At 60.6% G+C, this 111631-nt stretch carries 107 protein-coding genes, 1 other RNA gene and 1 pseudogene (1 of these 109 cut by a window edge); 45 read left to right on the top strand and 64 right to left on the bottom strand.

Annotation, left to right across the window (positions count from 1 at the left end):
* Positions 1–629, bottom strand: the 5' portion of a protein-coding gene (ilvA, locus tag BLV67_RS17585) for a threonine ammonia-lyase, biosynthetic (RefSeq protein WP_065912273.1). 886 nt of this gene lie to the left of the window's left edge; the window shows 629 of its 1515 coding nt (coding positions 1–629); its start codon is at positions 627–629; the stop codon falls past the left edge of the window.
* A 137-nt stretch (positions 630–766) separates the two neighbouring features.
* Between ilvA and rpiA the strand changes: the two genes are divergently transcribed.
* Both rpiA and BLV67_RS17575 read left to right on the top strand, forming a co-directional pair.
* A complete protein-coding gene (gene rpiA, locus BLV67_RS17580; RefSeq protein WP_005792336.1) occupies positions 767–1438 on the top strand; it encodes a ribose-5-phosphate isomerase RpiA in 672 nt (223 codons plus the stop codon).
* Positions 1439–1805: 367 nt separating this feature from the next.
* Positions 1806–3752, top strand: a complete 1947-nt coding sequence (locus BLV67_RS17575; RefSeq protein ID WP_069787149.1) for an autotransporter domain-containing protein — start codon at positions 1806–1808, stop codon at positions 3750–3752.
* Here the strand turns inward: BLV67_RS17575 and BLV67_RS17570 are convergent, their stop codons facing one another.
* The 4 genes from BLV67_RS17570 to BLV67_RS17555 all read right to left on the bottom strand — a co-directional run bounded on the left by BLV67_RS17570 (position 3753) and on the right by BLV67_RS17555 (position 8022).
* On the bottom strand, positions 3753–4661 hold the full coding sequence (locus BLV67_RS17570; RefSeq protein WP_065912277.1) for an SdiA-regulated domain-containing protein: 909 nt from the start codon (positions 4659–4661) through the stop codon (positions 3753–3755).
* Positions 4662–4781: 120 nt separating this feature from the next.
* Positions 4782–5705 carry an SdiA-regulated domain-containing protein gene (locus BLV67_RS17565; RefSeq protein ID WP_069787086.1) on the bottom strand — a complete coding sequence of 308 codons (924 nt, stop codon included), beginning with the start codon at positions 5703–5705 and terminating at the stop codon, positions 4782–4784.
* Positions 5706–5940: 235 nt separating this feature from the next.
* Complete coding sequence (locus BLV67_RS17560) at positions 5941–6606, bottom strand: fumarylacetoacetate hydrolase family protein (RefSeq protein ID WP_017139509.1); 666 nt, start codon at positions 6604–6606, stop codon at positions 5941–5943.
* Between the two features lie 21 nt (positions 6607–6627).
* On the bottom strand, positions 6628–8022 hold the full coding sequence (locus tag BLV67_RS17555) for an FAD-binding oxidoreductase (protein ID WP_065912281.1): 1395 nt from the start codon (positions 8020–8022) through the stop codon (positions 6628–6630).
* Positions 8023–8248: 226 nt separating this feature from the next.
* Between BLV67_RS17555 and serA the strand changes: the two genes are divergently transcribed.
* A complete protein-coding gene (gene serA, locus BLV67_RS17545; protein WP_065902258.1) occupies positions 8249–9478 on the top strand; it encodes a phosphoglycerate dehydrogenase in 1230 nt (409 codons plus the stop codon).
* 63 nt (positions 9479–9541) lie between these two features.
* Here serA and BLV67_RS17540 read toward each other — a convergent pair whose 3' ends face one another.
* Entirely contained in the window at positions 9542–9982 is a 441-nt protein-coding gene (locus BLV67_RS17540) for a DUF4399 domain-containing protein (RefSeq protein ID WP_069787087.1), read from the bottom strand.
* Positions 9983–10115: 133 nt separating this feature from the next.
* Between BLV67_RS17540 and BLV67_RS17535 the strand changes: the two genes are divergently transcribed.
* A complete protein-coding gene (locus BLV67_RS17535) occupies positions 10116–10610 on the top strand; it encodes a transporter substrate-binding domain-containing protein (RefSeq protein ID WP_065931807.1) in 495 nt (164 codons plus the stop codon).
* Positions 10611–10713: 103 nt separating this feature from the next.
* On the opposite strand, the gene BLV67_RS17530 is transcribed toward BLV67_RS17535, so the two are convergent.
* Complete coding sequence (locus tag BLV67_RS17530; protein ID WP_068931556.1) at positions 10714–11199, bottom strand: 2-thiouracil desulfurase family protein; 486 nt, start codon at positions 11197–11199, stop codon at positions 10714–10716.
* Positions 11200–11201: 2 nt separating this feature from the next.
* Positions 11202–11834: a 2OG-Fe(II) oxygenase gene (locus BLV67_RS17525; RefSeq protein ID WP_026013871.1), complete on the bottom strand. Its 633-nt coding sequence runs from the start codon at positions 11832–11834 to the stop codon at positions 11202–11204.
* Positions 11835–11965: 131 nt separating this feature from the next.
* Between BLV67_RS17525 and BLV67_RS17520 the strand changes: the two genes are divergently transcribed.
* Positions 11966–12718: a DUF2059 domain-containing protein gene (locus tag BLV67_RS17520; protein ID WP_065931809.1), complete on the top strand. Its 753-nt coding sequence runs from the start codon at positions 11966–11968 to the stop codon at positions 12716–12718.
* A 104-nt stretch (positions 12719–12822) separates the two neighbouring features.
* Here the strand turns inward: BLV67_RS17520 and bipL are convergent, their stop codons facing one another.
* The gene (bipL, locus tag BLV67_RS17515; protein WP_069787150.1) at positions 12823–13764 is read right to left on the bottom strand and encodes a phospholipase BipL; all 942 of its coding nucleotides are present in this window, start codon (positions 13762–13764) and stop codon (positions 12823–12825) included.
* Positions 13765–13863: 99 nt separating this feature from the next.
* On the opposite strand from bipL, the gene BLV67_RS17510 reads away from it, so the two are divergent.
* From BLV67_RS17510 to BLV67_RS17495, 4 genes are all read left to right on the top strand, one after another.
* Complete coding sequence (locus BLV67_RS17510; RefSeq protein WP_069787088.1) at positions 13864–14442, top strand: DUF6436 domain-containing protein; 579 nt, start codon at positions 13864–13866, stop codon at positions 14440–14442.
* Positions 14443–14536: 94 nt separating this feature from the next.
* The gene (locus BLV67_RS17505; protein WP_026013873.1) at positions 14537–14893 is read left to right on the top strand and encodes an EamA family transporter; all 357 of its coding nucleotides are present in this window, start codon (positions 14537–14539) and stop codon (positions 14891–14893) included.
* Complete coding sequence (locus tag BLV67_RS17500) at positions 14893–15306, top strand: DMT family transporter (RefSeq protein ID WP_065931811.1); 414 nt, start codon at positions 14893–14895, stop codon at positions 15304–15306. The genes BLV67_RS17505 and BLV67_RS17500 overlap by 1 nt, the downstream gene beginning before the upstream one ends.
* Positions 15303–16520: a DegT/DnrJ/EryC1/StrS family aminotransferase gene (locus BLV67_RS17495; protein WP_069787089.1), complete on the top strand. Its 1218-nt coding sequence runs from the start codon at positions 15303–15305 to the stop codon at positions 16518–16520. The genes BLV67_RS17500 and BLV67_RS17495 overlap by 4 nt, the downstream gene beginning before the upstream one ends.
* On the opposite strand, the gene BLV67_RS17490 is transcribed toward BLV67_RS17495, so the two are convergent.
* Both BLV67_RS17490 and BLV67_RS17485 read right to left on the bottom strand, forming a co-directional pair.
* Entirely contained in the window at positions 16498–17376 is an 879-nt protein-coding gene (locus BLV67_RS17490; RefSeq protein WP_065931813.1) for an arginase family protein, read from the bottom strand. The genes BLV67_RS17495 and BLV67_RS17490 overlap by 23 nt on opposite strands.
* On the bottom strand, positions 17373–18479 hold the full coding sequence (locus BLV67_RS17485) for a GNAT family N-acetyltransferase (protein ID WP_069787090.1): 1107 nt from the start codon (positions 18477–18479) through the stop codon (positions 17373–17375). Before BLV67_RS17485 ends, BLV67_RS17490 begins: the two co-directional genes overlap by 4 nt.
* A gap of 157 nt (positions 18480–18636) precedes the next feature.
* On the opposite strand from BLV67_RS17485, the gene BLV67_RS17480 reads away from it, so the two are divergent.
* Complete coding sequence (locus tag BLV67_RS17480) at positions 18637–20991, top strand: penicillin acylase family protein (RefSeq protein WP_069787091.1); 2355 nt, start codon at positions 18637–18639, stop codon at positions 20989–20991.
* A 32-nt stretch (positions 20992–21023) separates the two neighbouring features.
* On the opposite strand, the gene BLV67_RS17475 is transcribed toward BLV67_RS17480, so the two are convergent.
* Positions 21024–21926, bottom strand: coding sequence for an AraC family transcriptional regulator (locus tag BLV67_RS17475; RefSeq protein WP_069787092.1), 903 nt, complete (start codon positions 21924–21926; stop codon positions 21024–21026).
* Between the two features lie 99 nt (positions 21927–22025).
* Between BLV67_RS17475 and BLV67_RS17470 the strand changes: the two genes are divergently transcribed.
* On the top strand, positions 22026–22379 hold the full coding sequence (locus BLV67_RS17470; RefSeq protein ID WP_069787093.1) for a carboxymuconolactone decarboxylase family protein: 354 nt from the start codon (positions 22026–22028) through the stop codon (positions 22377–22379).
* Here BLV67_RS17470 and BLV67_RS17465 read toward each other — a convergent pair.
* The gene (locus BLV67_RS17465) at positions 22357–23322 is read right to left on the bottom strand and encodes a GlxA family transcriptional regulator (protein WP_069787094.1); all 966 of its coding nucleotides are present in this window, start codon (positions 23320–23322) and stop codon (positions 22357–22359) included. The two genes, BLV67_RS17470 and BLV67_RS17465, sit on opposite strands and share 23 nt — an antisense overlap.
* 288 nt (positions 23323–23610) lie before the next feature.
* Here BLV67_RS17465 and BLV67_RS17460 point away from each other — a divergent pair, with 288 nt between their 5' ends.
* Entirely contained in the window at positions 23611–24252 is a 642-nt protein-coding gene (locus BLV67_RS17460) for an HD domain-containing protein (protein ID WP_056860727.1), read from the top strand.
* 125 nt (positions 24253–24377) lie between these two features.
* On the opposite strand, the gene BLV67_RS17455 is transcribed toward BLV67_RS17460, so the two are convergent.
* The 8 genes from BLV67_RS17455 to BLV67_RS17420 form a co-directional block, all read right to left on the bottom strand.
* Positions 24378–25262: an ABC transporter permease subunit gene (locus tag BLV67_RS17455; protein WP_065931819.1), complete on the bottom strand. Its 885-nt coding sequence runs from the start codon at positions 25260–25262 to the stop codon at positions 24378–24380.
* Positions 25259–26179 (bottom strand): ABC transporter permease subunit, encoded by a 921-nt coding sequence (locus BLV67_RS17450; protein WP_065931820.1) that lies wholly within the window; start codon positions 26177–26179, stop codon positions 25259–25261. Before BLV67_RS17450 ends, BLV67_RS17455 begins: the two co-directional genes overlap by 4 nt.
* Positions 26176–27318 (bottom strand): ABC transporter ATP-binding protein, encoded by a 1143-nt coding sequence (locus BLV67_RS17445; RefSeq protein WP_003195240.1) that lies wholly within the window; start codon positions 27316–27318, stop codon positions 26176–26178. The genes BLV67_RS17450 and BLV67_RS17445 overlap by 4 nt, the downstream gene beginning before the upstream one ends.
* Positions 27319–27383: 65 nt before the next feature.
* A complete protein-coding gene (locus BLV67_RS17440) occupies positions 27384–28478 on the bottom strand; it encodes a polyamine ABC transporter substrate-binding protein (RefSeq protein ID WP_065931821.1) in 1095 nt (364 codons plus the stop codon).
* 240 nt (positions 28479–28718) lie between these two features.
* Positions 28719–29813, bottom strand: a complete 1095-nt coding sequence (locus BLV67_RS17435; protein ID WP_058421218.1) for a polyamine ABC transporter substrate-binding protein — start codon at positions 29811–29813, stop codon at positions 28719–28721.
* A gap of 194 nt (positions 29814–30007) precedes the next feature.
* The gene (locus BLV67_RS17430) at positions 30008–31372 is read right to left on the bottom strand and encodes an aspartate aminotransferase family protein (RefSeq protein WP_069787095.1); all 1365 of its coding nucleotides are present in this window, start codon (positions 31370–31372) and stop codon (positions 30008–30010) included.
* A 59-nt stretch (positions 31373–31431) separates the two neighbouring features.
* The gene (locus tag BLV67_RS17425) at positions 31432–32790 is read right to left on the bottom strand and encodes a glutamine synthetase family protein (RefSeq protein ID WP_017139534.1); all 1359 of its coding nucleotides are present in this window, start codon (positions 32788–32790) and stop codon (positions 31432–31434) included.
* Between the two features lie 79 nt (positions 32791–32869).
* A complete protein-coding gene (locus BLV67_RS17420; protein ID WP_074854488.1) occupies positions 32870–33109 on the bottom strand; it encodes a hypothetical protein in 240 nt (79 codons plus the stop codon).
* 278 nt (positions 33110–33387) lie between these two features.
* Between BLV67_RS17420 and BLV67_RS17415 the strand changes: the two genes are divergently transcribed.
* A complete protein-coding gene (locus tag BLV67_RS17415; RefSeq protein WP_003213894.1) occupies positions 33388–34764 on the top strand; it encodes a glutamine synthetase family protein in 1377 nt (458 codons plus the stop codon).
* 212 nt (positions 34765–34976) lie between these two features.
* Entirely contained in the window at positions 34977–35606 is a 630-nt protein-coding gene (locus BLV67_RS17405) for a TetR/AcrR family transcriptional regulator (protein ID WP_069787096.1), read from the top strand.
* 122 nt (positions 35607–35728) lie between these two features.
* Here BLV67_RS17405 and BLV67_RS17400 read toward each other — a convergent pair whose 3' ends face one another.
* The 8 genes from BLV67_RS17400 to BLV67_RS17365 form a co-directional block, all read right to left on the bottom strand.
* Entirely contained in the window at positions 35729–35944 is a 216-nt protein-coding gene (locus BLV67_RS17400; protein ID WP_003213899.1) for a TOBE domain-containing protein, read from the bottom strand.
* A 19-nt stretch (positions 35945–35963) separates the two neighbouring features.
* Positions 35964–36770, bottom strand: coding sequence for an aliphatic sulfonates ABC transporter ATP-binding protein (gene ssuB / locus BLV67_RS17395; RefSeq protein ID WP_056860734.1), 807 nt, complete (start codon positions 36768–36770; stop codon positions 35964–35966).
* Positions 36767–37555, bottom strand: a complete 789-nt coding sequence (ssuC, locus tag BLV67_RS17390; protein ID WP_017139538.1) for an aliphatic sulfonate ABC transporter permease SsuC — start codon at positions 37553–37555, stop codon at positions 36767–36769. The genes ssuB and ssuC overlap by 4 nt, the downstream gene beginning before the upstream one ends.
* Before the next feature lie 9 nt (positions 37556–37564).
* Positions 37565–38713 (bottom strand): FMNH2-dependent alkanesulfonate monooxygenase, encoded by a 1149-nt coding sequence (gene ssuD / locus BLV67_RS17385; RefSeq protein ID WP_017139539.1) that lies wholly within the window; start codon positions 38711–38713, stop codon positions 37565–37567.
* Between the two features lie 25 nt (positions 38714–38738).
* The gene (locus BLV67_RS17380) at positions 38739–39707 is read right to left on the bottom strand and encodes a sulfonate ABC transporter substrate-binding protein (protein WP_065931826.1); all 969 of its coding nucleotides are present in this window, start codon (positions 39705–39707) and stop codon (positions 38739–38741) included.
* A 94-nt stretch (positions 39708–39801) separates the two neighbouring features.
* The gene (gene ssuE / locus BLV67_RS17375; protein WP_056860738.1) at positions 39802–40395 is read right to left on the bottom strand and encodes an NADPH-dependent FMN reductase; all 594 of its coding nucleotides are present in this window, start codon (positions 40393–40395) and stop codon (positions 39802–39804) included.
* 316 nt (positions 40396–40711) lie between these two features.
* Positions 40712–41350, bottom strand: a complete 639-nt coding sequence (locus tag BLV67_RS17370; protein WP_015886425.1) for a peroxiredoxin — start codon at positions 41348–41350, stop codon at positions 40712–40714.
* 292 nt (positions 41351–41642) lie between these two features.
* Entirely contained in the window at positions 41643–42998 is a 1356-nt protein-coding gene (locus BLV67_RS17365) for an OprD family porin (RefSeq protein ID WP_056860739.1), read from the bottom strand.
* 370 nt (positions 42999–43368) lie between these two features.
* Between BLV67_RS17365 and tauA the strand changes: the two genes are divergently transcribed.
* Positions 43369–44355: a taurine ABC transporter substrate-binding protein gene (gene tauA, locus BLV67_RS17360; RefSeq protein WP_069787097.1), complete on the top strand. Its 987-nt coding sequence runs from the start codon at positions 43369–43371 to the stop codon at positions 44353–44355.
* A 130-nt stretch (positions 44356–44485) separates the two neighbouring features.
* Here the strand turns inward: tauA and argA are convergent, their stop codons facing one another.
* Complete coding sequence (gene argA / locus BLV67_RS17355; RefSeq protein WP_069787098.1) at positions 44486–45784, bottom strand: amino-acid N-acetyltransferase; 1299 nt, start codon at positions 45782–45784, stop codon at positions 44486–44488.
* A 135-nt stretch (positions 45785–45919) separates the two neighbouring features.
* On the bottom strand, positions 45920–47068 hold the full coding sequence (gene argE / locus BLV67_RS17350) for an acetylornithine deacetylase (RefSeq protein WP_065931829.1): 1149 nt from the start codon (positions 47066–47068) through the stop codon (positions 45920–45922).
* Positions 47069–47226: 158 nt separating this feature from the next.
* On the opposite strand from argE, the gene BLV67_RS17345 reads away from it, so the two are divergent.
* On the top strand, positions 47227–48594 hold the full coding sequence (locus BLV67_RS17345; RefSeq protein WP_065931830.1) for a CYTH domain-containing protein: 1368 nt from the start codon (positions 47227–47229) through the stop codon (positions 48592–48594).
* Between the two features lie 78 nt (positions 48595–48672).
* Here the strand turns inward: BLV67_RS17345 and BLV67_RS17340 are convergent, their stop codons facing one another.
* Positions 48673–49143, bottom strand: a complete 471-nt coding sequence (locus BLV67_RS17340) for an Lrp/AsnC family transcriptional regulator (RefSeq protein WP_065931831.1) — start codon at positions 49141–49143, stop codon at positions 48673–48675.
* A 127-nt stretch (positions 49144–49270) separates the two neighbouring features.
* Here BLV67_RS17340 and BLV67_RS17335 point away from each other — a divergent pair, with 127 nt between their 5' ends.
* The 6 genes and pseudogenes from BLV67_RS17335 (at position 49271) to BLV67_RS17310 (ending at position 54538) form a co-directional block, all read left to right on the top strand.
* Positions 49271–49609 (top strand): hypothetical protein, encoded by a 339-nt coding sequence (locus tag BLV67_RS17335; RefSeq protein ID WP_065931832.1) that lies wholly within the window; start codon positions 49271–49273, stop codon positions 49607–49609.
* Between the two features lie 82 nt (positions 49610–49691).
* A pseudogene (locus BLV67_RS17330) lies at positions 49692–51395 on the top strand (GspE/PulE family protein).
* A gap of 77 nt (positions 51396–51472) precedes the next feature.
* Complete coding sequence (locus BLV67_RS17325) at positions 51473–52393, top strand: SPFH domain-containing protein (RefSeq protein WP_065931834.1); 921 nt, start codon at positions 51473–51475, stop codon at positions 52391–52393.
* A gap of 10 nt (positions 52394–52403) precedes the next feature.
* Entirely contained in the window at positions 52404–52850 is a 447-nt protein-coding gene (locus BLV67_RS17320) for an NfeD family protein (RefSeq protein WP_065931835.1), read from the top strand.
* Positions 52851–52919: 69 nt separating this feature from the next.
* On the top strand, positions 52920–53234 hold the full coding sequence (locus BLV67_RS17315) for a DUF2388 domain-containing protein (RefSeq protein ID WP_043046966.1): 315 nt from the start codon (positions 52920–52922) through the stop codon (positions 53232–53234).
* A gap of 161 nt (positions 53235–53395) precedes the next feature.
* Positions 53396–54538, top strand: coding sequence for a DegT/DnrJ/EryC1/StrS family aminotransferase (locus BLV67_RS17310; RefSeq protein WP_069787099.1), 1143 nt, complete (start codon positions 53396–53398; stop codon positions 54536–54538).
* Between the two features lie 86 nt (positions 54539–54624).
* Here BLV67_RS17310 and gcvH read toward each other — a convergent pair whose 3' ends face one another.
* The 9 genes from gcvH to BLV67_RS17265 form a co-directional block, all read right to left on the bottom strand.
* Positions 54625–55008: a glycine cleavage system protein GcvH gene (gene gcvH, locus BLV67_RS17305; RefSeq protein ID WP_065931836.1), complete on the bottom strand. Its 384-nt coding sequence runs from the start codon at positions 55006–55008 to the stop codon at positions 54625–54627.
* A 51-nt stretch (positions 55009–55059) separates the two neighbouring features.
* Positions 55060–56142, bottom strand: coding sequence for a glycine cleavage system aminomethyltransferase GcvT (gcvT, locus tag BLV67_RS17300; protein WP_069787100.1), 1083 nt, complete (start codon positions 56140–56142; stop codon positions 55060–55062).
* A 156-nt stretch (positions 56143–56298) separates the two neighbouring features.
* Positions 56299–57915, bottom strand: coding sequence for an ABC transporter permease (locus BLV67_RS17295; RefSeq protein WP_065931838.1), 1617 nt, complete (start codon positions 57913–57915; stop codon positions 56299–56301).
* A 167-nt stretch (positions 57916–58082) separates the two neighbouring features.
* Positions 58083–59087: an extracellular solute-binding protein gene (locus BLV67_RS17290; RefSeq protein ID WP_065931839.1), complete on the bottom strand. Its 1005-nt coding sequence runs from the start codon at positions 59085–59087 to the stop codon at positions 58083–58085.
* Between the two features lie 206 nt (positions 59088–59293).
* Positions 59294–60511 (bottom strand): 2-octaprenyl-3-methyl-6-methoxy-1,4-benzoquinol hydroxylase, encoded by a 1218-nt coding sequence (locus BLV67_RS17285; protein ID WP_167365883.1) that lies wholly within the window; start codon positions 60509–60511, stop codon positions 59294–59296.
* 9 nt (positions 60512–60520) lie between these two features.
* On the bottom strand, positions 60521–61006 hold the full coding sequence (locus tag BLV67_RS17280; protein WP_058421186.1) for a DUF4442 domain-containing protein: 486 nt from the start codon (positions 61004–61006) through the stop codon (positions 60521–60523).
* Complete coding sequence (gene ubiH / locus BLV67_RS17275; protein WP_069787102.1) at positions 60999–62186, bottom strand: 2-octaprenyl-6-methoxyphenyl hydroxylase; 1188 nt, start codon at positions 62184–62186, stop codon at positions 60999–61001. The genes BLV67_RS17280 and ubiH overlap by 8 nt, the downstream gene beginning before the upstream one ends.
* Positions 62183–63505 (bottom strand): Xaa-Pro aminopeptidase, encoded by a 1323-nt coding sequence (pepP, locus tag BLV67_RS17270; RefSeq protein WP_069787103.1) that lies wholly within the window; start codon positions 63503–63505, stop codon positions 62183–62185. Before pepP ends, ubiH begins: the two co-directional genes overlap by 4 nt.
* A 20-nt stretch (positions 63506–63525) precedes the next feature.
* Positions 63526–64083, bottom strand: a complete 558-nt coding sequence (locus BLV67_RS17265; protein ID WP_017135268.1) for a YecA/YgfB family protein — start codon at positions 64081–64083, stop codon at positions 63526–63528.
* A 138-nt stretch (positions 64084–64221) separates the two neighbouring features.
* Here BLV67_RS17265 and BLV67_RS17260 point away from each other — a divergent pair, with 138 nt between their 5' ends.
* From BLV67_RS17260 to BLV67_RS17245, 4 genes are all read left to right on the top strand, one after another.
* Complete coding sequence (locus BLV67_RS17260; protein ID WP_003177365.1) at positions 64222–64431, top strand: TIGR02449 family protein; 210 nt, start codon at positions 64222–64224, stop codon at positions 64429–64431.
* Positions 64428–64745 carry a cell division protein ZapA gene (locus tag BLV67_RS17255; protein WP_065931843.1) on the top strand — a complete coding sequence of 106 codons (318 nt, stop codon included), beginning with the start codon at positions 64428–64430 and terminating at the stop codon, positions 64743–64745. The genes BLV67_RS17260 and BLV67_RS17255 overlap by 4 nt, the downstream gene beginning before the upstream one ends.
* A 30-nt stretch (positions 64746–64775) precedes the next feature.
* A non-coding RNA gene (gene ssrS / locus BLV67_RS17250) (6S RNA) lies at positions 64776–64954 on the top strand.
* 58 nt (positions 64955–65012) lie between these two features.
* Entirely contained in the window at positions 65013–65642 is a 630-nt protein-coding gene (locus tag BLV67_RS17245) for a 5-formyltetrahydrofolate cyclo-ligase (protein ID WP_065931844.1), read from the top strand.
* Between the two features lie 9 nt (positions 65643–65651).
* Here the strand turns inward: BLV67_RS17245 and BLV67_RS32970 are convergent, their stop codons facing one another.
* Positions 65652–65801, bottom strand: coding sequence for a hypothetical protein (locus BLV67_RS32970; protein ID WP_010207387.1), 150 nt, complete (start codon positions 65799–65801; stop codon positions 65652–65654).
* Between the two features lie 194 nt (positions 65802–65995).
* Between BLV67_RS32970 and BLV67_RS17240 the strand changes: the two genes are divergently transcribed.
* From BLV67_RS17240 to BLV67_RS17225, 4 genes are all read left to right on the top strand, one after another.
* Positions 65996–66445 (top strand): EVE domain-containing protein, encoded by a 450-nt coding sequence (locus BLV67_RS17240; RefSeq protein ID WP_069787104.1) that lies wholly within the window; start codon positions 65996–65998, stop codon positions 66443–66445.
* Positions 66446–66585: 140 nt separating this feature from the next.
* Positions 66586–67551, top strand: coding sequence for an HlyD family secretion protein (locus BLV67_RS17235; protein WP_069787151.1), 966 nt, complete (start codon positions 66586–66588; stop codon positions 67549–67551).
* Positions 67548–70265: a ribosome-associated ATPase/putative transporter RbbA gene (gene rbbA, locus BLV67_RS17230; RefSeq protein ID WP_069787105.1), complete on the top strand. Its 2718-nt coding sequence runs from the start codon at positions 67548–67550 to the stop codon at positions 70263–70265. Before BLV67_RS17235 ends, rbbA begins: the two co-directional genes overlap by 4 nt.
* Positions 70265–71383, top strand: a complete 1119-nt coding sequence (locus tag BLV67_RS17225; protein WP_069787106.1) for an ABC transporter permease — start codon at positions 70265–70267, stop codon at positions 71381–71383. The genes rbbA and BLV67_RS17225 overlap by 1 nt, the downstream gene beginning before the upstream one ends.
* 119 nt (positions 71384–71502) lie before the next feature.
* Here the strand turns inward: BLV67_RS17225 and BLV67_RS17220 are convergent, their stop codons facing one another.
* Positions 71503–71910: a flagellar basal body-associated protein FliL gene (locus tag BLV67_RS17220; RefSeq protein ID WP_056860760.1), complete on the bottom strand. Its 408-nt coding sequence runs from the start codon at positions 71908–71910 to the stop codon at positions 71503–71505.
* A 150-nt stretch (positions 71911–72060) separates the two neighbouring features.
* On the opposite strand from BLV67_RS17220, the gene BLV67_RS17215 reads away from it, so the two are divergent.
* Positions 72061–73038, top strand: a complete 978-nt coding sequence (locus BLV67_RS17215) for an NADPH:quinone oxidoreductase family protein (RefSeq protein ID WP_065931846.1) — start codon at positions 72061–72063, stop codon at positions 73036–73038.
* 236 nt (positions 73039–73274) lie between these two features.
* Complete coding sequence (gene glpT, locus BLV67_RS17210; protein WP_053258586.1) at positions 73275–74612, top strand: glycerol-3-phosphate transporter; 1338 nt, start codon at positions 73275–73277, stop codon at positions 74610–74612.
* On the opposite strand, the gene BLV67_RS17205 is transcribed toward glpT, so the two are convergent.
* Together BLV67_RS17205 and BLV67_RS17200 are read right to left on the bottom strand one after the other, a co-directional pair.
* The gene (locus BLV67_RS17205) at positions 74609–75262 is read right to left on the bottom strand and encodes a gamma-glutamylcyclotransferase (RefSeq protein ID WP_065931847.1); all 654 of its coding nucleotides are present in this window, start codon (positions 75260–75262) and stop codon (positions 74609–74611) included. The two genes, glpT and BLV67_RS17205, sit on opposite strands and share 4 nt — an antisense overlap.
* 26 nt (positions 75263–75288) lie before the next feature.
* Positions 75289–77670, bottom strand: a complete 2382-nt coding sequence (locus tag BLV67_RS17200; RefSeq protein WP_069787107.1) for a TonB-dependent receptor plug domain-containing protein — start codon at positions 77668–77670, stop codon at positions 75289–75291.
* Positions 77671–77971: 301 nt separating this feature from the next.
* Between BLV67_RS17200 and BLV67_RS17195 the strand changes: the two genes are divergently transcribed.
* Complete coding sequence (locus BLV67_RS17195) at positions 77972–78448, top strand: sn-glycerol-3-phosphate transporter (protein WP_065931849.1); 477 nt, start codon at positions 77972–77974, stop codon at positions 78446–78448.
* 123 nt (positions 78449–78571) lie between these two features.
* On the opposite strand, the gene BLV67_RS17190 is transcribed toward BLV67_RS17195, so the two are convergent.
* The 6 genes from BLV67_RS17190 to BLV67_RS17160 all read right to left on the bottom strand — a co-directional run bounded on the left by BLV67_RS17190 (position 78572) and on the right by BLV67_RS17160 (position 85866).
* Positions 78572–79540 carry a CDP-6-deoxy-delta-3,4-glucoseen reductase gene (locus tag BLV67_RS17190; protein ID WP_065931850.1) on the bottom strand — a complete coding sequence of 323 codons (969 nt, stop codon included), beginning with the start codon at positions 79538–79540 and terminating at the stop codon, positions 78572–78574.
* The gene (gene ubiD / locus BLV67_RS17185) at positions 79540–81006 is read right to left on the bottom strand and encodes a 4-hydroxy-3-polyprenylbenzoate decarboxylase (protein ID WP_069787108.1); all 1467 of its coding nucleotides are present in this window, start codon (positions 81004–81006) and stop codon (positions 79540–79542) included. Before ubiD ends, BLV67_RS17190 begins: the two co-directional genes overlap by 1 nt.
* A gap of 59 nt (positions 81007–81065) precedes the next feature.
* Entirely contained in the window at positions 81066–83069 is a 2004-nt protein-coding gene (locus BLV67_RS17180; RefSeq protein WP_065931852.1) for an acyltransferase family protein, read from the bottom strand.
* A 155-nt stretch (positions 83070–83224) separates the two neighbouring features.
* The gene (gene rho / locus BLV67_RS17175; RefSeq protein WP_003176825.1) at positions 83225–84484 is read right to left on the bottom strand and encodes a transcription termination factor Rho; all 1260 of its coding nucleotides are present in this window, start codon (positions 84482–84484) and stop codon (positions 83225–83227) included.
* Positions 84485–84720: 236 nt separating this feature from the next.
* Positions 84721–85050 (bottom strand): thioredoxin TrxA, encoded by a 330-nt coding sequence (gene trxA, locus BLV67_RS17165; protein ID WP_003213989.1) that lies wholly within the window; start codon positions 85048–85050, stop codon positions 84721–84723.
* Between the two features lie 120 nt (positions 85051–85170).
* Positions 85171–85866, bottom strand: a complete 696-nt coding sequence (locus BLV67_RS17160; RefSeq protein WP_065931853.1) for a FadR/GntR family transcriptional regulator — start codon at positions 85864–85866, stop codon at positions 85171–85173.
* Between the two features lie 256 nt (positions 85867–86122).
* Here BLV67_RS17160 and BLV67_RS17155 point away from each other — a divergent pair, with 256 nt between their 5' ends.
* From BLV67_RS17155 to BLV67_RS17140, 4 genes are read left to right on the top strand one after another with little or no spacing between them, the layout of a single operon-like run.
* Entirely contained in the window at positions 86123–86908 is a 786-nt protein-coding gene (locus BLV67_RS17155) for a transporter substrate-binding domain-containing protein (protein WP_056860769.1), read from the top strand.
* A gap of 14 nt (positions 86909–86922) precedes the next feature.
* Positions 86923–87591: an amino acid ABC transporter permease gene (locus BLV67_RS17150; RefSeq protein WP_056860770.1), complete on the top strand. Its 669-nt coding sequence runs from the start codon at positions 86923–86925 to the stop codon at positions 87589–87591.
* On the top strand, positions 87588–88238 hold the full coding sequence (locus BLV67_RS17145; RefSeq protein ID WP_065931855.1) for an amino acid ABC transporter permease: 651 nt from the start codon (positions 87588–87590) through the stop codon (positions 88236–88238). The genes BLV67_RS17150 and BLV67_RS17145 overlap by 4 nt, the downstream gene beginning before the upstream one ends.
* Positions 88225–88962: an amino acid ABC transporter ATP-binding protein gene (locus BLV67_RS17140; protein ID WP_017135248.1), complete on the top strand. Its 738-nt coding sequence runs from the start codon at positions 88225–88227 to the stop codon at positions 88960–88962. Before BLV67_RS17145 ends, BLV67_RS17140 begins: the two co-directional genes overlap by 14 nt.
* Before the next feature lie 4 nt (positions 88963–88966).
* Here the strand turns inward: BLV67_RS17140 and BLV67_RS17135 are convergent, their stop codons facing one another.
* The 4 genes from BLV67_RS17135 to BLV67_RS17120 all read right to left on the bottom strand — a co-directional run bounded on the left by BLV67_RS17135 (position 88967) and on the right by BLV67_RS17120 (position 93505).
* Positions 88967–89476, bottom strand: coding sequence for a DUF1120 domain-containing protein (locus tag BLV67_RS17135; protein ID WP_341865591.1), 510 nt, complete (start codon positions 89474–89476; stop codon positions 88967–88969).
* Between the two features lie 52 nt (positions 89477–89528).
* On the bottom strand, positions 89529–92021 hold the full coding sequence (locus tag BLV67_RS17130) for a fimbria/pilus outer membrane usher protein (RefSeq protein ID WP_069787152.1): 2493 nt from the start codon (positions 92019–92021) through the stop codon (positions 89529–89531).
* A complete protein-coding gene (locus BLV67_RS17125; RefSeq protein ID WP_256122264.1) occupies positions 92011–92721 on the bottom strand; it encodes a fimbria/pilus chaperone family protein in 711 nt (236 codons plus the stop codon). The genes BLV67_RS17130 and BLV67_RS17125 overlap by 11 nt, the downstream gene beginning before the upstream one ends.
* Before the next feature lie 127 nt (positions 92722–92848).
* Positions 92849–93505 carry a DUF1120 domain-containing protein gene (locus BLV67_RS17120; protein ID WP_065931857.1) on the bottom strand — a complete coding sequence of 219 codons (657 nt, stop codon included), beginning with the start codon at positions 93503–93505 and terminating at the stop codon, positions 92849–92851.
* 478 nt (positions 93506–93983) lie between these two features.
* Between BLV67_RS17120 and ppx the strand changes: the two genes are divergently transcribed.
* The gene (gene ppx, locus BLV67_RS17115; protein ID WP_065931858.1) at positions 93984–95486 is read left to right on the top strand and encodes an exopolyphosphatase; all 1503 of its coding nucleotides are present in this window, start codon (positions 93984–93986) and stop codon (positions 95484–95486) included.
* 202 nt (positions 95487–95688) lie between these two features.
* On the opposite strand, the gene ppk1 is transcribed toward ppx, so the two are convergent.
* Positions 95689–97911: a polyphosphate kinase 1 gene (gene ppk1, locus BLV67_RS17110; protein ID WP_017135242.1), complete on the bottom strand. Its 2223-nt coding sequence runs from the start codon at positions 97909–97911 to the stop codon at positions 95689–95691.
* An 18-nt stretch (positions 97912–97929) separates the two neighbouring features.
* Positions 97930–98943: a porphobilinogen synthase gene (gene hemB / locus BLV67_RS17105; protein ID WP_065931859.1), complete on the bottom strand. Its 1014-nt coding sequence runs from the start codon at positions 98941–98943 to the stop codon at positions 97930–97932.
* A gap of 208 nt (positions 98944–99151) precedes the next feature.
* On the opposite strand from hemB, the gene BLV67_RS17100 reads away from it, so the two are divergent.
* Positions 99152–99787 carry a DedA family protein gene (locus tag BLV67_RS17100; protein ID WP_065931934.1) on the top strand — a complete coding sequence of 212 codons (636 nt, stop codon included), beginning with the start codon at positions 99152–99154 and terminating at the stop codon, positions 99785–99787.
* On the opposite strand, the gene BLV67_RS17095 is transcribed toward BLV67_RS17100, so the two are convergent.
* Positions 99768–101003, bottom strand: coding sequence for a sterol desaturase family protein (locus BLV67_RS17095; RefSeq protein ID WP_069787111.1), 1236 nt, complete (start codon positions 101001–101003; stop codon positions 99768–99770). The genes BLV67_RS17100 and BLV67_RS17095 overlap by 20 nt on opposite strands.
* Before the next feature lie 115 nt (positions 101004–101118).
* On the opposite strand from BLV67_RS17095, the gene elbB reads away from it, so the two are divergent.
* Positions 101119–101784 carry an isoprenoid biosynthesis glyoxalase ElbB gene (gene elbB / locus BLV67_RS17090; protein WP_065931861.1) on the top strand — a complete coding sequence of 222 codons (666 nt, stop codon included), beginning with the start codon at positions 101119–101121 and terminating at the stop codon, positions 101782–101784.
* Here the strand turns inward: elbB and BLV67_RS17085 are convergent.
* Both BLV67_RS17085 and BLV67_RS17080 read right to left on the bottom strand, forming a co-directional pair.
* Positions 101781–102236, bottom strand: coding sequence for a YaiI/YqxD family protein (locus tag BLV67_RS17085; RefSeq protein WP_065931862.1), 456 nt, complete (start codon positions 102234–102236; stop codon positions 101781–101783). The genes elbB and BLV67_RS17085 overlap by 4 nt on opposite strands.
* A gap of 2 nt (positions 102237–102238) precedes the next feature.
* Positions 102239–104134, bottom strand: a complete 1896-nt coding sequence (locus BLV67_RS17080) for an FTR1 family protein (RefSeq protein WP_069787112.1) — start codon at positions 104132–104134, stop codon at positions 102239–102241.
* Positions 104135–104402: 268 nt separating this feature from the next.
* Here BLV67_RS17080 and BLV67_RS17075 point away from each other — a divergent pair, with 268 nt between their 5' ends.
* From BLV67_RS17075 to BLV67_RS17060, 4 genes are read left to right on the top strand one after another with little or no spacing between them, the layout of a single operon-like run.
* Positions 104403–105797 carry a COG3014 family protein gene (locus BLV67_RS17075; RefSeq protein WP_069787113.1) on the top strand — a complete coding sequence of 465 codons (1395 nt, stop codon included), beginning with the start codon at positions 104403–104405 and terminating at the stop codon, positions 105795–105797.
* Positions 105798–105807: 10 nt separating this feature from the next.
* Complete coding sequence (locus BLV67_RS17070) at positions 105808–106179, top strand: YcfL family putative periplasmic lipoprotein (protein ID WP_008439304.1); 372 nt, start codon at positions 105808–105810, stop codon at positions 106177–106179.
* A 35-nt stretch (positions 106180–106214) separates the two neighbouring features.
* A complete protein-coding gene (gene lpoB, locus BLV67_RS17065) occupies positions 106215–106802 on the top strand; it encodes a penicillin-binding protein activator LpoB (RefSeq protein ID WP_017135234.1) in 588 nt (195 codons plus the stop codon).
* A gap of 3 nt (positions 106803–106805) precedes the next feature.
* The gene (locus tag BLV67_RS17060) at positions 106806–107546 is read left to right on the top strand and encodes a penicillin-binding protein activator LpoB (protein WP_068931393.1); all 741 of its coding nucleotides are present in this window, start codon (positions 106806–106808) and stop codon (positions 107544–107546) included.
* 51 nt (positions 107547–107597) lie between these two features.
* On the opposite strand, the gene BLV67_RS17055 is transcribed toward BLV67_RS17060, so the two are convergent.
* From BLV67_RS17055 to BLV67_RS17045, 3 genes are all read right to left on the bottom strand, one after another.
* The gene (locus tag BLV67_RS17055) at positions 107598–108230 is read right to left on the bottom strand and encodes a LysE family transporter (RefSeq protein WP_065931866.1); all 633 of its coding nucleotides are present in this window, start codon (positions 108228–108230) and stop codon (positions 107598–107600) included.
* 88 nt (positions 108231–108318) lie between these two features.
* Entirely contained in the window at positions 108319–108891 is a 573-nt protein-coding gene (locus tag BLV67_RS17050; protein ID WP_065931867.1) for a mechanosensitive ion channel family protein, read from the bottom strand.
* Entirely contained in the window at positions 108891–110801 is a 1911-nt protein-coding gene (locus tag BLV67_RS17045) for an ATP-binding cassette domain-containing protein (RefSeq protein ID WP_069787114.1), read from the bottom strand. The genes BLV67_RS17050 and BLV67_RS17045 overlap by 1 nt, the downstream gene beginning before the upstream one ends.
* 50 nt (positions 110802–110851) lie before the next feature.
* Between BLV67_RS17045 and BLV67_RS17040 the strand changes: the two genes are divergently transcribed.
* Positions 110852–111313 (top strand): TIGR02444 family protein, encoded by a 462-nt coding sequence (locus tag BLV67_RS17040; protein ID WP_065931869.1) that lies wholly within the window; start codon positions 110852–110854, stop codon positions 111311–111313.
* Here the strand turns inward: BLV67_RS17040 and BLV67_RS17035 are convergent.
* A partial coding sequence (locus tag BLV67_RS17035; RefSeq protein WP_208604492.1) for a hypothetical protein occupies positions 111310–111631 on the bottom strand: 322 nt, incomplete at its 5' end. The two genes, BLV67_RS17040 and BLV67_RS17035, sit on opposite strands and share 4 nt — an antisense overlap.

The raw sequence follows: 111631 nt of genomic DNA, 5'->3' as shown, positions 1-111631 counted from the left end.
AGGCAGTTGGAGTCGTCCGGCTCGACGCCGATGATCTTGATCTCCGGGCGCAGGTATTTCACGTACGCCGCAATCCCGGCGATCAGGCCGCCGCCGCCCACGGGTACGAAAATCGCGTCCAAAGGCCCAGGGTGCTGGCGCAGAATCTCCATCGCCACGGTGCCCTGCCCGGCAATGGTGTGTGGATCATCGTAAGGGTGAATGTAAACGTAGCCTTTTTCGTCGACCAGTTTGAGCGAGTAGGCCAGGGCTTCCGGGAAGGAATCACCGTGCAGCACCACTTTGCCGCCCCTGGAGCGCACGCCTTCAACCTTGATCTCCGGGGTGGTCTTGGGCATCACGATGGTGGCCTTGACCCCCAGCACCTTGGCCGCCAGGGCCAGGCCCTGGGCGTGGTTGCCCGCAGAAGCCGTGACCACACCGCGCGCGCGTTCTTCGGCGCTCAGTTGGGTCAGCTTGTTGTAGGCGCCGCGAATCTTGAACGAGAACACCGGCTGCAAGTCTTCACGCTTGAGCCAGACCTTGTTGCCCAGCCGCTCGGAGAGCTGGCGAGCGGTCTGCAAGGGGGTTTCTACGGCAACGTCGTAAACGCGCGAGGTAAGGATCTTTTTGACGTACTGTTCAAGCATCGGCGGGAATCACTGGGCGAGTTGGGCAGGGCCAAGGAGTCTAACCCGGCTTTTGGCCGGGCGACCACACGAATCCCGAGGTTTTGTTGGGTTATACTCGCCGCCCTCGATAACTCCCCGCCCGTTCCGGAGCCCGCATGACCCAGGATCAACTCAAACAGGCAGTGGCCCAAGCCGCCGTCGATTTAATCCTTCCTAAACTCGACGATAAAAGCATCGTCGGTGTCGGCACCGGCTCCACCGCCAACTGCTTTATCGACGCGCTGGCCCAGCACAAGGGTGCATTCGATGGCGCCGTGGCCAGCTCCGAAGCCACCGCCGCGCGCCTCAAAGGCCATGGCATTCCAGTGTACGAGCTCAATACCGTGAGCGACCTGGAGTTCTACGTCGACGGCGCCGATGAAAGCGATGAGCACCTGAACCTGATCAAAGGCGGCGGCGCAGCCCTGACCCGCGAGAAAATCGTCGCGGCCGTGGCCAAGACCTTTATCTGCATCGCCGACGCCAGCAAGCTGGTGCCGGTACTCGGCGCCTTCCCGCTGCCGGTGGAAGTGATCCCGATGGCCCGCAGCCACGTGGCCCGCGAGCTGGTGAAACTGGGCGGCGACCCGGTGTACCGCGAAGGCGTGTTGACCGACAACGGCAATATCATCATTGATGTGTTCAACATGCAGATCACCAACCCGGTGGAGCTGGAGACGCAGATCAATGCGATCGTTGGCGTGGTGACCAATGGCCTGTTCGCGGCGCGTCCGGCGGATGTGTTGCTGTTGGGTACTTCTGAAGGCGTCAAAACCCTCAAGGCCTAAAACTCAGCGCTAATTTCCTGTGAAGACAGGGCTTGTGTGGGAGCGGGCTTGCTCGCGAATGCGGTGTATCAGTGCCAGATCAGTTGGCTGACACAACGCATTCGCGAGCAAGCCCGCTCCCACATTTTGATTTGTGCTCGACTCGGTCTCCATGTAACAAAACCGCTACTTTTCGCAGCACCCCTCGCCAAAACCGTGCGCCACGTCACGGCATCCCACGCCTTTATTGGTATCAAATCCGTTACAAATTACAGCCAGGCGACCCACGCGTTTAACAATGCGCCACTTCGCGCTCGCCCAGGGAATGAGGCGCGCATTGTGCAAAGGGTCTGGGCTGGAAAACCTCAATCACCTCAAGGAAGACCTTGTGATAAAGCCCCTAGTCCTCGCGATCAGCGTGGTCGGCAGCCTGCTGTCGGCGCAAACCCAGGCCTATGATTACGGCCAGCACGCCAATACCACCCTGGAAAAGCTGATCAACGATTACCCCGGCCGGTATCGCGGCACGGCCAATTTCGCCGGCGCGGCGGATTGGATGCAAAGCCAGATGGGGTCGGCCTACAGCCTCAATCGCCAGAACTTCACCTGGAACAACGGCACCCGCGCCTCGCAAAACGTGGTGGCCTATGCTGCCGGCACTAAAGCGCAATACGTGGTGATTGGCGCGCACTTCGACACCTACTTTGGCCGCCCGACCTTGCAAGGCCTGGACGACAACGGCTCCGGCGCCAGCGTGCTGACCGAAGTGGCGAAGAACCTTGGCGGTTTGCAGCTGGAAAACGGCCTGCAAGTGGTCGCCTTCGGCGCCGAAGAAGAAGGCCTGCGCGGCTCCAAGGCCTTTGTCGACTCACTCAGTGCCAGCCAACGCGCGAACATGCTGGCGATGATCAACCTCGACAGCCTGATCACCGGCGACATGATGTACGCCCACGCCGGCCAGAACAGCACCGCCAACCCCGCGCTGACATCGCTGCGCGAACACACCTTCCAGATCGCCAGGGAATTGAACATCCCGTTGTTCACCAACCCCGGCCTGGACCCGCAATACCCCAAAGGCACCGGCTGCTGCAGTGATGGCGAGCCGTTCGAACCGCTGAAGATCCCGATTTTGTATGTCGAAGCCACCAACTGGGAGCTGGGCGATCTGGACGGCTACACCCAGACCAACAACCCGAAAATCCCCGGTGGCTCCACCTGGCACGACCCGGCAGAAGACAACAAAACCGTGCTCACCAACGCTTTCGGCCAGGCACGCATCGACCAGCGCCTGCGCGACTACTCGCGCCTGCTCAGCCGCCTGGTGCTGGAGCTGACCAACGCCGACCTGCTGGCCTCGACCGCCTCGGGCGGCGCCGTTGCGCGCAATATGCAGGACAACCTGCAACGCCAGCATCAGGCCATGGTGCGCCTGCATGATCGCCGTTGGTTGACCTTGCAAGCGGCCAGCCGTGAGGTCGGAAGCTTCGACGGCGAAATCGGCATGGACGGCGAATACACCCCGGACAGCGGCTTCGACAGCTCGCTCAACCGTGACGCCCGACGCCTGGGCGTGCACGCCTTGGGTGACTATCAGCTCACCTCCAGCCTGAACATCGGCGCCAGCCTCAGCTACCTCAATGGTCGTGACAAGCTGGAGCAACGCGGCAAACTCGACAGCGACACCTGGCAGGCCGCGGTCTATGCCTTGCTCAACGATGGCGGGCCAAGCTGGCTGGCGGGTGACCTGAGCGTCGGCCATACGCGTTTCGAGGCCAAGCGCAACCTGCTGATCCAGGCCAACGGCGGGCCGGTGCTGCTCAATCAGCAACTGAGCGGCAACACCGACGCGCTGTCCTTGGGCGCGCGCGTACTCGGCGGTTATGACTTCGACTTCGGCGCGATCAAGAGCGGGCCGTTTGCCGGAGTGGATTACAGCCACTCGCGCATCGACAAGTTCCACGAGAAACAGAACCTGCGCACGGCGCTGGAGTACGAAGAACAGTCTTTCGACTCTCTGGAAGCCAGCCTCGGCTGGCGCGTGCGCGGCGCCGTCGCCCTGCCCTATGGCTTGAGCCTGCTGCCTTACGGCGACATCGCCTGGGTCAAGGAACTGGCTGACGGGCGCCTCGATGACCTGCAATTGACCGCCCGCGCCGATGGCCAGGCGCGCACCGCCAAGCTGGGTTCCGTGGACAAAAGCTTTGGCCGCGCACAAATCGGCAGCCAGTTGGCGATCACCCCGCAGTTGGGTGTGTACGCCGAGGTCAACAGCCGCCTTGGGCATGCCGAGGGCAGCCAGACCGGCTACTCCCTGGGCGTGCAATGGATGTTTTGATCAGGGCTTTTTGAACACGTAAAACAGGTTCGGCTCGCTGACCAGGTACAGCGAGCCCTCGTCATCCATGGCGATCCCTTCGGCCTGAGGCACGCGTTTTTTCAGGCCATGGCGCCCATTAAGCAGGGAAAGACTGCTTAACGGGCGACCGTCGATGTCCAGCTCCAACACCAGAAACGACTCATCCGACAGCGCCAGCAAATGCCCGCTGCGCTCGTCGTATTGCAGGCTCGACAGGTCGCGCACAAACAGCCCGGCATCGCGCTTGGGGTTGTTGATCACATGCACCGAGTAGGTTTTTTCCGGTTTGAAATGGGGAAACCCGTGCACCTCGTAAATCAGCATCGGGTCGCGCTCCTTGGCCACGAACAGGCGCTTGCCCACCGAATCGTATGCCAGCCCCTCGAAACCTTTGTTGCCCCCGATATGCACGCCCAAGGTCATTTGCTCCGCATCGGCAGCATCGAGAAATTGGGTGTCGTCATTCACGTGTACCTTGATCAGCCGCTGCTGGGCTTCATCGCTGATCACATAAATGTTGTCACTGATGAACTCCACCGCCTCGGCATCGCCAAAGCCCACCAACGGGATACGCCGCAGAATCCTGCCGTCCAGCGACAGCTCGATCAGCTCGGCGTTTTTGTTGGTCACCGTAAACAGGCTTTTGCGTATCGGGTCGTACGTGAGGGCCGAGACATCATCGTCGAGCCCTTCGATGACCTTGGCTTCCAGGCTGACCCGGTAATCATTCAGGCCAATGGAGCGTTCATCGGCAGGATGGCGCCAGTTTTGAAGGTTGAACCAGGCCCGCTCGAACAAGCGAAAGTTCTGCGCGACCGCCCCGGCAATCACCAGGGCGAGCAGCAACAGGATAAAAAACGCGGGTTTGGGGCGGGCGAGTCGACGCATCAGGCAAGCTCAAAGTCAAAAAGTGGCGAATAAGTATCACGCCCGTCTGAATTTAAACTTAAACGCAGTCGACTGTCTGGCGAATGCCGCTGATAGCGAAGTATCCGACGTAATCGTCGGCTATTTCTGCTTCTCGAAACGATAGAACAGGTTCGGCTCACTGACCATGTACAAGGTGCCGGCTTCGTCCATGGTCACGCCTTCCGCACGCGGGATGGTGTTTTTCAGGCCATTGAAGCCGCCGAGCAGGGTCATGAAGCTGACTTGCTCGCCGTGCTCGTCCAGCTCCAGCAGCAGGTGGGAATCGGCCGACAACACCAGCAAATGCCCGGTGCGCGGGTCGACGGCCAGGGCCGAGAGGTTGCGCATGTCCAGCTCGGTGCTGGCGATCTTCTGCTTATCGCCGTTCAGCGTGGCGCCATCGCTTTTCCAGGTGAACAACGCCGGTGGGCGCTCTTCGCCAAGCACGATCTGCTGGTTGCGCTTGTCCCAGGTCACACCTTCAAACGCCTTGTTCTGGTCCTTGGAGGGGCCCAGGTCATAGTGCTTGACGTCGGCATAGTTCAGTTGCTGAGTGCTGGCGTCGACGTTCACCACACTCAGGGTGTGCATGCGCTCGTCGACAATGGCCATCAGGCCGTTTTCCATCACGGTGACGCCTTCCGGGTTGCTCCAGCCGTTGAGCGGCATCTTGCGCAGCACATCGCCTTGCAGGTTCAGCTCAACCAGGAAGGGGTTTTTGCCCATCACGGAAAACAGGGTTTTGGTCTGCGGGTTGTAGGACAGGTCCGAAGCCTCATCCTTTTCCATGCCCGGAAGCAATTTGCCATCGATCACCGCCTGGTAATCCGGCAGCCAGACGCTGGCCTGGCGTTCGGCCGGGGTTTCGAAGCGCTCAGCGATCCACAGCACCCCACGGTCGTCCCAGTGCATCGCCCAGGCAATGCCGTAAACAATGGCCCCGACCAGAAACAGCCAGGAATACCAACGCAGGGCAAAACGCGAACGGGGCTTGGAAGTCAGGGTAGGCAGGGACACGGCCATTGAGCGCTTTTCCGCAGAGTCAGCTTTAGGTGATAGCACAGGATCAACAAGCCCGCGCGCAGGAGGCTGATGATTATCCGGATGGCGTGTGAAAAAAATGCAAAACCACAGCTGTCAAATGATCGTTCCCACGCTCCGCGTGGGAATGCCTCTTGTGACGCTCCGCGTCACGACCTCAAGAGCAGACGCAGAGCGTCCAGGGCTGCATTCCCACGCAGAGCGTGGGAACGATCTGTTAGCGAACGACGCTTTCGAAGCGGCTACCGCCACCCAATTCCAGCACCAGCTCATCGCCCACATTCAACGGACCTACACCCGCCGGGGTGCCGGTGAGGATCACATCACCCGCCTGCAGCGAAAAGCAGCCGGCCATGTGCTGGATCATCGGGACGATCGGGTTGAGCATCTGCGAGCTGTTGCCGTCCTGACGCACTTCGCCGTTGATGGTCAGGCGAATGCCGATATCGGTCACGTCGGCAAAGGTGCTGCTGACCACAAAGGGGGCAATCACGGCGGCGCCATCGAAGGACTTGGCGATTTCCCACGGCAGGCCCTTGGCCTTCAGCTCGGCCTGCTTGTCGCGCAGGGTCAAATCCAGCGCCGGAGCGAAACCGGAAATGGCATCCAGCACTTCTTCACGGCTGGGTTTGGTCGACAAGGGTTTGCCGATCAGCACCGCGATTTCCGCTTCGTAGTGCACCGATCCGCGTTCGGTTGGAATGGCGAAACCGCCTTCCAGCGCAACCACGCAACTGCCCGGCTTGATGAACAGCAACGGTTCGGTCGGCACCGGGTTGTCCAGTTCCTTGGCGTGTTCGGCGTAGTTACGCCCGATGCACACCACTTTGCCCAGGGGAAAGTGGATGTTGGTGCCGTCGACATACTTGTGCTGGTAGCTCATGAAACGACTCCTTCAGGGCGGTTAAACAGCGAAGATCTTGCCAGGGTTCATGATCCCGTTCGGGTCGAACACCGCTTTCACTGCTTTCATGTATTCGATTTCAACCGGGGAACGGCTGTAAGTCAGGTAATCGCGCTTGGTCATGCCCACGCCGTGTTCAGCGGAGATCGAGCCGTTGTACTTCTGGACGGTCTCGAACACCCACTTGTTGACGGTAGCGCACTTGGCGAAGAACTCGTCCTTGCTCAGGTTTTCCGGCTTGAGGATGTTCAGGTGCAGGTTGCCGTCGCCGATGTGGCCGAACCAGACGATTTCGAAGTCTGGGTAGTGTTCGCCGACGATCGCATCAATTTCCTTCAAGAACGCCGGCACTTTGGAGACAGTGACCGAAATGTCGTTCTTGTACGGCGTCCAGTGGGAAATGGTCTCGGAGATGTACTCGCGCAGTTTCCACAGGTTGTGCAGTTGGGTTTCGCTCTGGCTCATCACGCCGTCCAGCACCCAGCCCTGCTCCACGCAGTGCTCGAAGGTTTCCAGGGCGTGGTTGGCAACTTCTTCGGTGGTGGCTTCGAACTCCAGCAGCGCGTAGAACGGGCAGTCGGTTTCAAACGGCGCCGGCACGTCGCCACGGCCCATGACCTTGGCCAGGGCTTTGTCGGAGAAGAATTCGAAGGCGGTCAGGTCCAGTTTGCTCTGGAACGCGTGCAATACCGGCATGATCGAGTCGAAATCGGTGGTACCGAGCACCATCGCAGTGAGGTTTTTCGGCGCACGGTCCAGGCGCATGGTGGCTTCGACCACAAAGCCCAAGGTGCCTTCGGCGCCTATAAACAGCTGGCGCATGTCGTAGCCGGTGGCGTTCTTGATCAGGTCGCGGTTCAGTTCCAGCACGTCACCCTTGCCGGTGACCACTTTCATGCCGGCCACCCAGTTGCGGGTCATGCCGTAGCGAATCACCTTGATCCCGCCGGCATTGGTGCCGATGTTGCCGCCAATCTGGCTCGAACCCGAGGAAGCGAAGTCCACCGGGTAGTACAGGCCTTTTTCTTCGGCGACGTTCTGCAGTTGCTTGGTGACCACGCCCGGCTGGCACACGGCGGTGCGGTCGGTGAGGTTCACGTCGAGGATCTGGTTCATGTAGTCGAACGAGACGACCACTTCGCCATTGGCCGCCACCGCAGCAGCCGACAGGCCGGTACGCCCGCCCGATGGCACCAGCGCCACCTTGTGTTCATTGGCCCAACGGACGATGGCCTGCACCTGCTCGATGGTCTTGGGGAACACGATAGCGGTCGGCGCGGGGGCGAAGTGCTTGGTCCAATCCTTGCCGTAAGCCTCCAGGGAGTCTGCATCGGTCAGCACTTTGCCGGGCTCAACCAGGGTCTTCAGCTCATCAATCAGGGCAGGATGGGTCATCGACGGAACTCTCGAACAATTCATGGTCATCCTGAGAACGCTTCACGTCGCAGGAATGGGTGTTTAGCGGGGCACGTATGCTAGCATACCGCCCCCGCAGGACAGAGCCCAAGGGCGTTTCTGCGGTGACGGCTTTCCTGCCGTCCGGGTCAGCTCTTGTGCACTGATTCAAGGCACTAACTGCTCGATTCCCTGCCATTTTTCTCCGGGATACAGGTTTACGCAGATGAGCAAGACTTCTCTCGATAAGAGCAAGATCAAGTTCCTTCTTCTGGAAGGCGTCCACCCATCGGCTGTCGACGTACTGAAAGCCGCTGGGTACTCCAGCATTGAGTACATCACCAGTTCTCTGCCGGAAGCCCAGTTAAAGGAAAAGATCGCCGACGCGCACTTTATCGGCATTCGCTCCCGCACTCAGCTGACCGAAGAGATCTTCGACCACGCCAAGAAACTCGTGGCCGTCGGCTGTTTCTGCATCGGCACCAACCAGGTCGACCTTAACGCTGCGCGCGAGCGCGGCATCGCGGTGTTCAACGCACCGTACTCCAACACCCGTTCCGTTGCGGAACTGGTGCTGGCCGAGGCGATCCTGCTGCTGCGCGGCATTCCTGAGAAAAACGCTTCCTGCCACCGTGGCGGCTGGATCAAAAGTGCGGCCAACTCCTTCGAAATCCGTGGCAAGAAGCTGGGTATCGTCGGTTACGGCTCGATCGGCACGCAGCTGTCGGTATTGGCCGAAGGCTTAGGCATGCAGGTGTTCTTCTACGACACCTTGACCAAGCTGCCATTGGGCAACGCCACCCAGGTGGCGAGCCTGACCGAGCTGCTGGGCATGTCCGACATCGTCACTCTGCACGTACCGGAAACCGCTGAGACCCAGTGGATGATCGGCGAGAAGGAAATCCGCGCCATCAAGAAAGGCGGCATCCTGATCAACGCGGCACGCGGCACTGTGGTTGAGCTGGACGCCCTGGCTGACGCGATCAAGGACAAGCACCTGATCGGCGCCGCTATCGACGTGTTCCCGGTAGAGCCTCGCTCTAACGACGACATCTTCGAAAGCCCGCTGCGTGGCCTGGACAACGTGATCCTGACCCCGCACATCGGCGGCTCCACCGCTGAAGCCCAAGCCAACATCGGCCTGGAAGTGTCGGAAAAGCTGGTCAAGTACAGCGACAACGGTACCTCGGTGTCTTCGGTCAACTTCCCCGAAGTGGCGCTGCCGGCCCACCCTGGCAAGCACCGTCTGCTGCACATCCACCAGAACATTCCTGGCGTGATGATGGAGATCAACAAGGTCTTCGCGGAAAACGGCATCAACATCTCCGGTCAGTTCCTGCAGACCAACGAGAAGGTCGGCTACGTGGTGATCGACGTCGACGCCGAGTACTCGGACCTGGCGCAAGAGAAGCTGCAGCACATCAACGGCACCATTCGTAGCCGCGTGTTGTTCTAACGCTTTGAACGCTGCACAAAAAAGGGAGCCTTTCGGGGCTCCCTTTTTTTGTCTGAACAAATCTTACTTGACGTTAACCGTGATGACTTTGGAGGCTACAGTCGGGTTGAACTGCATGTGCAGTTTGTCGCCGGCTACCAGTTGCAAGGTGTGTTTGCCTGGGGTGAGGGTCAGCTCGGTATCGGTCTGGGCCTTGCCGTAGTGGATCACGGTGTCGGTGGCCGGGATCGGCACGCTGGCGTCCGGCAGTTCTTTCTGGTCGATCAGCAGGTGGTGATGGCCGGTACCTGGGTCCTGGCTGGTCGCTGGCGCCAGTTTCAGGCCTTCCATGCCGAACTTCACAGTGAAGGTTTTATCGACGGTGGCGCCGTCTTTGGGCGACACGATAAAGACTTTGGCGCCTTCCGGTGGCGCACTGCGCGGAATACCGTCAGCGGCTGTGGCCAACATCGAAGCACCCAGCAAGAGGCTGGCCAGGGTTGCACGGGACAAAAGGGTTTTCATTCGCTTCTCCAGTTTTACGGTGAAATCTGTAGGGTTATGACAACTTCGCGGCAAATTGCTGTCCAAGGCACTCAACACCCTAGCAAGCGATGCTCAACGGCGCCTCGCACGCACAAATTCTTTAGGAGCGACCATGCGCTTTGTGCCTGGCCTTGTACTGTTACTGCCCCTGTTGAGCCCACTGGCTCACGCCGAACTGATCGATGACGTGTTTGATCGCGGCGAACTGCGCATCGCCCTGGAGGCCAACACCCCGCCTTACAACTTCAAGGACGGTGACAAGCTAACCGGTTTTGAAGTGGAGTTGGGTGAACAGTTAGCCAAGGAAATGGAGGTTCGCCCCTCGTTCATTACCGTCGATGACGCCGACCTGTTGCCAGGTGTGGAAAGCGGTAAGTTCGACGTGGCCATCAACCATATCGCTATGACTGCCACGCTGCAGGATCGGTTCGATTTCAGTGAGGCCTATAAGCAAACACCTGAGCTGGCCATTCCATTCCAAAAGGGCAACCCGGCATTCAAAAGCAGCCTGGACAATGCATTGCAGCGGGTGAAGGCCGATGGCCGCTTGAAGGCGCTGACGCAGAAGTGGTTTGAGGGCGACACGCCGGGCGTGAAGGCACCCTAGATCAACTGTGGGAGCGGGCTTGCTCGCGAAGACGGAGTGTCAGTCAACTAATTTGCTAGCTGACACACCGCTTTCGCGAGCAAGCCCGCTCCCACATTTTGATCTAGGCAAGGCTTGAAAGATGCAGTGCCGCCTCAGGCAACTCCAGCTCACTGAACACCCGCACGCCATGGCGCTTGAGCAGCGCCGCGGTCACGCCTTCGCCGCTGACCTTTACGCCGCTGAAGGTGCCGTCATAGGTCAGCAGGTTGCCGCAGGACGGGCTATTGGCCTTGAGAATCGCGATGCGGATGTTATGCCGCTGCGCCAACGCAAGAGCCTGGCGGGCGCCGTCGAGGAAGGCGGCGCTGAAGTCTTCGCCCTCGGCCGTCAGCACTTGCGCCCGCCCTTCCCACACAGCTATACCCTGCCCGCCGGCGATCTCAGCGGGAGGCCGCGGTGTCGGCAAACCGCCTGACACTTCCGGGCAGATCGCAACCACCCGGCCTTCGGCCTGCCAGGCCGCCAATTGATCGAAGGGGCCGCTGGCGCCACCGTCATAGCGCACCTTGTGCCCGAGCAGGCAGCGACTGATCAGAATCTTTTCCATGGTTAAAACGGCTCGTTACCACGTCGGCGAAACCAGCCGGTCAGGGACAGGCGTTCACGCGTGGCGGGCAGGACTTCGTGGGGCACCTCCCCCGACAGGAACACCACCAGGCTACCGCCGGTGGGCACCACATCGTATTCCACGCCGCCCTTGAGGTACATGCGCAACTGGCCGCCATGCTCAGGCAACCAGGCGTCATTCAAATAGACCACCGCCGAGACCATGCGCCGGTCATCGTCACGAAAACGGTCCAGATGCTTGAGGTAAAACGCCCCTGGCGGGTACATCGCGAAGTGGCTTTCGAAATCTTCCAGGCCCAGGAACAGGCTGCGGTTCATGGCCAGGCGCAGGCTGTCCATCACGCTCATGTAGGTCTCGCAGACAGCGGCGTCGCCCTCCTCCAGCCACTGGATATGGTCACCGCGAATGCCCTCGCGTATCTCCTGCGCGGGTCCCCGTCCTACAGCCGCCGGAGCCAATTCACCCTCAGCCGCACGTTTACGGCACTCAGCCGCCAACTCCAGGGTCAGAGCCTGGGGCAGGAAGCCGTTCTGCTGCGACCAACCTTTTTCGGCCAGGTCGTCGACGATGCGTTGCAGCAGCGGGTGTTCGAGGGATATTTGCATGGCGCGCATAGTATCCATACGCCTATGAATCCGACAGAGCCGCCGAGCGTCTGAACACACTTTAGTCAGGTGACTGATAGGATTTCTCGACAAATCCTACGCCCGACACGGACAATAGTGGCCGACTGACAGGAGTCCCTATGCGTCGTTTGTTTTTTTCCTTGCTGATGTTCTGCGTTTTGCCCGCCTGGGCAGACGGCCATGACCAGTTGTACAAGGTCGCCGGCTGGGCCGAACAACGTGCGCATTTCAATGACGCCCTCAGTGCCGCCCAGCAACGCTACCGCAATAGCCTGCCGCCGGCGGTGTACCAGGCGCTGGTGGACAACAGCAATAAACGCTTTGCCGCCCAGGCCGTCGACCAGCGGGCCGAGGCACAATTGCGCAAAAACCTGACGGACCCGAAACCGGCCCTGGCGTTTTTCCAGTCGCCATTGGGCCGCAAAATCGTCGCCGCCGAACTGCTGGCCACGCGCCGCGACCAACTGGCGAAAAATGCCAAGGGCCTGCCGCACATTGAAGCCGACGCCACCCGCAGCCTGATCATCGGCCACCTGGCCCAGGCGCTGCCGGCCCGCGAAGCCGGTGCGGAAGTCAGCCTGGCGATTGCCGGCGTGGCGGCCGACAGCTTGAGCCAAATGATCCCCGGCCTGTTGGGCGGCGGTCAGGCGCAAGGCATGTTGAACGGCCAACGTGAGCGGCTGATGCAGCAGATCGGCAATGACCTGAACAACACGCTCCTTTACGTCTACCGAGATTTGTCCGACCCGGAGCTGGAAGAATTCGCTACGTTTGCGGAGTCGCCTGAAGGCCGGGCGTATTACAAGGCGGCGCTGGCCGCGATTCGCGCCGGACTTGCAGTAGGCCAAAGCACCTCCAGCCTGACGCAGTAATTAATGTGGGAGCGGGCTTGCTCGCGAAAGCGGTGGGTCAGTTAACAAATCAGTGACTGACACTCCGCTTTCGCGAGCAAGCCCGCTCCCACAATTAGATTGCGTTACTTCAGTTGATCGGTGAGGAATTTGAAATACTCTTCGCGAATCTCCGGAATCTCATTGGCCAAATGATGCCTTCCACGCGGCAGCATCAACACCTGCGGCTGGTCGAACTTGCTCCGCAGCACCTGCAAGTTGTGCTGCCAGTCCACCGTCATGTCTTCCTCACCCTGCACGATCACCGGCCGCCGAGTGCTGCGCGGTGCAGCCTCAATGCGCTTGATCCAGCGCGCCAGCGCGCCCACCCAGGCGGTGGGCAGTTGGCGCGGCTGTAACGGGTCAGCTTCCAGAAAGGGTTTGAATTTGGGATCGTGGGTGTTCTCGCTGAACCGCCGCGCAATGCCTTTGACGAACGGGCGCAGCAGGTAATAGCTGACCTGCGACCAACCCCACGCACGCGGCCGTACCAGGGGCGAGAGCAGAAAGGTCTTGCCTTGGGCCGGGCTGTCGGCGCCGTGGTTGAGCAGATGGTCCACCACCACCGCGCCGCCGGTGCTTTGCCCGAACAGGTGCCACGGTTGCGGCAGTTGCAGGGCTTTGGCCTGGGCGAACAACCCCTGCACCACGTTCTGATACACCGCAAAATCGTCGATGCTGGCGCGCGCGCCACTGGAAAGCCCGTGGCCCGGCAAGTCGCAGGCGATCACCACAAAACCTTGATCCAGCGCCCAGTCCACCACATGCCGATACAGGCCCATATGGTCGTAGAAACCGTGGTACATGAACATCGTCGCCACCGGCGCCGCCGGCCACCACACCTGCGCCACCACCTGGAAGCCATCTACCTCAAAGCGCCCCAAACGGCTCACCGCAGGCACTTTGCGCGCCGCCAGGTCCAGCCCATAGAAACGCTGGTAGACCCGCGCCTCGACGCTGAGCGGCTGCGCATCCACCAGTGGCCGCAAGCTCTCGCGCAGATGATCGGGGTCAAAACTCACAGGCATAAAGGCTTCCAGACTGACGGTGAAGATGAATATCGAGCTGCGATATTCATCTGTCAGGGCAAGCATGGCAAGCTACGCGACCTTCGAGGATAGTTCCGAATGCGACAACCCTACCGCTCTGCCTTGTTTGCCGGCCTGCTGTTGGTCATCTGCGCCGGCGTGCTGTGGGCGGCTTATGACTGGTTTCAGGGCCGCTATTTACGCGCATTCAGCGAACACACGGCGGTGTTTTCCGGTGATGCCCTGCGCCTGCCCGCCGAACTGGCAGGCCCCGGCCCGATTCGCCTGGTGCACTTCTGGGACCCGGCCTGCCCCTGCAACGTCGGCAACCAGCAGCACCTGGGTGAACTGATCGAGCAATACGCGCCCCAGGGCGTTGAGTTCTACGCCCTGCAAAAGGCCGGCAGCCACGGCCAACTGCCCGACAATTTGCGCAAAATGAAACCGCTCGATGCCCTGCTCGGCGCCGACCAAGTGCCGGCAACGCCGGCCGTTGGCATTTGGGATCGCAGCGGCAAACTCGCGTATTTCGGGCCGTACAGCGAAGGGCTGACGTGCAATTCGAGCAACAGTTTTATCGAGCCTATCCTCAAAGCCCTGGAGGCCGGGCGCGAGGTCGATGCCACCCACACCCTGGCGGTGGGTTGCTATTGCCAGTGGAGCAAGGCGTCAAACTGAACGCCGGCTGTTCGAGCGGCAAACTCCGCTAACCTGGCCGGCAGGCTCCTGTATTGTAAGCGTCCAGTGACATTGCAAGCAGACACGAGACTCCATGAGCCAGTTAACCATCATCCTCTGGATGCTCAACGTTATCGTCGATACGTCCGGCCAACTCGCGTTCAAAGCCGCCGCCTCGGCCAGCGCCGAGCATGACGGCCTCGCCCACTGGAAGCACATGCTCAAGCGCCCGTGGATCTGGCTTGGGGTGATCTGCTATGTCTTCGAATTCGTATTGTGGCTGGCGTTTCTCACGCTGGTGCCGTTGTCGGTCGGCGTGATGCTGGGCTCGATCAACATTGTGGTGATCATGATTGCCGGGCGTTTCCTGTTCAAGGAAAGCCTGAGCAAATGGCGGTTGATCGGCATCATGCTGATCGCCTGTGGCGTGACCGTCGTAGGGTTTGAATGATGAAACGTTTTTATATCCTGGGTTTTCTCGCGCTGATCATTTTCGACACCTTGGCGCAGGTCAGTTTCAAATTTGCCTCGGTGCATGCCGAACCGTTGACCATGGATGCCGCCTGGCTTGTGCGCGTGTTTGGCGCGCCGTGGATCTACGGCGCTTTTGTCGGCTATATCGGCGCGTTTTTTACCTGGATGACCTTGCTCAAGTACGCGCCGGTGGGCCCTGCGTTTGCGGCCTCGCACCTGGAGTTGATCAGCGTGACGCTGATCTCGGTCTGGCTGTTCGATGACACCCTGACCTGGCCGAAAATCATCGGCGGCGCGCTGATCATCGCGGGCATCCTGTGCCTGGCGCGCAGTGAAGACAAAGAGAGCAAAACCGTCGAGGCCGAGCCTTCGCAGCCACTGGTGTCATGAACAAGGAAATCCCGCCCACCGCCGGCCTGCCCTTGCGTGGGCGGGACTTGCTCAGTTTATCGGGCGACCTCGCCCAGTCGCTGGCCCGCCAGTTTTCGATTCCACTGCCTGCACTGCCCTGCTCCGGCACCGCCGCGCTGATCATCGCCCTGCGCGTGTTGCAGCAGCGCATGCCCGGCCGCACCCGGCTGATTGTGCCGGCGTACACCTGCCCGCTGGTGGCCTTGGCCGCGCATTACTGCCCGCCGTTGCGGGTGGTGCCCTGTGATTTGCAGCCCGCCAGCATTGACCTCGACGAGCAACACCTCAAGCAACTGTGCGACGACAGCACCCTGGCCGTAGTGGTCACCCACCTGGCCGGGCGCGTGGCGGATGTAGACGCCGCCAAGCGTATTGCCGAGGCAGTCGGCGCCCTGGTTATCGAAGACGCCGCCCAAGCCCTGGGCGCCCTCGACGATGGCCGCAGCGTCGGGCTTAAAGGTGACGTGGGTTTTTTCAGCCTGGCATTCGGCAAAGGCCTGACCACGGCCGAAGGCGGCGTGCTGTTCAGCCGCGACCCGGTGCTGCATCAGGCATTGCACCGCCAGTGCGCGCAGGACCTGCCCTTCAGCCTGCGCTGGGAGCTGCAACGCAGCGCCGAACTCTGGGCTTACGCGCTGCTTTACCAACCGCGCGGCTTGCACTACGTGTATGGCAACGCCTTGCGCTCGGCGCTGGCACAGGGCGATGAAGTGGGCGCCGTGGGCGATGACTTTTCGATCAACGATATCCCGTTGCACCGCCTCGGCGGTTATCGGCAGAAGGTCGGCGCCGCCGCACTGGCGCGCTTGCCCGACCACTTGCAGCAAGGCCGTACTCGCGCCTTGCGCCGGGCAGCACGTTTGAATGACTTGCCCGGCGTCTCGGTGATCATGGACCGGCTGGGGCAGCAAGGCACCTGGCCGTTTTTAATGGTGCTGATGCCGACCGCACAGGCGCGTGATGCCGCCATGGCGCAACTGTGGACGGCCGGGCTGGGCGTGACGCGCCTGTTTATCCACACCTTGCCGGACTACCCCGCCGTCGCCCCTTTGCTGCAACCGGGCGGCGACATTAGCCAGGCCCAGGCGTTTGCCAGCCGCACACTGTCGATCAGCAACAGCCATTGGCTGACGGACGAACACTTCGAACGCGTATTCGCCCAGCTAAAAGTTATTGTCGCCAACCCTGATTGATCCGGGCCACCAGCCGGCCATTCAGCTCATTCTGCTGTGCTTGCCAGATCTGCACCTGCGCCGGCGGCAGTTCTTCCTGGCCATCGGAGGCACTCAACCAGCGTTTGAACTTGCTCTCATAGTGGTAAGCCGAGACATCGCCGGTGATGTCCGCACCGATGATCCGGCCCTGGCAAGCGTCGATCAGGTCGTTCAAATGCTGCTCCAGGAACTCGCCCTGGTCCCAATTGGTGTTGACCACTTCGGGGCTCAGCACATCTTTGTCGATGGACAGGTAAACCGGCAGCGTTCGGTCGAACTGCGCCAGGAACGCACGCATCAGCTCATCGGCGTTGCTGAACGCACGGTTGCTCTGCCCGGCGCCGATCCAGTTCATCCAGCGCGTGTCGACGTTGACGTTCCAGTAGGTCAGCTTGCGTTTGAGCAGCGGCGACCAGTGATTCTCCCAGGCGTGACCCAGGCCGATATCCTGCGAACCAATGCCCAGCACATGCACATGCTCGACCTGGGGCAAGCGGCTGGCCCAGTAAACCCATGAGCCGCAATGGATGCCGAACGGGTAGCGCATGTTGTCGGGGTGGTTATCGCAAATGATCAGCTGAAATTTCTGCTGCGTCGGCAGGCGGTTCAGCAGCAGTTGGCTGAGGTGGTGATAATCGCCGCTGCCAGTGAACACACAACCGTAATCCCTGGGCATCTGCGTGTGCAGGGCGGTTTCCAGTTCCTTGAACTGCGCCCAGCGGCAACCGAAGCGGATTTTTTCCTGCCAGGCCTGCAGGGGCAAGGTGATCGCGCCGGGAATGTCACTCACGGCACTGTCGAAATCGAGGATCAGCGGTGCGCGGTCCTGGCTCATTCGGGTTTCTCCTGCTGCCACTGCGCATCGCTTTCAAAGTAATGGCGGAAACGGTTGCCGAGCTTGCGCAGCAGCGGATTGCGGATCCAGACCAAGTGGCGGGTGAAGGTAAAGTCGGCGCCGAGGCTGGCCTTGACCTGCGGGTCGGTCCAACCCGCCACATAAAATTTCAGCCCATTGGCCACGGCGTATTCCAGGTTCACAAACCAGCTGACGAAGTACAGGTTGAACTCCAACGCCTGCGGATAGTTGAGCCCGATGTACTTGTCGAGCAGCTTGTCGCCCTCCACGTAGCACAGGTTGTAGCCGATCAGTTCGTCGCAGTGCCAGTAGCAGAACACCCGCCCGTTACTGGCGGCGTCCTGCAACAAGCTGCGGAAAAACGCCGGGGTCAGCAGGTCAAAATGGATCTCGCTCTGGTCGTACACCGCCTTGTACAGGCCGTACAACTGCGCAAGCCAGGCCTCATCGTTGAAGCGCGTATCGCCAGTGTTCAAGACTTCCACCCGCAATGCTTCGCGGCTGCGCAGTTTGCGTCGGATATTGCGCCGACGGCTGTGGGACAAACGCGCCAGGTACTCGTCGATGTTGCTGAAGTTGATCGGCACATAGGCCAGCGCCTGGCCTTCCAGGCTGATAAAGCCGCGCCGGGTGCAGTCCTCGATCAAGGCTTGGGCGTAGCGGTTATCCGCCTCGCTCAGCAGTGGCGAGTCGCAGGGCACATCTTTGACGACCATGAGTTTGCGCTGCGGTGCGCACTCTTCTTGCAGCCACTGCGCGAGGTCCTGGGGCGGTACGTTGCGGGGCAATGGCGAATATTCGCTGACCGTGGTGCCGACAAAGCAGCTGTCGATGCGCAGCCACGCATTCCAAAGACCAAACCCGGGCCAGCCGCGCACACGGTTCGCGAACTCGTCTTCAGCCGTCGTCAGCAGGTCGAATGGCGTGAAGAAGTACGGCAGGCCCTGGGCGGACAGCCGCGCGTCAAAACCCTCCGGCGGGTGCTGCAAAAACCGGCCGATTAACGATGGCGCTTCCAGACAGCACGCATAGGCAGCCTCGGAGCGGCTGGAGTCTGGGATAGGTGGCGTGGCGCAAGTCATGGAAAAAAGCTCAAAGATGACCGGCGCAATAGTAGCGACTCGACACATTCTGCACTTGAACCTCGGCTGTCGCTGCGGCATATCAGCATTTCCCGCAGTGCTCGCCAAACCGATTAGACTCCGTTGACCTTCAAGGTGACTGACTCAAGGACCGTCCATGAAACGCAGCCTGACCGTGCTCGCTATCCTGATTGCCGCCCTCTTGGCCGGCGCTGGCTGGTATGTCTACAGCAAGCAACCGACCCGCCAGGGCACCGAGACACTGGCCAACCTGCAAGGCGCAGTCACGGTGCGTTATGACGACCGCGGCGTGCCGCACATTCGCGCCGAGAACGAGACCGACCTGTATCGCGCCCTGGGCTACGTGCATGCCCAGGACCGGCTGTTCCAGATGGAGATCATGCGGCGCCTGGCCCGTGGCGAGCTGGCCGAAGTGCTGGGGCCGAAGATGCTGGAGACCGACAAGCTGTTTCGCAGCCTGCGCATTCGCGAGCGCGCCTTGAGTTACGTCGAGCACATGGATCACGACTCGGCAGCCTGGAAGGCCTTGCAAGCCTACCTGGACGGCATCAACCAATATCAGGACAGCCACGCCAGCCCCATGGAGTTTGACGTGCTGGGCATCCCTAAACGACGCTTTACCGCCGAGGACACCATCAGCGTCGCCGGGTATATGGCCTACAGCTTTGCGGCCGCGTTTCGTACCGAGCCGCTGCTGACTTACGTGCGCGATCAATTGGGCAGCGACTACCTGAAAGTCTTCGACCTCGACTGGCAACCCAAGGGCGCCCTCAACCTGGCTGCCGGCGACTGGAAATCCCTCGGCGCCCTCGCCGCCTTGAGCGACAAGGCCCTGGCCGATAACGGCTTGCCGCAGTTCGAAGGCAGCAACGCCTGGGCCATCAGCGGCAGCCGCACTAAAAGCGGCAAGCCGTTGCTGGCCGGCGACCCGCATATTCGCTTCTCGGTGCCGTCGGTGTGGTACGAGGCGCAGTTGTCTGCGCCGGGCTTTGAGCTGTACGGCTATCACAACGCACTGGTGCCGGTGGCCTTCCTGGGGCACAACCTGGATTTCGGCTGGAGCCTGACCATGTTCCAGAACGATGACCTCGACCTGATCGCCGAAAAGGTCAACCCGGACAACCCCAACCAGGTCTGGTACCACGGCCAATGGGTCAACCTGACCAGCAGCGAACAGCAGATTGCAGTCAAGGGTCAGGCGCCGGTGACGCTCACCCTGCGTCAGTCGCCCCACGGCCCGATCATCAATGACGTGCTGGGCGAGAATGCCGGCAGCACGCCGATTGCCATGTGGTGGGCGTTCCTCGACACCGAAGACCCGATCCTCGAAGGCTTCTACGAACTCAACCGCGCCGACACCCTGGCCAAGGTGCGCGCCGCCGCCGCCAAGGTTTCGGCGCCGGGCCTGAATATCGTGTGGGCGAATGCCAAGGGCGATATCGGCTGGTGGGCGGCGGCGCAGTTGCCGATCCGCCCGGCCGGCGTGAACCCGGCATTCATTCTCGACGGCAGTACCGCCCAGGCCGACAAGCTGGGCTTCTACCCGTTCAGCGCCAACCCACAGGAAGAAAACCCGGCCCGTGGTTATGTGGTGTCGGCCAACGCCCAGCCGGCCTCGCCCACTGGCATGGAGATCCCCGGTTACTACAACCTCGCCGACCGCGGCCAGCAGTTGAACACGCAGTTGAGCGACAAAAGCGTGAAGTGGGACGTGAACAACAGCCAGGCCTTGCAATTGGGTACCACCACCGCCTACGGCCCACGCCTGCTGGCGCCGCTGTTACCGGTGCTGCGTGAAGTGGTCAAGGACCCGGCGCAGCTTAAACTGGTGGAGCAGCTTGCAAGCTGGAAAGGCGACTACCCGCTGGACTCCACCAGTGCCACGCTGTTCAACCAGTTCCTGTTCAACCTCACCGACGCGGCCTTCCACCCGAAACTGGGCGATGCGATGTTCAAAACCCTGATCACCACGCGGGTGATCGACGCCGCACTGCCACGCCTGGCCGCCTCAGCGGATTCGCCGTGGTGGAACGGCAAGCGCGCCGACACGGTAAAACTCGCCTGGGACAACAGCCTGGCGCACCTCAAGGCCACCTTTGGCGATGACCCGTCGCAATGGCAGTGGGGCAAGGCCCACACCCTGACCCACGGCCACCCGCTGGGCATGCAGAAGCCATTGGACATGATTTTCAACGTCGGCCCATTCCCGGCGCCGGGCACCCACGAGGTGCCAAATAACCAATCGGCCATGATCGGCCCTGCGCCGTGGCCCGTGACCTATGGCCCGTCGACCCGGCGCCTGATCGACTTTGCCGACCCGGCCCATGCGTTGACCATCAACCCCGTGGGGCAAAGCGGCGTGCCGTTTGATTCGCACTATGGCGACCAGGCGGAAACCTATATCGAGGGTGGGTACGAGCAGGCGCATTTCAGTGAGGAAGAGGTGACGGCGAATACCCGTGGCACGCTGAAGCTGTTGCCTGCCCGATAGCCGCATGGAACGCGGTCAAAATGTGGGAGCGACTAAAGAGCCCGCATTCGCCCTGGCGCCTCGCCGTAGGTTTCCTTGAATTTCTTGCTGAACGCCGCCTGAGACTGGTAACCCACCTGCGCGGCGATATCCAGCAGGCTCAGGCGCGACTGGCGCAGCAGGTTGAACGCCAGCTCCATGCGCAGCTGGGTCAGCAGCACCCACGGCGACACACCCGCGACTTTCACAAACGCCCGCATGAAGGTGGCCCGCGACATGGTGGCTGCCGCCGCCAGGCTGTCGATGGTCCACTCATGGCCGGGCTCGGCCAGCATCGCCTGCCAGGCTTTGCTCAGGCGTTTGTCGGCGAGTAAGGCGAAGGTGCCCGCCACCGGCGCCTGGCGAGTCAGCCAGGTGCGCAGGATCAGGGTGAACAAGGCCTGCGACAACGCGTCGATAAACGAGCGTGCGCCCAGTTGCTGGCCGTCCGCTTCGCTGCGCAACAAGGCAATCAGCGCTGCCAATTGCCCATCGCCCTGCCACTGACGGCTGGACACCACCAGGTAGTCCGGCAACGCACCGAACAACAATGACTGGCGGTTGTAGCGAAAGCTGCCGCAGAGCATGTCCACGTCCGGTTGCTCACCACCCAGGCGGTGGATCGGCAACAGGCCGCCCTCAATAACGGTCTGCGCCAACGGTTTGACCCGCACGCCCTGGCTGCGCACCAGGTGCGTCGCGCCACCGGGCATCAACAGAATGTCGCCCTCCTCCAGCGTCACCTGCTGGCCACCCGACAACTCGGCATGGCAGGTGCCCGCCAGCACAATGTGATACGGCGCCACACCCAGCGGCTCAGGCGCGTGGTCCATGGCCCACGCGCCCTGGAACTGGCAGCGCAGGTCCAGGCTGCCGCGCAGGTTGGCCAACGCAATCAGGGTGTCGATGGAGTTCATTTGCGAGCATCGATCAAAAAGGTGAGTGGATCGAACAAAAGCGCCAAACCTGAACCGCGCACACTGGCTTCACACCCAACCCGTTCAGGAGTTACCGCAATGTTCAATAACTGGTCCAACTTGCTTGCTAACGTAAATAAAACCTTTGGCGCGCTGGGCAAGAGCAACCCGAAGATGGTCAAAGCCTACATGGCGCTGGGCGAGGCTGCCGAGGAAAACAATGTACTCGACGCCAAGACCCGTGAGCTGATTTCCATCGCCGTGGCCATCACCACACGCTGCGACGGCTGTATCGCCGCGCATGCCGACGCGGCGATCAAGGCCGGCGCGACCCGCGAAGAAGTCGCCGCCACGCTCGCCACCGCCATCTCGCTGAATGCCGGTGCTGCGTACATCTATTCGCTGCGCGCGCTGGAAGCCTACGACACGCTCACACCGGTGCCGCAAAGTTAAGCCGGAACTGTTGCGGCGTCACGCCCAGCCGGCGGTTGAACACACTGCGCATGTGCTGGGCGTCACGAAAGCCGCATTGGTAGGCCACGGTTTTCAGCGGTGCGGGGCTGCTTTCGAGCATCACCCGCGCCGCGTCTACTCGCGCCCGCTCGACAAACTCGGCGGGGGTTATGCGCGCTTCACGGGCAAATACCCGGGAAAAATTACGCGCGCTCATATTGGCGGCCTTGGCCAGGTCGGCGATGCCCAAATCCCCGGTCAGGTTGGCCAGCACGTACAACTGCACCAACGCCACCGCCGAGGTGCTTTCGGCGTGGGGCGTGAGGAACGGGCTGAACTGCGACTGCCCGCCCGAGCGCTGAGTGAACACCACCAGGCGCTTGGCCACGCTCAGCGCAACTTCCGGGCCGTGGTCCTGAGCCAGCAGATACAGCGAAAGGTCGATACCGGCCGTGACGCCAGCCGAGGTGTAAAGGTTGCCGTCCTGCACGTAGAGGCGGTCGGCCTCGACCTGGGCCGAGGGGCACAGGCGCGCCAGGTCGGCGGCGTCGTTCCAGTGGGTGGTGACGGTTTTGCCATCCAGCAATCCGGCGCGCGCCAGCATAAAGGCGCCATTGCAGATCGAGCCGAAACGCTGTGCGCGGGCGGCGGCGCCGCGTAGCCAATCATCAAACTGGGCGCCGAAATCTTCGAAAGGCAGCTGTGGGCCGCCAGCGACCAGCAACAGATCATAGGCTTGCAAGGCGTCGCAGTAATGCTTGTGGGCCTGCAATGACAGGCCGTTGGAGGCTGGAACAGTGCCGTGGCTCAGGCCGATCACTTCAAGCTGATAATGGTCTTCGGGCGGCAGAAAACGGTTGGCCTCGCAGAACACATCCATGGGGCCGGTCACGTCCAGTGACTGGACGCCGGGGAAGATCAGGATGGCGACGGTTTTGCCCATGCTCACAAACACCTTTCTCTAACTGAATAAACACAAAACCCTTGTGGGAGCGGGCTTGCTCGCGAATGCGGTGGGTCAGTCGACACCGGTATTAACTGACATACCGCTTTCGCGAGCAAGCCCGCCCCCACATTTGATCTACTCAAGCCTCAAGAGAGTATTCAGACTGGCGCGATATGGCGCCACATTGGCCGACATCGCACCCTCGCCGCGATAGCCCCATCGCGGGCACGGGACCAGACTTCACTCATCGGCGCCACCCCCGGCGCTTTGTTGAGGAGAACGACCATGAGCAACGCCATCGCCGGCATCCAGATCCCGGACAGCGCCCTGGCCAAGGCCACCACCGAATACATCCGCGACGTCGAGTCCGACCTGCTGTACCACCACTCGCGCCGGGTGTTTCTGTTCGGTGCGTTGAGCGGTGAGCGCAAGCAACTGGCCTACAACCCGGAACTGCTGTACGTCGGCGCGATGTTCCATGACCTGGGCCTGGTCGAAGGCCATCGCAGTGACAACGAGCGTTTCGAAGTGGACGGCGCCAACGCAGCGGCCGCGTTCCTCAAGCCTTACGGGCTGAGCGATGACGATATCGAACAAGTCTGGTTGTCGATCGCCCTGCACACCACGCCGGGTGTACCGCAGCATTTGCGCCCGACCGTGGCGTTGGTGACTGCAGGCGTTGAGATGGACGTGCTGGGCATGGACTACGCGGCGTTTTCCAGCGTGCAGCGCGAAGCCGTGGTGCATGCGCATCCACGCGGTGAAGGTTTCAAGGAATGCATCATCTGCGCGTTTGCCGACGGCTTGCGTCATCGCCCGCAGACCACGTTTGGCAACGTGAAGACCGATGTGCTGGTGGATCAGGAGCCGGGGTTCAAGCCGATGAACTTTGTCGAGGTGATTCGCAAGTCACCGTGGGCTGCCTGACTAGATCGTTCCAACGCTCTGCGTGGGAATGCAGCCATGGACGCTCCGCGTCCGCTCTTGGGAGTGTGACGCAGAGCGTCACAGGAGGCGTTCCCACGCGGAGCGTGGGAACGATCTTTATCAGGTTAGACCGGCGCAGGCGCCCGGCGCTTGTCCGGTTGCTGCCAACCGTCCGCCGCCGCTTCTTCGATGGCTTGTTGAATCGCCTTCTTGCGCATCTCTTCGGCCCGACGGCTGAAGAACCACACCAGGAAGGTCACCAGCGAAACCGCCAGCAGAATCAAACTGGCCACGGCGTTGATCTCGGGTTTAACCCCCAGACGCACCGCCGAGAACACTTCCATCGGCAACGTCGTCGAACCTGGGCCCGAGACGAAGCTGGCCAGTACCAGGTCGTCCAGCGACAGCGCGAACGACATCATGCCGCCCGCCGCCAGCGACGGCGCGATCATCGGGATGGTGATCAGGAAGAACACCTTCCATGGCCGTGCGCCCAAGTCCATCGCCGCTTCTTCGATCGACAGGTCCAGCTCACGCAAGCGCGCCGACACCACCACCGCCACATACGCCGCGCAGAACGTGGTGTGAGCGATCCAGATGGTGACGATGCCACGTTCCTGGGGCCAGCCGATCATCTGCGCCATCGCCACGAACAGCAGCAACAGCGACAGACCGGTGATCACTTCGGGCATCACCAATGGCGCAGTCACCAGGCCACCGAACAGCGTGCGGCCCTTGAACTGGCTGATACGTGTCAGCACGAAGGCCGCCAGCGTACCCAATGCCACCGCGGCCACCGCCGTGTAGCAGGCGATTTCCAGGGAGCGCGCCACCGAGCCCATCAACTGGGTGTTGTCCAACAGGCCCACGTACCACTTGATCGACCAACCGCCCCACACTGTCACCAGCTTGGATTCGTTGAACGAGTAGATCACCAGGATCAACATCGGCAGGTAGATGAACAACAAGCCTGCGACCAGCATGAAGCTGGAGAAACGAAAGCGCTTCATATCTTGCCCTCCAGCTCTTTGGCTTGGCTGCGGTTGAACAGGATGATCGGCACGATCAGGATCGCCAGCATCACCACCGCCAGGGCAGACGCCACCGGCCAGTCACGGTTGTTGAAGAATTCCTGCCACAGCACTTTACCGATCATCAGGGTTTCCGGGCCGCCGAGCAGTTCAGGAATCACGAACTCGCCCACCACCGGGATAAACACCAGCATGCAACCGGCGATGATGCCGTTCTTGGATAGCGGCACGGTGATTTTCCAGAAGCTGTTGAAGGTGCTCGAACCCAGATCGGATGCGGCTTCCAGCAGGCTCTGGTCGTGTTTGACCAGGTTGGCGTACAGCGGCAGGATCATGAACGGCAGGTACGAATAGACCACGCCGATATACACCGCAATGTTGGTGTTGAGGATCTGCAGCGGCTCGTTGATCAGCCCGATGGACATCAGGAAGCCGTTGAGCAAGCCGTTGTTGCTGAGGATGCCCATCCACGCATACACGCGGATCAGGATCGCGGTCCAGGTCGGCATCATGATCAGCAGCACCAGCACGGTCTGCATCTCTTTGCGCGCGGTGGCGATGGCGTAGGCCATCGGGTAGCCGATCAGCAGGCACAGCAGCGTGCTGAAAAACGCCATCTTCAGCGAGCCCAGGTAGGCGGCGATGTACAACTCGTCGCCCGCCAGCAAGCTGTAGTTGGCCAGGTTCAGCACCACTTGCAGCTTTTGCTCAACGTAGGTGTAGATCTCGGTGTAAGGCGGGATCGCCACGTCGGCTTCGGCAAAGCTGATTTTCAATACGATGAAAAACGGCAGTGCGAAAAACAGAAACAGCCAGAGGAATGGAATCCCGATGACCACCTGCTTGCCATTGGGGATTATGCGATCCAAGCGCCGCTTGAACTTCTTCATATTCATGAGCGAAGTACCACGCCGCTGTCGTCTTCCCACCACACATACACCTGGTCACCCCAGGTTGGGCGCTGGCCACGGCGTTCGGCGTTGGCCACGAAAGACTGCACCAGCTTGCCGCTCGGCAGTTCCACGTAGAACACCGAATGGCCGCCGAGGTAAGCGATATCGTGCACCTTGCCGCTGGACCAGTTGTGTTCACAGGTCGGCATTTCGGTAGTGACCAGCAGTTTTTCCGGGCGGATCGCGTAGGTCACCGACTTGTCTTCCACCGAGGTGGCGATGCCGTAGCCCACGTAGATGTCGCGGTCCAGGTCCGGGCACTTGAGCACCGCGTGGCCTTCGGCATCGTCCACCACCTGGGTGTCGAAGATGTTGACGTTGCCGATGAACTCGCACACCAGGCGGCTGGTGGGGGTTTCGTAGATGTCGATCGGGCTGCCGATCTGCGCGATCCAGCCCAGGTGCATGATCGCGATGCGCTCGGCCATGGTCATGGCCTCTTCCTGGTCGTGGGTCACCATCACGCAGGTCACGCCCACGCGCTCGATGATTTCCACCAGTTCCAGCTGCATCTGCGAACGCAGTTTTTTGTCCAATGCACCCATCGGCTCATCGAGCAGCAGCAGTTTCGGGCGCTTGGCCAGGGAACGTGCCAACGCCACACGCTGGCGCTGGCCACCGGACAGCTGGTGCGGCTTGCGCTTGGCGTACTGGCTCATCTGCACCAGCTTGAGCATCTCGGCCACGCGGGCGTCGACTTCAGCCTTGGGGATCTTGTCCTGTTGCAGGCCGAAGGCAATGTTCTGCGCCACGGTCATGTGTGGGAACAAGGCGTAGGACTGGAACATCATGTTGATCGGCCGCTCGTAGGGCGGCATGTCGGTGATGTCCACACCGTCGAGGTAGATGCGACCTTCCGTTGGGCGCTCGAAGCCTGCGAGCATGCGCAGCAGGGTGGATTTGCCCGAACCCGATCCGCCGAGCAAGGCGAAGATCTCGCCTTTTTTGATTTCCAGGGACACATCGTCCACGGCAATCGTCTCGTCGAACTTCTTCGTGACCCGGTCGATTTTGACCAACACCTTTTTCGGTGTCTGGTCGCCCTCGAGGGCTTTCTTATAGGCGCCGGAGGCAACTGCCATTTACGAAACTCCCAACAAAATTTGAGGTTCGCCCAAGACGGGCGAAACCTTGGATAGTTTGAGCTTTACTTGCCCGTCTTGACCTTGGTCCAGCTACGGGTCATTAAACGCTGCACTTTCGGGGGTAGCTCGAAGTTGACGAACGTCCGGTCGAGAACCGCCTGCGGTGGGTAAACCGCTGCGTCAGTGCGTATCGATTGCTCCATCAGTTTGTCCGCCCCTGGGTTAGGGTTGGCATAACCGACTTGATCACTGACCTGAGCGATCACCTCAGGTTGCAGTAAATAGTTGATGAAGGCATGGGCCTCTTTGACGTTGGTGGCATCCGCCGGGATCGCCAGCACGTCAAACCACAAATTGCCGCCTTCTTTGGGAATCGTGTAGGCGATATTCACGCCTTTGCCAGCTTCAGCCGCACGGGCCTTGGCCTGAAACACATCCCCGGAGAAACCGGCCGCCACGCAAATGTTGCCGTTGGCCAGGTCCGAGATGTATTTGGAAGAATGGAAATAGGTCACGTAGGGCCGCACTTTGAGCAGCTTCTCTTCGGCCTTCTTGTAGTCTTCGGGGTTGGTGCTGTTGGGGTTCAGGCCCATGTAGTTGAGCACCGCCGGCAGCATCTCATCGGCCGAATCCATGAACGAAACGCCACAGGTGGCGAGCTTCTTCATGTTCTCCGGTTCGAACAGCACGGCCCAGGAATCGATATGGTCGACGCCCAGCACTTCTTTGACTTTGTCGACGTTGTAACCGATGCCGTTGGTGCCCCACAGGTACGGTACGGCGTACTGGTTACCCGGATCGTTCTTTTCCAGGCGCTTGAGCAGCACCGGGTCCAGGTTGGAATAGTGAGTCAGCAATGACTTGTCGAGCTTCTGGAACGCACCGGCCTTGATCTGCTTGCCGAGAAAGTGATTGGACGGCACCACCACGTCGTAACCGGTACGACCGGCGAGCAACTTGCCTTCCAGGGTTTCGTTGGAATCAAACACGTCATACACGGGCTTGATGCCAGTCGCCTTTTCAAAGTTGGCCAGGGTGTCCGGGCCAATGTAGTCCGACCAGTTATAAATATGCACTGTCGGTGCGGCCTGCACGCTCACAGCCAGCGTGATACCTGCACCCACCAGCATGGCTTTGCGAAATAAAGAAATTGGCAAGTGGAGGTCCTCTTAAATAGTTGGGCCTTAAAGTTGTTGCCCGGCAACAAAACCGGCGCGCAACTTACCCTCGATAAACCGATCCGGCAAAACTTTCTGTCATTTAATTTGTGTGAACGGGCTATGTGGGAGCGGGCTTGCTCGCGAAAGCGGGGTATCAGTTGATACATCCGCTGGCTGACACACCGTCTTCGCGAGCAAGCCCGCTCCCACACAAGCCACTCCCACAGCTTTTAAGGCTTACTTACCAGACTTGATCTTGGTCCAGCTGCGTGTCATTTCACGCTGGGTTGCAGCCGGCAAGTCAGCAATGGCGTAGAGCTTGGCCTGCACATCGGCTGGCGGGTAGATGCCCGGGTCGCTGGTGATGTCTTTGTCGACCAGTGCGGTAGCCTTCTCGTTACCATTCGGGAAACGCACGCTGTTGGTGATCGAGGCCATGACTTCCGGCTTGAGCAGGTAGTTCATGAACTTGTAGGCGGCGTCGACGTTTTCGGCATCTTTAGGGATGGCGACCATGTCGAAGAAGCTACCGGCGCCTTCTTTCGGAATGTCGTAGGCCACTTTGACCTTGCCACCGGCTTCAGCCGCGCGGGACTTGGCCTGCTGGATGTCACCCGAGTAACCCACGGCTACGCAGATGTTGCCGTTGGCCAGGTCCGAGATGTACTTGGACGAGTGGAAGTAGCCGATCGATGGGCGCAGCTTGAGGAACAGGTCTTCAGCTTGCTTGAGGTCAGCTTTCTTCTGGGTGTCGGTCGGCAGGCCCAGGTAGTGCAGTGCCACCGGCAGCATTTCGGTTGGCGAATCAAGGAAGCTCACACCGCAGCTTTTGAGCTTGGCGATGTTCTCAGGCTTGAGCAGCACGTCCCACGAGTCGATCTTGTCGATACCCAGTGCAGCCTTGACCTTCTCCGGGTTGTAGCCGATGCCGATCGAGCCCCACATGTACGGGAAAGCGTGCTTGTTGTCCGGGTCGCTGATCGACACGGCTTTAAGCAGGGATTTGTTCAGGTTGTCGTAGTTGGTCAGCTTGGACTTGTCCAGCTCCTGATAGACACCGGCCTTGATCTGCTTGGCGAGGAAGTTGTTCGACGGCACGACGATGTCGTAACCGGACTTGCCTGCCAGCAACTTGGCTTCGAGGGTCTCGTTGCTGTCAAAAACGTCGTACACCACCTTGATGCCGGACTCTTTTTCAAAGTTGGCGATGGTGTCCGGTGCAATGTAGTCGGACCAGTTGTATACGTGCAGGACTTTATCGTCTGCCTGGGCCGCGCCCGCCATTGCGCCCAACAGGGACAAGGCGAGGAGGGTCTTGCCAGCGTTCTTCAAACCTAATGCCTTCATTTGGTGATGCTCCAATTTTTCTTTTTTGGGCCACGTTCTTACAGTGTTAAGCGGCCCGTTAAAGGGCAACAAAACAGGGCGACAGTCTGGCAAGTTCCGAGGCCGGCTTTCAACCAAAGCCTCATTTATAGCTGCTCAGAATGCAGCGCCCGAAAGCCGCTGCGTTCTGAGCCTAGCACTTAGCCCTGCAATGCCGCCAAAGTCAGGTCCAGGCAATGGCGAGCCTTGGTCACCAGCTCGTCGATTTGCGCATTGCTGATCACCAGCGGCGGCGAAATGATCATGGTGTCGCCTACGGCGCGCATGATCAGGCCATTCTCGAAGCAGAACGTGCGGCAGATCATGCCCACACCACGGCCTTCGTAACGTTTGCGCGTGGCCTTGTCCTGCACCAGCTCAATCGCCCCGAGCATGCCCACACCGCGCACTTCACCCACCAGCGGGTGATCAGCCAGTTCCCTCAGGCGTTTCTGCAAATACGGTGCCGCTTCTTCGTGCACACGCTTAATGATTTTTTCATCACGCATGATGCGGATGTTTTCCAAAGCCACGGCGGCGGCCACCGGGTGACCGGAATAGGTGAAGCCGTGGTTGAAATCGCCGCCTTCATTGAGCACGGCAACCACGTCGTCGTGCACGATCAAGCCGCCCATGGGGATGTAACCCGAGGTCAGGCCTTTGGCGATGGTCATCATGTGCGGCTTGAGGTCGTAGAAATCGCTGCCGAACCATTCGCCGGTACGGCCGAAACCGCAGATCACTTCGTCGGCGACGAACAGGATGTCGTACTTGGCGAGGATTTCCTTGATGCGCGGCCAGTAGCTCTCAGGCGGCACGATCACGCCACCGGCACCCTGGATCGGCTCGGCAATAAAGGCCCCGACGTTGTCCACGCCCAGCTCCAGAATCTTTTCTTCCAGCTGGTTGGCAGCCCAGACCCCGAACTCTTCCGGGCTCATGTCGCCGCCTTCGCCATACCAGTAAGGCTGGGCGATGTGGGTGATGCCAGGGATCGGCAAGTCGCCCTGTTCGTGCATATAAGTCATGCCGCCCAGGCTGGCGCCGGCCACGGTGGAGCCGTGGTAGCCGTTCTTGCGGCTGATGATGGTTTTCTTGTTCGGCTGGCCCTTGATCGCCCAGTAGTGGCGGACCATGCGCAGCATGGTGTCGTTGCCTTCGGAGCCGGAACCGGTGAAGAACACGTGGTTCATGCCGGCAGGCGCGACATCGGCAATGACTTTGGCCAACTCCAGCACCGGCGGGTGCGCGGTCTGGAAGAACAGGTTGTAGTAAGGCAGTTCTTTCATCTGTTTGGCGGCGGCGTCAGCCAGCTCGTCGCGACCGTAACCGATCGCCACGCACCACAGGCCGGCCATGCCGTCGAGGATCTTGTTGCCTTCGCTGTCCCACAGGTAAACGCCGTGGGCTTTGGTGATGATCCGTGGGCCTTTCTCTTTCAATTGCTTGAAGTCGCTGAACGGCGCCAAGTGGTGATCATTGCTCAAGGCTTGCCATTCACGGGTTTGCGGGTTGTTGCTGGACATACCGGTCTCCTAGACTTTTTCGGTGAAGGGCACGCGGGTTGCCCCACGCGCCCGGCGCATCAGACGGCGAAGAGCAGGAATTCCCGCTCCCACGAACTGATCACGCGCTTGAAGTTTTCATGCTCGGCCCGCTTGACCGCGACGTAGCCTGTGATGAATTTCTGCCCCAGGTACTTCTCGATGGTTTTGCTGTTTTCCATACGTTCCAGGGCGTCTTCGATGGTCAACGGCAGGCGCAGGTTGCGGCGCTCGTAACCACGGCCCACCACCGGTGCACTGGGGTTATGGCCTTCGACCATGCCGATGTAGCCACACAGCAAGCTGGCGGCAATCGCCAGGTACGGGTTGGCATCAGCGCCCGGCAGGCGGTTTTCGACGCGGCGGTTCTGCGGGCCGGCATCCGGTACGCGCAGGCCGACGGTGCGGTTTTCTTCGCCCCACTCCACGTTCACCGGCGCCGAGGTGTCGGGCAGGAAGCGACGGAACGAGTTCACGTTGGGGGCAAACAACGGCAGCAATTCAGGGATGAATTTCTGCAGGCCGCCAATGTGGTTGAGAAACAGCTGGCTCATGGTCCCGTCTTCATTAGAGAAAACGTTCTTGCCGGTGGCGATGTCGATGATGCTCTGGTGCAAGTGCATCGCGCTGCCCGGCTCGCCGGTCATCGGCTTGGCCATAAAGGTGGCGGCCACGTTGTGCTTGAGCGCGGCCTCACGCATGGTGCGCTTGAACACCAGGATCTGGTCGGCCAGGGACAGGGCATCGCCGTGACGGAAGTTGATTTCCATCTGCGCCGTGCCGTCCTCGTGGATCAGGGTATCGAGGTCCAGCTCCTGCAGTTCGCACCAGTCGTAGACGTCTTCGAACAACGGGTCGAATTCGTTGGCGGCTTCTATAGAGAAGGACTGGCGACCGGTTTCCGGGCGACCGGAACGGCCAATCGGCGGTTGCAGCGGGAAGTCCGGGTCTTCGCAGCGCTTGGTCAGGTAGAACTCCATCTCCGGCGCCACGATCGGCTGCCAGCCCCTGTCGGAATAGAGCTTGAGTACCTTCTTGAGCACGTTGCGCGGCGACAGCTCGATAGGGTTGCCTTGCTTGTCGTAGGTATCGTGGATCACCTGGGCGGTGGGCTCGATGGCCCAAGGCACCAGGAATACCGCGTTCTGGTCGGGACGGCAGATCATGTCGATGTCGGCCGGGTCGAGCAATTCGTAATAGATGTCGTCTTCGACATAGTCGCCGGTCACGGTCTGCAACAGAACGCTCTCGGGCAGGCGCATGCCTTTTTCGGCGATGAACTTGTTGGTCGGCGAGATCTTGCCCCGGGTGATGCCCGTGAGGTCGCCAATCATGCATTCGACTTCTGTGATCTTGTGGTCTTTCAACCAATCGGTGAGCTGGTCGAGGTTGTTACTCATAAATGCCTCTGGGCTGTGTTTCCTGACATCCATTAAAGGTCAGGCGTTGGTTGACGCAGCATCCGCGTCGTTGGTTCATTCAGGGTAGGAGCTTACCTGCCATTTGCTGCAGCGTTGCATTCCTCACGCCAAAGTTGTGCGCAATCTTGATCGGCAGCGCAGGCAGCGGCCGGTCAGTGGCAGATGGGGAGGCAAAAAAGAGGTCGGACGGGCCGTCAAGAATATTGGCCGGTGCGTGGGCATTTACGCTGTAGGAATAGACTGCGGACAAAGCCTGGCGGAGGCAGGCAGAGACGCCGAACGGCGGCAGGTGAAACATGAAGCACCCCGGTATTATTGCTGTTATGGGTTTGAATCGAGCTTAGCCTTGTTCATTTTTTTACACAACACCCCCGTAAAAAATACAACACGGCCCGCTTTAGCCTGCTAGTCCCAAGCCCTTCAAACCCACAAAACCGCCCCGAAAAGCCCCAAAAAAGGCCTCAGGGCGCTTTTTTAGGGCAAAAAAGGCCTCGCTTGACTTCGGCATGCCGTTCGGGTTGACTGAAACCAGAAAAGATCAATGATTGATATTTTTAACAACAAAGGTGTTGCATCATGTCGGTACCCCCGCGTGCCGTTCAGCTTAACGAAGCGAACGCGTTCCTTAAGGATCATCCTGAGGTTCTGTACGTAGACCTTCTAATTGCGGATATGAATGGTGTGGTGCGCGGTAAGCGCATCGAACGCACCAGCCTCCACAAGGTTTACGAGAAGGGCATTAACCTGCCTGCCTCTTTATTTGCCCTGGATATCAATGGCTCGACGGTGGAAAGCACCGGCCTGGGTCTGGACATCGGTGATGCTGACCGAATCTGTTATCCAATCCCCGACACCCTGTGCAATGAACCCTGGCAAAAGCGCCCCACCGCGCAACTGCTGATGACCATGCACGAACTTGAAGGTGAACCTTTCTTCGCCGATCCTCGCGAAGTGCTCCGCCAAGTTGTAAGCAAATTTGACGACCTTGGCCTGACCATCTGCGCCGCCTTCGAGCTTGAGTTCTACCTGATCGACCAGGAGAACGTGAACGGCCGCCCACAACCGCCCCGCTCGCCGATCTCCGGCAAACGCCCGCACTCGACACAGGTCTACCTGATCGACGACCTCGACGAATACGTCGACTGCCTCCAGGACATTCTGGAAGGTGCCAAAGAGCAAGGTATCCCGGCTGACGCCATCGTCAAGGAAAGTGCCCCGGCGCAGTTCGAAGTGAACCTGCACCACGTCGCCGACCCGATCAAGGCTTGCGACTACGCGGTACTGCTCAAGCGCCTGATCAAGAACATCGCCTACGACCATGAGATGGACACCACCTTCATGGCCAAACCTTATCCAGGCCAGGCAGGCAACGGTTTACACGTACACATCTCCATTTTGGACAAGGACGGCAAGAACATTTTTGCCAGCGAGGATCCCGAGCAGAACGCCGCACTGCGTCACGCGATCGGCGGTGTGCTCGAGACCCTGCCCGCCCAAATGGCGTTCCTGTGCCCCAACGTCAACTCCTACCGTCGTTTCGGCGCACAGTTCTACGTGCCGAACTCGCCGTGCTGGGGCCTGGATAACCGCACTGTGGCGATTCGCGTACCCACCGGCTCGTCCGATGCCGTGCGTATCGAACACCGCGTGGCCGGTGCCGACGCCAACCCTTACCTGCTGATGGCTTCGGTCCTGGCGGGTGTGCACCACGGTCTGACCAACAAGATCGAGCCTGGTGCTCCGGTGGAAGGCAACAGCTACGAGCAGAACGAACAGAGCCTGCCGAACAACCTGCGCGATGCATTGCGTGAGTTGGACGACAGCGAGGTGATGGCCAAGTACATCGATCCCAAGTACATCGATATCTTCGTCGCCTGTAAGGAAAGTGAGCTGGAAGAGTTTGAACACTCCATCTCCGACCTTGAGTACAACTGGTATCTGCATACTGTGTAAGCAGTTGCAGTTTTAAAAGAATGCCGCAGGCTTTATGGCCTGCGGCATTTTTTTGCGCTGCAATCTCGTTCCCACGCTCTGCGTGGTAATGCAGCCAGGGACGCTCTGCGCCCCAAGAGCGGATGCGGAGCGTCCAGCGAGGCATTCCCACGCAGAGCGTGGGAACGATCATAAGGTCGCGTACAATGCGCTCTGCCTTGTAGGAGACTTCCATGCCCACCCGCCCCGCCGCCCCTCGCAAACCCCGCGCCCGCAGCCAGGCACGGATCGATGCGATCCTCGACGCCGCTCGCACCTTGTTGGCGAGCGAGGGCGTGGCGAGCTTGTCGATCTACAGCGTGGCCGAACGGGCGCAGATCCCGCCGTCGTCGGTGTATCACTTTTTCGCCAGCGTGCCGGCGCTGCTGGAGGCGTTGACCGCCGATGTGCACGCCGCTTTCCGCGCCGCGATCCAGGCGCCTATCGAGCATGATTCACTCAAGGTGTGGCGCGACCTGTCCTCTATCGTCGAGCAACGCATGCTCAGCATCTACAGCAACGACGCGGCTGCACGTCAATTGATCCTGGCGCAGCACGGGCTTGCCGAAGTGACCCAGGCGGACCGTCAGCATGACTTGGAGTTGGGGGATTTGATGCTTGAAGTGTTCAACCGCCACTTCGAAGTGCCGACCTTGCCCGCCGACGTGGACGTGTTCGCGCTGGCGCTGGAGTTGAGCGACCGCGTGTACGCGCGTTCGGTGCATCAGCATGGGCAGATTACGCCGCGCATGGCCGAGGAAGGGATGCGGGTGTTTGATGCGTATGTGGGGCTTTATTTACCGGCGTATTTGCCTAAGCGCTGATCGTTCCCACGCTCTGCGTGGGAATGCCGCCTGGGACGCTCCGCGTCCCGCCTGCATTGCGGTGACGCAGAGCGTCACGGGATGCATTACCACGCGGAGCGTGGGAACGATCAGTGGAGTGATCACAACTTGGCGATCGACACCTCGGTGGACTTCACAAAGGCAATCACTTCGCTGCCGATCACCAGTTCCAGCTCTTTGACCGAGCGGGTAGTGATCACCGAAGTCACGATGCCGGACGCGGTCTGCACGTCGATTTCCGACAGCACGTCGCCTTCGACGATTTCCTTGATGGTGCCTTTGAACTGGTTACGTACGTTGATGGCTTTGATAGTCATGATGGTTTTCCTCTATGAGTTATTGAGCCCAACGCAATTGCGTAGGCAGCGGTGAAACAGGTTCAGGTTCCGGCGGCGAGCCTGGCAGCGACAGCACCCGGTTAAGCACTTCGGCTTCCAGCGCGGCCAGGCGATGTGAGCCCCTGGCGCGTGGGCGCGGCAGATCGACGATCAGGTCGAGGCCGATTTCGCCGTCTTCGATCAGGATCACGCGGTCAGCAATCGCCACGGCCTCGCTGACGTCGTGGGTGACCAACAACACGGTAAAGCCGTGCTTCTGCCAGAGGTTTTCAATCAGTTGCTGCATCTCGATGCGGGTCAGGGCGTCCAGCGCGCCCAAAGGTTCGTCGAGCAATAGCAGGCGCGGCTGGTGAATCAACGCACGCGCCAGGGCCACACGCTGCTTCTGGCCGCCGGACAAGGCCGCCGGCCATTCATTGGCACGCTCGGCCAAACCCACCGCTTCCAGCGCTTCCAACGCCTTGGGGCGCCAGTTGCCCTTGAGGCCAAGGCCCACGTTGTCGATGATCTTTTTCCACGGCAGCAGACGCGCTTCCTGGAACATCAGCCGCGTGTCTTCAATTGCCTCGTTCAGCGGCGCGGAACCGGCCAGCAACTCGCCGCCACTGGCTTTGTCCAGGCCTGCGAGCAGGCGCAGCAAGGTACTTTTGCCGCAGCCGCTGCGGCCGACCACGGCCACGAACTGGCCAGCCGGAATGTGCAGGTCAATCTCTTTGAGTACTTCCCGCGCACCAAAGGCCTTGCGCAATTTGCGCACCGCCAGCGGGATGCCCTTGAGCAGGCGCGGAGGTTGTTGAGCGGTCATGCCGCACCTCCTTTATTCACTTGGTAAGCCGGATGCCAACGCAGCCACACACGTTCCAGGCCACGCGCCGCGAGGTCGGCGAGCTTGCCGAGGATCGCGTACAGCACAATCGCCAGTACCACCACGTCGGTTTGCAGGAATTCGCGGGCGTTCATGGCCAGGTAACCGATGCCGGAACTGGCCGAGATGGTTTCCGCCACGATCAGCGTCAACCACATAAAGCCCAGGGCGAAGCGCACGCCCACCAGAATCGAAGGCAAGGCGCCCGGCAGGATCACTTGCCAGAACAGGCTGAAACCGGACAGGCCGTAGCTGCGCGACATTTCCACCAGCGCCGGGTCGACGTTGCGGATGCCGTGGTAGGTGTTCAGGTAGATCGGGAACAGCGTGCCGAGGGCGACCAGGAAAATCTTCGCCGTCTCATCAATGCCGAACCACAAAATCACCAGCGGAATCAGCGCCAGGTGCGGCACGTTGCGGATCATCTGCACCGAGCTGTCCAGCAGGCGCTCGCCCCACTTCGACAGGCCGGTGATAAAGCCCAGGGCCAAACCGATGCTGCCACCGATCACAAAGCCCAGGCCCGCACGCCAGCCGCTGATGGCCAGGTGCGTCCAGATTTCGCCGCTGCGTACCAGGTTGACCCCAGCTTCGATCACCGCACTGGGCGCCGGCAAAATGCGCGTCGACAACCAGCCCGCGGACACCGACAGCTGCCACACCGCCAACAACAAAATCGGCAGCACCCAAGGCGCGACGCGGTGGCTTAACTTTTCAAAATCCATAATGGCGCCTCAGCTCTGCGACGCAGCTTTGGGAAGAATGTCGTTGGCGACCATTTCGCCGAACGGGCTGACGTAACCGGCGCTTTTCGGCAGCTCGGGACGCTCGATATCCAGGTGCGGGAACAACAGTTCGGCAACCCGATACGACTCTTCCAGGTGTGGGTAACCGGAGAAGATAAAAGTGTCGATGCCCAGCGCCGCGTATTCCTTGACCCGCGCCGCAACGGTTGGGCCGTCCCCCACCAGTGCGGTGCCGGCACCGCCGCGCACCAGGCCGACGCCGGCCCACAGGTTGGGGCTGACTTCGAGGTTGTCGCGGTTGCCACCGTGCAAAGCGGCCATACGCTGCTGGCCAACCGAGTCGAAACGCGCCAGGGATGCCTGGGCGCGGGCGATGGTTTCGTCATCCAGATGGGAAATCAGTTTGTCGGCGGCTTTCCAGGCTTCATCGTTGGTTTCGCGCACGATGACATGCAGGCGAATACCGAAGCGCACAGTGCGTCCAAGTTTGGCCGCCTTGGCGCGCACCTGTTCGATTTTTTCCGCGACGGCGGCCGGTGGTTCGCCCCAGGTCAGCACCATTTCCACCTGTTCGGCTGCCAGGTCCTGGGCGGCTTCAGAGGAGCCACCGAAGTAAAGCGGCGGACGTGGCTGCTGGATCGGCGGGTAGAGCAATTTGGCGCCTTTGACGCTGATGTGTTCGCCGTCGTAATCCACGGTTTCGCCTTCCAGCACGCGGCGCCAGATGCGGGTGAATTCCACCGAGGCCTGGTAGCGCTCTTCGTGGCTGAGGAACAAGCCATCGCCGGCCAGCTCTTCCGGATCACCGCCGGTGACCAGGTTGAACAAAGCGCGCCCGCCGGACAAACGGTCCAGGGTCGCGGCCTGACGCGCCGCCACCGTCGGGGAGATGATGCCGGGGCGCAGCGCGACAAGGAATTTCAAACGCTGGGTTACCGGGATCAGCGAGGCGGCCACCAGCCACGAGTCTTCACAGGAGCGGCCGGTAGGAATCAGCACCCCGCCGAAACCCAGGCGGTCAGCCGCCTGAGCCACTTGCTGCAGATAACCGTGATCGACGGCGCGGGCGCCTTCGGCGGTGCCAAGGTAATGGCCGTCGCCGTGGGTAGGCAGGAACCAGAAAATATTGAGGCTCATGGAGTTGTCTCCTGAAGAAGTCGGATTACGGCGCTGTGGCGACGGCGGCGGATGGCGTCCAGATCACGTCCTTGATGCTCAAGGGTTTGGGGATCAATTTGAGCTGGTAGAAGGTGTCGGCGATTTTCTGCTGGGCGGCGACCACTTCCGGGGTCAGGAACAGCGCGCCGTAGCCTTGGCGCTTGACCGAGGTCAGGGTGATGTCCGCCGGCAAGCCGAGCAGTGGCGCGACTTGTTCGGTCACCTCCGTAGGGTTGGCCTTGGACCACTCGCCCACGGCGCGCACTTCTTCCACCAGCGCCTTGATCACGTCCGGGTGCTGCGTGGCGTAAGGCCTGGTGGCCAGGTAGAACTGGTGGTTGTCGGCAATGCCGGTGCCGTCACGCAGGGTACGGGCTTGCAGTTGTTTCTCGGCGGCCGCCTGGTACGGGTCCCAGATCACCCAGGCGTCCACGCTGCCGCGCTCGAACGCGGCGCGGGCATCGGCGGGCGGCAGGAAGATGGTCTGTACGTCGGTGTATTTGAGGCCGGCATCTTCCAGGGCACGCACCAACAAATAGTGCACGTTGGAGCCTTTGTTGAGCACGATCTTCTTGCCCTTGAGCTCGGCCACCGATTTGATCGTCGAATCCTTGGGCACCAGGATCGCTTCACTGGTCGGCGCCGGCGGCTCGTAGGCGACGTAGAGCAAATCTGCGCCCGCCGCCTGGGCGAACACCGGCGGCGTTTCGCCGGTGACGCCAAAGTCGATGGCGCCGACGTTCAGGCCTTCGAGCAACTGCGGGCCACCGGGGAATTCGGTCCATTGCACTTGCACGCCCTGGGCGGCCAGGCGCTTTTCCAGCGAGCCCTTGGCTTTGAGCAGCACCAGCGTGCCGTACTTCTGATAACCGATCCGCAAAGTCTCGGCGGCCTGGGCTTGAACAATGGCGCCGAAGGACACAGCCGCAGCAAACAGTGCGACCAGACCACGACGCAAGATGACAGTGCGCATGGCGCTCTCTCCAAATAATGCGATGAGGGGGTTGGCTGCACCTGCTTGGCCGTTGGCGGCTGAGTAAGGTGAGTACTACAAATTTCGGTGCGGCTTAAATGCTCCAGCGAGCACTCAACAAACGTTCATTCAACACATTGGGGTCCAGCGGTTTGGGGCGACGGGCCATGGCGCCGTAAAGCGTCTCGAGGGCCTCGTGCAACCGCTGTTCAAGCACCGGCACCAGTTGCGCCTGGGCACTGCCTTCGGCGTAAGCGATCTGGCTGTCTTCGGCGAAAATACCGTGGAGCAATTCCTGGGCCTTGAGGGCCGACAACACCGGCTTCAAGGCGTAGTCCACCGCCAGCATGTGGGCGATGCTGCCGCCGGTGGCCATCGGCAACACAATCTTGTGGGCCAGGGCGCGTTCGGGCAGCAGGTCGAGCACGGTTTTCAGCGCGCCGGAAAACGAGGCCTTGTACACCGGCGTGGCGATGACCAGGCCGTCGGCATTGGCGATTTGCTGCAACAGATCGATGACTTTGGGGCTGTCGAAGCGGGCGTGCAGCAAGTCTTCGGCCGGGAAGTCCCGGATCTGATAACTCACCACTTCCACGCCTTTGTCTTGCAGCCACTGACGGGTTTTTTCCAGCAAGACCCCGGAGCGCGAACGCTGGCTGGGGCTGCCTCCAAGTGTTACGACCAGCATGCAGGTATTCCTTGGGCAAGTGTCGGCGGTTCGCTGAGTGGCGATGTCGCCAAGATGGAACAGACCCTATCAGCATATTTATATATCTTTAAATCTTATTTTTTCATTTGTTTATTCTATAAATGAATATGAGGATTATTAACCTCAAGACGAAAAAAAAGGCCGTCGAAACGGCCTGAAAACCCCTGCTATGTGATTCGGTTTCAACTCAGGTTCTGTGGCGCATGCACCATCGCCATCGCGGGCAAGCCCGGCTCCCACAGGGGAATGCGGTCAACTGTGGGAGCCGGGCTTGCCCGCCATAGCGATTTCAGCTTCAGCGATTGGGCTGTGGGGTGAGGCGCAGGTACGGCTTCACCGCACGGTAGCCCTTCGGAAAGCGCTTTTTGATCTCTTCCTCGTCCTTGAGCGACGGCACGATCACCACTTCATCGCCGTCCTGCCAGTTGGCGGGTGTGGCGACCTTGTGGTTGTCGGTCAGCTGCAGCGAGTCGATGACCCGCAGGATTTCGTGGAAGTTGCGGCCGGTACTGGCCGGGTAAGTGATGGTCAGGCGGATCTTCTTGTTCGGGTCGATCACGAACAAGGAACGCACGGTGAGCGTGTCACTGGCATTCGGGTGGATCAGGTCGTAGAGGTCCGACACCTTGCGATCGGCATCGGCCAGGATCGGGAAGTTGACGACCGTGTTCTGGGTTTCATTGATGTCTTCGATCCACTTGTGGTGCGAGTCCACCGGGTCGACCGACAGGGCAATGGCCTTGACCCCGCGCTGGGCGAATTCGTCCTTGAGCTTGGCGGTAAAGCCCAGCTCCGTGGTGCACACCGGAGTGAAGTCCGCCGGATGGGAAAACAACACGCCCCAGCTATCGCCCAGCCATTCGTGGAAACGAATCTTGCCGGCGCTGGAATCCTGTTCAAAGTCGGGGGCGATGTCGCCCAATCGTAGGCTCATGGTGTGGCTCCTGGTGAGTGCTTATGGAGACCACTGTGCATGGGTTAGGAATTATTTAAAAAGAATAAATATCGATTTATCTAGACGATAAAAGAATATTAAAAATCTATTCATTGGACGTCAGAAAGGCCGAGGATCAACATCCACCACAAGGTTCGAGAAGGCCTTGAGACGCTGTAAAAAGAGGGGTTTCAGGAAGGGCTTGCGGGGGTTGAGCCTGACTTGAAAGGCAAGACACCTTGCCCGGCGTTGCGCCGGGCAAGGTTTACAGTCTTACAACAGCTTCACGCTACTAGAACAGTGGCAGCGAGTAGCTGACGATCAGACGGTTTTCGTCCTGGGAACGGGTGTTCGCCAGGTCGGTACGCCACATTGCGTTTTTCCAGGCAACGCCGAGGTTTTTCAGCGGGCCTTCTGGAATCACGTAGGCAACGGTGATGTCGCGTTCCCACTCGGACTGGCCGGTGGTTTCAGTACGTGCGTTAGTGTTCGCGATGGTGTCGATGTTGCTACCTTTGAGGTACACAACGCCAGCCGTCAGGCCAGGTACGCCAACCTTGGCGAAGTCATAAGCGTAACGTGCTTGCCAGGTGCGCTCGCCGGCACGGGCGAACTTCTGGATCTGCATGTCGGTAGTGATGTAAGCCGACGAGCCGTCACCCTGGTTCAACCAAGGGAAGTCGCTGCTGCCATTGCTGACCTGGTAACCGCCACCAAAGGTGTGGCCGGCCACGGAGTACAGGAAAAGGCCGCTGTACAGGTTGTTGTCGACTTTACCCTTACCGGCACGGAAACCGTTGTAGTTACCGCTGGTGTAGTAGGAAGACGTGTTACCGTTCAGGCCGTCGTCAGAACTGTTGAAATAACGCAGGTCAGACTTCAATACGCCCGGGCCGATCGACCAGTTATGGGTCAGACCCAGGAAGTGCTGCTTGTAGAAGTCTTCCAGATTGCCGTAGTAGTACTGTGCGGTCAGATCTTTGGTGAGTTTGTAGTCACCACCGGCATAGTAGAACTTGTTGACGAACTTGCCTGCGGTGTAGTTCGAGCCACCGTTGGCGCCACCCAGCGACAAACCTTCGTTGTTGCTGGAGTTACGGCCTTTGGCATGCTCGATCTGACCGGCAACCAGGGTCAAATCCTTGATGTCGTTGGTAGTGATCTGGCCACCCTGGAAGGTTTGCGGCAGCATACGACCATCGTTGGTCACGATAACCGGCAGCTTAGGCTGCAACGTACCCAGTTTCAGTTCGGTTTGGGAGATCTTCACCTTACCGGTCACACCGAGGCTGGCGAAATCGTTGACCGCGCGATTGCCGTCGCTTGGGAACACAGTACCGCCGGACGAAGTACCGGTGATGTTACCGCTGGTGCCGCGGCCAGAATCGAGGCGCACGCCGTACAAGCCGATTGCGTCAACGCCGAACTGAACGGTGCCTTGGGTATAGCCCGAAATGAACCGCAGATCGAAGCCTTGGCCCCATTCTTCGTTCCTGGACGGGTCTGCAGCACCATCACGGTTATCCGTGTTGATGTAGAAGTTACGCAGACCCAGTGTGGCCTTACTGTCTTCGATGAAACCGGCAGCGCCTGCTTGCTGAGCGATTGCGCCCAGGGTCACAGCCAACGCCAAGGTGGACTTCTTCATGTACCGCTCCTCTCATTTCTAATTTTTGTATTTCTTTGGTCTCGGGTCTGACGCCCTCGATCCACAGATGCGCGATTAGCGCCAGATAGTGACTACCAAGTCAATCGTAACCTTGTGTGTCTACTACCTTCGTCTAATCGCAGTTGATTTGGTCCCTGCAGGGTAATGAGTTTTTCATACACCCAAAAAGAATTGTTTCATTCTTTTTCATACGATTCAGGAATAAGCCTCAGCAGGCAGCGAGCCGATCAGCATAGATCAGGCGCTCCATAAGCTAATTCCTAAAGGGTATTTACCAGCCTTTTTTTAGATCGATTAGTGTGGCCGTACGGTTGCATACGTCACTCACGATCAAAAAGGCGACGCCATCATGGCCAAACGCACATCCTCCCGTCAATTTGTTACAGTTTTTGTGTCACTAATACTTTCTTTTGGTGTCAAAGCCGCCGATTTGACCATCGGCTATCAAACCGGTATCGACCCCAGCAAGGTTCCCCAGGCTGACGGTCTCTATGAAAAGGCCATCGGCGAGAAAATCGCCTGGCGCCGCTTCAACAGCGGCCCTGAAGTGGTCACCGCTATCGCTTCCGGCGATGTGCAGATCGGCAATCTCGGTTCCAGCCCTTTGGCAGCAGCGGCTTCACGCAATCTACCGATCGTGGCGTTTATCGTATCGGCGCAGATCAACACTTCTGAAGCCCTGGTGGTACGCAATGGCAGTGGCATCGACAAACCCGCAGACCTGGCGGGTAAAACCATCGCCACCCCGTTTGTCTCGACCTCCCATTACAGCCTGCTCGGGGCGCTGAAGCATTGGGGCCTGGACACGCAAAAAGTCAAAGTGGTGAACCTGCAACCGGCAGAAATTGCTGCCGCGTGGAAACGTGGCGATATCGACGGCGCGTTCGTGTGGTCACCGGCGCTGGGGGAAATCCGCAAGACCGGCAAAACCCTGACAGACGCAGCCCAGGTGGGCCAGTGGGGCGCGCCGACGTTCGAAGTGTGGGTGGCACGCAAGGATTTCGCGCAAAAACATCCTGACGTAGTGGCCAAGTTTGCCAAGGTCACACTGGATTCCTTTGCTGACTATGCGGCCCATAAAGACCGCTGGACCGTCGATTCCGAACCGGTGCAGAAAATCGCCAAATTGACAGGCTCCAATGCCGTCGATATCCCTGAACTGTTGGCCGGCACCACCTTCCCGGATGCCCAGGCGCAGCAAACCGAGGCGCTGCTCAAAGGCGGCACGGCGAAGGCGATCGGGGAGACGGCGAAGTTTTTGAAGGAACAGGGGAAGGTTGAAACGGTGTTGCCGGACTACTCGGCCTTTGTGACCGATAAATTCGTAAGAGACTAAACGCAATCCAATGTGGGAGCGGGCTTGCTCGCGAATGCGGTGTACCAGTCACAGGTGCAGTGACTGATAGTGCGCTTTCGCGAGCAAGCCCGCTCCCACATTTAGACCTGCTGCGTTCCCGGATTAGGGTTTATAGCGCCTTCTCGAAAATCTTCGAATTACGCTGATAGTTGTACAGCGAGGCCCGCGCCGACGGCAGGCGATCCACGCTGCTCGGCACAAACCCGCGCTCGCGGAACCAGTGGGCGGTACGCGTGGTGAGGACAAACAAAGTCTTCAAACCCTGGGCCCGCGCGCGGGTCTCGATGCGCTCCAGCAACACATCACCGCGTGCGCCGTGACGGTACTCCGGGTTGACCGCCAGGCATGCCAGCTCACCGGCATCCGAATCGGCGATCTGATACAGCGCCGCACAGGCGATGATCATGCCTTCGCGCTCGACCACGCTGAACTGCTCGATCTCGCGTTCCAACACCTCACGCGAACGCCGCACCAGAATGCCCTGCTCTTCCAGCGGGCTGATCAGGTCGAGCAAGCCACCGACGTCTTCAATCGCCGCTTCGCGCACCAGTTCGAATTGCTCCTGGGCCACCAAGGTGCCGCCGCCGTCGCGGGTGAACAGCTCGGTGAGCAGCGCGCCGTCTTCGGCATAACTGACGATATGGCTGCGCCCTACGCCGCCACGGCAAGCCTCGGCGGCGGCGTCCAGCAATTCAGCCTGATAGTTGTTGCCCAAACGTTGCAGGTGCGCCGGCACTTGTTGCGGGCGCAACTCACGCACCAGGCGACCATGCTCATCGAGCAAACCGAGGTCGGCGCCAAACAGCAGCAGCTTGTCGGCGCCCAGGTCGATGGCGGCGCGGGTGGCGACGTCTTCGCAGGCCAGGTTGAAGATCTCGCCGGTGGGCGAATAACCCAATGGCGACAGCAGCACGATGGAGCGCTCGTCCAGCAGGCGATTGATGCCTTTGCGGTCGACCCGGCGCACTTCGCCGGTGTGGTGGTAGTCCACGCCTTCGAGCACGCCGATCGGCCGTGCAGTGACGAGGTTGCCGCTGGCCACGCGCAAGCGCGAGCCCTGCATCGGCGACGAGGCCATGTCCATGGACAGGCGCGCCTCGATAGCAATGCGCAGATGCCCGACCGCGTCGATCACACATTCCAGGGTTGCCGCATCGGTGATGCGCAAGCCTTCGTGGTAAGCCGGGGTAAGGCCGCGCGCTTCAAGGCGGGTTTCGATCTGCGGGCGCGAACCGTGCACCAGCACCAGCCGCACGCCCAGGCTGTGGAGCAGCACCAGGTCGTGGACGATATTGCCGAAGTTGGGGTGTTCCACACCATCGCCGGGCAGCATGACCACAAAGGTGCAGTCGCGGTGGGCGTTGATGTAAGGCGAAGCGTGACGAAGCCAATTAACGTATTCGGGCATAAAACCTGGGCCTGTAATAAAAAGCAGCCAAAAAAGGATGAATCGTGAAAGCGCACAGCGGGCTGATGGTTATCGTCGGAACAGGCTTGGCGACACGCTCGCTCTCCTTCTATGTACGAATAGGCAGGGGTTAATTTATGCAGGTTTCAGGCAGTAATGTTCGATCAGTTCCCGCAATAGACGCACTGTAGGCGTCAAGCGTGACATTTCGAGGTACTCGCCCGGCTGGTGGGCGCAGGCGATATCGCCGGGGCCAAGCACCAGGGTTTCACAACCAAGGCGCTGAAGATAAGGCGCTTCGGTGCCGAACGCTACTGCTTGTGCACGATGACCGGTCAATCGTTCCGCCACCCGCACCAGCTCGGCGTCTTCGGCCTGCTCGAACGGCGGTACTTCGGGGAACAGCGGCGCGTAGTCGATCTTGACTTTATGACGCTCGGCCAAGGGTTCGAGCTTCTGGCGGATGGCGGCGCGCAGCACCTGCGGGTCCATGCCCGGCAACGGCCGCAGGTCGAATTCCAGCGAGCATTGGCCGCAGATGCGATTGGGGTTGTCGCCGCCGTGAATGCAACCAAAGTTCATGGTCGGTTGCGGCACGCTGAATTGCGGGTTGCGGTACTCACGCTGCCAGGCCAGGCGCAGGCCGCGCAGTTCGCCGATGGCGTCGTGCATGGCTTCAAGGGCGCTGTGGCCCAGGCTTGGGTCCGACGAATGGCCGCTTTGGCCCAGAATATCAATGCGCTCCATCATCACGCCTTTGTGCAGGCGGATCGGCTTGAGCCCCGTCGGCTCACCAATCACCGCCGCACGGCCCAACGGGCGCCCGGCCTCGGCCAGTGCACGGGCGCCGGACATCGAGCTTTCTTCATCGCAGGTGGCGAGGATCAGCAAAGGTTGCTTGAACGGCTGATCCAGCAAAGGCAGCACGGCTTCGATGGCCAGGGCAAAAAAACCCTTCATGTCGCAACTGCCCAGGCCTACCCAGCGGCCGTCGACTTCCGTCAGCTTGAGCGGATCGGTCTTCCACAGCGCGGCGTCATACGGCACGGTATCGCTATGCCCGGCCAGCACCAGCCCGCCGGGGCCACTGCCGAAACTGGCCAGCAGGTTGAACTTGCCGGGGCTGACTTGCTGGATATCGATGGCAAAACCCAGGTCGCCCAACCAACTGGCGAGCAGGTCGATCACCGGGCGGTTGGTCTGGTCGAGAGACGCTTGGGTGCAACTGACCGACGGCGCGGCAATCAGCGCGGCGAATTGCTCTTTCATGGACGGTAACGGCATGCGCAGCCTCTCAACTTCCCGGATGAGCCCCACTATAGAACCATCTGCACGACACAATAAACCGTTGCGGCACGTTGCCGGGCTCAGTCCTGTACACTGCACGACCTTGGCAGCCACACATTTCCCCGGCTGCGCTCCCGATCCTGGATTTTCCGGCCATGCAGAAAGAAACCGAAATCAAGCTCCGCGTCAGCCGCGAAACCCTCGCCGCGCTGCGTGAGCACCCGCTACTGAAAAAACGCAACAAAAGTGGCTGGGAACGCCGTGAGTTGATGAACCAGTACTTCGACACCCCCGAGCGCGACCTGGCCCAGGCCAAAGTCGCCCTGCGCCTGCGCAAGGACGGTGACGACATCATCCAGACCCTCAAGACCCGTGGCCAAAGCGTCGCCGGCTTGTCGGAACGCAACGAATACAACTGGGACCTGCCCAAAGCCAAGCTCGATGTGAAGAAACTCGACGGCGAGTGCTGGCCCGAGCAATTGGCCGAGCTGGACAAAAAGACCCTCAAGCCGATTTTCACCACCGATTTCGTGCGTGAGCGCGCCGAAATCGCCTGGGGCCGTGGCAAGGCCAAGGTGGTGATCGAAGCCGCCCTGGACCTGGGCCATGTGGTGGTCGGCAAGCAGAAAGAAGAAATCTGCGAGCTGGAACTGGAACTGCGCGAAGGCGAACCGGCTGCCCTGCTGGAACTGGCCGCCGAACTGGCCGCGACCCTGGCACTGATGCCGTGCGATATCAGCAAGGCCGAGCGCGGCTACCGCCTGTACGACGCCAGCAGCTACTCGCTGAGCCTGCCGGCCCCGCAGATCCACGCCGAAATGCCGTTGGACGATGCCTTCGCCGCGATCATGTGGCACCTGTTGGGCAGCAGCCAGCGTCTGGCGGAGCAATACCGTTTCAATGGCCACTGGCGCCTGTTGCAGGACTGGGTCGACAACCTCGGCGAGCTGCGCGCCCTGATCGGCAGCCTCGGCCAGGCCGCGCCGCGTCAATCCACCAGCGAACTGCGCAGTGCACTGGACGCACTGCTGGAAGACTGGCGCCCACTGGTGCAGGCCGGTGACGACGACGAAGACATCCGCAAAGCCGCACCGGAACAGTTCGCCGAAGAACTCGAAGACGTGCGCTGGGGCCTGTTCTCGCTGAACACCTCGCGCTGGCTGCTGGCCCGCACCTGGACCGCCGACCGCAACGTACGTGGCAACCGCCAGGGCGCCGCGCAGATCACCAACTGGCTGCCACGCCTGCTGGCCGACGACGCCGTCGCCCTGCAACTGCAGCGCTACCAGCAGCAACCGGAAGACCTGGCCGAGCAACTGCCGCGCATCGAGCGCATCCAGGCCTGGTTGCACCACGCACGCCAGGTGGTGGACATCCCGGAGCTGGACCGCTTGTACGGCGAGCTGAACAAGTTGGCGCTGCTGGCCAACCAGCCGATCACCGATGAATCGCTGGATGCGCGTATGCACCAGGCAATTGCGGTGTATCAGAACCGCGCCTGGAAGACTTTACTGCGCCTGTAAGATCGCTATCGCCCAACTCCCACAGGGGAATGCATTCCAATGTGGGAGCCGGGCTTGCCCGCGATGAGGCAGGCCCTGTCAGCGCAAGACTGGCAGGCTGGTGGTGGACTTGATCTCCGACAACGCCACGATCGAGTTCACCTCCTGAATCCCCGGCACCATCGACAGCTTCTCGAAGAAAAACCGCTCATACGCCTCGATGTCCGAGGTGACGATGCGCAGCAGAAAATCCACCGCGCCCATCAGCACATAACACTCCAGCACTTCCGGAAACCCGCGAATCGCCTCGGTGAACTCGGTGAAGTTGGAACGGCCGTGGGCATTGAGTTTGACCTCGGCAAAAATCTGCGTGTTAAGGCCGATCTTCTTGCGGTCCAGCAGCGTGACCTGGCCGCGAATCACCCCTTCCTCCTTGAGCCGCTGGATACGCCGCCAGCACGGCGACTGGGACAGGCCCACCTGTTCGGCGATCTGCGCACTGGACAGCGAAGCATCCTCTTGCAGCAGGGCCAGGATGCGGCGGTCATAGGCGTCCAACTCACTTTGCATAAAAATACCTTTGAATGTGCTTATCCTGAATTGATCTATTCAATAAATCGCAGATAGCGCCCATCTTAGATAAGAAATCTCCCATGGCGAATGTAAAAATTTCTCCAGTCGAATCTGGAGAGTCAGCATGCACGCCGTCGAAACCACTCACACCTGCGCACGCGTCGATGCCTGGGCCGTCAACAACGCCCATTGCCAGGCGCATTATCAGATCGTCGCCGAGGCCGAGCCGGACGTGCTGTGCCGGGTGCTCAACTATTTCGCTCTGCAGTTCCTGACCCCGCAACAGGTCAATGTGAGCCGTGAAGACGACCTGTTGAACATTGATATCGTCATGGACGGTTTGAGCTGGCACCGCGCCCAGGTGATCGGTGAAAAGCTTAGAAACCTGATCAGCGTCTGCTCGCTCGAGGTGTGGCGGGCTGACTCTCTGCGGCCTGCAGCGATGACGGCGGCCAGCCTGTAAAAGCCGGCAATACTCCGGGGCAGGTGGATGTTCGGGGGCAGGCTAGCCTGGGTTTACACCCGACGCCTGCCAGGAAATACCCATGCCCACCGCCTTGCACACTCACCGATTGGAACTGCATCAGTTGCTGCCGGCGCTGCTCGAGCAAGGGCTGATAACCGCAGAGATGGCGCATTCTCTGTCGACGGCGCCCGCCACCCGGCAACATCCTCTGGTAGGCATTGCAGCCCATGGGCTGTGCCTGGAGACCCTGACGCAATGGCTGGCCACGCACGTCGGGCAGCCGTATCTGCGTATCGACCCGCTCAAGATCGACGTGGCCACCGTGGTGCCGCTGATGTCCCATGCCTTTGCGCAGCGCCATGGGATCCTGGCGGTGGCCGTGGATGCGCAGACCGTCACCGTCGCCAGCGCCCAGCCCCATGTCCGCGACTGGGAAGCCGGGTTGGCGCAGGTGCTCAAGCGCTCGATCAAGCGCGTGGTCGCCAACCCCACGGCTATTGAACGCTGCATCGGCGAGTTCTACCGGTTGGCCAAATCCGTCAGCGGCGCCGATCAAAAAGCGACGGTGGCCGGCAACGTCGAACTGCTCAACCTCGGCGCCAGCGATCAGGAGCCGGATGCCAATGACGCGCATATCGTCACCATCGTCGACTGACTGTTGCAGTACGCCTTCGAGCAGCGGGCCAGTGATATCCATGTCGAACCCTGCCGCGACCAGGGCCGAGTGCGTTTTCGCATCGACGGGCTGCTGCACGATGTGTATCAGTTTCCGCCTCAGGTCACGATGGCGGTGGTCAGCCGCCTCAAGAGCCTGGGCCGGATGAATGTGGCGGAAAAACGCAAACCCCAGGACGGCCGGATCAAGACCAAAAGCCCGGCAGGCATTGAGGTGGAGCTGCGCCTTTCGACCTTGCCCACGGCGTTTGGTGAAAAACTGGTGATGCGGATTTTCGACCCACAGGTGCTGCTCAAGGATTTCGATCAGTTGGGTTTATCCCACGACGACCAACAACGCTGGCACGCCATGACCGGTCAGGCCAACGGCATCATTCTGGTCACCGGGCCAACCGGCTCCGGCAAGACCAGCACCCTCTACGCCACGCTCAAGCAACTGGCAACCCGCGAGGTCAACCTGTGCACGGTGGAGGACCCGATCGAAATGATTGAACCGGCCTTCAATCAGATGCAGGTGCAGCACAACATCGACCTGACGTTCGCCAGCGGTGTCCGCGCCCTGCTGCGCCAGGACCCGGACATCATCATGATCGGTGAGATCCGTGACCGGGAAACCGCAGAAATGGCGATTCAAGCCGCGTTGACCGGGCATCTGGTGCTGTCGACGCTGCACACCAATGATGCACCCAGCGCCATCAGCCGGCTGCAGGAGCTGGGCATTGCTCATTATTTGATCAAAGCTACCCTTATAGGGGTGATGGCGCAGCGTCTGGTGCGGCTTTTATGCCCGCATTGCAAACGTGCGGTGGGCGCGCCGGGCACCGCCCATGAAGCTGTCGGCTGCGCAGAATGCCGTGACAGTGGTTATCGAGGCCGCGCCGGGCTCTACGAAATCATGCCGATGAACGAGGCGCTCAAGGCGCTGATCACTCCAGGTGCCGACGTGCAGGCTCTGCGCCGGGCCTCAGTGGAGCAAGGCATGCGCAGCCTGCGCATGGCCGGTGTCGACAAAGTGAACGCCGGGCTGACCACCCTGGCAGAGGTATTACGGGTAACGCCCGTAGATCTTGGGGATTCAGAAACAAATGATTTGATTGTTGGCCCGTGAAACCGTCCTTATCCGTGACCGGGCCGTTACAATCGGCCATACGTCGCATCACTGACACCATCAGATAGGGAATCGCTATGCAGATCGGAACCGTACTGCTTCTTTTCGTGGGTTTGGCCATTGCCATCCTGTTCATGGGTTTTAAAGTGGTGCCCCAAGGCTACCAGTGGACTGTCGAGCGTTTCGGCCGCTACACCAACACCCTCAAGCCTGGCCTGAACATCATTATTCCGATCATGGACCGCATCGGTCGCAAGATGAACGTGATGGAAAGCGTGCTGGATATTCCACCGCAGGAAGTGATCACCGCCGACAACGCCACCGTGCAAATCGACGCCGTGTGCTTCTTCCAGGTGGTCAACACCGCCCAGGCCGCCTACGAGGTCAACAACCTCGAGCACGCCATCCGCAACCTGCTGCAAACCAACATCCGCACCGTGCTTGGTTCCATGGAGCTGGACGCCATGCTGAGCCAGCGTGACGGCATCAACGAAAAACTGCTGCGCACCGTGGATGAAGCCACAGCGCCGTGGGGCATCAAGATCACCCGCATCGAGATCAAAGACATCAGCCCGCCTGCCGACCTGATGGCCGCCATGTCCGGCCAGATGAAAGCCGAGCGGATCAAACGCGCGCAAATCCTGGAAGCCGAAGGCCTGCGGGCATCGGCGATCCTGACGGCCGAAGGTAAAAAGCAGGCGCAGATCCTTGAGGCCGAGGGCAGTCGCCAGGCGGCTTTCCTGGAATCCGAAGCCCGTGAGCGTCAGGCCGAGGCCGAAGCCCGTGCCACACAAGTGGTCTCCGAGGCCATCGCGTCGGGCAACGTGCAGGCGGTTAACTACTTCGTCGCGCAAAAATACATCGATGCCTTGGGCAAGCTGGCATCGGCCAACAACAGCAAAGTCATCCTGATGCCGCTGGAAGCCAGCCAAGTGATTGGCGCCGTCGGCGGCATCGGCGAAATCGTCAAGGCAACTTTCGACAACAAGAAAGGCTGAGGCAACTGCCATGTGGGATTTCCTGCAGCATCTGTCGTTCTGGGATTGGCTGGCACTGGGCACGGTACTGTTGATTCTTGAAGTATTCGGCGCCGGCGGTTACCTGCTGTGGATGGGCATCGCCGCTGCCGCTGTAGGCGTGATCAAGTTCCTGGTGCCGCCGCTCGGGCTGGAATGGCAACTGCTGTTGTTCGCCGTGCTGTCGATTTTGACCGCCGTCTATTGGTGGAAACGCCAGCGCAGCAGTGCCAAGGTCAGTGACCAGCCGGGGCTGAACATGCGTGGCTCGGAGCTGATCGGCCGTACGTTTATGGTGCATCAGGCCATTGTCGATGGCCGAGGCAAGATAAAAGTCGGTGATGGCGTGTGGATGGCCAACGGCCCGGACAGCCCTGTAGGGGCTCAAGTACGCGTCATTGGTCAGGACGGAGTGGTTTTACAGGTCGAAACGGTTTAGTCCGATAGGGAACTCAGCGGGGCCAACTATAATCAAACCGTTCAGATAACCCAGTCGGAGTCACCCATCATGCGTCTCAAATATGCTGTCGCAACCCTCGCTGTGCTTTCCCTTCCAGTCGGTTCAGCCATGGCCGACAGCTTCTGGCGTAATGTCATCTCATCGGGCGCTACTACCGGCTCGACGTACCTGACCTTCAAGGACCACAAGCTGGTGGTCGCCGCCCAGGACGACGCAGGCAGCTTTGTTGCCAGCGATGGCGGCATCCGCGGTCCATACCTGGAAGCCGCCATGCAGAAGGTCCGCGCTGACAACCCAGGCCTCAAGGCCACGGATATGGAGTTGGCCAACGCTATCCTCGCCAAAAATGCTGTGACCGAGTAAAACGCCTATAAAAAATGCCGCTCTTTGGGAGCGGCATTTTTTTGCTCGTAACATGACGATTCATTCACCCGTGACAGGCTATATTCAGTCGAACCGTGCAACCATGCGGTACTGATACGTTTATTACTCATCGCCTATCTGAAACGGATGCCTTCGTCGTTATGAGCCAACAGCCCTTTCTGCCGTTTTCCAAACCTACCATTGATGAAGCCACCATCTCGGCGGTCGGCGATGTACTGCGCTCGGGCTGGATCACCAGTGGGCCAAAAGTGCAGGCGTTCGAAGCACAGTTGTCGGAATACTTTGGCGGCCGCCCGGTGCGGACGTTCAATTCCGGCACCTGCACCATGGAAATTGCCCTGCGCATCGCCGGGATTGGCCCAGGGGATGAAGTCATCACCACGCCGATCTCCTGGGTCGCCACTGCCAACGTGATTCTGGAAGTCGGCGCCACGCCGGTATTTGCCGATATCGACCCGGTTACCCGCAATATCGACCTGGCCCAAGTGGAAGCTGCAATCACCCCACGTACCAAGGCGATCATTCCTGTGTACCTGGCGGGCCTGCCCCTGGATATGCCGATGCTGTATGCACTGGCCAACAAGTACAACCTGCGTATCATCGAAGACGCTGCCCAGGCACTGGGCTCCAACTGGGATGGCGAACGCATTGGCGCAACCGGCGACTTCGTATCCTTCAGTTTTCAGGCCAACAAGAACATCACCTCTTCCGAGGGCGGTTGCCTGGTATTGAACAACGCCGAAGAAGCCCGCCTGGCCGAGAAATATCGCCTGCAGGGCGTTACCCGCACCGGTTTCGATGGCCTGGACGTGGATGTGTTGGGCGGCAAGTTCAACATGACCGACATCGCTGCAGCCATCGGCCTGGGCCAGTTCGCTCATATCGAGAAAATCACTGCCCATCGCCAGAACCTGGCGCGCCACTACTTCAGATGCTTCGGCAGTGATTTCGAAGCGCAGTACGGCGCACAACTGCCGCCGGCAGACTTCGAAAACAGCAACTGGCACCTGTTCCAACTGGTATTGCCGGAGCGTCAGGATGGCAAGCCGGCACGCGCCACCTTCATGGAACAGATGCAGGCGCATGGCGTCGGTATTGGCTATCACTACCCGCCGATCCACCTGCTGAGCCTGTATCGGGCACAGGGTTTCAAGGAAGGCATGTTCCCGGTGTCGGAACGTGTTGGGCGTTTGATCGTGTCGTTGCCGATGTTCACGGCGATGACGGAGGCGGACGTGGAGCGGTCTGTTGCGGCGGTTAAAGCAGTGTTGAAAGCGGGTTAAACAAAAAGCGTTGGCTTGCAACAATCAACTGTGGGAGCAGGCAAGCCAGCTCCCACATTGATTTGTGCCGTGGCAAGGCTCAGGGTTTACTCGCCGATGGCAGCTTTGTAACCCGCAGCATCCAGCAGTTTTTCCAGGTCGGCCGGGTTGCTTGGCTTGAGCTTGAAGATCCAGGCGCCGTAAGGGTCGGTGTTCAACAACTCAGGCTCGCCGCTCAGGGCGTCGTTCACCGCAATCACTTCGCCAGCAATCGGCGAGTAGATATCCGAGGCGGCTTTCACCGATTCCACTACACCCGCCTGATCTTCGGCAGCAAATACGTTGCCCACTTCCGTCAGCTCAACAAACACCACATCACCCAACGCTTCCTGTGCATGGTCGGAAATCCCGACGGTCACAGTGCCGTCGGCTTCCAGACGGGCCCATTCGTGACTTTCGGCAAAACGCAGGTCAGCTGGGATATCGCTCATAATCTGTGTCCTCAAGAAGAAATGTCAGCGGCCTTCGGCCTGCCGGAAATGTTAGATCAAGGTTTTGCCATGGCGTACGAAGGTCGGTTTGACCACTCGAACCGGGTACCACTTGCCGCGGATTTCCACTTCGGCCCGATCGGCGGTGGCCGTCGGTACGCGCGCCAGGGCAATGGATTTGCTCAGCGTAGGAGAGAAACTACCACTGGTGATCTCCCCTTCGCCAACATTGGCGATACGAACCACTTGGTGAGCGCGCAAAACTCCACGCTCCTCCAGTACCAGCCCGACCAATTTGTACTGCACACCCGCCGCCAGCTCTGCTTGCAGCGCGCTGCGGCCAATGAAGTTGCGACCGGCAGGTTCCCAGGCAATGCTCCAGGCCATGTTCGCCGCCAAGGGCGAAACCTGCTGGTGGATATCCTGGCCATACAGGTTCATGCCGGCTTCCAGGCGCAGGGTATCGCGAGCGCCAAGGCCAATGGGTGAAATACCCGCGCCCACCAGATCGTTGAAAAAACCCGGTGCCTGATCGGCAGGCAGCACAATCTCCAGGCCGTCTTCACCGGTATAGCCGGTACGGGCGATAAACCAGTCGCCGTCAGCGTGGCCTTCAAAGGGTTTGAGCTGATGAATCAGGGTGCCGCGCGACTGGGTGACCAGCTCGGCGATTTTCTGCCGGGCGTGGGGCCCCTGAATGGCGAGCATGGCCAACTCGGACCGCTCCTGCAGTTGCACCGAATAGCTGCCCAGTTGCGCCTGCATCCAGGCCATGTCTTGGTCGCGGGTGGCTGCGTTGACCACCAGCCGGTAACCGGCTTCGGCGCGGTAGACGATCATGTCGTCCACCACGCCGCCCTGCTCGTTGAGCATGGCGCTGTAGAGCGCACGGCCGCAGCCATGCAAACGGTCGACATCATTGGCCAGCAGGTGCTGGAGCCATTCCTTGGCCTGAGGGCCGGTGACATCGATCACGGTCATATGGGATACATCGAACACCCCGCAGTCGCGTCGCACCTGATGGTGTTCTTCAACTTGCGAGCCGTAGTGCAGAGGCATATCCCAACCGCCAAAATCGACCATTTTCGCGCCAAGGGCGAGATGCAGGTCATACAGAGGCGTACGCTGTCCCATGGGTTTCTCCTTCCGGGCTTGGCGAAGGTGCGCGGAGCTGCTGTTTGCACTGAACGCCTTGAATTACAAGGCCTGCAGCCACGCCCAGCGACTCGCTCCGAAAGACGAAGCGCACCGAATGCCGCGCATTGTAGCCGCAAGCCGTAGGACTGGCACCTAACCGATTTGCCGCGCAGAGCGTCGGATCAAGCCGATGACCGGCAGCAGCCCCACCAGCACAAGGGTCAGCGCCGGCAACGAGGCTCGCGCCCATTCTCCTTCACTGGTCATTTCAAAGATGCGAACTGCCAGGGTGTCCCAGCCAAATGGGCGCATCAGCAAGGTTGCGGGCATTTCCTTGAGCACATCGACGAACACCAGCAACGCCGCGCTCAACGTGCCCGGCAGCAATAACGGCAGATACACTTTGCAAAACAGTCGTGGCCCGCTCACTCCGAGACTGCGTGCCGCTTCGGGCAACGACGGGCGGATTCGAGCCAGGCTGTTTTCCAACGGCCCGTAAGCCACCGCCAGAAAGCGCACCAGATACGCCAGCACCAGTGCCGACAGGCTGCCAAGCAGCAAGGGCTTACCCGCGCCGCCGAGCCAGCCCGACAGCGGCACCACCAGCTCTCGGTCCAGGTAGCTGAACGCCAACATGATCGACACTGCCAGCACCGAGCCCGGCAGCGCATAGCCGACATTAGCCAGGCTGATACCGGAGCGAATCGCCCGGGTCGGCGCCAGCCGGTTGGCAAAGGCCAGTATCAGCGCCACGCTGACCGTGATCAGCGCGGCAATACCGCCCAGGTAAAGGGTGTGGACGATCAGGCCGGTGTAGCGCTCATCCAGGTCAAAGCGGCCACGCTGCCAAAACCAGGCGACCAGTTGCAGCAAGGGGATGACAAAGGCGCAGGCGAACACCACACCGCACCACGTGCTGGCCGCTGCCGCCTTGAACCCACGCAGGTGATACAGCGCCTGGCCCCGTGGCCGCTCATTGCTCGGGCGGCTGGCACCACGGGCACGCCGTTCGCCGTACAGCACCAGCATCACCACCAGCAGCAACAGGCTGGCGAGTTGGGCGGCGCTGGACAGGCTGAAAAAGCCATACCAGGTTTTGTAGATGGCGGTGGTGAAGGTGTCGAAGTTGAACACCGAAACCGCGCCGAAATCCGCCAGGGTTTCCATCAGGGCCAGGGCCACGCCAGCTCCAATCGCCGGCCGCGCCATGGGCAGCGCGACGCGCCAGAACGCCTGCCAGGGCGATTGCCCCAGCACCCGCGCCGCTTCCATCAGGCCTTTGCCCTGGGCCAGAAACGCGGTGCGTGCCAGCAGGTAGACGTAGGGGTAGAACACCAGCACCAACACGATAATCACGCCACTGGTGGAGCGCACGCGCGGCAGCCGCAGGCCGGTGCCGAACCATTCACGCAGCAGGCTTTGCACCGGGCCGGCGAAATCCAGCAGGCCGACAAACACAAAGGCCAGTACGTAGGCGGGAATGGCAAAAGGCAGCATCAAGGCCCAATCAAGCCAGCGCCGCCCGGGAAACTCGCAGAGGCTGGTCAGCCAGGCCAGGCTTACGCCCAGCAGCGTCACCCCCACTCCCACGCCCAGCACCAGGGTGAGGGTATTGCCCAGCAGGCGTGGCATCTGGGTGTCCCACAGGTGCGACCAGATTTGCGCGTCGATACTTTGCCAGGACAGCAACAGCACGCTCAGCGGCAGCAGCACCAGGGCGGCGACACTGAAGACCGGCAGGTACCAGCGGCGTTGGGCGGGGTGGGCCAAGGAAAGGACTCTCAGAGTGTCGGTTGTCTTGAACGCGCCACCAACCAATGTGGGAGCGGGCTTGCTCGCGAAGGCGGCGTATCAGTCACATGTGTATCGACTGACGGGACGCTTTCGCGAGCAAGCCCGCTCCCACATTTAGTTCGGCGCTTGCCTGCAAATTGTAGTCAGTTCCAGCCGGCGCGATCCATCAGGCGGATAGCCTCAGCCTGGCGCTTGCCTGCCACTTCCACCGGCAAGGTATCGGCCACGAACTTGCCCCAGGTCGCCACTTCCGCCGATGGCGGCACCGCCGGGTTGGCCGGGAATTCCTGGTTCACGTCGGCGAAGATCTGCTGCGCTTCAGGCGTGGTCATCCACTCCACCAATGCCTTGGCCGCTTCCGGGTGCGGTGCGTGCCGGGTCAGGCCAATGCCCGACAGGTTCACGTGCACGCCACGGTCGCCCTGGTTCGGCCAGAACAGTTTTACCGCCAGGTCCGGCTTCTGCTTGTGCAGGCGACCGTAGTAGTAGGTGTTGACGATGCCCACGTCGCATTGTCCGGCGTTGATCGCCTCCAGCACGGCGATGTCGTCGGAGAACACATCGGTGGACAGGTTGTTGACCCAGCCTTTGACGATTTCTTCGGTCTTGGCCGCGCCATGGGTTTCGATCAGGGTGGCGGTCAGTGACTGGTTGTAGACCTTTTTCGCCGTGCGCAGGCACAGGCGGCCTTCCCATTGTTTGTCGGCCAGGGCTTCGTAAGTGGTCAGGTCACCCGGCTTAACACGGGCAGTGGAATAGGCGATGGTCCGCGCACGCAGGCTCAAGCCGGTCCAGGCGTGGTTCGAGGAGCGATATTGCAGCGGAATATTTTTGTCGATCACCGCCGAGGTGAATGGCTGCAGGATGCCCATTTGCTCAGCCTGCCAAAGGTTGCCGGCGTCGACGGTGAGCAACAGGTCGGCGGTGGCGTTCTCCCCTTCGGCCTTGATGCGCTGCATCAGCGGGGCTTCCTTGTCGGTGATGAACTTCACCTGCACGCCGGTCTTTTTGGTGTAGGCATCGAACACCGGCTTGATCAGTTCGTCGATGCGCGAGGAGTAGACCACGACTTCGTCGGCTGCCTGCACGGTGGTGCTGCCGATAAGGGTGAGTGCCAGGGCAGTCAGGAGGCGCTTGGGTGCCAACATGGGTGCGGTCTCTCATTTGCAAAAAGAGGGCAAATGATAAGGACTCACATTTGGTAGCGCTTGGTGGAGGCGTTACGAGATGTTGCACAGCGCTTTCCCTTGTGGGAGCGAGCTTGCTCGCGAAGGCGTCGTGTCAGTCGATACATGTGTAACTGATACACCGCTTTCGCGAGCAAGCCCGCTCCCACAGGGGGACGCATTGCAATTCAGGGTTTGGCCAGTTCCGGGAGGTCGCCGGTGAGGCCCAAGGCCTGGCGGACGAAGACGGCTTTGGCTTCGGGCATCTGGTCGACGATTTTCAGCCCGGCGTTGCGCAGCCAGCGCAGCGGCAGCTGGTCGGCCTGGAATAGGCGTTCAAAGCCTTCCATGGCCGCCATCAGCGCCAGGTTGTGCGGCATGCGCCGACGTTCGTAGCGGCTCAACACCTTCACATCGGCCAGACGCTCACCGCGTTCGGTTGCCGCCAACAGCACTTCAGCCAGCACGGCGGCATCGAGGAACCCCAGGTTCACGCCTTGCCCCGCCAATGGGTGGATCACGTGGGCGGCGTCGCCGATCAGCGCCAGGCCTTCGGCCACATAGCGTTTGGCGTGGCGTTGGCGCAATGGCACGCAAACGCGCGGGTCGGCACTGATCACCGAGCCAAGCCGCCCTTCAAAGGCGCGCTCCAGCTCTCGGCAGAAATTCTCATCGTCCAGCGCCATCAGGCGCTCGGATTCGGCCGGGGTGGTCGACCAGACGATCGAGCACCAGTCTTCCTGGCCATCGCGCACCAGTGGTAGAAACGCCAGCGGGCCAGTGTCGGTAAACCGCTGCCATGCCGTGCGCCGATGGGCTTGGCTGCTGCGCACGCTGGTGACGATGGCGTTATGCAGGTAATCCCACTCACGGGTCGCTGTGCCGGTAAGGCGGCGCACGGCGGAGTTGGCGCCATCGGCGGCGACCACCAGCGGCGCACGCAGTTTACGGCCGTCAGCCAGGGTCAACAGCCAGTCATCGCCGGAGCGGCGCATTTGTTCCAGGCGGGCATTGGCCAGCAGGCCCAGGTCGCAGTCATGCAGGCGGTCGAGCAGCGCGTCCTGAATCACGCGGTTCTCGACGATATGTCCGAGCACTTCGGCGTGCACACTGGCCGCCGAGAAGTGGATCTGCCCGGTGCCGCTGCCGTCCCACACTTGCATCTCGCCATAGGGGCTGGCGCGCCGCGATACAATGCCGTCCCACACGCCGAGGCGCTCAAGGATGCGCTGGCTGGCGGCCGACAAGGCGCTCACCCGTGGCTCGAAGGCAGCCGTAGGGTCAAATGGCTTGACGCTCAGCGCGCTGCCGTCGAGCAGCAGCACCTGCAGGCCACTGCCCTGCAACGCCAGCGCCAGGGCGCTTCCGACCATTCCGGCCCCGACAATCAGCACATCTGCGCGCATGTCCATGCTTTAAGCCTGCTTTGCTGGCGGCTTGCGCCGCACGTAAAGGGTTTTGTCGACCCGCGCCACCAGGGTGCCGGAGCCGTCATGAATCTCGACCTTGAGGTGGGGCAGGTACTTCTCGCCACCTTGGGTTTGCCGGCGAATCTCGTCCAGCAAGGCGTCGTCGATGGAAAATTCGGCGTATACCGGGCCTTTGCCTGGCGACACGAAGTCGATGCTCGCAGCCTTGTCCCACACGATGTAGTCGCGACCCAGGTTTTCCATCAACAGCAACATGTAGAACGGGTCGACCATCGAGTACAGGCTGCCGCCAAATTGCGTGCCGACATAGTTGCGGTTGTACCAGCCCAGGCCCATGCGCACTTTGACATGACGAAAGTCAGCGCTCATGTGCTGCACGCTTATCCCCGCCCCGAGATAGGGCGGATAAAGGGTCATGACCCAACGCAACAGCCGCGCTTTACCCAAACGTTGAATCAACCACTTACGCATCGGGGCGCGTTCCCAGGCCCATGGCCTGACGAGCAAACCAGCGTTTGGCCGGCGGTAAAAGGTCCAGGCCGAGCAGGCCCATGTTGCGGCCCAAAGCCACTAACGGCTGGGCACTGCCAAACAGGCGCGTGACTTGATCGGAGAAACCCACCGTGAGTTTCTGGTCCAGATGCTGGCTTTCGCGGTAACGCTGCAAGGTCGCCAAGTCACCCGGCACCGCCGGCCCGGCCAGCAAGGCTTCGGCCAAGGCATTGGCATCGCGCAGGGACAGGTTGAACCCCTGTCCGGCAATCGGGTGCAGGCTGTGGGCGGCATTGCCGAGGATCGCCAGGTGCGAGCGCACTTGTTCTTCGGCTTCCACCAGCGTCAGCGGGTACAGGTGCCGTGCGCCGACTTGCTTGAGGGTGCCCAGGCGGTAGCCGAACACGCCCTGCAGTTCGCTCAAGAAACTGCGCTCATCGAGGTTGGCCAAACGCTGGGCGTCCATGCCGATGCGCGTCCACACCAGCGCGCAGCGGTTGTCCGGCAACGGCAGCAGGGCCATCGGGCCTTCATCGGTAAAACGCTCGAAGGCCTCGCCGTTGTGGGCTTCGCTTGGGGTGATGTTGGCGATCAGCGCGCTCTGGTTGTACGGGCGGGTTTTCACGCCAATACCTAACTGCTCGCGCAAACCGGAGCGGCCGCCATCGGCCAATACCGCCAGGTCGCAGTCCAGCACGGTTTCATCGTTGAGGGTCAGGCGATAACCGTCGGGCAGCGGCTCCATACGCGTGACTTCCGCCGGGCAGCGCCAGCTCACCACCTCTTTGTCCAGGCCTTGCCACAGGCACTGGCCGAGCCAGGCGTTTTCCACCACGTAGCCGAGGGCCGGCACGCCTTCTTCCATGGCGGACAAGCGCGCAGTGGAGAACCGCCCCCGGTCCGACACATGAATCTGTTTGATCGGCTCGGCGCGGCGCGAGATGTCCTGCCACACACCCAGGTGCTGATAGATCTGCCGCGCGCCGTAGGAGAGCGCCGAAGAACGCGCATCGTAGCTCGGCTGGTAAGTGTCACCCGGCGCGAACGGTTCGATCAGCACGATCTTCCAACCCCGCGCCTTGGCACCGGCCTGCAAGGCCAACGCCAGGCTGGCGCCCACCAGGCCGCCGCCGATAATCGCCAGGTTGACCCGGCTCATCGGGCAGCCGCCATCAGCGCTTCGATCTCGGCGACGGTTTTGGGGACGCCGCCGGTCAGAATCTCACAGCCTTGCTTGGTCACTATCACGTCGTCCTCGATGCGTACGCCAATGCCACGCCATTTCTTTGCCACATTCTGGTTGTCCGGCGAAATATAAATCCCCGGCTCCAAGGTCAACGCCATGCCGACTTCCAGCACACGCCATTCACCGCCCACCTTGTATTCGCCCACATCGTGCACATCCATGCCCAGCCAGTGGCCGGCGCGGTGCATATAAAAGGCACGGTAGGCTTCACTGGCGATCAGCTCGTCGACGTCACCTTGCAACAACCCCAGCCGCAGCAGCCCGGCGGTGATGACCTGCACGGTCGCCTCGTGGGCCTGGTTCCAATGTTTGTTCGGCGCAATCTGGGCAAAGGCGGCTTCCTGGGAGGCCAGCACAATCTCGTAGATCGCCTTTTGTTCGGGCGAAAACTTGCCGCTGACCGGCCACGTGCGCGTGATATCGCTGGCGTAGCAGTCGATCTCACAACCGGCGTCGATCAGCACCAGGTCGCCGTCCTTGAGCAGCGCGTCATTCTGCTGGTAGTGCAGGATGCAGCTGTTGCGCCCGGCGGCGACGATGGAGCCGTAGGCCGGCATCTTCGCACCGCCCTTGCGGAACTCGTAATCCAGCTCGGCTTCGAGGCTGAATTCATACAGCCCGGCGCGGCTGGCCTGCATCGCCTTGACGTGGGCCGCGCAGGAAATCCGCGCGGCCTCGCGCATCACCTTCACTTCCGCCGCCGATTTATACAGGCGCATGTCGTGAAGCAGATGATCCAGGGCAACAAATTCGTTCGGTGGCTGGGCGCCCAAGTGCGCTTTGGAACGGATCACGTTGATCCATTCCATCACATGCCGGTCGAATTCGGCGTTGCTGCCCATGGCCGAATACACCCGGTCGCGGCCTTCGATCAGGCCGGGCAGGATGTCGTCGATATCGGTGATGGGGAACGCGTCGTCAGCGCCAAAGTCGCGAATGGCGCCTTCAGTACCGGCGCGCAGGCCGTCCCACAATTCGCGTTCGGCGTTGCGCTCGCGGCAGAACAACACGTACTCGCCATGCTGGCGACCGGGCATCAGCACGATCACCGCTTCGGGTTCAGGGAAGCCGCTCAGGTACTGGAAGTCGCTGTCCTGGCGGTAGACGTGCTCGACATCACGGTTGCGGATGGCCACGGCGGCGGCCGGCAGGATCGCGATGCTGTTGGGTTCCATCTGCGCCATGAGCGCCTTGCGGCGACGGGTGTATTCCGCTTTCGGGATATGAATCATGGGCAGATGGGTTTCCTTGCTTAGTGCAGCGACGGCTTGGGTGCGGCTGGCTCAGCGGATTTTTTGGTCTCGGTGAACAGCAGCAGCGGCGCGACACGCAGGTATTCCATCACTTCCATATAGTCGCCTTCGCCGTCCTCGGACTCTTCCAGGGCATCTTGCACCTGGGAGATGGCCGCCAGGTCTTGCAACACTTCCTTGGCGTCGGTGCTCAGCTCCAGGCCACCGGCATTTACGCCAAAGCCGTGCAGGAAGCCCTGGCACCATTGGCCCAGTGCGGCGGCGCGTTCGGTGAGCGGCGCATCGTCGGTCGGCAGCAGCAGGACCACGGTGACGTCATCACCGGTCAGCTCGCCCTTGACCATCTCTTGCAGGCCGATCAGCGCGTTTCGCACGTTCTCGGTGGGTTCGGTTTCCAGCAGCTCGGCCACATCGGCCAGCCAGTTGTCGGCATCGAAGCCAACACCCGTGCAGCTGCGGCCCAACAGCACGCCGTGCAGTTCGGCAGGCGAGCAAGGATGACCGCTGGAGCTCAGCAGTTTGGAAAAAGCGTCGTACGGGGAGTTCTGAATAGGCATGGTGAGCTAGGCGCCAGACGGCGCAATGTCTAGAATGAAGCGCTGTATCCTAGCACCGGCAGACGTACCAAGACTATCGAGGGCGTCAGATCGTTTATCCTGAAGTTGCCATTCATCAGACAAATCCAGTGGAACCCAATGGAAGACACCGACCTGCAAGCGCTGATGGCCAGACTCGAACTGCTAATTGATCGGGTCGAGCAACTTAAGAGTCAAAACGGACTCCTATTAGCTCAGGAAAAGACCTGGCGCGAGGAACGCGCTCACCTCATTGAAAAAAACGAAATCGCCCGGCGTAAGGTCGAATCGATGATTTCGCGCCTGAAGGCCCTGGAGCAAGACTCATGAGTTCAAGCAATAGCGTTACCGTGCAGATCCTCGACAAAGAATATTCGATCATCTGCCCGCAGGAAGAACGCAGCAATCTGGTGAGTGCTGCCCGCTACCTGGACGGCAAGATGCGTGAAATCCGCAGCAGCGGCAAAGTCATCGGCGCCGACCGTATCGCCGTGATGGCCGCGCTGAACATCACCCACGACCTGCTGCATAAGCAGGAACGGCCTGACGTGCAGGCCAGCGGCTCGACACGTGAGCAGGTGCGCGACCTGCTCGAACGCGTGGATCTGGCACTTTCTACCGATCCAGAGCCACCCAAGGGCTGAATGACGCGTCTGTTTAAGGTATACTCGCCTCACTCCCTGGCGTGTTTGCCAGTCGGCGATGTCCCTGAGCCGATTCGCACTACCCTGGAAGTTGCACGTTGGGCTGGTGTGCATGTCCGCTAGACGGAAAGCCTTAAAGCCTACTGCATCTTCCACCTTGAACTTTCGGGTTCAAGGGCTAAGTCGACAGCGGCTCTGTCGGGGAGCCTGAATTCCAAAACTCAATGCCAGTCTCAGGACTGGCATTGTTTTATGAGCCGAACAACCATGACCGAACCTGCGCCGCTTTCCCGTCCGCAACTTCGACGCATGTTGCGCAAAGCCCGCCGCGCCCTTACGCCGAGCGAGCAGCGCAAGGCTGCCCACGGCCTGTATCGGCAACTGGCACAGCACCCGCTGTTTCGCCGGGCCAAACATATCTCTTTATATCTACCCACGGACGGTGAAATCGATCCGCGCCTGCTGCTGCGCGCTGCCCAGCGCCGGGGCAAGGCCACTTATCTGCCAGTACTCAGTGCCTGGCCGCGCACCAAGATGGTGTTTCAGCGCGTGCGGCCTGGGGATAAGTTATTGCCCAACCGCTTTCGCATCCTTGAGCCGCACGTCAATGCCAACCGCCAGCGCAACGTCTGGGCGCTGGACCTGGTGCTGTTGCCGCTGGTGGGCTTCGATGATGTGGGTGGACGCCTGGGCATGGGCGGTGGGTTTTATGACCGCAGCCTGGCCTACCTGGCTCGGCGCAAAAACTGGCGCAAACCCACGTTGCTGGGCCTGGCCCATGAATGCCAGAAGGTCGACCGTTTGGCGCAGGCGAGCTGGGATGTGCCATTGGCTGGCACGGTCACCGATAAGAAATGGTATGTCGCAGAAACGTCGCTGGAACCAGCGACGCCTTAAAAAGAAGTGTTAACGCTTGAACGGTTGTGGCTGCTGCTGAGCCAGTTCAACCGGTGCATCGGTCTTGTTCGACCACAAGCTCTGGGCATACCCGGTGGTCACGACGCCCAGACCAAACAAAATAACCAAAATCCATAGTAAATCCGGTTTACGTTGCATCGATTGCCCCCCTTCAGGCACCTCGTACACGATGACAACAACGTTCCAAAGTAGTCCGTTGCAGCTGCGCCAAGCTTAAAAGCGGGCATTCTGCGGTAACGTGACCCAACACGCAAACCTTGACGCCAACCGACTGTCGGTTTGTCATGGAATTGCCTGACAACTTACCCAATGCCTTTTTCAGGAGCCCAAAAATGGCCTACTGGCTGATGAAATCCGAGCCCGATGAACTCTCCATCAAAGGCCTGGAAAAGCTCGGTGAAACGCGCTGGGACGGCGTGCGCAACTATCAGGCACGCAACTTTTTGCGAGCCATGGCGGTTGGCGATGAGTTTTTCTTCTACCACTCCAGCTGCCCTGAGCCGGGCATTGCCGGTATCGGCAAAATTGTCGAGGCAGCCTACCCGGACCCGACCGCGCTGGAGCCCGAAAGCCACTACTTCGATGCCAAAGCCACGCCGGAGAAAAACCCGTGGACGGCACTCAACGTGGCCCACGTCGAGACTTTCCCAAAGGTGCTGGGCCTTGGCTACCTGAGACAACAAACCGCCCTCGCTGAATTGCCGCTGGTGCAAAAAGGCAGTCGATTGTCGGTGATGCCGGTAACGGCCGAACAATGGGCAGCGGTGCTCGCCCTGCGCTGAAAAGGCAGAACCCTGCGGTCACACCTGTGATGCAAGCATCTTCACGCCAAGCGGGTTAGGCTTGCGCTTCATTTGACCGGTATCAAGAGCCTTCGGGCGGCATCGGTCAAACTAGGATGCTAATGCCGCAGGATGCCGTCATGTCTACCAATCACACTATGTCGCGCCTTTTCGCCGTCGCGCTCATCACCTTGTTGCTGGGTGCCGGCGGGTTCGGTTATTGGCGATCGACTCAGGACCGCCTGCCCGAAGGCTTGAGCATGGGCAATGGCCGCCTGGAATCCACCGAAGTACAGATCGCCGCCAAGATCCCCGGGCGCCTGGCCGAAGTGCGCGCGGATGAAGGCGACAAGGTGCTCAAAGGCCAATTGCTCGCACGCATGGACACCCGCACCCTCGAAGCCCAGCGCGCCCAGGCCGAGGCCGAAGTGCTGCGCGCCAAGGAGAACTTCGCCGCCGCAGAGGCCAACGTGCAGTTGCGTCAAAGCGAGCAATTGCTGGCCAACCAGGAACTCAGACGCACCCAGGAGCTGTACAAGCGCGGCTTTGCCAGCAGCCAGTTGATCGACCAGCAGCAAGCACGCCAGAACACCGGCAACGCGGCCGTGATCGCCGCCCAGGCGCAGGTTAATTCGGTGAAAGCGGCCATCGGTGCGGCCCAGGCCCAGGTGGCCCAGCTCACCAGCGAAATCGACGACAGCAGCCTGCGCGCGCCCATCGACGGCATCATTCAATTGCGCCTGGCTGAACCGGGTGAAGTGCTCGGCGCAGGCGGCAGAGTTTTACTGCTGATTGACCCGAATGATCAGTACATGAACCTCTACCTGCCGGCCTCCGTCACCGGCCGCCTCACCGTCGGCAGCGACGCACGCATCCTGCTCGACGCCCTGCCCCAGCAACCGCTGCCGGCGAAAATCAGCTTTGTCGCGGCCAAATCGCAATTCACCCCCAAAGAGGTGGAGACCCGCGACGAGCGCCAGAAACTGGTATTCCGCGTCAAGCTGCGCCTGACCCAACCCAGCGCCGTGCCGCAAGCCAAACCGGGCATGCCCGGCGCGGGTTATGTGCGCACGGCTGATATCGACTGGCCGGCCAACCTGCAATGAGCGGCCTGGCGCTGCACGCCACCGGCATCCACCACCGTTACGGCAAGCAACAAGCACTGGTCGACATCGCCTTCAGCCTGCCGGCCGGTACCCGCTGCGGGTTGATCGGCCCGGACGGCGCGGGCAAGTCGAGTTTGCTGGGGCTGATCGCCGGGGTTAAGAAACTGCAGGCAGGCCAGCTTGAGGTGCTTGGCGGCGCCATCGAAGATCGCCGCCACCGCAATAGCCTGTACCCGCGCATCGCGTTTATGCCTCAAGGTCTGGGCGGCAACTTGTATCCCGAGTTGTCCATCAGCGAAAACATCCGTTTCTTTGCCACGCTGTTCGGCCTGTCCAAAGCCGATTGCGAGCAGCGCATGCACAACCTGCTGCTGGCCACCGACCTTGCGCGCTTCGCAGAACGCCCGGCGGGCAAGTTGTCCGGCGGTATGAAACAAAAGCTCGGCCTGTGCTGCGCGCTGATCCACGACCCGGATTTGTTGATCCTCGACGAGCCCACCACCGGCGTCGACCCACTGTCGCGCCGGCGTTTCTGGGAGCTGGTCGACACCGTGCGCAGCGAGCGCCCACAGCTGACGCTGCTGGTGGCCACCGCCTACATGGAAGAGGCCGAGCAGTTCGAGCATTGCCTGATGCTCGATCGCGGCAAGCTGATCGCCGACGGCCTGAGCCGCGAACTGGCAGCCGTTACACCCAGCGGCAAACTCGATGAAGCCTTTACTCATTTCCAGGGTGACAGCGCCCACAACAACCAGCCGCTGGTGATCCCGCCGCGCGAAAGTGGCAACACGGATATCGCTATCGAAGCCCACGACCTGACGCTGCGCTTTGGGGATTTCACGGCGGTGAACAAGGTCAGCTTTGCGATTGGCCGCGGCGAGATCTTCGGCTTTCTCGGTTCCAACGGCTGCGGCAAAACCACCACCATGAAAGTCCTGACCGGGCTGATGCCGGCCACCGAAGGCAGTGCCACGCTGCTGGGCAACCCGGTGAATGCCAAGGACCTGGCGACGCGCAAGCGCGTGGGCTTTATGTCGCAAAGCTTTTCGCTGTATGGCGAACTCAGCGTGCGCCAGAACCTGGTGCTGCATGCGCAACTGTTCGACTTGCCCAAGGCCGACAGCGGCCCGCGTATCGACGAGCTGATCCAGCGCTTCGACCTCGGTGAAGTGGCCGAGCAACCCTCCGGCGAGTTACCCCTGGGCCTGCGTCAGCGCCTCTCACTGGCGGTGGCGGTGCTGCATCGCCCGGAAGTGCTGATCCTCGATGAGCCGACCTCGGGCGTCGACCCGGCGGCGCGGGATGATTTCTGGCGGCTATTGGTTGAGTTGTCCCGCGAGCAAGGCGTGACGATCTTTCTGTCCACCCACTTTATGAACGAAGCCCAGCGCTGCGACCGCATCTCGCTGATGCACGCGGGCAGAGTGCTGGCTTGCGACACACCCGACGCACTGCAACAGCACTTCCACGGCGACACCTTGGAAGCCGCGTTCGTCACCTGCCTGCAACAAGCACAGGGCGAAGCCGAACCTGGCGCACCGAACAAAACCGTCAGCGAAAGCAGCACGCCGCCCACCCGCAAACGCGGTTTCAGCATCGCCCGCCTGTTGGCCGTGGCCAGCCGCGAAGGCAAGGAGCTGCTGCGCGACAAAGTGCGCATGGCCTTCGCCCTGCTCGGGGCGATGTTCATGATGGTGATCTTCGGCTACGGGATTTCCCTGGACGTGGAAAACCTCGCGTTCGCCGTCTACGACCAGGACCAGACCCCGCAAAGCCGCGCCTACCTGGAAGCCTTCCGCAGCTCGCGCTACTTCGCCGAACAAGCACCGATCCGCGATGCCAGTGAACTGCACCGGCGCCTGCAACGTTCGGAAATCAAACTGGCGCTGGAGATCCCGCCCGGCTTTGGCCGCGACCTGTACGCCGGCCGCCAACCCACGGTAGCCGCCTGGATCGATGGCGGCATGCCGTTTCGCGCCGAAACCAGCCGTAACTACGTCGAAGCGGTGCACCAAGGCAATCTGCAACAACTGGCCGAACTGAGCAGCCTGCCCCGTAGCCCCCAAGCTGCCGCCAAGCTGGAAACGCGCTTTCGCTACAACCAGGATGTGGTCAGTGTGAACGCCATCGGCCCCGGCGTGATGGCGCTGATCCTGGCGTTTATCCCGGCAATGCTCACCGCGTTGGGCATCGTGCGTGAGAAGGAGCTGGGGTCGATCACCAATTTCTACGCCACGCCGCTGACGCGCCTGGAGTTTCTGCTGGGCAAACAGGCGCCGTACCTGGCGGTGAGCCTGGTCAACCTGGCGCTGCTGGTGGCGATGAACCGCTGGCTGTTCGGCGTGCCTTTCAAGGGCAGTAGCGTGGCGCTGGCGGTCGGCGGCCTGTTGTATGTGCTCGCTACCACGAGCATGGGCCTGCTGATTTCCGCGTTCACTCGCACCCAGATCGCGGCGATCCTCGGCACCATGATCATCACCAGCCTGCCGACCATCCAGTTCTCCGGGTTGATCGTGCCGCGCTCGTCGCTGGAAGGTGCGGCCGCGCTGATGGGGATGTTGTTCCCCGCCGGGCACTTTCTGGATATCGCCGTGGGCACCTTCACCAAGGCCCTGGACCTGCGCCAGTTGTGGCCGCAATGCCTGGCGCTGTTCGGGTTTTTCGTCGGGTTCACCGGGCTGAGCCTGATCATGCTCAAGAAGCAGGAGGCCTGATGAACAAGCTCGCTCATATCCTGCGCCTGGGCCTCAAGGAACTCACCAGCCTGCGTCACGACAGCGTGTTGCTGCTGTTTCTGGCCTACGCCTTTACGGTCGCGATCTACATGCCCGCCGCCGGTTCGGTGATTGGCGTGCACAACGCCAGCGTGGCCTTTATCGATGAAGACCACAGCGCGCTGTCGCGGCAGATGGCCGAGGCGTTGCAGCCACCGGAGTTTCAGCCGCCTGCGCCACTGGCCTACGACCAGTTGGACAAGGTCATGGACAGCGGCGAATACACCTTCGTGATCAACGTGCCGGCCAACTTCCAGGCGGACCTGTTGGCCGGGCGTCAGCCGGGCGTGCAGGTAAACGTCGATGCCACGGCGATGAGCCAGGCATTTATGGGCGCAGGCTATATCGGCCGGATTTTCCAGCGTGAGTTGCAGCGCTACGGCGGGCAACCCGACGCGGCGGGCAAGGTGCCTGCGCAGTTGACCACACGGGCGCTGTTCAACACCAACCTGGAAGGCGGTTGGTTTTTGGCGGTGATCCAGATCGTCAACAACATCACCATCCTGGCCATCGTGCTCACCGGCACGGCGCTGCTGCGCGAACGTGAACACGGCACGCTCGACCATTTGCTGGTGCTGCCGCTGACCGCGCTGGAAATCATGCTGGCAAAAATCTGGAGCAACATGCTGGTGGTGGTGCTGTGCACGTGGCTGTCGCTGGAGCTGGTAGTCAAAGGTTTGCTCGGCGTGCCGCTGGCCGGGTCCCTGAGCCTGTTTTTGCTGGTGACGGCGCTGTACCTGTTTGCCAGCACCGCCTTGGGGATTTTTCTCGCCACCCTTGCGCGTTCGACGCCGCAGTTCGGGTTGCTGGCAATTCCGGTGATTATTCCAATGCTGCTTCTGTCTGGCGGCAGTACGCCATTGGACAGCATGCCCGAGTGGTTGCAATGGGTGATGCAGGGCTCGCCGTCGACGCACTTTGTGAGTTTGAGTGCGGCGATTTTGTTTCGCGATGCGGGCGTGGGCGTGGTGTGGCCGGATTTGCTGGCGTTGGTGGGGATTGGGTTGGTGTTTTTTGCGGTGGCGTTGGCCAGGTTCAGGAAGAGCCTGGCTTCTTGAGGTGCCTGTAAGGGCCTCTTCGCGAGCAAGCCCGCTCCCACATTTTGACCGCGTTTAATCAGAGGAACACGGTCGAATGTGGGAGCGGGCTTGCTAGCGAAAGGCGCGAAGCGCCCGCTTTACTGGATAATCAAGTTGTTGAAGAGCAGGTCTTCGACCACCGGCTTGCCAGTCTCATCGTTCATGACTTGCTGGGTTTGCTTCAGGGCTTCCTGGCGCAGTTTTTCTTTGCCCTCGACCGTGCTCATGGCTTCGTTGGTCTGCTGGGTAAACAGTGCCACCAGTTGGTTACGAATCAGCGGGTCGTTGGCTTTGACGGCCGCGGCCGCTTCAGGCCCGGTCACGCGCAGGGCGATGTCGGCCTTGTAGACCCGCAATTTCGCCGTGCCATCCAGGCCGTAGTTGCCCACAAAGGGTGGGGTCAGGCTGATATAGCTGACCTTCGGCGCCTCGCCTTCTTTCGCTTCTTCGGCCTGGGCTGCCATCGGCAAGGTCAGGGCGAGCATCAACAGGATCCACGCTTTCACAGTTCATTCCTCGAATTCGGTTGCCGGGTAGCATAACGCTAGCAAGGCTGAGTACAAGCTTATGGCGACTTATCAGGGCCGGGCATGCTCGTTGACCCACGGGCGTACCCTCCTACACTTATCGGCCACGACGCCAAAAGGAATAGTCCGATGAAAGCTGTGCTGTGCAAAGCCTTCGGCCCCGCCGAAACCCTGGTGCTGGAAGAGATCGCCAGCCCCGCGATCAAGAAGAACGAAATCCTGCTGGACGTGCACGCGGCCGGGGTAAATTTCCCGGACACCTTGATCATCGAGGGCAAGTACCAGTTCAAACCACCCTTCCCGTTTTCGCCGGGTGGCGAAGCGGCGGGGGTGGTCAGCGAAGTGGGTGAAAAGGTCAGCCACCTCAAAGTCGGCGACCGGGTCATGGCCCTGACCGGCTGGGGCAGCTTTGCCGAACAGGTCGCGGTGCCGGGCTATAACGTGCTGCCGATCCCGCCGAGTATGGATTTCAACACCGCCGCCGCCTTCAGCATGACCTACGGCACCTCGATGCATGCGCTGAAGCAACGCGCCAACCTGCAACCCGGCGAAACCCTGCTGGTGCTCGGCGCCTCCGGCGGTGTGGGCCTAGCCGCCGTGGAAATCGGCAAAGCCATGGGCGCCCGGGTGATTGCCGCCGCCAGCAGCGCCGACAAACTCGCCGTGGCCAAGGCGGCCGGCGCGGACGAGCTGATCAACTACAGCGAAGCCAGCCTCAAGGATGAAATCAAGCGCCTGACCGACGGCAATGGTGTCGACGTGATCTACGACCCCGTCGGCGGCGACCTGTTTGACCAGGCCGTGCGCGGCATTGCCTGGAACGGCCGCCTGCTGGTGGTGGGTTTCGCCAGCGGGCGCATTCCCGAACTGCCGGTGAACCTCGCGCTGCTCAAGGGCGCGTCGGTGGTCGGGGTGTTCTGGGGTTCGTTCGCCCAACGCCAGCCGCAGGACAATGCGGCGAACTTCCAGCAGTTGTTCACCTGGTATGGCGAGGGCAAGTTGAAGCCGTTGGTGTCGCAGGTGTATCCGCTTGAGCAGGCCGCGCAGGCGATCAATGACCTGGGGCAACGCAGGGCTGTGGGCAAAATCGTGGTCCAGACCCGCTGAATGCGGTTCATGTGGGAGCTGGCTTGCCTGCGATAGCGGTGGGTCAGCTCCCACAGTTGATCTCTTCGGTCTTAAGACCCGATACCGACCCACACTTATCTATTCGCGACATGTTCGTAAGAGAACATGCAATCGCTCCAGTTTCCTGTGTTTGCAGATAAGAGGCGATGCTATTTTCGGTAACGAAACTGTAACATTCGCATCCGCAGTCAAAACAAGAAATTTGGAGCTCTTGAATGTTTGCTTTCTTTCGTCCTGCCGCACACCAGGCGCCCCTGCCTGAAGAAAAAATAGACAGTACCTATCGACGGCTGCGCTGGCAGATCTTCGCCGGTATTTTCTTTGGCTACGCGGGCTACTACCTGCTGCGTAAAAACTTCTCGCTGGCCATGCCGTATCTGATCGACGAGGGTTACACCCGTGGCGAGCTGGGCCTGGCCATGTCGGCCATCGCGATTGCCTACGGCTTGTCCAAGTTCCTGATGGGCCTGGTGTCCGACCGCTCCAACCCGCGCTACTTCCTGCCCTTTGGCCTGTTGATATCGGCCGGGGTGATGTTCATTTTCGGTTTCGCGCCTTGGGCGACGTCCAGCGTAACCATGATGTTCATTTTGCTGTTCATCAACGGCTGGGCCCAGGGCATGGGCTGGCCGCCGAGTGGGCGCACCATGGTGCACTGGTGGTCGCAGAAAGAACGCGGCGGCGTGGTGTCGGTGTGGAACGTGGCGCATAACGTCGGCGGCGGCCTGATCGGCCCGCTGTTCCTGCTGGGCATGGCCTGGTTCAACGACTGGCATGCGGCGTTCTATGTGCCGGCGACCGTGGCATTGGCCGTGGCGGCATTTGCCTTCATCACCATGCGCGACACCCCGCAATCGGTCGGCCTGCCACCCATCGAGCAGTACAAGAACGACTACCCGGAAGGCTACAACGCCAGCCACGAAGACGAGTTCAGCGCCAAGGAAATCTTCGTCAAGTACGTGCTGCGCAACAAAATGCTGTGGTACATCGCCTTCGCCAACGTGTTCGTCTACCTGCTGCGCTACGGCGTACTGGACTGGGCACCGACGTACCTCAAGGAAGCCAAGCACTTCGACGTGGATAAAACCTCGTGGGCGTACTTCTTCTATGAGTGGGCGGGCATTCCCGGCACGCTGCTGTGCGGCTGGATGTCGGACAAAATCTTCCGTGGCAACCGTGGCCTGACCGGCATCGTGTTCATGGCGTTGGTCACCGTGGCGACCCTGGTTTACTGGCTCAACCCGCCGGGCAACCCGATGGTCGACATGATTGCACTGTTCTCCATCGGCTTCCTGATCTACGGCCCGGTAATGCTGATCGGCCTGCAGGCGCTGGAACTGGCGCCGAAAAAAGCCGCGGGCACGGCCGCAGGCTTCACCGGCTTGTTTGGTTACCTGGGCGGTTCGGTGGCAGCGAGTGCGGCCATGGGCTACACCGTGGACCATTTCGGCTGGGACGGTGGTTTTGTGTTGCTGGTGGGCGCGTGCCTGTTGGCGATTGCATTCCTGATCCCAACACTGTGGCACACCAACAGCGTCAGCTCGGCGCGTTAATTTGCGCCGCAGTCTTTGGCACAACGCTTGAGCCGCGCCTCCAGGTTTTTATCTGGCATGGCGTGGCTACGCAGGGCGTTCACGGTCTGCTCGACATAATCGCGAGTGGTGCCGTAACGCCCGCAAGCGCTTTGCAACACGTGGTTAAGCACGATATCGGGCAGGTTGCCGGCATAGCTGGGCAAGTGCCGCTCCAACACAAACCCCAGCGCCTGCACCTGACTGCCATCTTCCAGGCGGCAACTGAGCCAGTGCGGCCGGTATGACGGGTAAGGCATCTCGCGCTGCCACAAGGCATAAAGCGAGGCCTCAAGCTGGTCTTCCGGCAAACGGTAGGCAAACCCGCTGCACGAACCGCCGCGATCCAGGCCGAACACCAACCCCGGCGACTCCGGCGTGCCTCGATGCTCGTGTGACCACAGGTACAGGCCGCGATGGTAGCCGTGAACCCGTGCGCGCATGCGCTGGGTCGACGAGCATTCGGGACGCCAGATCAGCGAACCATAAGCAAATAGCCAGACCGGCCCGCCCTTATGCCTGGCCATGGTGGCCTGCATCGAACTCATTAATTGCTCGTGAGTCAGTTGCGGCCCCAGATCGAGCCGCGGAGGGTAAGCCAATTGCAACAGATCGGTTTCAATAACGGTCATGGCGGATCGCTTAGGTCTCCTGCGTGTTACCAGTTGTAAGCAACTTTACCGTAATAAAACGCGCCGCTGTAACCGTACGGCGAAAAAGTGCTGTAGGCGAGGTTGCCGCCGCTGCTGGCGTAGGCATTGACCTTCTCCGGGTATTTATCGGTGATGTTGTCGCCGCCCAGGGTGAAGGTCCAGTTCTTGAGCTTGTAGTCTGCCGACAAGTCCAGCACCCAGGCGGCCTTGAAGGTTTGGTCATTGACCTTGTCCGCCTGGTAGCTGGTGAATTCACCATAGCGCACCAGGTTGCTGTGCAGCGCCCAATTGCCGTAAGTGAAGTCGTTGCCCAGGCTGAGCTTGTGTTGCGGCGTGGTATCACCCAGCAAACCGATGCGTTCACGGCGGTCTACCCGCACCAGGTTGGCGCCCAGACTGTCCAGAATCGCCGGGTTGGGCTTCACGTCGGTCACTTTGGTGTGGTTGTAGTTGTAGCCCACGGTGCTGTTCCAGCGGATACCGTTATCGAATTGGTAGCGATAGTTGGCCACCAGGTCGACGCCGTCGGTGCTGGTGTCGGTGGCGTTGGTAAAGTAACGGGCGCTGGTGTAGTTGATATTGCCGACCCCATTAGCCTGCAGATAGGCAATGGTGGCCGGGTTGAGATTGAGGTTGGACGACAGGCTGATGCGGTCGCGGATGTCGATGCGGTACACGTCGAGCGTCACGGTCAGGTCATCGGCAGGCTCCAGCACCAGGCCGAGGCTGTAGTTGCGTGACTTCTCGGCTTTGAGGTCTTCGGCGCCCAACAGCCGGGCGACCTGGCTGTTGGCCGGGAAGGTGCCGGCTTCCTGGAGGGTGTTGCCGATCAGCTGCGACGAGGTGTAGGCAAAGTTCTGCTGGGCCAGGGACGGCGCACGGAAACCATTGGAAACGCTGCCACGCAGGGCCACTTGCGGGGTGAAGTCATAACGCGCCGACAGGGAGCCGCTGACATTGGAGCCGAAGTCGCTGTAGTCCTCATGACGCACGGCGGCCGAGGCACTGAGTTTTTCGGTGAAGTTGGTTTCCAGGTCCAGGTACTGAGCCCAGTTGTGCCGCGAGGTGCTGCCGGCGTCGGCATCACGGAACCCACCCAGGCCCGAACTGCCGGTCTGGTAGTAGGACGCCGGTTCGCCCGCTTCAATTTGATAACCCTGGCGCAGGTATTCGCCGCCAAAGGCCACCGACACCGGGTACGGCAAAAAGCCCACGTCGAACTCACGGGACAGGTCCAGGCTGACCTGGCGTTGATCGTTGCTCAGGGTGCCGTTGTTAAATTTGCGTGGCGTGGCCAGGCCGAGTGAAGTGTTGATGGTTTCGGTGCCCAGTTCGTACTGGTTCTTGCCGTAGTTGGCCGACAGGTCGTAGTGCCAATCGTAGGCCAGCAAGCCGCGCAGGCCGACCACCAAGGACGTGTCTTCCAGATTGCCCTTGATCAGCGGCAGGTAGCCATTGGGGTTGAGCGCCGGGATGTTGTTGGACGCATTGCTCGCCCGATAGAACGCCGCCGTTTCGCCACGGCGCTTGCTGTAACCGCCGAAGGTGTAGAACTCGGCTGCATCATTGAAGGAATATTCGGAGTTGAACTGGAATTTGCCTTCATTGGTGGCCGGCTCGCCCTGACGGAACACGCGCTGACCATAGGTGGTGGAACCCACGCTGCCAGGGCGCAAGTCGTCGCCGGCGCGGTTGGTGTAGTCGTTGTCGGCGCCTTCGCCCGAAACGTTGATAAAGCCGTTATCACCCAAGGCAAACCCGCTGTTGCCGCTGACGTTGCGCTGGATGCCATCACCCTTCTTGTACTCGCCAAACTTGGTCGAGACAGAGCCGCCGTGGTCGTCGTGCTTGAGGATCACGTTGATCACCCCGGCAATCGCGTCCGAGCCATAGCGCGCCGACGCGCCATCGCGCAGCACTTCGATATGGTCGACCGCCGACAACGGGATCGCATTCAAATCCGCCGGCGCCGAACCGCGCCCCACCGCGCCGCCCAGGTTGACGAAAGCACTGGTGTGGCGGCGCTTACCGTTGACCAGCACCAACACCTGATCCGGCGACAAGCCGCGCAACTGCGCCGGGCGTACCAGTTCGGCACCGTCCACCAGGCTGGGCCGCGGGAAGTTGATGGAAGGAATCAGACGTGCCAACACCGCGCCCAGCTCATCGGAGCCGGTGCTGCGCAATGTGTCACCGGAAATGACATCGATGGGCGACAACGAAGCACTGGCGGTGCGCTCTTGGGCGCGGGTGCCGGTGACAATCACGGTGTCGAGTTTGGGTGCTTCGGCGGCTGTTTCGTCCGCCCGCACCGGATTGAATCCCACAGCAGTCAGCAAATTGGCCGACAAAATAGCTGTGTACGCATGTTTCTTGTAACTCCCCATACCGCTCCCCTGCCACTCAAACCTGGCAATCAAAAAATCAAAGCTTCAATGCTCTGAGTTCACACGATCGGTCCGGCTGGCGGGCGGTAGCGGTCAGTTACTGGTTGTTGACGATAAGGCGGTAGTCCGTTGGCTTATAGCCTAATTAGATTATTCCTACATTTAAAATATCTTAATTGCATAAGCATAGGCGGCCGTGTTTTCAGCGCTGGTTCAGGTCATGCCCAACACAAGCCGCCAAACTGCAGATGTTTAGCGACCCACATTAGCCGCCTCTTCAAACGACTATCGAGGTCGAACCATGAAATACCTGTTTTCAGGTCTGCTGCTTTTGCTGCAAACCACCACTGCTCTGGCTTCCGAGGCCGCCGCCAATGACAACAAAGGTTTCTGGTACGCCCAGACCAGTGTCTACACCCGCCATTTTTCTCCGGACCCAAAGCACAATAACAATCAGGATTTGATCAACCTGGAACGTAACGAGGCGTCGGGGTTGGTGTATGGCGGGGCGACGTTTCGCAACTCGTTCAGCCAGCGCTCGTATTACGTCTACGCCGGCAAGCGCTACGATATTGGCGACTCGCCGTTCTATATGAAGGTGACCGCAGGCGCGCTACAGGGCTATCGCGGTAAGTACCGCGACAAAATCCCGCTCAACCGTTATGGCGTGGCACCGGCGATCATTCCGTCAGTGGGGGTTCACTTCGGCCCGGTGGCCAGCGAATTGGTGTTGCTGGGGTTCAATGCGGCGATGCTGACGGCAGGCGTGCGTTTCTAAGAAAACCGCATAGCTGTGTGGGAGCTGGCTTGCCTGCGATAGCGGTGTATCAGCTGCAGGTGTGTTAGCTGACCCACCGCTATCGCAGGCAAGCCAGCTCCCACACTGGTTCAGCTCAAGGCTTCAAGGGCGCGGCGCGTAGGCGAACACATCGGCACGCATCTGGTGTGCATCCATGCCGGCGTCCACCAATGCGTCCAGCGTGCCGTAGATCATCGCCGGAGAACCACTGGCGTAGACGTGCACCGCCTTGAGGTCGCTGATGTCTTCACACACAGCCTCATGCAGCAGCCCGCAGCGCCCTTCCCAACCGCACAGGTCACTGACCACTTTGTGCAGGAACAGGTTGGGCAGTTGCTGCCATTGCTCCCAGTGTTCAATCTCGTAGAAGTCTTCCGGGCGGCGCACGCCCCAATACAGGTGCACAGGGTGCTTGAAACCCGAGGCGCGGCAATGCTCGATCAGGCTGTGCATCTGCGCCATGCCGGTGCCGGCGGCGATCAGCACCAGCGGCCCGTCCGGTAGTTCGGCCAAGTGAGTATCACCAAACGGCAGTTCAACACGGGCCATCTGGTTACGTTGCAACTGCTCGATCAGATTACGCGCACTGTCCTCGCGCACCAGCACATGCAGTTCCAGCTCGCGCCCGGCATGAGGCGCCGAGGCCAGGGAAAACGCCGATTTATCGCCATTGTCGCGCTCGATCATCAGGTATTGCCCGGCGTGGTAACGCACCGCCTTGCCGGCCGGCGCGCGCAGGCGCACGCGCCATACATCGCCACCGACCTCCACGCATTCACTTAATTGGCACGACAACTTGCGCAACGGCAACTCTCCCGGCGCCAGCACGCCATCCCATAACACAATGCAATCTTCCAGCGGTTCGGCGATGCAGGTGTAGAACTCACCATGGTCACGCACCTCACCGGCTTGCCGCACCCGGCCTTCCACCAGCAGCGCGGCACACACATGGCACACGCCATTGCGACACGCCTGTGGGCACTCGTAGCCCAGGCGGCGCGCGCCTTCGAGGATTCGCTCGCCAGGGACCAGCTCCAATACGGCGCCGGAAGGTTGCAGGGTTACACGCATCAATCTATTCCCAATTCTTTCCAGATCGCATCAACACGTGCGGTCACAGCGTCATCCTTGACGATCACCCGGCCCCATTCGCGGGTAGTCTCACCCGGCCATTTGTGGGTGGCATCCAGGCCCATCTTCGAGCCCAGGCCCGATACCGGCGAAGCAAAGTCGAGGTAGTCGATCGGCGTGTTATCGATCATCACCGTGTCGCGCTTAGGGTCCATGCGCGTGGTAATGGCCCAGATCACGTCGTTCCAGTCCCGCGCATTGATGTCGTCGTCGGTGACGATAACGAACTTGGTGTACATGAACTGTCGCAAAAACGACCACACACCGAGCATTACCCGCTTGGCATGGCCTGGGTACGACTTCTTCATGGTCACGATGGCCATGCGGTACGAGCAGCCCTCGGGCGGCAGGTAGAAGTCGGTGATTTCCGGGAACTGCTTTTGCAGGATCGGCACGAACACTTCGTTGAGCGCCACACCGAGAATGGCGGGCTCATCCGGCGGACGGCCGGTGTAGGTGCTGTGGTAGATCGGTTTGATCCGGTGGGTGATGCGCTCGACGGTGAACACCGGGAAGCTGTCGACTTCGTTGTAGTAGCCGGTGTGGTCGCCGTAAGGGCCTTCATCGGCCATTTCGCCCGGATGAATCACGCCTTCGAGGATGATTTCGGCGGTGGCCGGCACTTGCAGGTCGTTGCCACGGCACTTCACCAGCTCGGTGCGGTTGCCGCGCAGCAGGCCGGCGAAGGCATATTCGGACAGGCTGTCGGGTACCGGCGTCACGGCACCGAGGATGGTCGCCGGGTCGGCGCCCAGGGCCACGGACACAGGGAACGGCTTGCCAGGGTGTTTTTCGCACCACTCACGGAAGTCCAGCGCGCCGCCACGGTGACTCAGCCAGCGCATGATCACCTTGTTGCGGCCGATCACTTGCTGACGGTAGATCCCCAGGTTCTGGCGATCCTTGTTCGGGCCTTTGGTGACGGTCAGGCCCCAGGTGATCAGCGGGCCGACGTCGCCCGGCCAGCAGGTCTGCACCGGCAACATGGCCAGGTCGACGTCATCGCCTTCGATGACCACTTCCTGGCACACCGCGTCCTTGACCACTTTGGGCGCCATGGCAATGATCTTGCGAAAGATCGGCAGCTTCGACCAGGCGTCCTTCAAGCCCTTGGGTGGCTCGGGCTCCTTGAGGAAGGCCAGCAGCTTGCCGATCTCGCGCAGCTCGCTGACCGACTCGGCGCCCATGCCAAACGCAACGCGGTCGGGCGTGCCGAACAGGTTGCCGAGCACCGGGATATCAAAGCCGGTCGGGTTTTCGAACAGCAGCGCCGGGCCCTTGTTGCGCAAGGTACGGTCGCAAATCTCAGTCATTTCCAGCACCGGGGAAATCGGCACCTGGATACGTTTCAACTCTCCGCGCTGCTCAAGTTGCTGCACGAAATCCCGAAGATCCTTGAATTTCATTAACCATGCCACCCGTAAAATAGGCGTACATCCTACCTGCTCTTAAGAGCGCTGGCAGCTTATTGCACGTCATTGCGACTCACACCCGACTCAACGGCCTCATTACGCATGGCGTGGAAGAAGGGCTCAAGGAACCCTTCCACATAACGCGTGCCCACGGCTGAGAGGTGGTTGTCATCGGTATACAGCGACTGGCCATCGCGCTCGACCCGGCACCAGCCGTTCGTCTCGCACAGCTTGGGCGCCGGGTCCATGAGCTGGACACCGGGGTCAGCCGCAGCGATGCGCTCAAACACGCTGCTGATGAAGGCTTGGCGCTCGACGTGCTCGGCCAGGGGCAAACCTTCGCGGTCGGTCGGGCGCCCCAGCATCGCCAGGCGGCTGAGCCGGTAAGGCACGTTGAACGCCTGCAACGGCACCTCCTTGACCAGCCACACCCTGTGCCCGCTGGCACGCAGTTGCTGCACCAGCGCACTCACACCCTCGGCAAACAGTCGTTCAGCGACGGCGCGGTCATACTTGCCCGTCTGCGGGTCATGAAGGGAGGCGCCGGTGTCGCCGGAGCGCTGGCCATAGACGTAAAGGCTCCAGCGGGCTACCAGCACCACATCACTGAACGGTTCCTTGCTCAATAACTGGGTGACACGCTCGTTGAACGCTCGGCAGCCCGGGGTGTTTTCTTTGCGGTCGAACGGCAGGCACCCGGCGTAACCGGCCTGGGTGATGCCGAAGTCGTACTTGCGTGAGCCGTCATTCAACGCAGGAATGAGTGCCGAGGCATGGCTGTCGCCCCAGACCAATGCGCGGGCAGCACTGGCCTGCGGGCCAAAGTGGCAAAGTTTGCGGTGTGGGTCTTTCTTGTCATCCGACAGGCAGCTCATGAGCGTAGGGCTCCAGGTATGCGCCTGGGCAAATTGCAACGCCTGGGGCGACAGCCGCGATGCAAACCCATCCGACCACACCAGGCCTTTGCCGATCAGGCCCAGGCCGGCGAGCCCGACAAGGCCCGCGATCAGGATCGCCCGACGACCCGCCAGCAGGCGCCGCTCACGAAACGGCCCCTCGACGAACCGCCAGGACAGGTAACCCAACACCAGGCTCAAGACGAACAGACCCGCCAGCGCCCAGGACGACAGGCCAAAAATACTCGCGTACTTGCCAAACACCAGCACCGGCCAGTGCCACAGGTACCACGAATAGGAAATCAGCCCAATCCCGACCAGCACACGACTGCCCAGCAAGCGCCCGACCCAGGTGGCGTGTTGGCCGTTGGCCCAAATCAACCCCACCACGCCCAATACCGGCAACAAGGCCGCAGCGCCAGGGAACGCAGTGCTGGCGTCATAACCCAATACCGCCACCAGAATCAGGCCCAGGCTGAACAGACTGACCGTTTGCGCCAACAGCGGACTTACCCGCCCTGCCCGCGCCGGCATCACCGCCAACATGGACCCGGCCAGCAATTCCCAGGCACGCATGGGCAGCAGGAAGAACGCCTTGTCCGGCTCATGGGCCACGGCCCACACGCTCGCCGCAAACGACACCAGCAGCAACACAAACAAAGCGCTGCGCCACTGCTTCAGCCGGCTCGACAACAGCGCCAGCAAGAGTGGAAAGGCGATGTAGAACTGCTCTTCAACCGAGAGCGACCAGGTGTGCAACATCGGCTTCATATCGGAGGCCGTGTCGAAGTAGCCATCCTGACGCATGAAGAACAGATTGGAGATGAAAATAACCTGATTGTGTATCGAGCGCCCAAGCTCTGAGTAATCTTTGGGCGCCATCAGGAACCAGCCGGCCACCAACGAGGTGAACATCATCACAAGCAACGCAGGCAGGATACGCCGTGCCCGTCGCGCCCAAAAATCGACAAAGCTGAAACGCCCAGCTTCACGCTCGCGCCAGATGATCGAGGTGATCAGGAAGCCTGAAATCACGAAGAACACATCAACGCCGACAAAACCGCCAGTAATACCAGGAACACCAAAATGGAACAGCACGACAGCGAGGACAGCAATGGCGCGCAGGCCATCAATGTCTCTTCGGTAAGCAAGAGCGGTCATAAATCGTAGATCAGCCTGATTCGAATGGAGATGAGCGTAGCCACGCTCAGCCTTTTTGTTTCTTAACTGACACTATTACCGCACAAATCTCACTTTTCCGATGCAAAAAAAATGGCGCCCCGAAGGGCGCCATTTTTTGGACCTGAAGCGTCGTATTACTTACGCTTCATCGACAGGAAGAACTCGTCGTTGGTCTTGGTGGTTTTCAGCTTGTCGATCAGGAACTCGATGGCGGCTACTTCGTCCATCGGGTGCAGCAGCTTGCGCAGGATCCACATGCGCTGCAGTTCGTCGTCGGCGGTCAGCAACTCTTCACGGCGGGTGCCGGAGCGGTTGATGTTGATCGCTGGGAACACACGCTTTTCAGCGATGCGACGGTCCAGGGGCAGTTCCATGTTGCCGGTACCCTTGAACTCTTCGTAGATCACTTCGTCCATCTTCGAGCCGGTTTCAACCAGCGCGGTGGCGATAATGGTCAGCGAGCCGCCTTCTTCGATGTTGCGCGCAGCACCGAAGAAACGCTTTGGTTTCTCCAGGGCGTGGGCATCGACACCACCGGTGAGGACCTTGCCGGAGCTTGGGATCACGGTGTTGTAGGCACGCGCCAGACGGGTGATGGAGTCGAGCAGGATGACCACGTCTTTCTTGTGTTCAACCAGGCGCTTGGCCTTCTCGATCACCATTTCGGCAACCTGCACGTGGCGGGTTGGCGGCTCATCGAACGTCGAGGCAACCACTTCGCCGCGCACGGTGCGCTGCATTTCGGTCACTTCCTCCGGGCGCTCATCGATCAGCAATACGATCAGGTGAACTTCCGGGTTGTTACGCGCGATGTTCGCTGCAATGTTCTGCAGCATGATGGTCTTACCGGCTTTCGGCGGTGCGACGATCAGGCCGCGCTGGCCTTTGCCGATCGGCGCGCACAGGTCGATGACACGACCGGTCAAGTCTTCGGTGGAACCGTTACCGGCTTCCATCTTCATGCGCACGGTCGGGAACAGCGGCGTCAGGTTCTCGAAGAGAATCTTGTTCTTCGCGTTCTCAGGACGATCGAAGTTGATCGTGTCGACCTTGAGCAGGGCGAAATAACGCTCGCCTTCCTTCGGAGGACGGATCTTGCCAACGATGGTGTCACCGGTGCGCAAGTTGAAGCGACGGATCTGGCTCGGCGAGACGTAGATATCGTCTGGGCCGGCAAGATAGGAAGCGTCTGCAGAGCGGAGGAAGCCGAAGCCGTCCTGGAGAATCTCCAGCACGCCATCACCGGAGATTTCCTCGCCGCTTTTCGCGTGCTTTTTGAGCAGGGAGAAAATCACGTCCTGCTTGCGCGAACGGGCCATATTTTCTATGCCCATTTCTTCGGCCAGTTGGAGCAGGTCGGTAATCGGCTTTTGCTTGAGTTCAGTCAGATTCATATAGGAATGACGTAATCATTTATGGAGGGGGGGAAATTAAGCTTTTGGCTTAATGAGGCCGCGCCGCAGAGAAGGCGACAGGATCGCGTACTAATCGAAAAGGAATGCGTCGGCGACGGCTTGCAGGGGGCAGTGGAGAAACCAGTGCGGGGCCGAATGTACCACCTGAATTTCGGAGCGTCTAGCCCTGTTTCACGAAAAAGCCCCGCTATTTTGCGGGGCTTTTTTGACGACGCTTAGATGTTCGCGTCGAGGAAAGCTTGCAGCTGGGACTTCGACAGCGCGCCCACTTTAGTGGCTTCGACGTTGCCGTTCTTGAACAGCATCAGGGTCGGGATACCACGCACGCCGTGCTTGGCCGGGGTTTCCTGGTTGTCGTCGATGTTCAGCTTGGCAATGGTCAGCTTGCCTTCGTAAGTGGTCGCAATGTCGTCCAGAACAGGGGCGATCATTTTGCAAGGGCCACACCATTCAGCCCAGTAGTCAACCAGTACCGGGCCTTGAGCCTTGAGTACTTCGGCCTCAAAGGTCGCGTCGGTGACGTGCTTGATAAGATCGTTGCTCATGGATGTCTCCGGATTGTAAGCAAAAAAAACGTGGCCCATCATAGCCGCCCTTCCCCCGTTCAGGAAGCCGCCTCTGATTGAGTCTTGCTATGGCGCCGCATGAGTTTGGGTATAGCTCACTCACGGCGTCACGGCAGTCACGAAGGCGATGCCTGTACGCAACGCCGCATTGCGCACGTGTTCCTGCATGGTTTTCTGCGCCGCCGCACTGGCGCGCCGGGCCAGGGCACGCAGGATCCTGCGGTGTTCTTGCCAGGTCTCCATGGCCCGTTCCGGCCGGATGAACGGTAGCTTCTGGCTCTCCAGGAACACCTCGGCACTGGCACTCAGGATGCTCACCATCGCCTGGTTACCGCTGGCCAGCAGGATCCGTTGATGAAACTCGAAGTCCAAGCGGGCAGCGGCTTCGAAGTCGCCGGCCTTGAGTACTTTGCGCATGGCCTCGACATTGTCTTGCAGGCTGTCCAGCTCATCGGGGCTCAATGTTACCGCCGCCAACCCCGCAGCAAACCCTTCCAGGGCGTAGCGCAACTGGAAGATATCCAGCGGCGTGGCCTGGGCGGCGAAGGGCCAGGCAAACCCCGGCGCCTCTTGCACCTCTTGCACAAACACGCCTTTACCCGGCTGCACACTCACCACGCCCAGAGCACTTAAAGACGACAACGCCTCGCGCAACGACGCCCGACTCACGCCCAACTGTACCGCCAGGTCGCGCTGGGACGGCAACGCGTCACCCGCGGCAAAGCCCTGTTCCTTGATCAGTTTACGGATGGCCTGCAGGGCCGCTTCCGGTACGGCTTGGGCGATGGAATTCATAAAAAACTCAAGGTTGCAGTCAACGGAGCGGCTAGTTGTAAAGCTATTCGCAGCCGGCGGCAAGCCACGCCCCAAAGGGGCTCGCGGGGTTTTATCGACGCTCGAAAAAGGTGCGAAAACCCTGCGCACTGTTCAGACCAGTAAGACCACCAGACCTCAACAAATCCCGGCGTTCCAGGCCATTGATGCGGTGATGGCATGGGCCGTGCAATGGCTCGAAACAGAATATTCCCGCGCCCTTCTCCGGAGAGTTGCCATGACCAAGCGCTACAGCGCCCTGCTCACTGCCCTGTTTGCCAGCCTGATGCTGAGCCAGGCGCCCGCCCATGCCAACGGTCTGGACGATATCGTCGCCCGTGGCACCCTCAAGGTGGCCGTGCCCCAGGACTTCCCGCCGTTCGGCTCGGTTGGCCCGGACATGAAACCCCGTGGCCTGGACATCGACACCGCCAAGCTGCTGGCCGACCGGCTCAAGGTCAAGCTGGAGCTGACCCCGGTCAACAGCACCAACCGTATCCCGTTCCTCACTACCGGCAAGGTCGATCTGGTGATTTCCAGCCTGGGCAAGAATGCCGAGCGCGAAAAGGTCATCGACTTCTCCAAGGCCTACGCGCCGTTCTACCTGGCCGTGTTCGGCCCGCCTGATGCGGCCATCCACACCACCGATGACCTCAAGGGCAAGACCATCAGCGTGACGCGCGGCGCCATCGAAGACATCGAGCTGACCGCCGTGGCGCCCAAGGAAGCCACGATCAAGCGCTTCGAAGACAACAACTCCACGATCGCCGCCTACCTGGCCGGCCAGGTCGACCTGATCGCCAGCGGCAACGTGGTGATGGTCGCGATCAGCGAGCGCAGCAACAAACGCGGGCTGGCGCTGAAGGTGAAACTCAAGGATTCGCCGGTGTACGTGGGCGTAAACAAAAACGAGCCGGCGCTGCTGGAGAAGGTCAACCAGATCCTGGTCGCGGCCAAGGCCGATGGCAGCCTGGAAAAGAACGCGATGCAGTGGCTTAAAGAACCACTGCCTGCCGATCTGTAATGCGGAGCTGATTCATGGCGTATCAATTTGACTTTGTGCCGGTGCTGGCCAATACCGACCTGCTGCTACGCGGCGCGCTGTTCACCCTTGAGCTGACGGCTATCGGCACGATCCTCGGGGTGGCCTTGGGCACCGTCGGCGCCGTGGTGCGGGCATGGAAGATCCAGCCGTTTTCCTGGATCTTCGGGGTGTATGTCGAGTTGATCCGCAACACGCCGTTTCTGGTGCAGTTGTTCTTCATCTTCTTCGGCCTGCCGTCCCTGGGGCTGAAAATCACCGAGTGGCAAGCCGCCGTACTGGCGATGGTGATCAACCTGGGGGCGTACTCCACCGAGATCATTCGCGCCGGCATCCAGGCAGTCCCAAGCGGCCAGCTGGAAGCCGCAGCGGCATTGGCGATGACGCGTTTCGAGGCGTTCCGCCATGTGGTGCTGCTGCCGGCACTGGGCAAGGTGTGGCCGGCCTTGAGCAGCCAGATCATCATCGTGATGCTCGGCTCGGCGGTGTGTTCACAGATCGCCACCGAAGAGCTGAGCTTTGCCGCCAACTTCATCCAGTCGCGCAACTTCCGTGCCTTCGAAACCTATGCACTGACCACTCTGGTGTACCTGTGCATGGCGCTGATGATTCGCCAGTTGCTCAACTGGATCGGCCGTCGCTACGTAATGAGGAACAGCCGATGAGTGATTTCTCCTTCTGGGACATCGTGCGCAACCTCGCCACCGGCCTGCAATGGACCTTGCTGCTGTCGCTGGTGGCCTTTGTCGGCGGCGGCGTCATCGGGTTGTTGGTGATGACCCTGCGCATCAGCCGTAAAGCCTTCCCGCGCAATGTCGCGCGCACCTATATCGAGCTGTTCCAGGGCACGCCGCTGCTGATGCAGCTGTTCCTGGTGTTTTTCGGCATTGCGCTGCTGGGTGTGGATATCTCGCCCTGGCTGGCGGCGGCGATTGCCTTGACCCTGTTCACCAGTGCTTACCTGGCCGAGATCTGGCGCGGCTGCGTCGAATCGATTGCCCACGGGCAATGGGAAGCATCGGCCAGCCTGGCGCTTAACCCGCTTGAACAACTGCGCTACGTGATCCTGCCGCAAGCCCTGCGCATTGCCGTGGCGCCCACCGTGGGCTTCTCGGTGCAGGTGGTCAAAGGCACCGCCGTGACCTCGATCATCGGTTTTACCGAACTGACCAAAACCGGCGGCATGCTCGCCAACGCTACCTTCGAGCCCTTTATGGTCTACGGCCTGGTGGCCCTCGGTTACTTCCTGCTCTGCTACCCCTTGTCCCTCAGTGCGCGCTACCTGGAAAGGAGACTGCATGCCTCTGCTTAGAATTTCCGCCCTGCATAAGTACTACGGCGATCACCACGTCCTCAAAGGCATCGACCTGACCGTTGAAGAAGGCCAAGTGGTGGCGATTATCGGCCGCAGCGGCTCAGGCAAGTCCACTTTGCTGCGGACCCTCAACGGTCTGGAATCGATCAACGACGGCGTGATTGAAGTCGATGGTGAATACCTCGACGCCGCCCGCGCCGACCTGCGCAGCCTGCGGCAGAAAGTCGGGATGGTGTTCCAGCAGTTCAACCTGTTCCCACACCTGACCGTGGGAGAGAACGTCATGCTCGCGCCACAAGTGGTGCAGAAAGTGCCCAAGGCCAAGGCCGCCCAGCTTGCCCGGCAGATGCTGGAGCGGGTCGGGCTGGGGGAAAAGTTTGACGCTTTCCCTGATCGCCTGTCCGGCGGCCAGCAGCAACGGGTGGCCATTGCCCGCGCGCTGGCCATGTCGCCCAAGGTGCTGCTGTGCGATGAAATCACCTCGGCGCTGGACCCGGAGCTGGTCAATGAAGTGCTCAGTGTGGTGCGCCAACTGGCCAAGGACGGCATGACCCTGATCATGGTGACCCACGAAATGCGCTTTGCGCGGGAAGTCGGGGACAAGCTGGTGTTCATGCATCAGGGCAAGGTGCATGAAGTGGGCGACCCCAAGACCTTGTTCGCAAACCCGAAGACGCCGGAATTCGCCAATTTCATTGGCTCGGTGGAACAACCGGGCTGACCGGTCAGCCGCCAGGCAACCATTCAAAGTGCCCCTGACCTTCGAAGACGGTCTCGTGGCGCACCGAAAAGGCATCGGGCGGCAGGTAAGTGTCGATCTCCACTTGCGCTGAAAAGCGTGTGCCGGTCAGCGGCACCCCCCCGGCTTTGGCAATCAATACCTGGCCGGGCAGTAAATGCCCCAGGGCAGACGTGTCTGTTGATTGCATCGAGTAAAGTTCGACAGCGCGACCATCGACCAAGGCATGTTTGAGGGCCAGGGTGAAACTGCCCTGGCGCCCGAATCGAAAGCCTTGCGTCCCTGCCGGTACGCCGGTAAAGCGCAGGGCGACAACCCCGGGTTCGGCACACACGACGCTCAGTTGCAGGGTACGTTTGCCCAAAATAACCGGCTGGTTGCTGATCTGCTCATCCAGCAGTTCTGCGCGCCTGAGCATGCCGTAGTCGACCCTGGGCTGGCTGATCGAGAGGCGACAATCATTCGCCGAAGCATCCTGGGCAGCTATCGAGAGCATGAACAACAAGCCAAGCCCCAGGCACATTCGGCGGACGGGGTGCTGTACGGTTTTACTGGGCACGACAGACCGCCGAAGCCGTTTCATAGAGCTTGTCCTCTTGGGGTTGCGACTCAAGGTTCAGATGCAGCAAACACGCGCGCGTAGAGCCCGGCGGCGAAACGCTGAGGATTTGCCCGTCATCCATATTGTTCAAAAAGATCAGGCCCTCGCCCACCACATTGGTCAGGTAGGTATTGTCCGGGCCAAACACCGCAGAGCCCTGGGGCAGAGGCGCACCTTGGTCATCGCGGACTTCAAGCAATACCCGACGAACATTCACCACCTGGAAATCCACGGTATTGAATGACCCGCGCCCAGCGGCGAGGATTTTGGTGCCGTTCTTGAGATCGACCCGCTTGGGCAAGGACTGGGTCTGCACTTCCAGACGGCTGGTGGTGTAAGCCGGCAAGCCGGGTATCACTGCATGCCCACGGTAGTCCGTCCACACCGGGCCTTGTGGGGTCGAGACCTTGGCCGCCGACACATCGCCCACCGATAGAACACCGAAGGTGTCCTGCACCTTATAGGGAGAAAAGGTCAGGCCGCGTTCGTGAGCGACCACGGCGCCTTGCAGTTGCCCGTTATAGCTGGTGCTCGTGGGCGTGCGATTCATGCCCAGGCCAACCCGGGTATAACGCGGTATCACATCGACGTTTGCGCGCACCGCTTGCTGGCGGTCCTGCAGATCCCGCTCAACGCCCACTTCGTAGTTCACATATTCATTGACCCGTTCGGACAACGCCGTGCCCATATCGGCGCGGCCATTGCGGCGACTGGCGTAGGATGTCAGGCGGCGATCGTCACCAAAGGGCACCGTGACCTGCAGGCGCAAGGACACCCCTTCCGGCGATACCTCATCACGCATACCCCGCTCACGGCTTGCGGTCTTGCGCCGCCGCGATGCGCCCACCTGCGAGTCGGCGATCAACGCCACATCGACCTGCCTGAAACCCTTGCTCCACGAGGCAAATACATTTTCGGCAAGCTGACCATCAAACTGGGTACTGCGTGCGTAGTTAACCGCAAAGGCCCCCAGGGTCGGGTCAGCCCAACTGAGGCCCGCCGTGTACTGATTCTGGAAGCGAGTCTGCAGCTCATCTTTTTTCAAGCGCCGGCCCGCTTCGAGGACATCCCGATAGCCTTGGCTTTGGGTCGTCGCGCTCAGGCTCATCTCAATACCCGCCACCAACGGGCTGCTCAGGGACAGGGAGCTGCGGCCGCCGTCCACACCCACCTCGCCATCGCGCGAGAGGTTATGCCGGGCACTGACAGTCACCCGCTGGAAAAACACGCTGCTAAAGGTGCCACCGGCCGAGTGATACTCATCGGTGCTCAATAAACCAAACCCAAGGGATGACTGCCTGCCCAGCCCCCAGGTGCCACTGCCCATGGCGACAGTCGGCGCCTCGCGACCATCACTTAGTTGTTCGCGCACCTTGCCAAGGGCGAAGTCAAAACCCGGAGTTACGCCAATGGCCGCACTGAAGGAGGCCGCCGGCACCACGAAACTGCGAGTGCCCCCCCGGGTGCCGATAACGCTGACTTCCAGGTCGCTGGTGCCATTGAGCAAGGGCAAGCCAGTCAGGCTGAACGGCCCCTCAGGCACCAACGTGGTATGAATCAGCGCGCCGGACTGGCGCACCTCGACACGCGCCTGGCTGTGGGCCACCCCCTCCACCACCACGCCATTACTGGCGCCGGTGCGCGATACGCCATCCGGAAACAGCTGAAAGCCCGACAGCTGAACCCCACCGAACACCGGACTTTGGGTAGAGATCTGGCCCACCTGGAACGTCGAGCGCAACGCGGCAATGTCACGCTGGGCGTAGGCCTGCACATGTTCGCTGCGACTTTTACCGTTATCAGAGATGAAGAACTGCCGACTGCGGACCACCCAATTACCCAGATTGAATCCCGCCTCAGTGTAAGCCGAAACGAACCGGCTGGGGCCACTGCGCGCCTGGGTCTGAAACCCGAGCACATCGTAGTTGAACAACGCTGCCGCACCGCCCTCGGAAAAACTCCCCGCTTCCCATTCAGCCTCACGCAGGGACTGGGTAGGCACGACCAGAGCAACCTCTTCTCTGCCCGGCTGCAGCCTGACGATGGTCGCGGGGAACTCACCCATGAAATCGTGACACGCCTGATCGGCCGAAATGCCCGATTGCACGATTGCGGCGGGTACTTTGAGTCCGGCTTTTTCAAGCAGACCCTGGGTAAAGCACAGCTGTCCCTGATAATCGAAACGGGCCTCGACCAGACCCAGGGAGTTTCCGTTGACGCGCAGTCCCACTACCTGCATGCCCTCACGAAACCGCGCCGCACTGCGAAAGTAGTCGGAAACCTTCGGATCGATGCCATAGCTGGCCAAGACAGCCAGATCAAAGCCCTCCCCCAACTCGCCCGCCCAAGCAAAACCGGGGGCACCCCACAAGGCGGCCAACCCCAAGAAAAGCCCTGAGCGGCGGCCTGCCGGGCTGGGTAGCGACTGATTAACCCTCATGGCCCAGTACATCTGCCTGGTAATCATCGACGGCAAAACCAAACACCGTGGCCGGCTGTAGCCGCACCGAGGTCACCTCGCTCACCGGCCCCTCGGTCTTGAGCGTCAACACCTCGCCGGGCAGGATATAAGTGCGGGGCAGCAAGCCGATTTGCTTCAGCGGATTAAGCTGTACCTCCAACCCCATCCGCACCACATAGGCACTGTCGTTATGTACGCTCAAGCGATCACCCTGGCGCTTCCACTTAAGCAGTTCCCAGGGTGCCTCGTGCCGGGGCAAACCTGCCGGGTGCAGGATCAACGGCAAGTTTTGACGCAGGGTGATACCAATGGTCGCACCACCGGGTTCACGCGCCTGGGGAATACCCTCAAAGGACACACGTTTGAGACGCTGAGTCTTGAGCGGTGTCTTCAAGGTACTGATAAACCGAACCAGTTGCGTCTCCTCTGGCTCCACGCGAGCAATGGGCGGGGTGACAATCAACAGGGTTTCAAGATCCTCGGGCACGTTTTCAATGACGGAGTGCAGTAATGCGGGAGTTGGATCGGTGTTTTTGATATTAATCGTGGCTTCGCCATTTTCCTCATAAAGAATGACAACCGTGGTTTCAGGCAACATACCGTCGGCATAGGCTGTGCCGTACAATAGCAACGCCATACAGCACGATATAGAAACAATTATTCTTGAAAGACCGATCACCGAGTTCTCCCTGGAACACTTACAAATAAATAAACACTTGTAATCTCCCAGCCATGTAAAAACAGCCGATAACAAACCAGGGGCATGCTGACGACCTCTGCCTCGCATCGACTGTCATTCAAAAGGCTTAGATGTAATTCAGCACCAGGGTCGCGTGACCATCCAGTGTCACATTACCGGTGAGGTTCAGGTCAGCCGCGCGATTGATCACAGCTTTAACGGCAATAACACCGGAGAGCTGGGAGATCGCCGCTGGCGCATAGGGTGCGCCGTTACGCCAGGAGTGCTGACTGGGCGCCTGGGTCACCTTGCCGTCGCTGGCTTGCCAGGCAGCTGTCGTGCTCGAGCGTACGATCGGCCAAAGCGCCTGTCCGCTGGACGTCAAGTTCCTGAGGGTGACCGAATAGCCGCCGGTGCGCTTGCCACCGGGCGCGCCCAGGCCAAAGTTCTGGGCCTCGGTATAGTTTGCGCCCAATATGCCGGGGACTTTACTGAAGGCTCGCAAGTCAGTCACCGTCAAGCCAAACCTCGCAGGCGTTTGACCGCAATTGACGACCAGCGCTGTGGAGCGCTCCTCACGCGGGTTGAAATTCGTCCGGGACAATTCGGCGGCGCGAATCGTGCCATAGTCAATAACCCCGCCGGCGGTCACGCTGATACTGCAAGCTGCCGGAGTGATGGTGCCCTTGACGATCAGGTTGCCGGTCGGGTTGTTTGTAGCATAGGCGCCCACACTGGCAACCAGACACGCTACACCCACGGCCAAGCCAAATACTTTTTTCATGTTTTACCCATCATTAGAAGTTAACAGGCGTTACTAATTAAAGACTGAAAAGCTCCGCTTCCAAAACACGACACTCCCTGACATAAAAGCCCATAAGCAAGTAACACCACGGCATCATTGCCGGCGGGCAGTCTCGCTTGTTAGTGACCCAAAAAAGAATAGGAGAGCGCGCCAGCTATTGTCAGAATGCAATAAAAACGTAGTTACCGTTTTCGACTGCCCACGTAGTCATAATTAAGAAATCGAACAGAACAACTCAACAACCTTGTAAGGAAAGTCCGTAGAGGATTTCTACAGGCATAATTTTAATATCTCTTACCTGGCTTAAAATTTATTCACTAGATCAAAATCGAACCGCCCTACAGCTCCAACGGGCATTGCCTCCTACACCCACAGGAACATTCCCGAAGCACAACGCGTTGGCGCCAGCGGTCGATCGTGGCACGATGGTCGGGTTATCGACCGAGACCCCCAAACCATGCCGCAATCCCAAGCCAAGAATCTGTCCCTGATCGCCGCCATCGACCTGGGCTCCAACAGCTTTCACATGGTCGTGGCCAAGGCCCAGAACGGCGAAATCCGCATCCTTGAGCGGCTCGGCGAGAAAGTTCAACTGGCTGCCGGCATCGACGACCAGCGCCAGCTCAATGAAGAATCAATGCAGCGCGGCCTCGACTGCCTCAAGCGTTTTGCCCAACTGATCAACGGCATGCCATTGGGCGCCGTGCGAATTGTCGGCACCAACGCCCTGCGTGAGGCGCGTAACCGTGTCGAATTCATCCGCCGCGCCGAAGAAATCCTCGGGCACCCGGTTGAAGTTATTTCCGGCCGCGAAGAAGCTCGCCTGATCTACCTGGGCGTGTCCCACACCCTGGCCGACACCCCCGGAAAGCGCCTGGTGGCGGATATCGGCGGCGGCAGCACCGAGTTCATCATCGGGCAAAGATTCGAGCCCTTGCTGCGCGAGAGCCTGCAAATGGGCTGCGTGAGCTTTACCCAGCGCTACTTCAAGGACGGCAAGATCACCCCGGCCCGCTACGCCCAGGCCTACACGGCGGCGCGGCTGGAGATCATGAGCATCGAGCACGCCCTGCACCGCCTGACCTGGGATGAAGCCATCGGCTCCTCCGGCACCATCCGCGCCATCGGCCTGGCCCTGAAAGCCGGCGGCCATGGCACCGGTGAGGTCAACGCCGAAGGCCTGGCCTGGCTCAAGCGCAAACTGTTCAAGCTGGGCGATGCCGAGAAAATCGACTTCGACGGCATCAAGCCCGACCGCCGCACCATCTTCCCGGCCGGCCTTGCGATTCTCGAAGCGATCTTCGACGCCCTCGAACTGCAACGCATGGACCACTGCGACGGCGCCCTGCGCGAAGGCGTGCTGTATGACCTGCTGGGCCGCCATCACCACGAAGACGTGCGTGAGCGCACCCTCACCTCCCTGATGGAGCGCTATCACGTCGACCTGGAACAAGCGGCCCGTGTGGAACGCAAAGCCCTGCACGCCTTTGACCAGGTGGCCGAGGACTGGGAGCTGGAAGACGGCGTCTGGCGCGAGCTGCTGGGCTGGGCGGCCAAGGTGCATGAAGTGGGCCTGGACATCGCCCACTACCATTACCACAAGCACGGCGCCTACCTGATCGAACACTCGGACCTCGCCGGTTTCTCCCGCGAAGACCAACAGATGCTCGCCCTGCTGGTGCGTGGCCATCGCCGCAACATTCCCAAGGACAAGTTTGCCGAATTCGGCGACGAAGGCATCAAACTGATCCGCCTGTGCGTGTTGCTGCGCTTTGCGATCCTGTTCCACCACATCCGTGGCACCCAGGAAATGCCCCAAGTCACCCTGCGCGCGCACGGTGACAGCCTGGACGTGGTATTCCCCAAAGGCTGGCTGGATGAAAACCAGCTGACCCAGGCAGACTTTGCCCAGGAAGCGGAGTGGCTGACGCGGGTTGGGTTCAGCCTGAACCTGCGCTAAAGGACACTGCAAAAACACCTGTGGGAGCGGGCTTGTTGTGGCGAGCGGGCTTGCCCCGCGTTGGGCTGCGAAGCGGCCCTAAAACCAAACGCCGCATTCTGTCAGACAGAATGCGGCGTTTTTATTGGGGCTGCTTCGCAGCCCAACGCGGGGCAAGCCCGCTCGCCACAAAGCCACTCCACATTTCAGACCCTGTCGGTTTTTAGTTCACCGCAAGAATCGGGCTACCCAGCTTCTCCAGCAGCGTCGCCTGCGCACTGCGCGGGTTCTGGTTGCCGGTCGGCGTGTTGCGCACGTAGCGCCCGTCCGATTGCAGGCTCCAGCTATGGGTGTTGTCGGTGAGGTAGCTTTCGAGCTCCTTCTTGACCCGCATGATCAGCTTCTTGCCTTCCACCGGGAAGCAGGTCTCCACACGCTTGTCGAGGTTGCGCTCCATCCAGTCGGCACTGGAGAGGAACATCTGCTCTTCGCCGCCGTTGAGGAAGTAGAACACCCGCGTGTGCTCCAGGAAGCGGCCGATGATCGAGCGCACATGGATGTTATGCGACACACCCACAATGCCCGGGCGCAGGCAGCACATGCCACGCACCACCAGGTCGATGCGCACACCGGACTGGCTGGCCTTGTACAGCGCGCGGATGATCTTCGGATCGGTCAGCGAGTTGAACTTGGCAATGATGTGCGCCGGCTTGCCGTCGAGGGCGAACTGGGTTTCGCGGGCAATCATGTCGAGCATGCCCTTCTTGAGCGTGAACGGCGCGTGCAGCAGCTTCTTCATGCGCAAGGTCTTGCCCATGCCGATCAACTGGCTGAACAACTTGCCGACGTCCTCACACAAGGCGTCGTCAGAGGTGAGCAAGCTGTAGTCGGTGTAGAGCTTGGCGTTGCCGGCGTGGTAGTTGCCGGTGCCCAAGTGGGCGTAACGCACAATCTCGCCGGCCTCGCGGCGCAGAATCAGCATCATTTTGGCGTGGGTCTTGAAGCCAACCACGCCGTAGATCACCACCGCACCGGCCGCTTGCAGGCGGCTGGCCAGTTGCAGGTTGGACTCTTCGTCAAACCGCGCACGCAACTCGATTACCGCCGTGACTTCCTTGCCGTTTCGCGCGGCGTCTACCAGCGCATCGACGATTTCCGAGTTGGCGCCGGAGCGGTACAGAGTCTGGCGCACCGCCAGAACATGCGGGTCTTTGGCGGCCTGGCGCAGCAGGTCGACCACTGGCGTGAAGGACTCAAACGGGTGCAACAGCAGGATGTCCTGCTTGCTCACCACACTGAAAATGTTCTCGCTATTTTGCAGCAGTTTCGGAATCTGCGGTGTGAACGGCGTGTATTGCAGCTCCGGGTGGCTGTCCAGGCCGGTGATGCTGAACAGACGGGTCAGGTTCACCGGGCCATTGACCTGGTACAACTCGGACTCGGCCAGGTTGAACTGCTTGAGCAGGTAGTCCGACAGGTGTTTGGGACAGGTGTCGGCCACTTCCAGGCGTACCGCGTCGCCGTAACGGCGCGAGAACAGCTCGCCGCGCAGGGCACGGGCCAAGTCTTCGACGTCTTCGGAGTCCAGCGCCAGGTCAGCGTTACGGGTCAGGCGGAACTGGTAGCAGCCCTTGACCTTCATGCCCTGGAACAGGTCATCGGCGTGCGCGTGGATCATCGAAGACAGGAATACATAGTTATCGCCAGCGCCCCCTACTTCTTCCGGTACCTTGATGATCCGTGGCAACAGACGCGGCGCCGGGATGATCGCCAGGCCAGAATCGCGACCGAAAGCGTCGATGCCTTCCAGCTCGACGATAAAGTTGAGGCTCTTGTTGACCAGTAACGGGAACGGGTGCGTCGGGTCGAGGCCGATCGGGGTGATGATCGGTGAAATCTCGTCACGGAAGTAGCGGCGCACCCAGGTCTTGATCTTGGTGGTCCAGTGACGACGACGGATGAAGCGGACCTGATGTTTTTCCAGTTCCGGCAGCAGGATGTCGTTGAGGATCGCGTACTGGCGGTCCACATGGCCGTGCACCAGCTCGCTGATGCGCGCCAGGGCCTGATGCGGCTGCAGGCCGTCGGCACCGGCCTGTTCGCGGGCAAAGGTGATTTGTTTTTTGAGGCCGGCCACGCGGATCTCGAAGAACTCGTCCAGGTTGCTGGAGAAGATCAGCAGGAATTTCAGCCGCTCCAGCAGCGGGTAGGACTCATCCAGCGCCTGCTCCAGCACGCGGATGTTGAATTGCAGTTGTGACAGCTCACGATGGATGTACAGGCTGCTGTCATCCAGGTTGGTCACCGCCGCCACCGGGGCCGGCGCGGGCGCCTCAGCCACCACGGCAGGCGCAGCCGGTTCCAGCTCCGGTGGGGTTTCGGCGATTTGTTCAACCACCGGGTGAGCGTCTTTTACAGCCACTTCGGAGAGTCCTTCGGTATTCATCGAGTGTTCCTGTGAGGGCTATTGTTGCTCTCTAAGCAATTGGGCGGCACGGGCGGCGAAGTAGGTCAGAATGCCATCAGCGCCCGCACGTTTAAAGGCAGTCAGGGATTCGAGGATCACCCCTTCACTCAACCAACCATTCTGGATCGCGGCCATGTGCATGGCGTATTCACCGCTGACCTGATAGACAAAGGTCGGCACCTTGAATTCCTCTTTGACCCGATAAAGGATGTCCAGGTACGGCATCCCGGGCTTGACCATCACCATGTCGGCGCCTTCGGCCAGGTCGGCCGCCACTTCGTGCAGCGCTTCATGGCTGTTGGCCGGGTCCATCTGGTACGAAGCCTTGTTGGCCTTGCCCAGGTTCAACGCCGAACCCACCGCATCGCGGAACGGGCCGTAATAGGCGCTGGCGTACTTGGCCGAGTAGGCCATGATGCGCACATTGACGTGGCCGGCCAGTTCCAGGGCTTCGCGAATCGCCTGGATGCGGCCGTCCATCATGTCCGACGGCGCCACCACCTGGGCGCCTGCCGCCGCATGGGACAAGGCCTGCTTGACCAGCGCATCGACAGTGATGTCGTTCTGAACATAACCGTCTTCGTCGAGAATGCCATCCTGGCCGTGGGTGGTGAACGGGTCCAGCGCCACGTCGGTGATCACACCCAGTTCCGGGAACCGCTCACGCAAGGCACGGGTGGCGCGCTGGGCGATGCCATCCGGGTTCCAGGCTTCGGCGGCGTCGAGGGACTTGAGCTCAGCCGGTGTCACCGGGAACAGTGCCAGCGCCGGAATCCCCAGTTCAACCCAGCCAGCCGCCTCTTCCAGCAGCAAATCAATGGTCAAGCGCTCCACACCCGGCATCGATGCCACGGCTTCCCGACGATTTTCGCCGTCCAGCACAAACACCGGCAGGATCAGATCATTCGTCGTCAGTACGTTTTCACGTACAAGGCGGCGCGAAAAATCATCACGGCGATTGCGTCGCAGACGGGTGGCGGGGAACAGGCGATTGGCAGGGGTAAAGCTCACGACAGACTCCTGAGCCCGCGTTTACGGGCGAGCGTTGCAGTTATAAGCGGCCATTATGACGAAGGAATGACAGTTGTGCTTATCGATGCGACCTGTAGTCGCATTCGTCGTTTATGTAGGAATTGTTCACTTCGTGACACATCTCGATACTTTCATGAATGTTCACGAAGGCGTAGGCTGCGCGTTCATTTCGCCAGCACCCCAGACCATGCTTCAACAATTTCTGCATGACTTCGGCTACTTTGCGCTCTTCCTGGGCACCTTCTTTGAAGGCGAAACCATTTTGGTTCTCGCAGGCTTCCTGGCGTTCCGTGGCTATATGGATATCAACCTGGTGGTGGTGGTTGCCTTTTTTGGCAGCTACGCCGGCGACCAGCTGTGGTATTTCCTGGGGCGCAAACACGGGCGCAAGCTGCTGGCGCGCAAGCCGCGCTGGCAATTGATGGGCGACAAGGCCCTGGAGCACATCCGCAAGCACCCGGATATCTGGGTGCTGAGCTTCCGCTTCGTGTATGGATTGCGCACCGTGATGCCGGTGGCGATTGGCCTGTCGGGCTACCCGCCGGCTCGCTACTTGATCCTCAACGGCATCGGCGCCGCCGTCTGGGCCGCGGCCCTGGGCGCTGCGGCCTACCACTTCGGCGCAGTGCTGGAAGGCATGCTCGGCAGCGTCAAGAAATACGAGCTGTGGGTGCTGGGGGCATTGCTGCTGTTGGGCTTTGGCCTGTGGCTGCGCCGGCGCTTCAAGAATGCGCGTATCGCCCGCGAAGCCTGTGCCGAGGCCAAGGCCCGACTGGCTGCCGAGCAGGCCACGGAGCAACCGCCTAAGACGCCAGTCGAGTAAGCCGGCTTCTGCAACAGTAGAGGCCGATCGCACTGAGCAAGCTGTAACTGAGCAGGCCCAACCAGCCCAGGCTGCTGGCCGGCCACAAGCCGACCAGCGGCGCCAGCCACACCAGCGGCACATTCAGCCCCAGGCGCACCAGCTCGGCTTTCAGCGCCCACGGGCGGTTCTCCAGGGCCACGCCCAAGCTGAACAGCCCCAGCGCCATGGCACTCCAGCCCAACACCAGCGCCGCCGTGGGCAGCCCTTCGCCGAAATTCATCAAATAACTGCCGAACCCTACATACGCCGCAAATTGCAGCGCAATGTAGACCTGCTGGCGCGCATCCAGCGGCACCTCGAATTTACGGAACTGGCTCAAGTCGGGCTTGGCCATGGGGCACTTGGCTTTCACGTCCGCCGGGCGCCAGCCGGTGCGCATGAACCAGATGCGCAGCTTGTCCCACCCGCTCTCAGTGCGCCGCGCGTCACTCCACAACTGTGCATAAAACTGCAGGTTGGCCCATAGCGGGTTCCAACTGGCCAGCGGCGTGGTCACGCCAAAGATCACCGGTTCATTTTCGTCTTCTTCCTGGAAGCTGCCGAACAGGCGGTCCCAAATAATGAACACCCCGCCGTAGTTGCGATCCATGTAGAGAGCGTTCTGCGCATGGTGGGCCCGATGGTTGGACGGCGTGACAAAGAACCACTCGAACCAGCCAAGTTTGGGCACATGGCGGGTATGCACCCAGAATTGATACAGAAGATTAAGCGAGGCCACACTGATAAACACCACCAGCGGCACACCCAGCACGGCCAGGGGCAGGTAGAAGACCCAGCTCAGCAGGAAGCCGGTGCTGGTCTGGCGCAGGGCGGTGGTGAGGTTGTAGTCCTCGCTCTGGTGATGCACCGAGTGCGCGGCCCACAGGATGTTGCGCTCATGGCCGCAGCGGTGCAGCCAGTAGTAGCAGAAGTCGTAGAACACAAAGGCGAACACCCATGTCCACACGCTGTGGGCCGACAGTTCGATCAGCGCCAGGTGCTTGAGGGCAAACGCGTAGGTCAGCAGGCCCACGCCTTTGGTCAACAACCCGGTGGTGGTGGACAGCACACCGGTGCTGAGGCTGTTGATAGCGTCCGCGACCCGATAATTGCGTTCACCGCGCCAGCGATCGGCCAGCAGCTCGACCACAATCAGGGCAATGAAAAACGGTACCGCGTAAGGCACGAAGTCCATGGGCTAGTCCGATGTTTTTTTATTACATCAAGATTAGGTGTAGCGGCAGGAGATCCCATTGGCAACAGGTGACAAATTAGTAGACATTTAACGCCACAAAAGAGGAGAGATGCCCATGAGCAAAAAGATTGCAGTGATCCTTTCCGGCTGCGGCGTGTACGACGGCGCAGAGATCCACGAAAGCGTGATCACGCTGCTGCGCCTGGATCAGCGCGGCGCTCAGGTTCAATGTTTTGCGCCAGATATTGCGCAGTTGCACGTCATCAACCACCTCACCGGTGAAGAGATGCCCGAGTCGCGCAATGTGCTGGTGGAGTCGGCGCGCATCGCTCGAGGTGAAGTGAAGGATATTCGTGAAGCCAGCGCCGACGAGTTCGACGCACTGATCGTGCCTGGCGGGTTTGGCGCAGCGAAGAATCTCTCGAACTTTGCCGTGGAAGGCGCCGGGTGCAGCGTCAACCCGCATGTGCTGGCACTGGCTGAAGCCTTTGCCGAAGCCGGCAAGCCTGTTGGGTTGATCTGCATCTCGCCGGCCCTGGCGGCAAAGATCTACGGCCCCGGCGTGACGTGCACCATCGGCAACTGCCCCGACACGGCGGCCGCCCTGGACAAGATGGGCGCCACTCATCAGGAGTGCGCAGTCGAGGATATCGTCGAGGACCAGGCGCGCAAGCTGGTGAGCACACCGGCCTACATGCTCGGCAAGCGCATCAGCGAGGTCGCGTCAGGCATCAACAAGCTGGTGGATCGGGTGCTGGAACTGACCCACGAGAATGATTAATCCACCTTCATCAGACGCGTGAGGATACGGTCCAGCGCATTGGCAAACGCCTGCTTGTCCTTTTCGCCATGGGGCGGCGGGCCGCCGCCCATCTGGCCCTGCTCACGCAGGTCGGTGAACAGGTTGCGCACCGCCAGTCGCTCACTCATGTTCGACGGGCTGAACTCCTTGCCGCGTGGGTCGAGGGCCGTGACGCCCTTCTTCACCAGACGGTCGGCCAACGGCACGTCGCTGCAGATCACCAACTCACCGGGCACGGCGTGCTCCACCAGATAGTCATCCGCCGCGTCCGGGCCGCTGGGCACCACGATCAGCTTCACACAGGCAAAGCCCGGCTTGATCTGGCTCTGGCCCGCCACCAGCACCACGTCGAACTGGCGCTTGAGGGCGAACTTCACCACTTGGTCCTTGGCCGCCCGTGGGCAGGCGTCTGCATCGATCCACACGCGCATGCTTATGCAACCACTCGGCGTTTCTCGGCCAGGCGGCTGCGGCCGTACAGCACCACAATCGCCAGGATCGCCACAGCCTGCGCACTCAATGAGTACGCGTCGGCATGAATGCCCAGCCAGTCGAAGTCAAAGAACGCCACCGGCCGTGTGCCGAAGATGCCCGCTTCCTGCAATGCCTTGACGCCATGCCCGGCGAACACCACCGACAACGCGCACAGCAGCGCCGCATTGATACCGAAGAACAACGCCAGCGGCAGTTTCGCCGAACCGCGCAGGATCACCCACGCCAAACCAACCAGCAGCACCAACGCCGTGGCGCCGCCGGCCAATACCGCGTTGTGCCCGGCAGGACCCGCCTGCAGCCACAGGGCTTCGTAGAACAGGATCACTTCGAACAGCTCGCGGTATACCGAGAAAAACGCCAGCATCGCAAAACCGAAACGGCCACCGCCGCCGACCAGGCTGCTCTTGATGTAATCCTGCCAGGCCGCCGCGTGGCGTCGGTCATGCATCCACACGCCCAGCCACAGCACCATCACACTGGCGAACAGCGCCGTGCAGCCTTCGAGCAATTCGCGCTGGGCGCCGCTCACGTCGATCACATACGCCGCCAGTGCCCAGGTCGCCAAGCCGGCCAGCAGCGCCAAGCCCCAGCCGACGTTGACACTGCGCACCGCCGATTGCTGGCCGGTATTACGCAGGAACGCCAGGATCGCCGCCAGTACCAGGATCGCCTCCAGGCCTTCGCGCAGCAGGATCAGCAAACCGGAGATGTAGCTCAGCGACCAGCTCAGGCCATCACTGCCCAACAATCCGGCGGATTCGGTGAGTTTGCCCTTGGCCACGTCCAGGCGCTGTTGCACCTGCTCGACCGGCAGGCCGTCCTGCAACGACTGCCGGTAGGCCATCAAGGCTTTCTCGGTGTCTTTACGCACGTTGGCGTCGACGTTATCCAGGGAGCTTTCTACCAGCTCGAAGCCTTCCAGGTACGCTGCGACTGAAAGGTCATAGGCCTGTTCGCGATCGCCGTTACGGAACGCCGCGAGGCTCTTGTCCAAGGTGGTTGCGGTGTAGTCGAGCAACTGCGCCGGGCCACGCTTGACCTGCGGCGGCTGCGCACGCTGGGCGCGGAACGTCGCGGCAGCGGCCGGGCCATTTGCGGCCAATACCTCATTGGGCGTCTGGCGCGCCAGGTCGGCGAGATTGAACGGCTGTTCGGATTTTGCCGCAGCGGGGTCAGCGGTGAAGCTGGCGATATAGGTGGCCAGGTCCCAGCGCTGACGATCGTCCAACTGATCGGCGAAGGACGGCATGTCGGTGCCTTCAACACCCAGGCCCAACGTGTTGTAAATCGCGTAGAGACTCAGGCGGTCCAGACGTACCGCATCGCGCAGGTTCGCTGGCGGCGGCGTCATGCCCGTGGACGCCGGGCCATCACCCGCACCGGCGGTACCGTGGCACACCGAGCAGTGCTGGGCGTACAGCGGCGCACCCCGCGCAGGGTCTGGCGTGATAGCCGGCGCCTGGCTGACTTCATAGGCCACCGCCAACTTGGCGCCCAACTGGCGGGCTTGGCGGGCGACGAGTACGCCGTCCTGGTGAGCGGATACAGCCGCTAACAATTCGTCGACGCCTTTGACCAACTCGGCGCGCTCCGGCCTTTGCGGCAACTCGGCCACCAGGCCCTGCAACACGCCGAGAAACTCTATTTGTTCGCGGTATTCCGATTCATCGATAACCTTGCCCGCCTCCACCGTCGGGGGGTAGTCAGCACCAATGTAGTCCAACAGATGCAGGGCTTGTGGGGCGCCCTCGGCAGTCGCGGCCAGCAGGTTGAAGCTGCACGACATCAAGGCTGGCAGCAGCAACCAGGCGAGAAAACGGATGGGGGCAATCATGAATGAATCTCAAAGGGAAATACGAAGTAACACATTGTTAAATTTTAAAGGGTTTGACTCAAGGTGTTAGTGATTTGGCGCAGGTGAGCCCTGTGCATTAAAGGGGCAAGTAATGGCATATAAACGCGAGTTGCAACGGCAAAAAGCCATTGTTTTGCCAGCAATGACGCCTATAATGCCGCGCCCTGTTATTGCGAAAGGGAATTTATATCCTCGTTTTTATGAGGAATTTGCACATCAGCCGATCACTCTCAGGGAAGAAGTTTGCATGGCATTTCGCGCCTTAGCCCCGCTCACACTGGCGGCGGTTACCTTGCTCTCCGGTTGTTCAATGTTTCGCAGCTACGACACCGAGCTGCAAGCCACCAACCAGCAGCTGGCCACCGGTAACGTCGACGGCGCCCTGACCCTGCTGGAAAAGAACAACACCGGCGAAGACAAGGACCTGCTCTACTTCTTTGAAAAGGGCGAGTTGTTGCGCGCCAAGGGCGACCTCACCGGCAGCCAGACCGCCTGGCGCAGCGCCGACCTGCAAGTGTTCAAGTGGGAAGAGTCGGTCAAGTTCGACAGCGAAAAGTACCTCGCCCAGTTCGGCAGTTTCCTGGTTAACGACAAGGTGCGTCGCTACGAAGGTTATGACTACGAAAAAGTCATGCTGACCACCCAGATGGCCCTGAACCTGCTGGCCCTGAATGATTTCGACGGCGCCCGTACCGAAATCAAGAAGACCCACGAGCGCGAAGCCGTGATTGCCGACCTGCGGGACAAGGAATACCTCAAGCGCGAGAACGAAGCCGAGCGCCAGGGCGTCACTACCCAGGTCAAGGACCTGCGCGGCTATCCGATTGAAGCACTGGACGCGCCGGAAGTGGTCGGCCTCAAGAACAGCTACCAGAGCGCGTTCAGCCATTACCTGGCAGGCTTTGTCTACGAAGCCCTGGGTGAGAAAGACCTGGCTGCACCGGGCTATCGCAAGGCCGCCGAGTTGCGCCCCAATACGCCGCTGCTGGAACAGGCGTTGCTGGACCTGGACAAGTCCAAGGTCGGCGCCGACGAGACCGACGTACTGATCGTGGTGCAGAGCGGCCTGGCACCGGCGCGAGATTCGATCCGCCTGCCGCTGCCAATTCCGATTGACGGCCATTTGGTGATCACCCCGCTCTCGTTCCCGGTGATCAAGGCCGACACCTCCACCCAGGCTTTCGGCCAGATCGGCGTCGACGGCAAGCAGCAGAACCTCACCGTGCTCAATAGCACCACCGCCATGTCCCGCCGTGCCCTGCGTGACGACATGCCGGGGATCATCCTGCGCACCACCGTGCGGGCCGTCAGCCGTGGCGTGACGCAAAACAACCTGAACAAGACCAACCCCATGGCGGGCCTGGTGCTGGGCATCGCCTCGGCGGTGACCGAAGGCGCCGACACCCGCACCTGGCGCACGCTGCCGGACATGACCCAGGTGACACGCCTGCGCCTCAAGCACGGCGAGCACCAGGTCAGCCTGCCCAATGCCCTGGGCGGCACACGGGTGACGGTCAAGGCTGACCAGCGCTATCAGGTGATCACCCTGCGCGTGGTCGGCAACCAGGTGTTCGCCGCTGGCCTTGCAGCTCATGTGGTTCCGAGCACTTCCACCCAGGCTATCGCCCTCAAACAACCTTAAGGAGCACGTTATGCGTCATTTCATCCTCGGCGCCCTGGCGCTGGTCCTGCTCGCCGGCTGCGCCACCCCGCCGCCACCGGAGCCCGGCAGTGCCGCCAGCAAGATCGTGGTGATGGGCAAGTTCAAGGGCATCGCCGTCGGCGCCATCCGCGTGGCCCGCGAAAATGGCTTCCTCACCGCCAAGGTGCAGTTGAGCAACATCACCAGCAGCAACCAGATGATGTATTACCGCTTCGCCTGGCTGGGCGCCGACGGCTTCCCGGTGGGCGATGAAGAAACCTGGAAAGTGCTGAACCTGTACGCCAACCAGGCGACTTTCCTGCCGGCCATCGCCAACCTGCCCCAGGCCGCTGACTTCCGTCTCGAAGTGAAAACCCCTTGAGCCGCTGCGCTAACCGTATTCAGAGAGATTTCCCCATGTTTGCACGCTTCTCGATTCTCGCCCTCGTTGCCCTTCTGGCCAGCGGTTGCTCCAACACCTCGCCGGTACTCGGCGGCAAGAACATCAGCTATGGTGACTCCAAGGCCGTGGAGCTGGTGACCAACGAGTTCGGCTCCACCGACCTGCAGATGATCGCCGAGAGCATGACCCGCTCCCTGGCCCAGTCCGGCATCCTGCAAGGCCGCCCAGTGGTGCAGGTGTACGACGTGAAGAACAAGACCAGCGAGTACATCGATACCCGCGAGATCACCACGTCGATCAAGACCCAGTTGATGAAAACCGGCACCGCGCGTTTCGCCAGCGATAACACCGACATGCAAAGCCAGGTCGACCAGCTCAAGCTGCAAAACCAGAGCGGCCTGTACAAAAAATCCACGGTGAGCAAAACCGGCAACATGGTTGCCGCCAAGTACCGCCTGGAAGGTTCCATCAGCTCCATCGTCAAGCGCAGCTCGGACTACAAGGACGTGTTCTACAAGTTCAGCCTGCAGTTGATCGACGTTGAAAGCGGCCTGGCCGAATGGATGGACGAGAAAGAAATCCGCAAGACCACGGAGCGCTAAGCAATGCGTGCATGGATCGGCATGATCGGCCTGCTGTGCGCCTTTGGCGTTTCGGCCGCCCCGAAGATCGCGGTCACCGACCTGGCGTACGAGGCGCGAGTCGAGGAGTACATCCACGCGGTGTCGGCCAGCAACAATTTCCAGGCCAGTGGCTACAGCGCCAGCGGAGCTTCGAGCTACAGCGAGTACGAGAGCCGCACCAGCTACATCGAACAGGCCGAGCTGCGTAAATTCAGCGGCGATATCAAGGGCGAGATCCTCAAGTCGCACCAGTTTCAGCTGGTGCAGGGTACGCCCTACACCGCCGACGCAAAAGGTGACGTCTATGACGTGATCAAACGCATCAAGGCCGGTAACTTCAAGGGCGCGGACTATGTGCTGTTCGGCACCCTGTCAGACATCGATTTCACCCAGGACATCAACGCCCTGGACCACACCAACAGCTACTCGGCGGTGCTGGGCCTGACGCTGGTGGCCGATTTCAGCCTGATCAATACGCGAACCTTCGAGATCACCTCGGCGTTTACCGCCATGGGTGAGGGCCAGGACACCAAGCTGGTGAACAACCGTGACGTGCGCGTGAGCCTGAACCGGCCGCGTGTGGTGCGGGAAGTGTCGAAAGCGCTGGGTGAGGACGTGGCGCGCCAACTGGCGGAGCAACTGGGCGGTGGCTACCAAGACCCGGGCAAGCCTGCACTGCGCAATAACCTGCCAAGGGATGAAGCGCCGAAGATTCTGCGCTGAGCCGTCATCTCAAAGCCAACACATAACAAATGTGGGAGCTGGTTTCGTCAATCAAGCCGTTGCGCGATGCAAGCTGGCGAGAAACCCCGCCGCTCCCACAAACAATCCGGCAAACGTGCGATTCATGCGTTTCTGCTGCTTGGGCGTACGCAGCAACCGCAAGACTTTCGACGCAAGCCCCGTGTAGCCCGCCATTACGATCATGTCGACGCTGATCATGGTTGCGCCCAGGATCAGGTACTGGACCAGCAGCGGCGCCTGCGGGTTCACGAACTGCGGCAGAACCGCCAGCATGAACACCAACGCCTTGGGGTTGCTCGCGTTGACCAGGAAGCCACGGAATATCATCGCCATTGGCTTGCCGATCGGGCGTATCGTCGCATCCTCGCTCATGTCCATCGGTAGGGCGCGCCACTGTTTGATGGCCAAATACACCAGGTACGCCACACCAAACCACTTGATCGCATAAAACGCAGTCGAAGACGCCGCAAGAATGGCACCCAGCCCACCCGCCACCACGGCGATCTGCATCGCCAGGCCCAACTGCAGGCCAATGGCGTTCCAGTAGCCGCGCAGGAAACCGTATTGCAGGCCGCTGGACATCGAAGCGATGGCACCGGCGCCGGGGGAAAGGGAGATGATCCAACTGGCCAGGAAAAAGGCCAGCCATGTGTCGAGTGCCATTACACACCTCAGAAGGGAGTTTGCGAGTAAGGCTTAAGCTAACTCCGCCGACCGAAGACTGGCTATAGATTTTTACACGACGTGAATGCTAGCGGTCGCCTGGAAACACGTGGGTACCTGGCCAACGCCGCACCGAGCGCTGAAAGAACAGGCTGTTTGGCACCTGCACCATCGCATTGTCAGTGCCGGCCTCCTCCACCTCAATGAGTGTGGTGTAGAGCAGGTTGATCGCCACCACCCGGCCTTTTACACCCGGCTTGTCGACCGTATCCACCAGCTCGACGATATCACCGAGGCGAAACGGCCCGACGGTAAAGATCAAAATCGCACACAGCAGGTTGGACAGTACCGACCACATGGCAAAAAACGCCACGGCCGCGACTGCGACAAACCCCGACAGCGCCGTCCACAACACAGTGGCGGACACGCCCAGGCGCTCCAGCACAAAAATCAGCGCACTGCCCATGATCAGCCAGCGCAGGCCGCCACGCAGTGGCATCAGCAACTGAGGCGGCAACGGGTAGCGTTCACCCAGGCGATTCAGGACTTTGGCCACGAAGCGCTGGGCGAAATAACCCGCCAGCAGGATCAGCAGGATTTGCACACCCACCCAGACCGGGGCGATCCATTGTGCCGGCAGCGGTAACTGCAACGCTTCCATCAGGACAGCGCCTCCAGCTCCGCTTGCAAGGTTTCGAGCACTTCGAGGGCTTCCATCCAGGCCTCCTCCAACTGCCCTTCGCGCACCTTGAGCTTGGCTTGTTCGGCCAGCAGGTCGCGCAGTTCGTTCTTGCGCGCCGCCTCGTAGACGGCGCTGTCGCCCAGGCTGGTTTCGATCTTTGCCAGGCGCTCATGCACCTTGCCCAGCTCGGCTTCCAGCTTGTCGGCTTCGCGCTTGTGCGGCGCCAACTGCTGGCGCAGGGCGGCGGCTGCCTGGCGCTGGGCCTTCTTGTCGGTTTTGTCGGGGTTGACCGGCGTATTACTCACGGGCGCGTTGCGCAGGCGGTAATCAGTCAGCCAACGCGCATAGTCATCCAGGTCGCCGTCGAACTCTTCAACCTTGCCGTCAGCCACCAGCAGAAAGTTGTCGGTGGTGCTCTTGAGCAAGTGGCGATCGTGAGACACAACAAGCACCGCACCACTGAACTCCTGCAGGGCCATGGTCAGCGCCAGGCGCATCTCCAGATCCAGGTGGTTGGTCGGTTCGTCGAGCAGCAGCAGGTTCGGCCGGTCCCAGGCAATCAATGCCAGGGCAAGACGGGCCTTTTCGCCGCCGGAGAAATTCAGTACCGGCTCATCAATGCGTGCGCCACGGAAATCGAAACCGCCAAGGAAGTCACGCAGCGTTTGTTCGCGCTCGGTCGGCGCCAGACGCTGCAGGTGCAGCAACGGGCTGGCCTTGGAGTCCAGAGAGTCCAACTGATGCTGGGCGAAGTAGCCCACCACCGTGTTCTCGCCACGGGTCAGGCGGCCGGCCAAAGGCTCAAGCTCGCCGGACAGGTTCTTGATCAGCGTCGATTTGCCCGCGCCGTTAGGGCCAAGCAAACCGATGCGCGCACCCGGTGTGAGCTGCAGCTTGACCTTCTCCAGGATGGTTTTGTCGCCATAACCCAGGCGTGCATCCGAGAGATCCAGCAAGGGGCTGGAGATTTTCACCGATTCACGGAATACAAAGTCGAACGGCGAATCGACATGGGCCGCCGACAGCTCTTCCATGCGCTCCAGCGCCTTGATCCGGCTCTGGGCCTGGCGGGCCTTGGTGGCCTGGGCCTTGAACCGGGCGATGTAGCTTTCCATGTGCGCACGTTGCGCCTGCTGCTTTTCGAAGGCCTGTTGCTGCTGGGCCAGACGCTCGGCGCGCGCGCGTTCGAACGCGGTGTAGCCGCCACGGTACAGCGTGATCTTCTTCTGTTCGACGTGGGCGATGTTATCGACCACGGCATCGAGGAAGTCCCGGTCGTGGGAAATCAGCAACAAGGTGCCCTGATAGTTCTTGAGGAAGTCTTCCAGCCACAGGATCGCATCGAGGTCCAAGTGGTTGGTCGGTTCGTCGAGCAGCAACAAGTCCGACGGGCACATCAGTGCCTGGGCCAGGTTCAGGCGCATGCGCCAGCCACCGGAGAAGTCGGCGACCGGGCGATCCATCTGTTCGTTGGTAAACCCAAGGCCAGCCAGCATCTTGCGGGCGCGGGCATCGGCGGTGTAGCCGTCGGCACTGTCCAGCTCCGAGTGCAGGCGGGCCTGTGCGGCGCCGTCCTGGGCTTTCTCGGCCTCGGCGAGGTCGTGTTGCACCTGGCGCAGGCGCAGGTCGCCATCGAGCACGTAGTCGATCGCAATGCGGTCGAGGGTGTCGATCTCCTGGCGCATATGGGCAATGCGCCAGTCGGCCGGCAGCAAGCAGTCCCCGGAATCCGGGGTCAGCTCACCCAGCAACAGGGCGAACAACGTGGATTTGCCGGCGCCGTTGGCACCGATCAGGCCGGCTTTGTGACCGGCGTGCAGGGTCAGCTCGGCGTCTTCAAGAAGACGTTGCGGGCCACGCTGTAATGTTAGGCTTTGAAGTCGGATCATAATGGCGGCGGAGTCTACCAGCTTCGTTGCCCGCTGGCTTGGGTGTGAATATGTGCGCTGACCTGTGGAGCTTTGCCCTATCGATTTACGCCCGCCCAGGGTGCGAAGCCGCTTGCCTGCGCTTGCAGGAACAAGGCGCGGATGTGTGCCTGTTGCTCTGTGGTGCGTGGCTGGAACGGCGCGGCGTAGCGCTTGAGCCTGCGCGCATTCACGCGCTGCAACAGCTTGCACGCCCATGGCAAAAAACGGTGGTCGAACCGTTACGACAGATGCGCATGCAATGGCGAGCCCTGGCGCAACAGGATGTGCCTCTGGCGGCATTACGCGAGCGAGTCAAAGCTTTGGAGCTGGAGGCCGAACGGGAATTATTAGCGCGCCTGGAAGCGTTGGCGCAGGCATGGCCGACTGGGGAAGTGAGTCAACCGAAATGGCTTGAAGGCTTGGCGACCGAAGCCGCCAACCTTGACCACGACGCGCTGCAGCAGCTGCGCGTCGTGGCCACCCGCACTTAGGAAGCGCTGGTTGGGGTGGTGCTTGGCGCTACCGGTGCAGGCGTGCTGCTGGCCGATGCGGTTGGAGCGCTGGACGCTGCCGGGGTAGCAGGCGCGGCTGCCGGAGTTGCTGGCTTGGCCGGAGCAGGCTTGGCGACGGCCGGTTTAGCGGCAGCAGGTTTGGCAGCTGGCTTAACCGCTGGTTTGGCAGCAGCCGGTTTGGCAACTGGCTTGGCCGCTGGTTTGGCAGCAGCGGGTTTAGCCACTGGCTTGGCGGCTGGTTTTGCAGCAGCGGTTTTAGCAGCTGGCTTGGCCGCTGGTTTTGCAGCAGCAGTTTTA

This window comes from Pseudomonas salomonii (assembly GCF_900107155.1).
GTDB lineage: Bacteria > Pseudomonadota > Gammaproteobacteria > Pseudomonadales > Pseudomonadaceae > Aquipseudomonas > Aquipseudomonas salomonii.
Note: the sequence above shows the minus strand (reverse complement) of the source record. Positions and strands in the feature narration are given on the sequence as shown.

Bases quoted from the DNA above. Each gene is read 5' to 3' on its own strand.
- rpiA (WP_005792336.1), top strand. From the start codon at position 767: ATGACCCAGGATCAACTCAAACAGGCAGTGGCCCAAGCCGCCGTCGAT.
- BLV67_RS17570 (WP_065912277.1), bottom strand. From the start codon at position 4,661: ATGCGTCGACTCGCCCGCCCCAAACCCGCGTTTTTTATCCTGTTGCTG.
- BLV67_RS17565 (WP_069787086.1), bottom strand. From the start codon at position 5,705: ATGGCCGTGTCCCTGCCTACCCTGACTTCCAAGCCCCGTTCGCGTTTT.
- BLV67_RS17560 (WP_017139509.1), bottom strand. From the start codon at position 6,606: ATGAGCTACCAGCACAAGTATGTCGACGGCACCAACATCCACTTTCCC.
- BLV67_RS17555 (WP_065912281.1), bottom strand. From the start codon at position 8,022: ATGACCCATCCTGCCCTGATTGATGAGCTGAAGACCCTGGTTGAGCCC.
- serA (WP_065902258.1), top strand. From the start codon at position 8,249: ATGAGCAAGACTTCTCTCGATAAGAGCAAGATCAAGTTCCTTCTTCTG.
- BLV67_RS17540 (WP_069787087.1), bottom strand. From the start codon at position 9,982: ATGAAAACCCTTTTGTCCCGTGCAACCCTGGCCAGCCTCTTGCTGGGT.
- BLV67_RS17535 (WP_065931807.1), top strand. From the start codon at position 10,116: ATGCGCTTTGTGCCTGGCCTTGTACTGTTACTGCCCCTGTTGAGCCCA.
- BLV67_RS17530 (WP_068931556.1), bottom strand. From the start codon at position 11,199: ATGGAAAAGATTCTGATCAGTCGCTGCCTGCTCGGGCACAAGGTGCGC.
- BLV67_RS17525 (WP_026013871.1), bottom strand. From the start codon at position 11,834: ATGCGCGCCATGCAAATATCCCTCGAACACCCGCTGCTGCAACGCATC.
- BLV67_RS17520 (WP_065931809.1), top strand. From the start codon at position 11,966: ATGCGTCGTTTGTTTTTTTCCTTGCTGATGTTCTGCGTTTTGCCCGCC.
- bipL (WP_069787150.1), bottom strand. From the start codon at position 13,764: ATGCCTGTGAGTTTTGACCCCGATCATCTGCGCGAGAGCTTGCGGCCA.
- BLV67_RS17510 (WP_069787088.1), top strand. From the start codon at position 13,864: ATGCGACAACCCTACCGCTCTGCCTTGTTTGCCGGCCTGCTGTTGGTC.
- BLV67_RS17505 (WP_026013873.1), top strand. From the start codon at position 14,537: ATGAGCCAGTTAACCATCATCCTCTGGATGCTCAACGTTATCGTCGAT.
- BLV67_RS17500 (WP_065931811.1), top strand. From the start codon at position 14,893: ATGAAACGTTTTTATATCCTGGGTTTTCTCGCGCTGATCATTTTCGAC.
- BLV67_RS17495 (WP_069787089.1), top strand. From the start codon at position 15,303: ATGAACAAGGAAATCCCGCCCACCGCCGGCCTGCCCTTGCGTGGGCGG.
- BLV67_RS17490 (WP_065931813.1), bottom strand. From the start codon at position 17,376: ATGAGCCAGGACCGCGCACCGCTGATCCTCGATTTCGACAGTGCCGTG.
- BLV67_RS17485 (WP_069787090.1), bottom strand. From the start codon at position 18,479: ATGACTTGCGCCACGCCACCTATCCCAGACTCCAGCCGCTCCGAGGCT.
- BLV67_RS17480 (WP_069787091.1), top strand. From the start codon at position 18,637: ATGAAACGCAGCCTGACCGTGCTCGCTATCCTGATTGCCGCCCTCTTG.
- BLV67_RS17475 (WP_069787092.1), bottom strand. From the start codon at position 21,926: ATGAACTCCATCGACACCCTGATTGCGTTGGCCAACCTGCGCGGCAGC.
- BLV67_RS17470 (WP_069787093.1), top strand. From the start codon at position 22,026: ATGTTCAATAACTGGTCCAACTTGCTTGCTAACGTAAATAAAACCTTT.
- BLV67_RS17465 (WP_069787094.1), bottom strand. From the start codon at position 23,322: ATGGGCAAAACCGTCGCCATCCTGATCTTCCCCGGCGTCCAGTCACTG.
- BLV67_RS17460 (WP_056860727.1), top strand. From the start codon at position 23,611: ATGAGCAACGCCATCGCCGGCATCCAGATCCCGGACAGCGCCCTGGCC.
- BLV67_RS17455 (WP_065931819.1), bottom strand. From the start codon at position 25,262: ATGAAGCGCTTTCGTTTCTCCAGCTTCATGCTGGTCGCAGGCTTGTTG.
- BLV67_RS17450 (WP_065931820.1), bottom strand. From the start codon at position 26,179: ATGAATATGAAGAAGTTCAAGCGGCGCTTGGATCGCATAATCCCCAAT.
- BLV67_RS17445 (WP_003195240.1), bottom strand. From the start codon at position 27,318: ATGGCAGTTGCCTCCGGCGCCTATAAGAAAGCCCTCGAGGGCGACCAG.
- BLV67_RS17430 (WP_069787095.1), bottom strand. From the start codon at position 31,372: ATGTCCAGCAACAACCCGCAAACCCGTGAATGGCAAGCCTTGAGCAAT.
- BLV67_RS17425 (WP_017139534.1), bottom strand. From the start codon at position 32,790: ATGAGTAACAACCTCGACCAGCTCACCGATTGGTTGAAAGACCACAAG.
- BLV67_RS17420 (WP_074854488.1), bottom strand. From the start codon at position 33,109: ATGTTTCACCTGCCGCCGTTCGGCGTCTCTGCCTGCCTCCGCCAGGCT.
- BLV67_RS17415 (WP_003213894.1), top strand. From the start codon at position 33,388: ATGTCGGTACCCCCGCGTGCCGTTCAGCTTAACGAAGCGAACGCGTTC.
- BLV67_RS17405 (WP_069787096.1), top strand. From the start codon at position 34,977: ATGCCCACCCGCCCCGCCGCCCCTCGCAAACCCCGCGCCCGCAGCCAG.
- BLV67_RS17400 (WP_003213899.1), bottom strand. From the start codon at position 35,944: ATGACTATCAAAGCCATCAACGTACGTAACCAGTTCAAAGGCACCATC.
- ssuB (WP_056860734.1), bottom strand. From the start codon at position 36,770: ATGACCGCTCAACAACCTCCGCGCCTGCTCAAGGGCATCCCGCTGGCG.
- ssuC (WP_017139538.1), bottom strand. From the start codon at position 37,555: ATGGATTTTGAAAAGTTAAGCCACCGCGTCGCGCCTTGGGTGCTGCCG.
- ssuD (WP_017139539.1), bottom strand. From the start codon at position 38,713: ATGAGCCTCAATATTTTCTGGTTCCTGCCTACCCACGGCGACGGCCAT.
- BLV67_RS17380 (WP_065931826.1), bottom strand. From the start codon at position 39,707: ATGCGCACTGTCATCTTGCGTCGTGGTCTGGTCGCACTGTTTGCTGCG.
- ssuE (WP_056860738.1), bottom strand. From the start codon at position 40,395: ATGCTGGTCGTAACACTTGGAGGCAGCCCCAGCCAGCGTTCGCGCTCC.
- BLV67_RS17370 (WP_015886425.1), bottom strand. From the start codon at position 41,350: ATGAGCCTACGATTGGGCGACATCGCCCCCGACTTTGAACAGGATTCC.
- BLV67_RS17365 (WP_056860739.1), bottom strand. From the start codon at position 42,998: ATGAAGAAGTCCACCTTGGCGTTGGCTGTGACCCTGGGCGCAATCGCT.
- tauA (WP_069787097.1), top strand. From the start codon at position 43,369: ATGGCCAAACGCACATCCTCCCGTCAATTTGTTACAGTTTTTGTGTCA.
- argA (WP_069787098.1), bottom strand. From the start codon at position 45,784: ATGCCCGAATACGTTAATTGGCTTCGTCACGCTTCGCCTTACATCAAC.
- argE (WP_065931829.1), bottom strand. From the start codon at position 47,068: ATGCCGTTACCGTCCATGAAAGAGCAATTCGCCGCGCTGATTGCCGCG.
- BLV67_RS17345 (WP_065931830.1), top strand. From the start codon at position 47,227: ATGCAGAAAGAAACCGAAATCAAGCTCCGCGTCAGCCGCGAAACCCTC.
- BLV67_RS17340 (WP_065931831.1), bottom strand. From the start codon at position 49,143: ATGCAAAGTGAGTTGGACGCCTATGACCGCCGCATCCTGGCCCTGCTG.
- BLV67_RS17335 (WP_065931832.1), top strand. From the start codon at position 49,271: ATGCACGCCGTCGAAACCACTCACACCTGCGCACGCGTCGATGCCTGG.
- BLV67_RS17325 (WP_065931834.1), top strand. From the start codon at position 51,473: ATGCAGATCGGAACCGTACTGCTTCTTTTCGTGGGTTTGGCCATTGCC.
- BLV67_RS17320 (WP_065931835.1), top strand. From the start codon at position 52,404: ATGTGGGATTTCCTGCAGCATCTGTCGTTCTGGGATTGGCTGGCACTG.
- BLV67_RS17315 (WP_043046966.1), top strand. From the start codon at position 52,920: ATGCGTCTCAAATATGCTGTCGCAACCCTCGCTGTGCTTTCCCTTCCA.
- BLV67_RS17310 (WP_069787099.1), top strand. From the start codon at position 53,396: ATGAGCCAACAGCCCTTTCTGCCGTTTTCCAAACCTACCATTGATGAA.
- gcvH (WP_065931836.1), bottom strand. From the start codon at position 55,008: ATGAGCGATATCCCAGCTGACCTGCGTTTTGCCGAAAGTCACGAATGG.
- gcvT (WP_069787100.1), bottom strand. From the start codon at position 56,142: ATGGGACAGCGTACGCCTCTGTATGACCTGCATCTCGCCCTTGGCGCG.
- BLV67_RS17290 (WP_065931839.1), bottom strand. From the start codon at position 59,087: ATGTTGGCACCCAAGCGCCTCCTGACTGCCCTGGCACTCACCCTTATC.
- BLV67_RS17285 (WP_167365883.1), bottom strand. From the start codon at position 60,511: ATGCGCGCAGATGTGCTGATTGTCGGGGCCGGAATGGTCGGAAGCGCC.
- BLV67_RS17280 (WP_058421186.1), bottom strand. From the start codon at position 61,006: ATGCGTAAGTGGTTGATTCAACGTTTGGGTAAAGCGCGGCTGTTGCGT.
- ubiH (WP_069787102.1), bottom strand. From the start codon at position 62,186: ATGAGCCGGGTCAACCTGGCGATTATCGGCGGCGGCCTGGTGGGCGCC.
- pepP (WP_069787103.1), bottom strand. From the start codon at position 63,505: ATGATTCATATCCCGAAAGCGGAATACACCCGTCGCCGCAAGGCGCTC.
- BLV67_RS17265 (WP_017135268.1), bottom strand. From the start codon at position 64,083: ATGCCTATTCAGAACTCCCCGTACGACGCTTTTTCCAAACTGCTGAGC.
- BLV67_RS17260 (WP_003177365.1), top strand. From the start codon at position 64,222: ATGGAAGACACCGACCTGCAAGCGCTGATGGCCAGACTCGAACTGCTA.
- BLV67_RS17255 (WP_065931843.1), top strand. From the start codon at position 64,428: ATGAGTTCAAGCAATAGCGTTACCGTGCAGATCCTCGACAAAGAATAT.
- BLV67_RS17245 (WP_065931844.1), top strand. From the start codon at position 65,013: ATGACCGAACCTGCGCCGCTTTCCCGTCCGCAACTTCGACGCATGTTG.
- BLV67_RS32970 (WP_010207387.1), bottom strand. From the start codon at position 65,801: ATGCAACGTAAACCGGATTTACTATGGATTTTGGTTATTTTGTTTGGT.
- BLV67_RS17240 (WP_069787104.1), top strand. From the start codon at position 65,996: ATGGCCTACTGGCTGATGAAATCCGAGCCCGATGAACTCTCCATCAAA.
- BLV67_RS17235 (WP_069787151.1), top strand. From the start codon at position 66,586: ATGTCTACCAATCACACTATGTCGCGCCTTTTCGCCGTCGCGCTCATC.
- rbbA (WP_069787105.1), top strand. From the start codon at position 67,548: ATGAGCGGCCTGGCGCTGCACGCCACCGGCATCCACCACCGTTACGGC.
- BLV67_RS17225 (WP_069787106.1), top strand. From the start codon at position 70,265: ATGAACAAGCTCGCTCATATCCTGCGCCTGGGCCTCAAGGAACTCACC.
- BLV67_RS17215 (WP_065931846.1), top strand. From the start codon at position 72,061: ATGAAAGCTGTGCTGTGCAAAGCCTTCGGCCCCGCCGAAACCCTGGTG.
- glpT (WP_053258586.1), top strand. From the start codon at position 73,275: ATGTTTGCTTTCTTTCGTCCTGCCGCACACCAGGCGCCCCTGCCTGAA.
- BLV67_RS17205 (WP_065931847.1), bottom strand. From the start codon at position 75,262: ATGACCGTTATTGAAACCGATCTGTTGCAATTGGCTTACCCTCCGCGG.
- BLV67_RS17200 (WP_069787107.1), bottom strand. From the start codon at position 77,670: ATGGGGAGTTACAAGAAACATGCGTACACAGCTATTTTGTCGGCCAAT.
- BLV67_RS17195 (WP_065931849.1), top strand. From the start codon at position 77,972: ATGAAATACCTGTTTTCAGGTCTGCTGCTTTTGCTGCAAACCACCACT.
- BLV67_RS17190 (WP_065931850.1), bottom strand. From the start codon at position 79,540: ATGCGTGTAACCCTGCAACCTTCCGGCGCCGTATTGGAGCTGGTCCCT.
- ubiD (WP_069787108.1), bottom strand. From the start codon at position 81,006: ATGAAATTCAAGGATCTTCGGGATTTCGTGCAGCAACTTGAGCAGCGC.
- BLV67_RS17180 (WP_065931852.1), bottom strand. From the start codon at position 83,069: ATGACCGCTCTTGCTTACCGAAGAGACATTGATGGCCTGCGCGCCATT.
- rho (WP_003176825.1), bottom strand. From the start codon at position 84,484: ATGAATCTGACTGAACTCAAGCAAAAGCCGATTACCGACCTGCTCCAA.
- trxA (WP_003213989.1), bottom strand. From the start codon at position 85,050: ATGAGCAACGATCTTATCAAGCACGTCACCGACGCGACCTTTGAGGCC.
- BLV67_RS17160 (WP_065931853.1), bottom strand. From the start codon at position 85,866: ATGAATTCCATCGCCCAAGCCGTACCGGAAGCGGCCCTGCAGGCCATC.
- BLV67_RS17155 (WP_056860769.1), top strand. From the start codon at position 86,123: ATGACCAAGCGCTACAGCGCCCTGCTCACTGCCCTGTTTGCCAGCCTG.
- BLV67_RS17150 (WP_056860770.1), top strand. From the start codon at position 86,923: ATGGCGTATCAATTTGACTTTGTGCCGGTGCTGGCCAATACCGACCTG.
- BLV67_RS17145 (WP_065931855.1), top strand. From the start codon at position 87,588: ATGAGTGATTTCTCCTTCTGGGACATCGTGCGCAACCTCGCCACCGGC.
- BLV67_RS17140 (WP_017135248.1), top strand. From the start codon at position 88,225: ATGCCTCTGCTTAGAATTTCCGCCCTGCATAAGTACTACGGCGATCAC.
- BLV67_RS17135 (WP_341865591.1), bottom strand. From the start codon at position 89,476: ATGCTCTCGATAGCTGCCCAGGATGCTTCGGCGAATGATTGTCGCCTC.
- BLV67_RS17130 (WP_069787152.1), bottom strand. From the start codon at position 92,021: ATGAGGGTTAATCAGTCGCTACCCAGCCCGGCAGGCCGCCGCTCAGGG.
- BLV67_RS17120 (WP_065931857.1), bottom strand. From the start codon at position 93,505: ATGAAAAAAGTATTTGGCTTGGCCGTGGGTGTAGCGTGTCTGGTTGCC.
- ppx (WP_065931858.1), top strand. From the start codon at position 93,984: ATGCCGCAATCCCAAGCCAAGAATCTGTCCCTGATCGCCGCCATCGAC.
- ppk1 (WP_017135242.1), bottom strand. From the start codon at position 97,911: ATGAATACCGAAGGACTCTCCGAAGTGGCTGTAAAAGACGCTCACCCG.
- BLV67_RS17100 (WP_065931934.1), top strand. From the start codon at position 99,152: ATGCTTCAACAATTTCTGCATGACTTCGGCTACTTTGCGCTCTTCCTG.
- BLV67_RS17095 (WP_069787111.1), bottom strand. From the start codon at position 101,003: ATGGACTTCGTGCCTTACGCGGTACCGTTTTTCATTGCCCTGATTGTG.
- elbB (WP_065931861.1), top strand. From the start codon at position 101,119: ATGAGCAAAAAGATTGCAGTGATCCTTTCCGGCTGCGGCGTGTACGAC.
- BLV67_RS17085 (WP_065931862.1), bottom strand. From the start codon at position 102,236: ATGCGCGTGTGGATCGATGCAGACGCCTGCCCACGGGCGGCCAAGGAC.
- BLV67_RS17080 (WP_069787112.1), bottom strand. From the start codon at position 104,134: ATGATTGCCCCCATCCGTTTTCTCGCCTGGTTGCTGCTGCCAGCCTTG.
- BLV67_RS17075 (WP_069787113.1), top strand. From the start codon at position 104,403: ATGGCATTTCGCGCCTTAGCCCCGCTCACACTGGCGGCGGTTACCTTG.
- BLV67_RS17070 (WP_008439304.1), top strand. From the start codon at position 105,808: ATGCGTCATTTCATCCTCGGCGCCCTGGCGCTGGTCCTGCTCGCCGGC.
- lpoB (WP_017135234.1), top strand. From the start codon at position 106,215: ATGTTTGCACGCTTCTCGATTCTCGCCCTCGTTGCCCTTCTGGCCAGC.
- BLV67_RS17060 (WP_068931393.1), top strand. From the start codon at position 106,806: ATGCGTGCATGGATCGGCATGATCGGCCTGCTGTGCGCCTTTGGCGTT.
- BLV67_RS17055 (WP_065931866.1), bottom strand. From the start codon at position 108,230: ATGGCACTCGACACATGGCTGGCCTTTTTCCTGGCCAGTTGGATCATC.
- BLV67_RS17050 (WP_065931867.1), bottom strand. From the start codon at position 108,891: ATGGAAGCGTTGCAGTTACCGCTGCCGGCACAATGGATCGCCCCGGTC.
- BLV67_RS17045 (WP_069787114.1), bottom strand. From the start codon at position 110,801: ATGATCCGACTTCAAAGCCTAACATTACAGCGTGGCCCGCAACGTCTT.
- BLV67_RS17040 (WP_065931869.1), top strand. From the start codon at position 110,852: ATGTGCGCTGACCTGTGGAGCTTTGCCCTATCGATTTACGCCCGCCCA.